This window comes from Paenibacillus sp. V4I9 (assembly GCF_030817295.1).
In the GTDB taxonomy this organism is placed as follows: domain Bacteria; phylum Bacillota; class Bacilli; order Paenibacillales; family NBRC-103111; genus Paenibacillus_E.
The window spans coordinates 6,801,017-6,916,359 of sequence record NZ_JAUSZE010000001.1 but is presented as its reverse complement, the minus strand read 5'-3'; the positions used below and the strand labels follow the sequence as shown (position 1 = coordinate 6,916,359).

The 115,343-nt window shown below is 44.9% G+C and carries 100 protein-coding genes, 3 pseudogenes and 2 riboswitches (2 of these 105 running past the window's edge); of the genes and pseudogenes, 63 read left to right on the top strand and 40 right to left on the bottom strand.

What is annotated here, in order from left to right:
* Positions 1–39 carry the 5' portion of a collagen-like domain-containing protein gene (locus QFZ81_RS31705; RefSeq protein ID WP_307605883.1) on the bottom strand. The gene continues 2,889 nt to the left of window position 1, outside the view, so only the first 39 of its 2,928 coding nucleotides appear in the window; it begins with the start codon at positions 37–39; its stop codon lies off the left edge, out of view.
* Positions 40–804: 765 nt separating this feature from the next.
* Between QFZ81_RS31705 and ltrA the strand changes: the two genes are divergently transcribed.
* The 6 genes from ltrA (at position 805) to QFZ81_RS31675 (ending at position 5,168) form a co-directional block, all read left to right on the top strand.
* Entirely contained in the window at positions 805–2,178 is a 1,374-nt protein-coding gene (gene ltrA, locus QFZ81_RS31700; protein ID WP_307605881.1) for a group II intron reverse transcriptase/maturase, read from the top strand.
* A 100-nt stretch (positions 2,179–2,278) separates the two neighbouring features.
* Positions 2,279–2,749, top strand: coding sequence for an SMI1/KNR4 family protein (locus tag QFZ81_RS31695; RefSeq protein ID WP_307605878.1), 471 nt, complete (start codon positions 2,279–2,281; stop codon positions 2,747–2,749).
* A 162-nt stretch (positions 2,750–2,911) separates the two neighbouring features.
* Entirely contained in the window at positions 2,912–3,286 is a 375-nt protein-coding gene (locus tag QFZ81_RS31690) for a hypothetical protein (RefSeq protein ID WP_307601313.1), read from the top strand.
* 167 nt (positions 3,287–3,453) lie between these two features.
* Positions 3,454–3,894 carry an NUDIX hydrolase gene (locus tag QFZ81_RS31685; protein WP_307448627.1) on the top strand — a complete coding sequence of 147 codons (441 nt, stop codon included), beginning with the start codon at positions 3,454–3,456 and terminating at the stop codon, positions 3,892–3,894.
* 172 nt (positions 3,895–4,066) lie between these two features.
* Positions 4,067–4,780: a DKNYY domain-containing protein gene (locus tag QFZ81_RS31680; RefSeq protein WP_307448625.1), complete on the top strand. Its 714-nt coding sequence runs from the start codon at positions 4,067–4,069 to the stop codon at positions 4,778–4,780.
* Positions 4,781–4,880: 100 nt separating this feature from the next.
* On the top strand, positions 4,881–5,168 hold the full coding sequence (locus tag QFZ81_RS31675) for a hypothetical protein (protein WP_307448623.1): 288 nt from the start codon (positions 4,881–4,883) through the stop codon (positions 5,166–5,168).
* A gap of 237 nt (positions 5,169–5,405) precedes the next feature.
* Here the strand turns inward: QFZ81_RS31675 and QFZ81_RS31670 are convergent, their stop codons facing one another.
* On the bottom strand, positions 5,406–6,359 hold the full coding sequence (locus tag QFZ81_RS31670) for an alpha/beta hydrolase (protein ID WP_307437997.1): 954 nt from the start codon (positions 6,357–6,359) through the stop codon (positions 5,406–5,408).
* A gap of 129 nt (positions 6,360–6,488) precedes the next feature.
* On the opposite strand from QFZ81_RS31670, the gene QFZ81_RS31665 reads away from it, so the two are divergent.
* On the top strand, positions 6,489–7,061 hold the full coding sequence (locus tag QFZ81_RS31665; protein WP_307437998.1) for a TetR/AcrR family transcriptional regulator: 573 nt from the start codon (positions 6,489–6,491) through the stop codon (positions 7,059–7,061).
* A gap of 655 nt (positions 7,062–7,716) precedes the next feature.
* Here the strand turns inward: QFZ81_RS31665 and QFZ81_RS31660 are convergent.
* A complete protein-coding gene (locus QFZ81_RS31660; RefSeq protein WP_307438001.1) occupies positions 7,717–8,118 on the bottom strand; it encodes a VOC family protein in 402 nt (133 codons plus the stop codon).
* Between the two features lie 290 nt (positions 8,119–8,408).
* Between QFZ81_RS31660 and QFZ81_RS31655 the strand changes: the two are divergent.
* The 5 genes and pseudogenes from QFZ81_RS31655 to QFZ81_RS31635 form a co-directional block, all read left to right on the top strand.
* Positions 8,409–8,807: pseudogene (locus QFZ81_RS31655) on the top strand (NAD(P)-dependent oxidoreductase); the annotation flags it as partial.
* Between the two features lie 166 nt (positions 8,808–8,973).
* The gene (locus QFZ81_RS31650; RefSeq protein ID WP_307605874.1) at positions 8,974–10,092 is read left to right on the top strand and encodes a GntR family transcriptional regulator; all 1,119 of its coding nucleotides are present in this window, start codon (positions 8,974–8,976) and stop codon (positions 10,090–10,092) included.
* Positions 10,093–10,484: 392 nt separating this feature from the next.
* Complete coding sequence (locus QFZ81_RS31645) at positions 10,485–11,831, top strand: ABC transporter substrate-binding protein (RefSeq protein ID WP_307605872.1); 1,347 nt, start codon at positions 10,485–10,487, stop codon at positions 11,829–11,831.
* Between the two features lie 69 nt (positions 11,832–11,900).
* Positions 11,901–12,839 (top strand): carbohydrate ABC transporter permease, encoded by a 939-nt coding sequence (locus QFZ81_RS31640; protein WP_307438009.1) that lies wholly within the window; start codon positions 11,901–11,903, stop codon positions 12,837–12,839.
* Positions 12,840–12,855: 16 nt separating this feature from the next.
* The gene (locus QFZ81_RS31635; protein WP_307438010.1) at positions 12,856–13,692 is read left to right on the top strand and encodes a carbohydrate ABC transporter permease; all 837 of its coding nucleotides are present in this window, start codon (positions 12,856–12,858) and stop codon (positions 13,690–13,692) included.
* Positions 13,693–13,758: 66 nt separating this feature from the next.
* Here QFZ81_RS31635 and QFZ81_RS31630 read toward each other — a convergent pair whose 3' ends face one another.
* From QFZ81_RS31630 to QFZ81_RS31610, 5 genes are all read right to left on the bottom strand, one after another.
* A complete protein-coding gene (locus QFZ81_RS31630; protein WP_307605870.1) occupies positions 13,759–14,709 on the bottom strand; it encodes an MBL fold metallo-hydrolase in 951 nt (316 codons plus the stop codon).
* Positions 14,710–14,830: 121 nt separating this feature from the next.
* On the bottom strand, positions 14,831–15,676 hold the full coding sequence (msrA, locus tag QFZ81_RS31625; protein WP_307605868.1) for a peptide-methionine (S)-S-oxide reductase MsrA: 846 nt from the start codon (positions 15,674–15,676) through the stop codon (positions 14,831–14,833).
* 64 nt (positions 15,677–15,740) lie between these two features.
* Entirely contained in the window at positions 15,741–16,121 is a 381-nt protein-coding gene (locus tag QFZ81_RS31620) for a DoxX family protein (protein WP_307438017.1), read from the bottom strand.
* A gap of 201 nt (positions 16,122–16,322) precedes the next feature.
* On the bottom strand, positions 16,323–16,985 hold the full coding sequence (locus QFZ81_RS31615) for a response regulator (RefSeq protein ID WP_307438019.1): 663 nt from the start codon (positions 16,983–16,985) through the stop codon (positions 16,323–16,325).
* Entirely contained in the window at positions 16,982–17,860 is an 879-nt protein-coding gene (locus QFZ81_RS31610) for a sensor histidine kinase (RefSeq protein ID WP_307605866.1), read from the bottom strand. The genes QFZ81_RS31615 and QFZ81_RS31610 overlap by 4 nt, the downstream gene beginning before the upstream one ends.
* Positions 17,861–19,118: 1,258 nt before the next feature.
* On the opposite strand from QFZ81_RS31610, the gene QFZ81_RS31605 reads away from it, so the two are divergent.
* The gene (locus QFZ81_RS31605) at positions 19,119–20,513 is read left to right on the top strand and encodes an MFS transporter (RefSeq protein ID WP_307438024.1); all 1,395 of its coding nucleotides are present in this window, start codon (positions 19,119–19,121) and stop codon (positions 20,511–20,513) included.
* A gap of 57 nt (positions 20,514–20,570) precedes the next feature.
* Here the strand turns inward: QFZ81_RS31605 and bcbE are convergent, their stop codons facing one another.
* On the bottom strand, positions 20,571–21,803 hold the full coding sequence (gene bcbE, locus QFZ81_RS31600) for a bacillibactin exporter BcbE (protein ID WP_307605864.1): 1,233 nt from the start codon (positions 21,801–21,803) through the stop codon (positions 20,571–20,573).
* Positions 21,804–21,984: 181 nt separating this feature from the next.
* On the opposite strand from bcbE, the gene QFZ81_RS31595 reads away from it, so the two are divergent.
* A complete protein-coding gene (locus QFZ81_RS31595; protein ID WP_307438028.1) occupies positions 21,985–23,652 on the top strand; it encodes a ribonuclease J in 1,668 nt (555 codons plus the stop codon).
* Positions 23,653–23,753: 101 nt separating this feature from the next.
* On the top strand, positions 23,754–24,935 hold the full coding sequence (locus QFZ81_RS31590; RefSeq protein WP_307438030.1) for a cation:proton antiporter: 1,182 nt from the start codon (positions 23,754–23,756) through the stop codon (positions 24,933–24,935).
* Here QFZ81_RS31590 and QFZ81_RS31585 read toward each other — a convergent pair.
* The 5 genes from QFZ81_RS31585 to QFZ81_RS31565 form a co-directional block, all read right to left on the bottom strand.
* Complete coding sequence (locus QFZ81_RS31585) at positions 24,928–25,371, bottom strand: DoxX family protein (protein WP_307605862.1); 444 nt, start codon at positions 25,369–25,371, stop codon at positions 24,928–24,930. The genes QFZ81_RS31590 and QFZ81_RS31585 overlap by 8 nt on opposite strands.
* Before the next feature lie 20 nt (positions 25,372–25,391).
* Positions 25,392–25,994 carry a TetR/AcrR family transcriptional regulator gene (locus tag QFZ81_RS31580; protein ID WP_307438034.1) on the bottom strand — a complete coding sequence of 201 codons (603 nt, stop codon included), beginning with the start codon at positions 25,992–25,994 and terminating at the stop codon, positions 25,392–25,394.
* Between the two features lie 168 nt (positions 25,995–26,162).
* Positions 26,163–27,155 (bottom strand): zinc-binding dehydrogenase, encoded by a 993-nt coding sequence (locus tag QFZ81_RS31575; RefSeq protein ID WP_307605860.1) that lies wholly within the window; start codon positions 27,153–27,155, stop codon positions 26,163–26,165.
* Between the two features lie 77 nt (positions 27,156–27,232).
* Positions 27,233–28,063, bottom strand: a complete 831-nt coding sequence (locus QFZ81_RS31570; protein ID WP_307438038.1) for a Ppx/GppA phosphatase family protein — start codon at positions 28,061–28,063, stop codon at positions 27,233–27,235.
* 255 nt (positions 28,064–28,318) lie between these two features.
* A complete protein-coding gene (locus tag QFZ81_RS31565) occupies positions 28,319–29,023 on the bottom strand; it encodes a response regulator transcription factor (RefSeq protein ID WP_307438040.1) in 705 nt (234 codons plus the stop codon).
* Between the two features lie 271 nt (positions 29,024–29,294).
* Between QFZ81_RS31565 and QFZ81_RS31560 the strand changes: the two genes are divergently transcribed.
* From QFZ81_RS31560 to QFZ81_RS31530, 7 genes are all read left to right on the top strand, one after another.
* Complete coding sequence (locus QFZ81_RS31560; protein ID WP_307605858.1) at positions 29,295–30,608, top strand: EAL domain-containing protein; 1,314 nt, start codon at positions 29,295–29,297, stop codon at positions 30,606–30,608.
* A gap of 4 nt (positions 30,609–30,612) precedes the next feature.
* Positions 30,613–33,876, top strand: a complete 3,264-nt coding sequence (locus tag QFZ81_RS31555) for a response regulator (protein ID WP_307605856.1) — start codon at positions 30,613–30,615, stop codon at positions 33,874–33,876.
* Between the two features lie 510 nt (positions 33,877–34,386).
* Positions 34,387–35,280, top strand: coding sequence for a PhzF family phenazine biosynthesis protein (locus tag QFZ81_RS31550; RefSeq protein ID WP_307605854.1), 894 nt, complete (start codon positions 34,387–34,389; stop codon positions 35,278–35,280).
* An 83-nt stretch (positions 35,281–35,363) separates the two neighbouring features.
* Positions 35,364–35,750 (top strand): SRPBCC domain-containing protein, encoded by a 387-nt coding sequence (locus QFZ81_RS31545; protein WP_307605852.1) that lies wholly within the window; start codon positions 35,364–35,366, stop codon positions 35,748–35,750.
* A 19-nt stretch (positions 35,751–35,769) separates the two neighbouring features.
* Positions 35,770–36,165, top strand: coding sequence for a hypothetical protein (locus QFZ81_RS31540; RefSeq protein ID WP_307605850.1), 396 nt, complete (start codon positions 35,770–35,772; stop codon positions 36,163–36,165).
* 88 nt (positions 36,166–36,253) lie between these two features.
* A complete protein-coding gene (locus tag QFZ81_RS31535) occupies positions 36,254–36,460 on the top strand; it encodes a hypothetical protein (protein ID WP_171689741.1) in 207 nt (68 codons plus the stop codon).
* Between the two features lie 113 nt (positions 36,461–36,573).
* Positions 36,574–36,852: a hypothetical protein gene (locus QFZ81_RS31530; RefSeq protein ID WP_307605846.1), complete on the top strand. Its 279-nt coding sequence runs from the start codon at positions 36,574–36,576 to the stop codon at positions 36,850–36,852.
* A 126-nt stretch (positions 36,853–36,978) separates the two neighbouring features.
* On the opposite strand, the gene QFZ81_RS31525 is transcribed toward QFZ81_RS31530, so the two are convergent.
* Positions 36,979–37,716 (bottom strand): alpha/beta fold hydrolase, encoded by a 738-nt coding sequence (locus QFZ81_RS31525; protein ID WP_307605844.1) that lies wholly within the window; start codon positions 37,714–37,716, stop codon positions 36,979–36,981.
* A 128-nt stretch (positions 37,717–37,844) separates the two neighbouring features.
* Here QFZ81_RS31525 and QFZ81_RS31520 point away from each other — a divergent pair, with 128 nt between their 5' ends.
* Positions 37,845–38,786, top strand: coding sequence for a helix-turn-helix transcriptional regulator (locus tag QFZ81_RS31520; protein ID WP_307605842.1), 942 nt, complete (start codon positions 37,845–37,847; stop codon positions 38,784–38,786).
* An 8-nt stretch (positions 38,787–38,794) separates the two neighbouring features.
* On the opposite strand, the gene QFZ81_RS37545 is transcribed toward QFZ81_RS31520, so the two are convergent.
* The 3 genes from QFZ81_RS37545 to modA form a co-directional block, all read right to left on the bottom strand.
* Positions 38,795–39,124 (bottom strand): DUF5658 family protein, encoded by a 330-nt coding sequence (locus tag QFZ81_RS37545; RefSeq protein WP_373463736.1) that lies wholly within the window; start codon positions 39,122–39,124, stop codon positions 38,795–38,797.
* 116 nt (positions 39,125–39,240) lie between these two features.
* Entirely contained in the window at positions 39,241–39,912 is a 672-nt protein-coding gene (gene modB, locus QFZ81_RS31515; RefSeq protein WP_307607090.1) for a molybdate ABC transporter permease subunit, read from the bottom strand.
* 2 nt (positions 39,913–39,914) lie between these two features.
* On the bottom strand, positions 39,915–40,733 hold the full coding sequence (gene modA, locus QFZ81_RS31510; RefSeq protein ID WP_373463735.1) for a molybdate ABC transporter substrate-binding protein: 819 nt from the start codon (positions 40,731–40,733) through the stop codon (positions 39,915–39,917).
* Between the two features lie 167 nt (positions 40,734–40,900).
* Here modA and QFZ81_RS31505 point away from each other — a divergent pair, with 167 nt between their 5' ends.
* Positions 40,901–41,854 (top strand): helix-turn-helix transcriptional regulator, encoded by a 954-nt coding sequence (locus tag QFZ81_RS31505; protein WP_307605840.1) that lies wholly within the window; start codon positions 40,901–40,903, stop codon positions 41,852–41,854.
* A gap of 112 nt (positions 41,855–41,966) precedes the next feature.
* On the opposite strand, the gene QFZ81_RS31500 is transcribed toward QFZ81_RS31505, so the two are convergent.
* On the bottom strand, positions 41,967–43,523 hold the full coding sequence (locus tag QFZ81_RS31500; protein WP_307438064.1) for an ABC-F family ATP-binding cassette domain-containing protein: 1,557 nt from the start codon (positions 43,521–43,523) through the stop codon (positions 41,967–41,969).
* Between the two features lie 99 nt (positions 43,524–43,622).
* Positions 43,623–44,366: a spermidine synthase gene (locus QFZ81_RS31495; RefSeq protein ID WP_307605838.1), complete on the bottom strand. Its 744-nt coding sequence runs from the start codon at positions 44,364–44,366 to the stop codon at positions 43,623–43,625.
* Positions 44,367–44,459: 93 nt separating this feature from the next.
* Between QFZ81_RS31495 and QFZ81_RS31490 the strand changes: the two genes are divergently transcribed.
* Both QFZ81_RS31490 and QFZ81_RS31485 read left to right on the top strand, forming a co-directional pair.
* Positions 44,460–45,413 (top strand): stalk domain-containing protein, encoded by a 954-nt coding sequence (locus QFZ81_RS31490; RefSeq protein WP_307605836.1) that lies wholly within the window; start codon positions 44,460–44,462, stop codon positions 45,411–45,413.
* An 87-nt stretch (positions 45,414–45,500) separates the two neighbouring features.
* Positions 45,501–45,719: a hypothetical protein gene (locus tag QFZ81_RS31485; protein WP_307605834.1), complete on the top strand. Its 219-nt coding sequence runs from the start codon at positions 45,501–45,503 to the stop codon at positions 45,717–45,719.
* 838 nt (positions 45,720–46,557) lie between these two features.
* Here QFZ81_RS31485 and QFZ81_RS31480 read toward each other — a convergent pair.
* Positions 46,558–47,454: an AraC family transcriptional regulator gene (locus QFZ81_RS31480; RefSeq protein ID WP_307438075.1), complete on the bottom strand. Its 897-nt coding sequence runs from the start codon at positions 47,452–47,454 to the stop codon at positions 46,558–46,560.
* A 122-nt stretch (positions 47,455–47,576) separates the two neighbouring features.
* Between QFZ81_RS31480 and QFZ81_RS31475 the strand changes: the two genes are divergently transcribed.
* From QFZ81_RS31475 to QFZ81_RS31435, 9 genes are all read left to right on the top strand, one after another.
* Positions 47,577–48,653: a Gfo/Idh/MocA family protein gene (locus QFZ81_RS31475; protein WP_307605832.1), complete on the top strand. Its 1,077-nt coding sequence runs from the start codon at positions 47,577–47,579 to the stop codon at positions 48,651–48,653.
* Positions 48,654–48,675: 22 nt separating this feature from the next.
* On the top strand, positions 48,676–49,512 hold the full coding sequence (locus QFZ81_RS31470) for a sugar phosphate isomerase/epimerase family protein (protein WP_307605830.1): 837 nt from the start codon (positions 48,676–48,678) through the stop codon (positions 49,510–49,512).
* 90 nt (positions 49,513–49,602) lie between these two features.
* On the top strand, positions 49,603–51,393 hold the full coding sequence (locus QFZ81_RS31465; RefSeq protein WP_307605828.1) for a sensor histidine kinase: 1,791 nt from the start codon (positions 49,603–49,605) through the stop codon (positions 51,391–51,393).
* Positions 51,386–52,936, top strand: coding sequence for a response regulator transcription factor (locus QFZ81_RS31460; RefSeq protein WP_307605826.1), 1,551 nt, complete (start codon positions 51,386–51,388; stop codon positions 52,934–52,936). The genes QFZ81_RS31465 and QFZ81_RS31460 overlap by 8 nt, the downstream gene beginning before the upstream one ends.
* 146 nt (positions 52,937–53,082) lie before the next feature.
* On the top strand, positions 53,083–54,039 hold the full coding sequence (locus QFZ81_RS31455) for an ABC transporter permease (RefSeq protein ID WP_307438088.1): 957 nt from the start codon (positions 53,083–53,085) through the stop codon (positions 54,037–54,039).
* 16 nt (positions 54,040–54,055) lie between these two features.
* Complete coding sequence (locus QFZ81_RS31450) at positions 54,056–54,958, top strand: carbohydrate ABC transporter permease (protein WP_307438089.1); 903 nt, start codon at positions 54,056–54,058, stop codon at positions 54,956–54,958.
* An 87-nt stretch (positions 54,959–55,045) separates the two neighbouring features.
* Entirely contained in the window at positions 55,046–56,728 is a 1,683-nt protein-coding gene (locus tag QFZ81_RS31445) for an ABC transporter substrate-binding protein (RefSeq protein WP_307605824.1), read from the top strand.
* A 233-nt stretch (positions 56,729–56,961) separates the two neighbouring features.
* Positions 56,962–57,444 (top strand): hypothetical protein, encoded by a 483-nt coding sequence (locus QFZ81_RS31440; RefSeq protein WP_307605822.1) that lies wholly within the window; start codon positions 56,962–56,964, stop codon positions 57,442–57,444.
* Between the two features lie 26 nt (positions 57,445–57,470).
* Positions 57,471–57,755, top strand: coding sequence for a hypothetical protein (locus QFZ81_RS31435; protein WP_307438096.1), 285 nt, complete (start codon positions 57,471–57,473; stop codon positions 57,753–57,755).
* Positions 57,756–57,798: 43 nt separating this feature from the next.
* Here QFZ81_RS31435 and QFZ81_RS31430 read toward each other — a convergent pair whose 3' ends face one another.
* The gene (locus QFZ81_RS31430; RefSeq protein ID WP_307605820.1) at positions 57,799–60,120 is read right to left on the bottom strand and encodes an AraC family transcriptional regulator; all 2,322 of its coding nucleotides are present in this window, start codon (positions 60,118–60,120) and stop codon (positions 57,799–57,801) included.
* Between the two features lie 155 nt (positions 60,121–60,275).
* Between QFZ81_RS31430 and QFZ81_RS31425 the strand changes: the two genes are divergently transcribed.
* The 5 genes from QFZ81_RS31425 to QFZ81_RS31405 all read left to right on the top strand — a co-directional run bounded on the left by QFZ81_RS31425 (position 60,276) and on the right by QFZ81_RS31405 (position 66,771).
* Complete coding sequence (locus tag QFZ81_RS31425; RefSeq protein ID WP_307438100.1) at positions 60,276–61,799, top strand: extracellular solute-binding protein; 1,524 nt, start codon at positions 60,276–60,278, stop codon at positions 61,797–61,799.
* 343 nt (positions 61,800–62,142) lie between these two features.
* A complete protein-coding gene (locus QFZ81_RS31420) occupies positions 62,143–63,672 on the top strand; it encodes an extracellular solute-binding protein (RefSeq protein WP_307605818.1) in 1,530 nt (509 codons plus the stop codon).
* 99 nt (positions 63,673–63,771) lie between these two features.
* On the top strand, positions 63,772–64,722 hold the full coding sequence (locus tag QFZ81_RS31415) for an ABC transporter permease (protein WP_307438104.1): 951 nt from the start codon (positions 63,772–63,774) through the stop codon (positions 64,720–64,722).
* A gap of 22 nt (positions 64,723–64,744) precedes the next feature.
* A complete protein-coding gene (locus QFZ81_RS31410) occupies positions 64,745–65,620 on the top strand; it encodes a carbohydrate ABC transporter permease (RefSeq protein ID WP_307438106.1) in 876 nt (291 codons plus the stop codon).
* A gap of 56 nt (positions 65,621–65,676) precedes the next feature.
* Positions 65,677–66,771, top strand: a complete 1,095-nt coding sequence (locus QFZ81_RS31405) for a glycoside hydrolase family 88/105 protein (RefSeq protein ID WP_307605816.1) — start codon at positions 65,677–65,679, stop codon at positions 66,769–66,771.
* Positions 66,772–66,860: 89 nt separating this feature from the next.
* On the opposite strand, the gene QFZ81_RS31400 is transcribed toward QFZ81_RS31405, so the two are convergent.
* Positions 66,861–67,985 (bottom strand): GerAB/ArcD/ProY family transporter, encoded by a 1,125-nt coding sequence (locus tag QFZ81_RS31400; RefSeq protein WP_307605814.1) that lies wholly within the window; start codon positions 67,983–67,985, stop codon positions 66,861–66,863.
* Between the two features lie 453 nt (positions 67,986–68,438).
* Between QFZ81_RS31400 and QFZ81_RS31395 the strand changes: the two genes are divergently transcribed.
* The 9 genes from QFZ81_RS31395 (at position 68,439) to QFZ81_RS31355 (ending at position 79,114) form a co-directional block, all read left to right on the top strand.
* Positions 68,439–69,983, top strand: a complete 1,545-nt coding sequence (locus QFZ81_RS31395) for a spore germination protein (RefSeq protein WP_307605812.1) — start codon at positions 68,439–68,441, stop codon at positions 69,981–69,983.
* Positions 69,984–70,009: 26 nt separating this feature from the next.
* Positions 70,010–71,236: a Ger(x)C family spore germination protein gene (locus tag QFZ81_RS31390; RefSeq protein ID WP_307605810.1), complete on the top strand. Its 1,227-nt coding sequence runs from the start codon at positions 70,010–70,012 to the stop codon at positions 71,234–71,236.
* Complete coding sequence (locus QFZ81_RS31385; protein ID WP_307605808.1) at positions 71,236–71,418, top strand: hypothetical protein; 183 nt, start codon at positions 71,236–71,238, stop codon at positions 71,416–71,418. The genes QFZ81_RS31390 and QFZ81_RS31385 overlap by 1 nt, the downstream gene beginning before the upstream one ends.
* 281 nt (positions 71,419–71,699) lie before the next feature.
* Positions 71,700–72,410 (top strand): metallophosphoesterase family protein, encoded by a 711-nt coding sequence (locus QFZ81_RS31380; RefSeq protein ID WP_307605806.1) that lies wholly within the window; start codon positions 71,700–71,702, stop codon positions 72,408–72,410.
* 98 nt (positions 72,411–72,508) lie between these two features.
* A complete protein-coding gene (locus QFZ81_RS31375; protein ID WP_307605804.1) occupies positions 72,509–73,414 on the top strand; it encodes an AraC family transcriptional regulator in 906 nt (301 codons plus the stop codon).
* Between the two features lie 362 nt (positions 73,415–73,776).
* Positions 73,777–74,754, top strand: coding sequence for an ABC transporter permease (locus QFZ81_RS31370; protein ID WP_373462574.1), 978 nt, complete (start codon positions 73,777–73,779; stop codon positions 74,752–74,754).
* Positions 74,755–74,757: 3 nt separating this feature from the next.
* The gene (locus QFZ81_RS31365; RefSeq protein ID WP_307605802.1) at positions 74,758–75,654 is read left to right on the top strand and encodes a carbohydrate ABC transporter permease; all 897 of its coding nucleotides are present in this window, start codon (positions 74,758–74,760) and stop codon (positions 75,652–75,654) included.
* 63 nt (positions 75,655–75,717) lie between these two features.
* A complete protein-coding gene (locus tag QFZ81_RS31360; RefSeq protein ID WP_307607086.1) occupies positions 75,718–77,316 on the top strand; it encodes an extracellular solute-binding protein in 1,599 nt (532 codons plus the stop codon).
* Between the two features lie 34 nt (positions 77,317–77,350).
* Positions 77,351–79,114, top strand: a complete 1,764-nt coding sequence (locus QFZ81_RS31355) for a hypothetical protein (RefSeq protein ID WP_307605801.1) — start codon at positions 77,351–77,353, stop codon at positions 79,112–79,114.
* Positions 79,115–79,139: 25 nt separating this feature from the next.
* Here the strand turns inward: QFZ81_RS31355 and QFZ81_RS31350 are convergent, their stop codons facing one another.
* On the bottom strand, positions 79,140–80,207 hold the full coding sequence (locus tag QFZ81_RS31350) for a glycoside hydrolase family 88/105 protein (RefSeq protein ID WP_307605799.1): 1,068 nt from the start codon (positions 80,205–80,207) through the stop codon (positions 79,140–79,142).
* Positions 80,208–80,338: 131 nt separating this feature from the next.
* Here QFZ81_RS31350 and QFZ81_RS31345 point away from each other — a divergent pair, with 131 nt between their 5' ends.
* Positions 80,339–81,262 carry an AraC family transcriptional regulator gene (locus tag QFZ81_RS31345; protein WP_307605797.1) on the top strand — a complete coding sequence of 308 codons (924 nt, stop codon included), beginning with the start codon at positions 80,339–80,341 and terminating at the stop codon, positions 81,260–81,262.
* A gap of 289 nt (positions 81,263–81,551) precedes the next feature.
* Positions 81,552–83,855 carry a helix-turn-helix domain-containing protein gene (locus QFZ81_RS31340; protein WP_307605795.1) on the top strand — a complete coding sequence of 768 codons (2,304 nt, stop codon included), beginning with the start codon at positions 81,552–81,554 and terminating at the stop codon, positions 83,853–83,855.
* 49 nt (positions 83,856–83,904) lie between these two features.
* On the opposite strand, the gene QFZ81_RS31335 is transcribed toward QFZ81_RS31340, so the two are convergent.
* Both QFZ81_RS31335 and QFZ81_RS31330 read right to left on the bottom strand, forming a co-directional pair.
* Positions 83,905–84,261 (bottom strand): DoxX family protein, encoded by a 357-nt coding sequence (locus QFZ81_RS31335; protein ID WP_307605793.1) that lies wholly within the window; start codon positions 84,259–84,261, stop codon positions 83,905–83,907.
* A 48-nt stretch (positions 84,262–84,309) separates the two neighbouring features.
* Positions 84,310–85,077 carry a DODA-type extradiol aromatic ring-opening family dioxygenase gene (locus tag QFZ81_RS31330; protein WP_307605791.1) on the bottom strand — a complete coding sequence of 256 codons (768 nt, stop codon included), beginning with the start codon at positions 85,075–85,077 and terminating at the stop codon, positions 84,310–84,312.
* Between the two features lie 181 nt (positions 85,078–85,258).
* Between QFZ81_RS31330 and catR the strand changes: the two genes are divergently transcribed.
* The gene (catR, locus tag QFZ81_RS31325) at positions 85,259–85,579 is read left to right on the top strand and encodes a catDE operon transcriptional regulator CatR (protein ID WP_307438138.1); all 321 of its coding nucleotides are present in this window, start codon (positions 85,259–85,261) and stop codon (positions 85,577–85,579) included.
* A 111-nt stretch (positions 85,580–85,690) separates the two neighbouring features.
* On the opposite strand, the gene QFZ81_RS31320 is transcribed toward catR, so the two are convergent.
* From QFZ81_RS31320 to QFZ81_RS31310, 3 genes are read right to left on the bottom strand one after another with little or no spacing between them, the layout of a single operon-like run.
* Positions 85,691–86,071 carry an ArsR/SmtB family transcription factor gene (locus tag QFZ81_RS31320; protein WP_307438140.1) on the bottom strand — a complete coding sequence of 127 codons (381 nt, stop codon included), beginning with the start codon at positions 86,069–86,071 and terminating at the stop codon, positions 85,691–85,693.
* Position 86,072: 1 nt separating this feature from the next.
* On the bottom strand, positions 86,073–86,498 hold the full coding sequence (locus tag QFZ81_RS31315; RefSeq protein ID WP_307438142.1) for an SRPBCC family protein: 426 nt from the start codon (positions 86,496–86,498) through the stop codon (positions 86,073–86,075).
* A gap of 28 nt (positions 86,499–86,526) precedes the next feature.
* Positions 86,527–86,907 (bottom strand): hypothetical protein, encoded by a 381-nt coding sequence (locus QFZ81_RS31310; protein WP_307438144.1) that lies wholly within the window; start codon positions 86,905–86,907, stop codon positions 86,527–86,529.
* A gap of 237 nt (positions 86,908–87,144) precedes the next feature.
* Between QFZ81_RS31310 and QFZ81_RS31305 the strand changes: the two genes are divergently transcribed.
* The gene (locus tag QFZ81_RS31305; RefSeq protein ID WP_307438148.1) at positions 87,145–88,146 is read left to right on the top strand and encodes a Gfo/Idh/MocA family protein; all 1,002 of its coding nucleotides are present in this window, start codon (positions 87,145–87,147) and stop codon (positions 88,144–88,146) included.
* A 208-nt stretch (positions 88,147–88,354) separates the two neighbouring features.
* Here QFZ81_RS31305 and QFZ81_RS31300 read toward each other — a convergent pair whose 3' ends face one another.
* The gene (locus QFZ81_RS31300) at positions 88,355–89,704 is read right to left on the bottom strand and encodes an APC family permease (RefSeq protein WP_307605789.1); all 1,350 of its coding nucleotides are present in this window, start codon (positions 89,702–89,704) and stop codon (positions 88,355–88,357) included.
* 87 nt (positions 89,705–89,791) lie between these two features.
* A riboswitch (guanidine-I (ykkC/yxkD leader) is annotated at positions 89,792–89,894 on the bottom strand.
* Positions 89,895–90,085: 191 nt separating this feature from the next.
* A riboswitch (guanidine-I (ykkC/yxkD leader) is annotated at positions 90,086–90,184 on the top strand.
* 71 nt (positions 90,185–90,255) lie between these two features.
* Between QFZ81_RS31300 and QFZ81_RS31295 the strand changes: the two are divergent.
* The 5 genes and pseudogenes from QFZ81_RS31295 (at position 90,256) to QFZ81_RS31275 (ending at position 98,038) form a co-directional block, all read left to right on the top strand.
* A pseudogene (locus QFZ81_RS31295) lies at positions 90,256–90,979 on the top strand (urea amidolyase associated protein UAAP1).
* Complete coding sequence (locus QFZ81_RS31290) at positions 90,980–91,633, top strand: urea amidolyase associated protein UAAP2 (protein WP_307438155.1); 654 nt, start codon at positions 90,980–90,982, stop codon at positions 91,631–91,633.
* Between the two features lie 57 nt (positions 91,634–91,690).
* A complete protein-coding gene (gene uca / locus QFZ81_RS31285; RefSeq protein ID WP_307605786.1) occupies positions 91,691–95,311 on the top strand; it encodes an urea carboxylase in 3,621 nt (1,206 codons plus the stop codon).
* A 136-nt stretch (positions 95,312–95,447) separates the two neighbouring features.
* Entirely contained in the window at positions 95,448–97,271 is a 1,824-nt protein-coding gene (gene atzF, locus QFZ81_RS31280; RefSeq protein ID WP_307607083.1) for an allophanate hydrolase, read from the top strand.
* Positions 97,272–97,531: 260 nt separating this feature from the next.
* On the top strand, positions 97,532–98,038 hold the full coding sequence (locus QFZ81_RS31275) for a nucleoside hydrolase (RefSeq protein ID WP_307438160.1): 507 nt from the start codon (positions 97,532–97,534) through the stop codon (positions 98,036–98,038).
* A gap of 65 nt (positions 98,039–98,103) precedes the next feature.
* Here QFZ81_RS31275 and QFZ81_RS31270 read toward each other — a convergent pair whose 3' ends face one another.
* From QFZ81_RS31270 to QFZ81_RS31245, 6 genes are all read right to left on the bottom strand, one after another.
* On the bottom strand, positions 98,104–99,300 hold the full coding sequence (locus QFZ81_RS31270; RefSeq protein WP_307438163.1) for an MFS transporter: 1,197 nt from the start codon (positions 99,298–99,300) through the stop codon (positions 98,104–98,106).
* Positions 99,301–99,429: 129 nt separating this feature from the next.
* Positions 99,430–99,711 carry an ArsR/SmtB family transcription factor gene (locus QFZ81_RS31265; protein WP_307438165.1) on the bottom strand — a complete coding sequence of 94 codons (282 nt, stop codon included), beginning with the start codon at positions 99,709–99,711 and terminating at the stop codon, positions 99,430–99,432.
* A gap of 379 nt (positions 99,712–100,090) precedes the next feature.
* Positions 100,091–101,170, bottom strand: coding sequence for an ABC transporter substrate-binding protein (locus tag QFZ81_RS31260; protein ID WP_307438167.1), 1,080 nt, complete (start codon positions 101,168–101,170; stop codon positions 100,091–100,093).
* Positions 101,171–101,218: 48 nt separating this feature from the next.
* Positions 101,219–102,382, bottom strand: a complete 1,164-nt coding sequence (locus QFZ81_RS31255; RefSeq protein ID WP_307605784.1) for an amidohydrolase family protein — start codon at positions 102,380–102,382, stop codon at positions 101,219–101,221.
* 34 nt (positions 102,383–102,416) lie between these two features.
* Positions 102,417–104,009, bottom strand: a complete 1,593-nt coding sequence (locus QFZ81_RS31250) for a PucR family transcriptional regulator (RefSeq protein ID WP_307438170.1) — start codon at positions 104,007–104,009, stop codon at positions 102,417–102,419.
* The gene (locus tag QFZ81_RS31245; RefSeq protein WP_307605781.1) at positions 104,009–105,280 is read right to left on the bottom strand and encodes an amidohydrolase family protein; all 1,272 of its coding nucleotides are present in this window, start codon (positions 105,278–105,280) and stop codon (positions 104,009–104,011) included. The genes QFZ81_RS31250 and QFZ81_RS31245 overlap by 1 nt, the downstream gene beginning before the upstream one ends.
* 476 nt (positions 105,281–105,756) lie before the next feature.
* Between QFZ81_RS31245 and QFZ81_RS31240 the strand changes: the two genes are divergently transcribed.
* The 4 genes from QFZ81_RS31240 to QFZ81_RS31225 all read left to right on the top strand — a co-directional run bounded on the left by QFZ81_RS31240 (position 105,757) and on the right by QFZ81_RS31225 (position 110,823).
* A complete protein-coding gene (locus QFZ81_RS31240) occupies positions 105,757–108,432 on the top strand; it encodes a YhgE/Pip domain-containing protein (protein WP_307605780.1) in 2,676 nt (891 codons plus the stop codon).
* Between the two features lie 44 nt (positions 108,433–108,476).
* Positions 108,477–108,704 (top strand): hypothetical protein, encoded by a 228-nt coding sequence (locus tag QFZ81_RS31235; RefSeq protein ID WP_307438177.1) that lies wholly within the window; start codon positions 108,477–108,479, stop codon positions 108,702–108,704.
* A gap of 266 nt (positions 108,705–108,970) precedes the next feature.
* Positions 108,971–109,645 carry a phosphatase PAP2 family protein gene (locus QFZ81_RS31230; RefSeq protein WP_307438178.1) on the top strand — a complete coding sequence of 225 codons (675 nt, stop codon included), beginning with the start codon at positions 108,971–108,973 and terminating at the stop codon, positions 109,643–109,645.
* A complete protein-coding gene (locus QFZ81_RS31225) occupies positions 109,642–110,823 on the top strand; it encodes an MGDG synthase family glycosyltransferase (RefSeq protein ID WP_307605778.1) in 1,182 nt (393 codons plus the stop codon). Before QFZ81_RS31230 ends, QFZ81_RS31225 begins: the two co-directional genes overlap by 4 nt.
* A 425-nt stretch (positions 110,824–111,248) precedes the next feature.
* Here the strand turns inward: QFZ81_RS31225 and QFZ81_RS31220 are convergent, their stop codons facing one another.
* From QFZ81_RS31220 to QFZ81_RS31205, 4 genes and pseudogenes are all read right to left on the bottom strand, one after another.
* Positions 111,249–112,157: an ArsR/SmtB family transcription factor gene (locus tag QFZ81_RS31220; protein ID WP_307438182.1), complete on the bottom strand. Its 909-nt coding sequence runs from the start codon at positions 112,155–112,157 to the stop codon at positions 111,249–111,251.
* 495 nt (positions 112,158–112,652) lie between these two features.
* Positions 112,653–112,937: pseudogene (locus QFZ81_RS31215) on the bottom strand (hypothetical protein); the annotation flags it as partial.
* 122 nt (positions 112,938–113,059) lie between these two features.
* Positions 113,060–114,073, bottom strand: a complete 1,014-nt coding sequence (locus QFZ81_RS31210; RefSeq protein WP_307438184.1) for a LacI family DNA-binding transcriptional regulator — start codon at positions 114,071–114,073, stop codon at positions 113,060–113,062.
* A gap of 132 nt (positions 114,074–114,205) precedes the next feature.
* Positions 114,206–114,793 (bottom strand): P-loop nucleotide/nucleoside kinase family protein, encoded by a 588-nt coding sequence (locus QFZ81_RS31205; RefSeq protein ID WP_307438186.1) that lies wholly within the window; start codon positions 114,791–114,793, stop codon positions 114,206–114,208.
* A gap of 200 nt (positions 114,794–114,993) precedes the next feature.
* On the opposite strand from QFZ81_RS31205, the gene QFZ81_RS31200 reads away from it, so the two are divergent.
* Positions 114,994–115,343, top strand: partial view of a serine hydrolase domain-containing protein gene (locus QFZ81_RS31200; protein ID WP_307438188.1) — the start only. It continues 877 nt past the right edge of the window; only the first 350 of its 1,227 coding nucleotides appear in the window; it begins with the start codon at positions 114,994–114,996; the stop codon falls past the right edge of the window.

Genomic DNA, 115,343 nt, shown 5'->3' with positions numbered 1-115,343 from the left:
TGAAGAAGATTCAGTGTTCATCTTTTTAATCTCTTCCAAAACGTACACTCCTCCTCCAATGCGGATGTGTATATCCTATGATGGCGAGGAGATTTGCGGAAAGGCTTATACCTATTGATCTGTTGCCATAATAATTTGTAATTGAGTTCCATCATGAGGGGGAAGTACCAATCGACTTCGAAAAATAAGCGCATCATTGCGCTAACGGGCACAATAGCTTAATCATCGTCAGGAACAGACTGCCGAGCAAATTGATCGGCAGTCTTCTCAGTTAACGGGCAGATTTGTTCAACAGTGCGCCTAGCAAAGCTAGGCACAACTAGTTGGTGAAAGTCCAACCGAGGTAGGGACCAAGCCGCCTCGTAGCTAGCAGGCATCTGGTGGTGAGAACCTAAGGATGAAGCCCTGTGAAAAACCCCAACTGGGGTGAAGCAAAATTGCAGGCTGTAACATGAAGTGAATCCTGCCGCATCGTCATAAACAACCCGAAAGGGACAAGAGGGAGCCGAACCCCGTGTTGTACGGTGAAGGCCATGGAACGCGCGAAGAACTTGGATAAGCAACGCGGAAGAATCCTCCGGTGTATGGGGAACAGCATGTAATAACAGTTGTGTCTGGAACTAGGGAGACCCTACCTCGCACGACTGGTTCGTAAAGCGCAAACCTATAAGCCTGGAGGGTGAAGTGGCAAGCGGCGAGAAGGGAGTCGGAGAGGGTGGTAGTACCTGAGAACGTAGGACAACATAACCTGCGGGAGGAAAGCACCCTTACTTTGTTTACGGGTAGCGATGGAGGTAAGAGCGAGTGAATGCAGTGAAATCTGCTAACTACACCAAAGTAAAAGTTCAAGAACTCCAAAGGACCCTCTACCTTGCGGCTAAGGCAAATAACAAGCGCAGGTTTCACGCTCTGTACGACAAAGTATACAGCACAGATGTCATGTGGGAAGCATGGAAACGGGTCAAAGCAAATGGAGGTAGCGCCGGTATCGACGGCGTGACAATTACGCACATTGTTCAGGAGTATGGAGAAGAGCAATTCGTGAAGGACACGCAACGGCAGTTGGTGGAAAACGCCTACCGCCCCAAGCCCGTTCGGAGGAAGGATATACCGAAGGGTGATGGCAAAACACGCCCGCTCGGCATACCCGTAATCCAGGACAGATTGGTGCAAATGGCAGCGAAAATCGTTCTTGAGGCAATATACGAGGCGGATTTCAAAGATTGCTCATTTGGGTTCCGACCTAAGCGAAGCGCGAAACAGGCAATAGAGCGGATACACAAGACGGTGAATTACGGGAGAGTGTATTGGGTGGTGGATGTAGACATCGCCGGATACTTTAACAACATCCCGCATGACAAATTGCTCAAACTCGTGGAACAACGGGTGAGTGATCGAAGAGTGTTGAAACTTATTCGACTGTGGCTGAAAGCCGATGTCATGGAAGATGGAAAGGTTCATAATACCGTGATCGGGAGTCCCCAGGGTGGAGTCATCTCACCGCTCCTTGCAAACATCTACCTGAACTATCTCGATACCCTATGGGAAAAGCAATTTTCCCATATTGGCACATTGGTGCGATATGCTGATGACCTGGTTATTTTATGTGAAAATAAACCCCACGCTATGGAAGCCATTCAGGTGCTTAAGGCAGTTTTCAGTAAATTGGAATTGACAATGAACACGGACAAGTCTAAGCTTGTGAACCTGTGGTTGGATAAAGAGGGATTCGACTTTCTCGGATTCCATCACCGCCGCATGCCGAAATTGTTTAAGTCGGGGAAATTTTATGACTTGCGAAGTATTCCATCCAAAAAGGCGATGAAAAAGATGCGTGCCAAGGTAAAGGAAGTAACAGCGCCTCGCGCGCGACTTTACTGGTCACCAAAGCAAATGGTGGACAAGCTCAATCCCATCATACAGGGATGGAAGAACTATTATGGGAGCGTAGACCCCGGCATGTCGAACAAATTTCTGTCAAAAGTGGACTGGCATATTATTCGAAGACTGACACTGTACTGGAACAAGAAGCACAAGCGAAACCAACTGGACCCGAGGAGGGTCGCGGAGGTATTCGGTCGTATGGGACTGAAACGAGTCAGTGCTTGGGGCAGCTATACTGCGCTAGGTGAAGAACATCGGAAAGCCGTATGCGGGAAAACCGCTCGTACGGTTTGATGAGGGAGGACTGGGAAACCAGTCCCCTACTCTACACATTCTCAGTTAATTTAATATTTCATATGGTATGATTTAGGTAAAACCCCCAAGGAGAGAATCAATGAGTAGTGATATAGTTATTGAAGCTCTAAGATTAATTGAAAAAATTAAGTTACAATACCCTTCCTTCGTTGGTAGAACGGCAACAGAACAAGAGATAGTGGACTTAGAACTTGCATTAAAAATCAAACTACCAGATTGGTACCGTGATCTCTATCTAAACGTGCCAATAATCGATGCAGAATTTGGTCTTCAGGAATATCAAGTAGAAGATGACTTTGATGGTGTTTCGTATATAATCTGGGGAGATATTGGAACTGTAATACAGGAAAGCATGGATTATGTTCCAGGGATACACGTTCGTGAAAAAGGGTATCTCTTTGTTGCTAGCTGTTCACATGGGAGCGGTGATCCCATTTTTGTTAATCTTAATACAAGTGATCAATTAGTATTTCGCATATATCATGATGATACAAGTGTAGCTCAAGTAGCCGATTGTTTAAGTAATTTATTTAAGAACGCAATCATTTAAAGTAATGCCAAAATGATTGGATTATTACGCTAACGGAGAACGATAGCACAATGACGAACAGGCTGCCGGCTTCTTCATCGGCGGCCTGTTCAACTATCGGGCAGAATAATTGAATAACATATGGTGAAAATGTATATATAAAAAATTTATAAGGGAGTTCTTATGGATGGATTTTGGAATAAGGCATTCAGGTGGATAAACATCATTTTCATCCCTGCAATTACAATTTTGATTTTAGCGATTACTGGCTATAGATTTCACAAAAATGAATTAGAGACAAATTCCCCAGATGTTATATTTTTAGTGGCACTATTGTTTACCCTTATCATAGTAGGTAAAATCCGCAGAATCATAACGTCAGGAAGTCTTTTTATGTCAACAACTTTTTTAAATATATCGATAACAGCGATTGTTGTGGTATCCGTTTATAGCCAACATTATTTTGGATTTAAAGGTTTGCTGTTTGAAGCAATATTGCTAGTGGTGTTGGTGATGCTGTTATATGGCTTATATAAAATTATTCATAAGGAAACGTGATTGAAGTTAGTTCGGCGTTCAACTAACGGATAACGATAGCACAATAAACTATACCACGAGGCTGCCGCGTTTTGAACGGCGGCCTCGTTGCGCTAACGGGCAGGATAGTTCAAATAAAGTAACGAATTGTTGATAATTCACATTTCTTCGAGAAGGGGATTTATTAAATGAAAAGAGTAGATGTTGCCTACGTGCTTCTCTTTGATGAACAAGGAAAAAATGTATTGATGGTCAAAAACAAGGGTATGAAATCTTCCTACTATACACTTCCTGGTGGAGCAGTAGAACGGGGAGAAACACTTGAAGAAGCTGCTATTCGTGAGGTAAAAGAAGAAACGGGCTTAGAGGTTGAATTAAATGGTATTTTCAGTGTAAGTGAAGCGTTTTTTGTAGATAGGGAACATCATACAATTTTCTTTACCTTTAGAGGGAATGTAATTGGTGGAGAAATAAATATCTCATTTCCAGAAGAAATTGAGGAAGTTACTTGGATGGAACCTCAAAGAGCAGAAGAATACATAAATATACCAAGTGAGTTAAAGGGATCAATAATTGGTAAATCATCAGCACCATATGTACTCAGAGGAACTATTAATCACAATTCTTAATACAGTTTGTTGAAGTAACGAGGAACGATAGTGAAATTAAGCAGACAGCCGCGGCCGTCTGCTTTTGTCATTGAAGTAACGGGCAGGATAGTACGATAACCTAAACGAATATGTATTAAATCAATGTCTATGGCTTTTGTTTCCTTACAATTAATTAGAATGAGTGGTGTTAATGAAAAAGAAGTTAGCGATAACCGGAATTGTTGTTTGTACCCTTATTGTTTGCATCCTAACTATAAGTTTATATGTATGGTTCTCATTCAAACCGGGATTTGTATATGAAAATGGAACATGGAATTATGTTTCCTATGATGCGGGAGCTGGCAGAAGAGTTAGTCCGATCAATGTAAAAAAGGATGAATTCAAGGTTTTAAAGTACAGTGATTTTGCAAGAGATAATAACAGTGTATTTTTTAAAAACCATAAAGTAGAAGGGTCTGATCCGGGAACCTTCAAAATTATTAGCACCAAAGGCAGATATCATTACGCAAAAGATAAGAATAATGTATATATTTACGTTAGTAATGACTGGTCAATATTTAAAGTAATCAATGCAAACCCAGATAGTTTTAAAGTACTGGAGTATCCTTATTCAAAAGATAAAAACGACGCATACTGTGGTAGCTTACCACTTTTTGTAGATGATGTTTCTAAATTTGAAGTCATTGAGGGAGCACGTTTTTCAACTTCGTCTTCGTTTGACAGCTTCTTGGGTAAAGAAAATGACCCGAGAGAAAAATCATCAGAGTATGAACGGAATAAGCACGAATATAATCGTAAAAAGTATGGGTTTATTACTGAGAGTGTTATTTATTCTGAAGATGGAAAAGCAAAAACGGATAAACTTACTTATACAGGATATAAATTAGTGGAAGATAAAAGATAAAGAATAAGTAAGATTAATAATTATTGAAGAAAGATACTGCTGAGAACCATATCATTCATTCAACTACCGGGAGACGGTAGCGGAGTTTGGAGGCTAATTAATGTCTGTTAGTATGTTTAGAATGAATCAAGAGGATAATTTATTTGAACTAGGTTTTGAAATACCAATTTCTAACGAAGAATTCTTTACAAATTTTTGGCAACCAGCTATTGAGGAGTTAAAAATTTATGGTATTCAGAATGGAGTAGAAATAAGAAAAGAACAGTTGGAATCTACACTTCTGGAACTAAAAAATGATTTGGTATATATGGTGACAACGATTGATTTGCTTATTAAAAAGTTACCTTTAGCTTTTAAAACAGAAAATACCATTTTGTGGATTGGGTAACTTAATTCTTATAAAGACTCGTTGCACTAACGGATAACGATAGCTCAATAAAGGACATTTGAACAAAACACCCGATTTTGTGTGCATGTATCCAAACAAAACTTAGACCGAATGCTTTTACTTACAAAACAAAGCCAGAGTGCATTAACACGCATTCTGGCTTTGTTTTATTCAACTCCCAAGCGACGGACTGCCTGAACATGAAGGCAGCGGGCGAGCATGTTGCCGGGTCTACCATCAGCGACTTACGCTTTCCTCCGGCTGCTTCGCGGTCAGATTCGTATGGAAGAACTCCGCAAGCTTCGAAACCGCAGGCGACACATACTCGTCCTTGTCGTATAGGGCGACGTGGCTGGCCTCATCAATCCAAAACAGTTCCTTGGGCTCTCGCGCGTTCGCAAACGCTTCGGTCGTCATCCATGACGTGACCGCTTGAGTTCCAACGATCATGAGCAGCGGGCGAGGCGCGATCAAGTCGATGAACTGAAATGCGTCGAAATATGCAATGCGGTCTATACTGTTCCAGGTGAATTCCTTAGCCGAGCACGGGTGCTGAGCGCGATCGGTGCAGTAATATTCCCAACCCTCGAATCCGTGCTGGCCGAAGGCGTGGGCCTGTTCCTCGGTCTCCGGGAAAATCGGGAATGTGCCGACGCCTTCGCCGCGGGCTTCGGCGGTGCGGGCCGCCGCTGCGGCGTCAAGCATGCCCTGGATGATGGCGGGGTCCTGTTTGCCATCACTGCCGTTACGGAATTGACGGCCGATGTCGGCGGCGCTAACTGTGGCGACGGCTTTGATGCGGTGGTCTGTCACAGTGGCGGGGATCACATAGCCGCCAGAGGCGCAGATGCCCAATGCGCCGATGCGGTCCGGGTCGACCTCGTTGTGCACGCTGAGAAACGAGACGGCAGCCTTTAAGTCCTCGACGCGGTGGGCTGGGTCCTCCAAATTGCGCGGCTCGCCCCCACTTTCGCCCTGAAAGGCAGCGTCGAAGGCAAGGGTAACAAAACCTTGCTCGGCCAGGCGCTTCGCGTAGAGGCCTGCAGTCTGCTCCTTGACGCCGGTGCCGGGATGGCCGACAACGATCGCAGGACGCGGCCTGATGACCTCTCCGTTTGGTGTGTAAAGGTGACCAGCGAGCTTCACGCCGGCACTGTCAAATGTGACGTCCGTCTTAGTATAATATTTCATGCATTATCCCTCCAAAATTTTATTTTATCTTCGAACCGATATTTACAATCTTGACATATTTAGTTCCAAATGTCAAGTGTGAAAATTAACAAACTTGACATTTGTTGATCTGTTCGTTAACCTGAGTACATGGATAAAAAAGAATCGGCAAGACTGGAATACGTTCTTGAGACAGCTCTGAATATTTTTGCGCGGTACGGCTATAAAAAAACATCCATTGAGGATATCTCGAAAGCCGCGGGCATCACACGTCAGGGGATTTATCTTCATTTTAAAAATAAAGAGGAGATTCTTAAGGCTTCCATTCAAAAAGCGTTGGACGACGGTTTGCAAGCAGTCGATCAGATACTTGAGAATGACAGCTTAATGCTGGAAAAAAAACTGTTTCAAGCTTTAGACGAGTGGTTTGGCCGTCACGTAGGTTTCCTTCATCCTGAAGCGTCTGATCTTGCGGCCCAATGTGAACGCGTTCTCGGCGACGCTGTTGAAAACAGCAGTTCATCATTTCAAAAGAAACTCGAACAAGTCATTCTAGCATCATCTGGGAAACAAACAAAAGACGCGGAGACGCACGCTGCAACCATTGCCGACATGCTTTGTACATGTGCATTGACTTGGAAGCATCGTTTATCATCGCGGCAAGAATTCCAAGAGAAGTTGTGTGGCGCCATCCATTTGTGTTGTCAAAATCTTCGAGACTAGTTTTTGAGATTAGACGGAAAAATGAGCATCCGATAAAAAATTTAAAGATGCTAACGTTATTTAAATGAACTAAACAAACGAGGAAACGATAGTTGAATGAAACGGGAGTTGCGATTGCGACTCCCGTTTTTTTTAGTGAATTGAAACATTTCTTGCAGCGGATTCTTTGAAGCATATTTTTGACGCAGCGGCAAAAATATGCTTCATGTCTCAGAAATTGCCATTAAAGAATGCGTTAATTTATCAATAATTCAAGTACTAAATTATTTAGGAAATGATGGATGGGAGTTTGCGGGTAGTATAGGAACAAACGGATACATTATGAAAAGAAATCGAAATTATTGAGAGTTAACAGAAAACTACTACCATTGTTGATTAAGCTAACGAAAACTATAGCCTAATAAACAACAAAGACGCGGCTGCCGGCATGGATCGGCAGCCGCGTTATGCTAAACGGGCAGGTTAGTTCCAATATGTGTTAATATAGTTTATGTAAGACCAATAAATTAACACGGGCTAACCCAGGTGATTTGTATTAGTTTAACCCACGAATTTTTCCTTCTAAGCAACGATCTTGATTTGAATGACAGATATGAGATTATACGGGGTGTAAAAAAACGCCGGTGACCTTAAGCAGGTGACCGGCGTTTCCATATTAGCGTTTCGGCATTTTGCTCTCATCCATGTACAGCAGGTTCCAGCGGTGACCGTCCAGGTCGGCAAATCCTGCGCCGTACATCCAGCCGTCAATTTCACTCGGCTTGCCAAAGATGCTTCCTCCGGCAAACTCTACTTTTTGAATAAAGGCATCTACTTCTTCTCTGCTTTCAGCGCCAATGGAAAATATTACTTCTGCGCTATGGGAAGTATCTGCGGTTTTTGAACCTGTAAATTTCTCAAACGCCTCATCCGGGAACAGCAGAATCGTTGTTTGGCCTATGGCAAGCTTGGCTCTCTCGTTACCAACGCTCACCGCATGGAATCCAATCTCATTGAAAAAGGCAGTTGACCTCTCAACATCTTTGACCGGCAGGTTAATCCAAATCTCCTGTGACATGGCTGTAGCCTCCTGGAATATATTTTCAACTACTCCTACTATACTCTACTTCTGGCATCAGAAGCGAATCTTATAAAAGAAAACGTAAGGTATGACATTCCTGTCATGCATCCTGCGGTTTCCTTAGTAAACTTATTTACTTGTCTGCTCCAGCATCGTCTCCGTCAAGGTACCGATCTGGCCAAGAATGGATTTCGCTTCAAAGTAGAAGTACGTTTTGTAATCCAGCGGAATGACATTGCCGTTCTTAACGGCCGGAAGTCCTTGCCAGATTTTGCTTTGTTGACTTTAGGGACTTGCTGCAAGAGTCCGACTTTATCATTACCCTCGTTCCTTTATCGAATCAAAGCCGGGGAATGTTTGGAGCTGAGGAGTTTGCGCAGATGAAACCATCGGCCTATTTTATTAATGCGGCACGTGGGTCTATCGTAAATACCCAGGCCCTTTACGAAGCATTGAAAAGTAAACAAATTGCATACGCCGCATTAGATGTGACCGATCCAGAACCCCTTACGGGAGACCATCCTTTACTCAGTCTTCCGAATATCTTAATAACCCCGCATGTAGGAAGTGCAACTTACGAAACGAGAAATCGCATGGCACATTTAGCTGTGGATAATTTATTGGCAGGTCTTGGTAGACAACCGCTTCCAACTTGTGTAAATCCAACGGTTAATTATCCGAAGTAAGCCCTTTAAAGGTTGTCCCCTTTAGAAAAAACCAAAAGTAGAGAAGATGACATCTGAAAGAAAGTCCCGATGAAGAACACACTCATCGGGACTTTTTTTATATTGAAAATCATATATGAAATGATATACTTAGTATATTAACTACAAAGGTGTTAGGGTGAATTGGATGGAAGGACATTTATATGAACAGCTTTATAAGCATATCCTTCATGAGATTAAAGAGGGACAATTGAAGGCAGGAGATCGCGTATCTTCCGAAAAAGAACTGGCCGAACGGTTTGGCGTCAGCCGCATTACTTCCAAAAAAGCGCTGGAGAAGTTGGCCGAAGCGGGGGTCATCAAACGCATTCAGGGAAAAGGTTCGTTTGTTGCGGATGGTATCAAAGGGGGATTGGAGCACAAACGTCATTCAGAGGAAAGAACGAGTCTGGAATCCGATGAAAATGAAAGACCGTTGATCGGGTTCATTATTTCGAATTTTTCCGACGAATTCGGCTTGCAGCTGCTTCGATCGATTGAAAAGCAGAGCGCTGAGCACAACTATGATTTGATCATCAAACGAACTCGTGGGAGTAGGGACGAAGAAGAACGTGCTATCCAACTGTTTGTTAGTCTAGGCATCAAGGGTTTAATCGTGACTCCCATCCATGGACAACATTATAATGCTGAACTGCTTCGCCTCGTATTGGACAAATTTCCCATTGTATTCGTCGATAGATACCTAAAAGGAATTCCGGTTTGCTCCGTTTACACGGACAATAAGAGAGCCGCTCAGGATCTTACGATTCATCTGATTGGGAGAGGCCACGATAAAATCGCCTTCTTGTCTCCACCGGAGGAAAACACATCAACTTTGGAGGAAAGGCTGCTGGGGTATACTTTGGCTTTTACGCAAGAGGGATTAAAGCTAAATCAGGACTATTGTTTGACGAATTTAAAGGGTACCCTCCCCATGAACCTGGACGGAACCGCAATCGATAGTGATAAAGAGATGATTCAGCGCTTTTTGGAACAATACCCTGATGTAAAGGCATTTGTCGCCTCGGAGTTTCTGGTCGCAACAATGCTGGCTCAGGTCATCAATTCGTTGGGGAAATCACTGAACGAATACGATATCGTTTGCTTCGATTCACTCAACGATTACCTAGGAAAGCCGATATTCACTCACATTCAACAAGATGAGAGGCGGATGGGCGAAGAAGCGGTGGACTTGCTCGTCTCGCAGTTAATCGGAGAAGCTGTCCCCGAACAGAGAATTATCGAACATCGGATCGTCATAAAATAACCGGTAGCGGTGATTGAATAGCGATTGGAAAAAAACATGGTAAAGCCATGTTTTTTTGTTTGGCTTGCCTTATGCGGACAATATCTCTTCAAAAAAAGTCTGGAATAGGTGTATTTTTAGACAATCATGTCGCGAAATTGAAGTTGACATGATATGTGTGAGATATTAATATACTCAGTATACATAAACATACTATTTTATGGAAATGAGGTGAACTGGCTCCCTCCCAAGGATTCAATAACGTGTATTCAGCAACGATGTAAACGCATACATATTGGCGCGTGATATCAATTGACTTTTGATCTCATGTACATCTGAATTTTATAGGAGGTGAGTTAGGTTTACAGGAAGTGAAGATGAATAACAAAACTTACCTTAAGGGGGATTTATGCATGAGCAAATCCAAAAAACTCGCATTTCCAACACTGGTATCTGTTCTCACTATTTCAGTTCTTGCAACCGCATGTTCATCAACTACTCCAACTACGGGAGGCAGTAATTCAACCACTCCATCAACCACTGCAGCCTCGAACGATAAAGGCGGACAAGGTAATGTAACTGTCACTATGTGGCACGGCCTAACCTCAATCGATTTGGACAATATGAATAAAGTCGTGAAAGCATTTGAAGAGAAAAATCCAACGATCAAAATCAAATTGGTATATACAGAATCCAATGAGGGCGCCGATCAGAAGCTGCTGACTGCAGTCGCAGGTGGCAACCCTCCAGATATTGCCTATTTCGACCGATTTAAGGTCGGCTCTTGGGCAGCCCAAGGTTCATTGACTGACCTATCTACTATGGCTGCTGGAGCTGGAATAAAAAAGGACTCGTATTATCCATTTGCATGGGACGAGTCCAGTTATAAAGGCAAGCTATATGCCATTCCGTTAGGTACGGACTCACGTTTGCTGTTTTACAATAAGGATCATTTCAAAGAAGTTGGGCTCGACCCCAACAATCCGCCTAAAACGCTTGCCGAGCTCGAAGCGGCTTCTGAAAAGTTGACCATCAAGGATGGCAAACGTTTCAAACGAATTGGTTTTATTCCATGGTATTCACAAGGTTGGCTTTACAGCTGGGGATGGTCATTTGGAGGAGACTTCCAAGATAAATCAACAGGCAAAATCACTGCGAATGATCCTAAGGTCGTAGATGCGCTTCAGTGGATGACCGATTTCGGTAAAAAATACAATGTCGAGGACATTGCAGGATTCACAAGCGCAGCCGGTACGGATGAGATGGATCCATTCATTTCCGGTCAAATCAGTATGAAGATAAGTGGAAACTGGACGGTAGCCGGTATCAAAAAATTTAAACCTAACCTGAATTACGGTGTTACACCGATACCGACACCTACTGGATCAAACTTTTCGACGTGGTCGGGCGGCATGTCCCTTATTATTCCTAAAGGCTCCAAGAACATTGAACCCGCTTGGAAGTTCCTTGAATTCTTGGGTAAAGAAGAGGGGCAATATTTGGTGAACGCCCAGTCTGGCATGTCGGTTATAGATTCCGTTAACGCCAAGTTCGGGTACAAGGACGATCCAATAATGAAAGAATTCGTCAATATTCTTCCGAAATCACACAACCGTCCGGTCATTCCTGAAGGACAGCTGCTTTGGAATGAATTAGCTTCCGCAACAGAAAAGTCCACTCGCGGTAACGGCAGCCCTAAAGAGAATCTCGATAAAGTGACAGAAACTGTAAACAAAGCACTAGAAAAATATAATAAATAGGATACTCCATAGGCAGGGAGAGTCTCTCTCCTTGCCTATTCATATAGGATATTCGGAAGGAGGATGCACATGGCAAAACCAGCTGAGTCTATTCATGTATTAAAACATACAGCAGCAAGAAAAAAGAGATCATTTCGTACGACAAACTTGATTGGGTGGCTCTTTGCTTCACCTTGGGCTTTAGGTCTCATTTGCTTTTATGCAATTCCTATGTTTGCATCCATCTACTTCAGCTTCACCACTTACAGCATCCTGCAGCCTGGTGAATTTATCGGGCTGAATAATTATAAGGATCTTTTTAATGATCCTTTGTTTTGGAAGTCCATCTACAACACGATTTATTTTGCTGTTTTTTTCGTTCCGTTAAGTATATTTTTCGGTGTGGTGCTCGCTATGATGCTAAATATGAAGGTCAAGGGTATGGCTGTATACCGAACGATCTTCTTCTTACCGACCCTTGTGCCGCAGGTGGCTTTGGCCGTTCTATGGATGTGGTTGTTGCATCCAAATTTCGGTTTGGTGAATGGCATGTTAGCAAGCCTAGGTATTGATGGCCCCCCTTGGCTGGGCGGTGAGTCGTGGTCTAAACCCTCTCTCATTCTTATGTCGTTATGGGGTATCGGTCATGCTGTCGTTATCTACCTTGCTGGATTAGGAGACATTCCCGATGAGTACTATGAAGCAGCGGAAATCGATGGGGCTAATTGGTTTCAGAAAGCGAAAACAGTAACGCTGCCTTTGCTAACTCCTGTTATTTTCTACAATCTGGTCATGGGAACGATCGGTGCCTTTCAACAGTTCACCCTCCCGTACACAATGACCAAAGGGCAAGGAACTCCAGCAAATTCCATGACATTTTACGTCATGTATTTATACGAGAACGGATTTAGATATTTCAAAATGGGCTATGCTTCCGCCATGGCATGGATTTTATTTGTTATCGTTATGGCCTTAACTGCGTTGATTTTCATATCGTCTAAACGCTGGGTTCATTATCAAGGGAAATAAAGGAGGCAATAAAGGAATGAATCCTCTAACTATTAAAAAAATGAACCGAACGTTAGCTCATTTATGCCTAATTATTGCTTCATTCTTTTTCATTATCCCGTTTATTTGGCTGGTCTCAACGTCCTTGAAACCGCTCACGCAAATCTTTACATTTCCCCCAGAATGGATTCCGCATCCCTTTCAGTGGAGTAACTATTCCCGTGCAGTTGAGTATATCGCTTTCTGGACTTATCTGAAAAATACAGCAGTTATTACTATAGTTAGTACAATTGGTGTGATCATATCTTGTCCGTTGGTCGCATATAGTTTTGCCAAGTTGGAGTGGCGAGGTCGCGGCGTGTTGTTCTTCATTACCCTCGCTGTTATGATGATTCCCGGTCAAGTCACCATGATTCCCCTTTTTCTTTTGTTTACTAAATTAGGTTGGGTTGGAACAGCTCTTCCGCTCATTATCCCGCAATTTTTTGGAGTACCGTTTTACATTTTCTTATTAAGGCAGTTTTTTCTTGGGTTGCCCGATGCCCTTCGCGAAGCGGCACGCATAGACGGCGCTAGTGAGTTCCGCATTTATCTACAGATCATGTTCCCGTTAGCCAAGTCCGCCGTTTTAGCTGTGGCACTGTTTCAATTTATGGGAAGCTGGACCGATTTCATTGGTCCCTTGCTCTATTTAACCAATGAACCTACCTATACGGTCTCACTCGGATTGCAGCAATTCCAAAGTCAAAAAGGTTCTGAATGGGGCTTATTAATGGCCGTATCCACCTTAATGACATTACCCGTTATTATCCTGTTCTTTTTTCTCCAGAAAACGTTTATTAGCGGAATTACCTTTAGCGGTATAAAAGGTTGAGTGAAAATGAAGGATTAAAAAGCAAAAGCTGCCATTGGCTTAGTCCGAGGCAGCTTTATTGCTTTGTCAGTCCACCAGTGTTTCGCCGTGTTTTAGCAGTTTAAGACGGCTTGAGTCGAGTTCCCCTCGCTGCCAATCAGCCAGCAACCGGTCAAGTGCTTCCTGCGGCGTATCATCGGCAAGCCGGAAAGCGCCATAATGCATGGGGATGAACGTTTCGGCTCCAACATCGAGGAACGCCTGAACCGCCTCCTCCGGCGTAACGTGCTGCATCCCCATAAACCACTCCGGCTCGTAAGCGCCGATTGGCATGAGCGCATAGCGAATACCCGGAAACCTCGCTCCGATGTCGCGGAAGCCTTGGAAATATCCGCTGTCTCCGGCAAAATAAATCGCGTCTTTATTCTCCGCACCATCTACTGAATTCTCTGCTGATCGATTGATCACCCAGCCTCCCCAAAGCGAACTGTTCGTATCCGTCAGCGTTCGCCGCGTCCAATGCTGCGCTGGAACGAAATGAAACTCCAGCGGCCCGAGCGTCGTCTTCCCCCACCAAGGAAGCTCGTGGACCGTATTCAATCCAAGCCGCCTCATCTTCATGCCAAGTCCTTCAGGCACAAGCGCGACAGGCGAGCCTTTCAGCTTGCGCAATGATCCGACGTGCAGGTGATCGTAATGCGAATGAGACAGCAAGACGATATCAACCGGCGGTATTTCATCGAGTGTAAGTCCTGGCGCCTCTAGTCTGCGGGCAAAGCCCATCCGGTTAGCCCATACCGGATCCGTAACGATCGTCAGGCCCGCCATCTGCAATAGGAAAGTCGAATGTCCAATCCAAGTGATCGTTGTTTCGCTGCGGTTATGCATAAGCAGCTCTTGCTGCTTATGCTCCGCTTGACCGATACGTAAGGTGAGATCCTTGACTTTCCCTTTCCGTTCTTGCTGCCATCGGCGAATTTCCTTCCATGTTTTCACCTTCGCAGCTGGATCTGCATTGCTATAACGTTTGCGTGCCATCAATTTGCTACTCCCCTCGCCAAACCACCATAAGTACCTTCATACACATAAAGATGTAGAATATTCAAGCATTTGTCAATGATGAGTAGAGATAAGCATACATGGTCAAATGATGAAGTGGTTATGGGGAAATCGTTACGCGGAGATATTCACCCGAAACAATATCCACGTAAATACCTTCTTTTTTGTTATCCCAATATTCGTTATGAAACGGCTGCTCGTCCTTATCATGCTGAGTTACGTCGTATTGGAGCTTAGTCAACGTTTTCAACTTTTCTTCTTTGTTAAAATCTTTATACACATTTATCTTTTCGGGAATCACGACCCGATCATTACCCCAAGTTTTATTTAAAAATGCACCCCGACCAGAGCCAAGTTCATTTACCTTGTAGCTGATTGGATTTTTTTTGTAATAGTCCTGATGTTCCTCCTCCGCTTTGTAAAACGTTGATGCGAGTACAATCTTCGTTACAATCGGTTTATCAAACTGTCCGGATGAATTTAATGCATCTTTGGATGCTTCGGCTATCTCTTTCTGTTCATTACTATTGTAAAAAACGACGGAACGATATTCTTTGCCGCGATCAACGAATTGACCATCTGCATCCGTAGGATCAACGTTCCGCCAGTAAACTTGAAGCAGTTGGTCATACGTAATCTGACTCGGGTTAAAGCGAACTTCCACCGATTCTAGATGGCCTGTAGTTCCAGTAGACACCTCACCGTAGGTCGGATTTTCCTTTTGTCCTCCTGTATACCCGGTTACAACACGCAAGACACCATCAAGCTTTTCGAAGGGCGCCTCCATACTCCAGAAACAACCTCCAGCAAAAATAGCGGTATCGTAATTGGTGCTCGATTTTTCACTAATCGTAGTTAAAACCTCTTGAGCCTTCGTTATTCCATCCTTGTTAAATGAAGCGTAAATGGTATAACCCAAAAAGACGAATAGGGCAATGGGCAACACAAATATTTTTTTTTGAAATTCATTATTCCTTTCGCCTCCGTAATAGATTTATCGCATCTTCAAGCTAATTGGCTAATTCCATACCTTTCTGCATTTTTCTTAAAAAGTAGTAAGAAAGCAGAACAAACAATAAGACTACAACAGACTTAATACTTCCCATCGGATTTCCGACAGCGTTTTCTGACCAAAATGCAGAGATACAATCAATAGTAAAACCGGCATATGCCCATTCTTTTAGTCTGTTAAATTTTGGAACAAGAAGAACAATGATACCTATGAGTTTGGCTACTCCAAGAATAGTCAGAAAGTAGGCTGGATAGCCTAACAGTTCAGTCGATTCTGCCAATGTTTTTGGGGTTTGTAAAAGCTCATTGACGGCACTGAGTAAGAATCCTATGAGCGTACAAATCGTGATTACCCAGTAGGTGATTTTTACTTTCTTCATTTTAATAACTCCTCGTATCATATTTTTAGTTTTGTCCGAAATCACGGCCATACTCGCCTGATTTCTTACACTTTGATTTTATCAAGATCAAGACGTAAGCAAATCTGTGAAAAGTCATGTCTTCACAAAGAAAAAGGCAGAACGTTTGATCACTAAAGCATGATTAATCTCATACTCTATGCCAAAAGTCATGCCCTTTAATTATATTTGGTGACGAACTGAGAACACGGCTGCTTGTGTTCGGTCTCGTAATCCTAGCTTAGCTATGAGGTTCGAGACGTGATTTTTCACTGTACCTTCCGTGATAATAAGCAAGCCTGCAATCTCTTTATTATTTAATCCTTGGCCCAATAAAGCTAGGACCTCTTTCTCTCGCTCCGTCAGTTGACTGAGCTGGGCAGGCTCATTAATATGTAAAGGATGAGCGTTATCCGGGTGCCATTCCGACATTTTTTTCAACTCGTTAAGAAGTGTTGCTGTGATATCTGGTTGAAGGACAGTCCCGCCGTTGTATACCGTTTGAATCGCACTTATGATCGTCTCCGATGGCATATCCTTCAACAAATAGCCATGGACGCCTTTTTCCAAAACTTTTAAAATTAACTCCGCGTCATCGAAGGTGGTCAGAATCAGTACCTTCGTCTCTGGTAAAGCCCTAAGAATCAATTCCGTTCCTTCCACGCCATCCATGCCAGGCATTCGGATATCCATCAACACAACATCCGGTCGCCATTCGAGCGCTTTGGTATAGGCATCTCTCCCATCCACCGCTGTTCCAACGACTTCCATGCCCTGTTCCAACCCGATGATGGTCGCAAGTCCCTCTCTCATGAGCCTCTGATCGTCTACTATGAGGATTTTCAATGATTTACACGCTCCATTTCCGTTAATGGATAAGGGAATTGCACTTCAACAGCAAACCCCTCTTGCTGATCCATGTTAAAATGCACCTGTCCGTTCCACTCCTTGACTCTTTCTTGTAAATTGATTAAACCAAACCCCGGCTTCAGGTCAGCAGGGACCTCTCCGTCATTACGTATGCACAGAGAAAAATTGCTCTCCGAATAGGTTAACAAGATTTTCGCATTTTTCGCATGGCCGTGTTTATGAGCATTCGTCAGTGACTCCTGTACGATTCGATAAGCAGTTAATTGAAGATCACCTGGCAGTGGGACGGTTATCCCATTTACTTCAAAAGAGGTTTGAACCTCGGCAAATTTGGTAAACTCCTTAGTAAGCTTCCCAAGGCTATCATTTAAGGAAGTGGACTTAACAGGTTCATCTCGAATAGCCCTTACCGAAAGCCGGACCTCTTGCAAAGATGATCTTATTAAATCTTCACATTCAAGATAGGTTTGTTCACTGCGTAAAGGATCCAGACTACTTAGCTTGCGAGCCGCTTGCATTTGAACCAATAATGCCGTCAGTTTATGACCTACCGTATCATGAATTTCTCGTGCAATGCGCACTCTCTCCCTTGTCGCTGCCCACTCCTCCGTTTTGAGAGCATAGTCCTGAAGTCGCTCATGGGATTGCATCAATTGTGCATACAACTGCATCGTATCCCGACGTGCGCGTTGATAAAAATTGATTAGAGCGCTCACAATACCTGCGAAAATAATGAACGAACAGGTAATAAAGTAGCCAATTTCATCGATTCGTTTAAATAAATACCAATCAATGCTTCCCATCGTAATAATATACACGACCAGCAGCAGTAAGCATGTAATAATTAGCATTCGGGTGTTCTTTAAAAACATTAAAATCGCTAAGGCTGTAATTCCAATAAATAGATGATTCGGGAAATTTCCACCTATATATACATAACCATAGGAAGCGGATACCAAGAAATCTAAGATGAGGATGTGAAATAGCCAAGTGTGTTTTTTTGGCATCTTTAGATAAAATAAATGAACTAAAAGAAAAACCACCAATGAAAAGACAACAAAACTTAGTCCCCAAAAAATTGTAATTGAATTTTGAAAATAAAAAACACCGGTTAAAGCCAAATCAAAAGCAAGCTTTATACCAAAAAACAGCCTCCATGAAAGGGGGTTCTTGCTTATTTTATCCGTTTCTTGGATCATTCTCTTTTATTCACCTCATCTTGTGTTGGATCTTATTGGAGCGAATTCAAAAGCATCTAAGGCTTTAGGATGGAGCCATCCATGCTTTAGAGGAAACCTCATCCAAATGGAGATCCTCGTAGGTGGAGGGTACGACATTTTAGGCAGCAGATCGGGTTCGGAAATGAGGGGTCTGGGTTCCAAGTGATGCTCTTACATACATGATCTCCACTAAATTCGTCCGTATCTCATTAGCTAAAGAGAATGGTACACAGTTTCGAGGAATTGTGCAAAAGAAACGTGGAAAAAGGAAAGTGATAGCTAAATTTCCCTGTAATAATAGAAGGAAATTAAGTTGCTCACTAGATCTGGGAGGAAAGGGGGAAAACAGTATGAAGCATCTGGCATTTTTTCATAGATAAGCACTTCCCCTAATATAACTATTCTATTTAAGTACATGACCTATGCAGTTTGATCCATTTACTGGTAAAACAGACTACAATCCAGTGATTAACGTGAAAATATACCTGTAATTGGATTGCAGTTACCACTTCGATCAAATCACATGGAATTTCTCCCGTTAATTTCAGTCATTTTCTTCGAAATCACCAAAAACAGTTGTTTTTACGGTAGGTTTTCCATCTAAAATGTGTTTTCAAAGAGGAAAGGGTATGATTAGAAGCAGTTTTTCCAGTTAAATTGTGTCGACCACTCCCATGGAAAACCATTTATCTGGACAATCACAGTAAATGGGGTGAACTGCATAGGTCATGCAATTTATTAGTAGAGGTGTCTGGATTTAATTGGAATCGTTAATTGACATGCGGATGCCGCCATGCTAAACTGTAACGAAATTGATTATAGATAATTAACTTCAGCATATAGTTTAGCAGCCTTGGGATAGACCATCTGAGTGGGGAGGATCATTCGTATGTCAACCGATTTACCAAAAGTAGAGCAACCATCCGTACCAGAGGTACCCAGTATTATGCGAGAACGGACGGTCTCCTGGTTACTCTGCATTACTATTATTCTAGTCGTTATGAACACGATGATGTTCAATTTGGCATTGCCCAAAATTGCTGTACAATTTGCACTCAACCCCTCGACTGCGTCATGGGTCGTGACGGGTTACTCCATCGTCTTTGCCATATCATCGATTACTTTCAGCCGATTGTCCGATTTCGTGCCAATTCGAAGGCTCTTCACGGCGGCGCTGCTGGCATTGGGAGGGGCATCCGTGATTGGCATGTTCAGCGGCGGATTTGGGCTACTTCTTATCTCGAGGCTTATTCAGGCTGCAGGCGCTGGCGCCATTCCTTCGCTTGCGATCGTGCTTGTTACTCGTTACATTCCCGTGTCTCGCAGGGGCATGGCAATGTCGTTCATTTTGTCAGCCGCCTCACTTGGCCTCGGGCTTGGTCCTGTCGTCGGCGGATCAATCGTTCAGTATCTGGGGTGGCATTTCCTATTTGTAATCACCGGCCTAACACTGCTGCTGATCCCGATTTTCCTGCTAATACTTCCCCGGGAAAAGGCGGAGCGCGGTTCGTTCGATTTTATTGGCGCCGTCCTGATCGGGATGGGTACGACGGGGCTGCTGCTCTTCCTTACATCCAAGAGCACAGCTGCACTCGTTGTGGGTGTGATTGCCCTAGCATTGTTCGCGGTGCGCATCCGCAAAGCGACGAATCCATTCGTCCTGCCCGCCCTATTTGGCGACAGACTTTATCTGGCGCTTGGTGCTATCGGCATTAGCGCCTACATGATCAGCTTCGCCTTCTTGTTCCTCGCCCCGCAAATGCTGGCCAGAGTCTTCGGTTTAACTCCGGCCGTGTCGGGTCTCGTACTCTTTCCAGGCGCGCTCCTTGCCATGCTGGTATCCAACTGGGTTGGCCGCCTTATCGACCGATACGGTAACGGTGCGCTCCTTCGCTACACGCCTTGGCTGCTGCTGGTTTCGACCGTGTTGCTCGCGCTGACTGCCGTCCATTCCTTTTATGGACTTGCCGCCGTCTATATACTGACGAGCATCAGCATCACTTCTATCTCCAGTGCGGTCTCAAACGAGCTATCGCGGCAATTGACGAAGGAACGGATCGGCTCTGGTATGGGCTTATTCCAGCTGCTGCAATTTTTCAGCGGGGCTTTTGCCGTAGCCATCTCGGGGAGTGCACTCGTCTGGCAGAAGTCATTGCCAACCGAGCGCGCGTTCGACAATCTAATCTGGGGCATGGTAGGAATCGCCATATTGACCATCGTCTTTACCTTTATTTATCGCGGCTACGCCAGAAAGCGAACGAATGCCGCTGCTACTCTGGCTTAATAAATACAAAGAGGATCCCACGCGGATCCTCTTTGTATTTATTACACTTCATATACATTAAGCCATAGATTCCTTCTGCGGCAGCTTTTCGTCCTTCTTGGGTTTGATCGCGAATAAGGCGATTACGCTGGCTAAGACACATATCCCTGAGATGGTGTAGAACATCGTGGCCGGCGACATTTTCACAAGGATTGACGCAAGAGGAGGTCCAATGGCAACCCCGATGAAGCGGGTAGAACTATAAATCGACGTGATCGTACCCCGCTGGTCCTTCTCGATTCCTCTTGTAATCATGACGTCAAGGCATGGCAACGCGGCGCCAATTCCGATTCCAGCCAAGCCAATCCAAGCAATGAGCCAATAAATCGACGTCACCATACCGCAAAGAAGAATGCTTCCAGATAATACAATCAACCCCGCGAATATCATCCATTTCATGAGTCTCTCGTCCTTGCCAATACCTTTACCTGTTATAAAAGAAGCGATACATAAAGCTGCAAGAGGAATAGCAAGGAGGCATCCTTTTACCACGCCAAAAACGTTGAATTTATCTTCTAATAAGTCCGACAAGTAATATAAAGTCCCGAATATAACAAGCATACAAATACATCCGATAGCGAATATCGCATACAGCCAGCGGCCATTGTTCTTGAAAATGCTTTTGATATGGGAAAGATAGCTTGCAAAAGATATCTTATCTGCTTGTTCCGATTTCCTTTTTGGGGATTTTACCAGAAATAGCACAAGCAACATCGAAATCAGACACAGTAAGGGGATGAACATAAAGGGCAGAAACCAGATAACCATCGCAAGAGCTGATCCTAGAATAGGGCTGAGCACTTTCCCAAATGTATTCGCTGTCTCCACAATGCCAAGACCGCTGCTGACGTCATCTTCCTGCTTGAAAATATCACCTACGAGTGGAATGACAATGGGGAAAGCTCCCGCGGCACCAATACCTTGAATGAAGCGGCCAACCAAAATCATTGCATACGATTGATCCATCCACCATGCCGCTAAACCCGCAATCAAACCGCCAATACCCGTGATAATTAAGCTGGGTATAATGACAATTATCCGACCAAATCGGTCGGATAAATAGCCGGCAATAGGTATTAAAATAATAGCCACAGCTGAATAAACCGTAATCAGTAAACTTACTTGTAGAGAAGTGATTCCTAGTTTACTCCGAATGGCGGGTAACACAGGAATTAACATGGAGTTTCCCAAAGTCATGATAAGCGGTATGGATGCTATTGAGAAGAGCTGCTTTTTATTTTCGATACTCATAGCTTAGTACACTTTACACCTCTCAATCCATCTTTCATGTACATTAAATTAACCCAAGACGCATAGCCCTATCCGTACCAATCTTCGAATTCAGAAATTAGATATAGAGTAAATCGAAGTATAGGTTATCCCTCATGTGGAAAAATTAAAGCGTATATGTATAAATGGGGGGGCTTTTCAGTTGAATAAGAAAGAAAATCAGTTATCTGTTTTCTCTTTAGGCGGCATCAACGAAATTGGTAAAAATATGTATGTGGTGCAATATGGCGATGATATCATTGTCATTGATTGCGGCTCAAAGTTTCCGGATGAAAGCTTGCTCGGTATTGACTTGATCGTTCCGGATATTACCTATTTGCTCGAAAATAGCGATAAAGTCCGCGCACTGATTATTACACATGGACATGAGGATCATATCGGGGGCATTCCGTATATACGAAGACAATTGAATATGCCGATTTATGCAACTCGGCTAACGCTAGGGCTAATTGAAGGCAAGTTGAGAGAGGCTGGACTGCTTGCAGATACGAAATTTATTGAGATTGACTCCGATTCGAGCATCGAGCTAGGGCAAATCACGTCTACCTTTTTCAAAACAAACCATAGTATCCCTGATTGCTTGGGGGTTGTTTTTCATACACCTGAAGGAACCGTCGTACATACGGGAGATTTCAAGTTTGATCTGACACCAGTCAACAATCAATACCCTGATATTCATAAAATGGCGGAGATTGGGAAGAACGGTATTCTACTTCTTTTATCGGAAAGCACGAATGCTGAGCGCCCAGGCTATACACCTTCGGAAAGTCTTGTAGGTAAGCATATTGAAGATGCCTTTCATAAAGCGAAGCAAAAAGTGTTCATATCCACCTTTGCCTCTAATGTTCATAGGCTTCAACAAGTTGTTGATGCTGCTCAGGCAACGAATCGGAAATTAGCCTTATTAGGCCGCAGTATGGTCAATGTTGTGAGAATTGCTTCTGAGCTTGGTTACCTAACGGTCCCTGAAGGGATGCTAGTAGAAGCGGGAGAAGTCAATCGGATGGCTTCAGAACGGATAGCGATCTTATGTACCGGTAGTCAGGGAGAACCGATGGCTGCATTATCGCGCTTGTCCCGTTCGAATTATCGTCAGGTAGAAATTATGCGTGGAGACACTGTTATTCTATCCTCATCCCCGATTCCGGGAAATGAACGCAATGTATCGCGGACTGTCGATAATTTATTTAGCTTAGGAGCTGAAGTGATATATGGTTCGAGCTCGTCTACAGGCATGCACGTATCCGGACACGGGAGTCAAGAAGAGTTGAAGTTAATGCTCACACTGATGAAGCCGAAATACTTTATTCCGATTCATGGCGAGTTTAGAATGCTTCATCAGCACCGTATTTTGGCTGAAGGGGTCGGTGTGGACCCAGCAAATATCTACATTCTAAATAATGGCGATGTCGTGGATATCAAGAACGAGGTAGCAACTCAGAGCCGCAAAGTGTATGCGGGGAATACCCTTGTCGATGGATTAGGGGATGTTGGCAACATTGTTCTACGTGACCGTAAACAACTGGCCGAGGATGGTATTTTGATCGTGGTCCTACTGCTTAGTAAAAGTGACGGTAAAATTTTGTCCGGTCCGGATATCATCTCCCGCGGGTTTGTCTATGTTCGTGAGTCGGAAGACCTGATGGATCAAGCCAATATTTTAGCAACAGAAACGATAAATAGGCTTCAAAAAGAAAACGTGAATCAATGGAATGTGCTTAAAACGAATGTAAAAGAAGCTCTAGGAAGACTCTTTTATGAAAAGACGGGCAGAAGACCCGTGATTCTCACCATACTTACGGAAATCTAGCACAAACAAGCGGATCCCTTCGGTTTGAAGTCGAATCCGCTTTTTACTTTATTAACGGATCACTGTCGATGTATGAGAAAATGTCTTGGGGGAGGAATCAAATGATCCATTACTGGCTTGTACTACTCACTATTGCCGTCGCAGTCGCCTATATAGCGGACAAGATCAAACAGCCGTATCCAACATTGCTGGTTATTGCAGGGCTATTGTTGGGGGTCATACCGATTCCTGCTCTGGATGAAATCAAAACGTATGTCGCTTCGGATCACGTCTTTCAAACAGCAGTCATTCTGATCTTTCTGTCAGCTTTAATAGGGGATGCGGCCCTTAAGCTGCATGTTCAAGAATTAAAAGCAAATAAACGACCGATTCTCTTACTCTCATTGCTAGGTACATTCATTACTTTTGTGCTAATCGCAGGACTTTGTAACGCTCTGTTAGGTCTTTCTTTACAAAAGTCCTTGGTGTTCGGTGCACTAATGGCCGCGACAGACCCTGTGTCGGTGCTTAGCATTTTTAAATCTATGGGATTAAATGAAAAGCTGTCCACGATTGTTGAAGGCGAAAGCTTGGCCAATGATGGTGTAGCCGTTGTTTTATTCAAGATTGCAGCGGTTACAACGGTTCTCAGTGCTTCAGGAACCCTGGAAGGTGCTGTGGAATTCGTGAAAGTTGTCCTCGGCGGTATGATTATTGGTGTGGTCGGAGGATTCATTGCCTCAAGAATTACTTCGAAAATCGATAACTATTTGGTTGAAATAGGGCTTTCTATTGTTCTATTCTATGGGGTTTTTGAAATGGCAGAGATGTTTCACCTATCTGGAGTGATTTCCGTCGTATTTGCAGGTCTATTATTGGGGACATATGGGAAAAAGATTGGGATGTCCGACTTTACACTTGAGAAAATGGACTCCTTCTGGGAAGTGATAGCTTTTATAGCCAATGCTTTAATCTTCCTTATGGTAGGGCTAGAGATTTCAAATATTGATTTTACGGACAAATGGCTGGAGATTGGCGGGAGCATTCTGATTGTAGTGGCTGCAAGATTTATTGCAGTCTATGTTAGTCTGCTCAGGGATCGTTCGATCCCTAGTGCGTGGAAGCCTATTATTGCTTGGGGCGGTCTGAAGGGTTCCTTATCCATTGCATTGATCCTCAGTATATCTCCGTCCTTTGAAGGCCGTGACTTATTGTTAGCCATGACCTTCAGTAATGTGGTCTTTTCTCTTCTGATTCAGGGCACTACGGTTAGCAAATTGGTGTCTAAATTAAAGGTTAGCTAGCACTGCCAGCCAAGAGAACCGCTGCGAGAAACACGAGCTGCAGCAGCGTTCGAGCGAGCAGCTTAGGCGTAGGTCTTCCGCCGATGGTTAATCGTTCCCGGGCTGCCTTCACATTGGCTGGAAACATGGCTATTAGCAGCATCGCCAAGCAGATGGAAGCCACGCGGGAGGTAGCGGGGAGGAGAATGCCGATGGCTCCGGCAATTTCCAGCCAACCAGTGGCAGTAATCAGCCAACTCGGCCTCGGGAATGCGGATGGAACCATCCGGATCAGGTCTTGTCGGCTTTTACCCCAGTGAGCGGAAGCGGTAACCAGCAGCATAACGGCTACCGCTCCTTGGAGCGAAGTTTGCCAACCGTCGAAATAGGACCAGCCGAACAGGCCTAGAACCCTAAATAGCGTAAACGAAACAACAAGCACATAAAAAGGTACCATGGGTATCCCTCCGTTAAAGTCTATTGGCTTGAATTGGCTTGTAACATATCCCTCATAAACAACGAATAATCTTGGGTATTAAAAGAAGTCCCAGCCAGTGGAATCGAGGATCGCAAACGTAAACCGAGTGAGAGCAGAACGAACATCTCCGCTGTTTTGTCCGTATCCACTGATTCCGGAATGACCCCATGTTCTTGGCCAGTCAGTATCCACTGCTTGGATACATGCACAGACCGCTTATAATACTGCTTGAGCACATCCGCTATCAGAGGCTGATCCTCTTTTCCAAGTAAATACATCAACACCTTGTTCGTCACGTCCTGACCGTCTTCCAATGCTGAAAGACTGTCTGTAATCTTCTGCATAGGATTCTCGAATGTTGGGCGGCTTTGATCCACTTCGTTCATAAAACGTTTATTGGTCTCTTCTAGCCGCTCTTGCAGTACCCAAGCAAAGATTTCGTCTTTACTCTTCACGTAATGGAAAATAGCCCCCTTTGACAATCCTGATTTCTCCATGATGTCTTTCATTGTGATCGAGTGACACCCTTTTTCCCGTATCAGCTCTTTGGTTGAATCCAGCAGCAGCTTCGTTGTTTGCTGCCTGCGTTCCTCTTGCTTCAAAGTCATCCCTCCGTGTACGTTTGTAACCTAATACGTCGATTATTATAGCTATATCTGAATTATATATACCGACCATTGGTTTGTAAATAGGTTTTAATCATTTTTGGAAGGCATACAAACAAGCGCATGCCACCTAAATGGCGCATGCGCTAGTTTATATGTCAATATCTAGACAGGCAGCAGAAGCACTTTGCCCGAGGTCATATTTGTCATATACTGCTGGATGGCATCTACAGTTTGACTCATCGGGAAGTTTTGACTAATCTCGGTTTGGATATGTGATCCGATTGATTTTTTCATCGAGCCCTGCAGGGCCAGAAGTTCGAAGATCGATTGTGTTTTCACCCAATCGGATGCCCAGAATCCGGCGATACGTTTCCGGCGAAAAACAAGATCATCGGCGTTGATCGTTGTCGTTTTTCCTCCCAGAAGGCCGTATTGGAAAATGGTAGCGCCATCAGGTAGCGCCGACAGCACGAGCCCCGTCAAGTTGCCTCCTACGGCATCAAAGCACACGGTAGCTCCTAGCTCATGAGACTTGCGCTTTAAGTCCTGCTCGAAGGTGTCTGAGCTGCTGTTGACGATATGCTGTCCGCCTATTTCTCTCAGCAGCAGTTCTTGTTCTTCCTTACGAACAACACTAATCACAGGAATACCATGCTCTTTTCCGAGCTTCACTAGGATTCTGCCAAGTGCGCTAGCACCGGCTGTTTGGACGATTGCTTTGGATTTATGCTGCTTAGCTATTTTCACCATGGCCATGGCACTCGCCGGATTGACGAAGAAGACAGCACCCTGCTCATCGGATACATGATCAGGCAGCACCATGCAGGTCATAGCACTTGCTTTGGTATAGGGCGCCCAGGAGCCGTAAACTTCGGATACGAAGGCGACACGCTTTCTTTTTAGCATTCGTGCGACAAGGCTGCTGCCTGTCGCGATAACTGTTCCGCATCCTTCCATGCCGCCAACCGAAGGCAGTTCTCGTTGTATGCCATAATGACCGTGCAGAAATAATAAGTCGGCGGGATTAATAGAGGCAGCATGTACTTTAATCAGCACCTCACCGCTGTTTATTTCCGGAATGGCAGTCTCGCCAAATTCAATACCTGAAATCCCTCCATACTCCTTGATCATAACGGCATTCATTATCTTCGTCATGCGAGTAAACCCACCTTATCTATTTGCGTATAATGTTCTCTAATGATTATATATGACTGCTGCAAAAGTGGGAATATTTATAACTGTCTGATAAATCCATGAGCGATATTGAGATCCGAAGGCATGAATTTGGTAGCGCCTGATTTGATCAAACCAGCAAGAACGACACAATTAGAGGCAATGGCCCCACGCATCCATTTGGGATCGAAGGGAGAGTTGGCTTCTAAGGTTTGGAGGTCCTGCGCTGCCAATTGTCTGGTTAGTAGGGTGAAATCATTTCGTTGGCAATACAGATCATCCTCAAGCTCGATCTGGAAATGACGCAAATACGTTTTCTCACCGCCCGTATAAGCAAACTGCTCTAAGGAAGCCGGTAATCGGCAGGAGAGCCATTTGATACAAGTGGCAATCTGTCTTTGTTCTGGAGGTCCAAGCAAGTTGAATTGTTGGTTAAGATCCGAGATGCCGAAAGGAATCAGATAAGGAGCCTCGCTTTCGCTCGTGATAATTTGGATGCTGCCTCCCCCGGCATTGATCACATCAAGGTCACTCGGGATATCCGATTCGGCTATAGCTTTCTTCAGCAAGTCAGCCTCCTCTTTCTGGCTAATGGTTCTGTAAGCAATCCTCAAATTCCTACAAACTTCCTGCATATGTTCGGACAAATGAGGTGATCTTCGCATCGCTTCTGTACCAATAGCTTCGATGTCTCCTTGACCAAGGCCTTCGATAAAGGAGCACTGCGTAGAAAGCAAAGACTTTAAAGTACCTTCAATAGACGGCAGGTCCACCCCGCTCTCCAGAAGCTCCCATGTTAGAACATCCACTTGCTCAATTTGATCGTTTGATTTCCTGAACACTTTGGCACTATGACTTCCCAAATCCAAAATTAATTTATTACTGTGCATAAGATCTCACCCATTTGTTTTCGTAGTTTGGTTATCCCCAAGCGTGGCTTCAGAACTCCAATACTAAAGGATCAATGATTTCTATGTCAACCAATTTTTACTAAAAATTAGTAAAAGTTTGTATAAAGATATAGTTTCAACAAATTGCATTGTTATACGACACAGATAGCATTAAGCCAGAGGAAATAGATACAAACCTCCCTTATATGTTCATCAAAAAAAGATGACCCAATCCTCGAAAGGATTGGGTCATCTTCACATGACAAATTTATAACCTACGCCCCACACGGTTTTTATGTATTTCGGTTCTTTGGGATTAACTTCAATTTTTCTGCGCAAATTCGTAATATGAACATCAATGGCACGGTCGTTTATGTAGGAATCGAAACCGCGTAATGCATTTATGAGATCTTCTCTGCGGTAAACGCGTTCGGGGTGCTCGTACAGCAGCCGGATAAGCTCGAATTCGGAGAACGTCATTTCGATGGAGTCGCCTCGGACGTAGAGCGTTCTTTTTTCCAAATTAATGTTTAAATCCATGGCTGGTACGGTAACTTCATGATCTACCTGAAGTTTTGGAGTCTCGGGAGGGTGTCCCAGTTTGAAACGACGTAATAGGGCTTGTATTCTGGCTTTCATCTCATGCATACTGAATGGTTTGCATAAGTAATCGTCAGCACCTACGGTGAAGGCTTCAATCTTTTCGCTCACTCTGGAGTCGGATGAAATGACAATAATGGGCACAGGAGTTATGTTCCGAAGGGAGGTACACAGCTCAGTTCCTTCAAAGTCAGGAAGATTGAGGTCGAGAAGAATGAGATCCGGTTCGAATTCATGCAATGCTGTAAGGCCTTCCTGACCGTTGTGGGACCTTAGGACTAGGAAGTCTTCCTCTTTCAGATACATACAGATCATTTCTCCGATAATATCATCGTCTTCAATTAGTAGAACTCTGTCCATTAGAAACTCCCCCAAACTAAGCTAAATTTTCCAGTTCAAAATTCATGAAATGAACAGAGGGAATGCACGTGCTAACACTTTACTCATTAATTCTATTATACTTTGTCGAAATTTAAGAGTAAACCGCTATCATTGACATTTTAAGAGAATTTGTTAGTAAATTATTAGCGAAAATAGAAGGGGGAATTCGTACCATTTATGTAAGTAACCTAATAAGTGGAAAGTATAATAGAGATAATGCGTAATTATTGCTTGTAAGGGTGGTGGGGAAATGGGTCTTTTGGACGGGTATGGTGTTCTAATCGTAAGTGAATCAAATGAATTAAGATCGGTAGTAGGGGCCTTAATCGAAAAGGATATACAGTTCGTAATGACAGGTATGGCGAAGCATGGAAATACCGTACTTGACTGCATCTTGGCTAGTAAACCGGATTTGGTCATCATTGATTTAGATATGGATAACTCAGATGGACTAATTGCGCTTCATCTTATTATGAATCATAGTCCTATTCCTGTCGTAGTACTTAGTACGCATACACCCGAAGGTTCTATGAAGACCATTCAAGCGATGCGGCTAGGTGCGGCAGATTATTTTCATAAAGAAATGTTAGCCCAGGAATTGAAAAATAAAATTGTGACCTCTTATTTTCTAGAACGATGCAAAATGGCCATTCAAAACGGGATTCAAGGCGTCTATGACTCTCACTTTTATTCAACAGGAATTGCAGAAACAGTTCTTTCTGCCCCCCTGCCACATAGACAAGATCAGTTCCAAAGGCGCATGGACATCGAGTTTCACTTGCGAAGAGCGATTGACAATCAGGAGTTTCATCTTGTTTATCAACCAGTCGTTGATGTATTTACGAATCGAATTGTAGGACTAGAGAGCCTGATTCGTTGGAATAATGCTACTTTGGGTCATGTGCCTCCTTCTGATTTTATCCCTATAGCGGAAGAAAGCGGTCTTATTCATGAAATTGGGGAATGGGTACTGAAGGAAGCCTGTATGCAGAACAAGCGGTGGCAGGAGGCGGGCCTTTCCAAGGTGTTCGTTGCGGTTAATCTGTCCAGACGACAGTTCAATGATAGCCGACTTAGCCGGATGATTCAGACTATTTTGGAGAAAACGGGCTTACAGCCCAAGTACTTGGAGCTCGAAATTACCGAAAGTATGAGTATGCAAGTTGAGCTGGCCGCAGACGCGCTTCGTCAGCTGAAGAAGCTGGGTGTTCGCGTCGCGATGGATGATTTTGGCACCGGGTACAGCTCACTCGGGTATCTCAGAGATTTTCCCATTGATAAATTGAAAATTGACCAATCCTTTATTAAGGGATTGATACAAAGCCAAGTGAATGCGGTTATTGTAAACACAATGGTTACGATGGCTAGAAATTTGAATCTTCTCGTTGTAGCGGAAGGTGTAGAGACAGAGGAGGAGCTTCAAGTACTTCGGGAGTGCGGCTGCAGGCTGGTTCAAGGCTATTATTTTAGCCAGCCGGTCATGGCGAAGCGTATCGAGGAAATGCTGCATCTAGAAACAAACAAACAGGATAGCGTGATTATCCTACATTCTAAGTCGATATAGGCTGGTGATTATTCTGCTTCACGCTTTGATTACCAATTTTGCTATTATAACGATTTTTGTATTATTCGTGGAACAGCTTTCCATAACGATGAAACTGAATCAGAAGCCAACTTGGCTCTATAAGGTTTTTATTGGTCTTTCACATGGAATGTTAGTCTTTGTCCTCTTGCACTTCAGTGTCCACGTTGATGATCACGTTATTATTAACTTTCGCGGAGTAGCCTTACTGCTTTCTACTTATCTAGGAGGATTCTTCTCCTTAAGTATTACATTCGTATGCTTATGGATAGGGCGCTACATCTTTGAAGGTTACATAGAAATTCCGCAGCTGATATTTGGAATGGTAGCTGTCACGGGGACTAGTATAATATTTGCTAGAACACGTTCTTATTGGCTTAAATGGTTATATGGAGGAGCTATTTTCTATCCGTCCTATTATACGATGATGTGGTTTGTTTATCGAACACCGTTTGATGTCTTTTACAGTTATATTTTCATTCAGCTGCTTTGTTTGTTTCTTGTTGCTTGTTTTCTGCGATATTTACTCCGGGCTCGTGAGTATAAGCAGCAGATCTATCAAGTGGAACAGGAACTAATCGATATGCTGCGCTTTCAGGCAGGGTTTACGTTTAAACTCCATAAACACCGGGATCGATACGTTTACATCCTATTTGAAGGACAGCTGGTCTATCATCTTGGTCTGAGACCTAGTCAATTCATCGGCAAAGAGTTGGACGAAATCCATGTATTAAGTGAAGAGTTTAAACAATTCGTAAAGAAGCATTATGATAAAGCTTGGCAGGGCGAACGAGTCTCGTATGAATACGATTGCGGCGGCTCTACGATCCTTGTTAACCTACAACCCATTTATAAGTATGGTTCCGTCAATGAAGTGATTGGATCTGCCGTGGACGTGACCGAGCACCGTGCAGCGCAAATCAAAGCAAGAGTCAGGGATGAGCAATATCGGACGTTGGTGGAAAATTCGGAGGACTTTATTTTCAGATTTCGACTGGATGGTAGCATCTCCTCTACGAACTACAAAATGCATCAGACCTTTCAGCTAGAGCCTGAGCAAGTAAGGGGACAGCAATTAACGGATCTGGTCCAGATGGATGAACCCGAGAAGTGGGAGCGGATATTTGAACAAACGATTGAGATGGGGAAAACACAGCAATTTGCGATTAATTTCCTGCTTCCAGATGGCGATCAGCACGCGTATAACGTCACCTTGTCCCCTTTATTCAATGAGGATAAATCAGAAATCACCGGCGTCACCGGAACGGTACATGATATAACCGACTTGAAGAAGCGAGAGGAAGCGGATGAGTCCAACAGGGCGAAGAGTAAGTTTCTAGCTAGGATGAGTCATGAAATACGCACCCCCCTGAACGGGATTATTGGACTTTCTTTACTTTTACAACGAACAGAATTGACGACGATTCAGAAGGATTATTTGGACAAAATTGATTGTTCCTCGAATGTCCTGCTTGCAACGATTAACGATATTCTTGATTTTTCGAAAATCGAGGCAGGCAAAATGACCTTGGAGATGGTGGATTTCTCACTAGAGCTATCGCTCCAAAAGGTTGCCGATCTGGTCAGCGTATCTATCGGCAAGAAGCGAATCGAGATCATGCTGGATACTCCAGCAGATTTACCGGATATTGTTAGCGGGGATTCCTTTCGACTAGAACAAGTACTCATTAATTTATCTAATAATGCGATTAAATTTACCAAGCAAGGCTATATCCGATTGAAAGTACGGCTCGAGAAATATGTGGACGAAGGGGTCGTTGTTTCTTTTACAATGGAGGACTCTGGAATTGGTATTTCTAGGGAGCAGCTATCGCAGCTATTTTTACCGTTCTCGCAAGCTGATACATCCATAAGCCGCAGGTACGGCGGTACCGGGTTAGGACTTGTCATTTGTCAGCATTTGGTGCAGTCTATGGGGGGCGTTTTGCAGGTGGATACGGTCCTTGGGGAAGGCAGCCGCTTTTATTTTAGCCTGACGTTTGGCACAAAGGGGGATGCAAGGAAAGAGGCAAAGCGCCTGGACAAGCACGCTGGGCTGCCGCAGGGGAATAACCGTGTGCTCTTAGCTGAAGATCATCCAGTTGTAGCGCAGCATGTATCCGAGCTCCTTAGTTCCTTTCAATACCAAGTGGATACGGTTACATCTTCTTCCGATTTGTTTGCTTCTTTGGAACATGATAGTGCGAATAAGTCTGCACATGACTATATATTCCTGGATATGCAAATGGATCAAATGCAGCATCCCGCCACTTGGCGCCATATATTAGTTTCGTTAGATCGCTCTCAGACGAGAGTGATTGCGTTTACAACACTTGAAGGCAGAGAGGAAATGTCCGAATTGCCATCGGAACTGAAAGCGGATGCAGTTATTGTTAAGCCCGTCAGTAGGCTGACATTGCAGAAAAGTTTACAAGCTTTGAATCAACTTAGATTGGAGACATTTCAAGCCTCTGCAAACAATTCCACTGAAGTAAGCAACTCGTCGTCCATGTCCAAAGGTAGTATTTTAGTTGCTGAGGATAATGAAATTAATCAATTGGTGATTATTGGCCTTCTTGAACAATTAGGTTACCAAGTGGTTATTGCGCAGAATGGTTATGAAGTCCTGGAACTTGTTGATCAGCAGGAATGGAAGCTTATTCTAATGGATATTCATATGCCTGAGATGGATGGCTATGAGGCAACACAGCGGCTCAGGAAGCTCAAGCTGATGAATCGGATCCCGATCATTGCCCTTACCGCAGATGTCATGATGCAGGAACGCCCGGAAGCCCTAAAACTTGGGCTGAATGACATCCTGATTAAACCAGTAGATGAAGAGCAGCTTTCTGATATGCTGGAGAAGTGGCTAAATCCGAATTGGTTATTTGAAATCGAGGGTGTAGATACCACGCAAATAATGAGAAATATCGATCATAAAATACATATTCTTCAATATATGATGGAGAAATTTAAACAGGATTATCGTAATTTCTCGGAGCAATTTTTCCTGCTTATCATCAATCAGGAGAATGCGACTGCACGCAGAATGGTTCATACGCTTAAAGGTATTGCAGCCAATTTCTACGCGGAGCCGTTGTTAACGGCAGTTCTGGCTTTGGAAAAAGAGATGGAAAACGAAAAAAATTTGGATGTCTGTCATGAGGGGATTATACGTATTCAGATTGAGATTGAGCGGATACTTGGCGTGAAGCAAGATGTTCCGCAAGCGAATTACCGGAGTCGATAGATGCCCGGTTTTTTGCTTTTTCAAAAAAGAAGCTGCCGCGGCAGCTATTTCTTTTTTGAGAAAGAAAAAATTGAATGATACTCACTCTGGAAGAGATAGTAAAATGAAACTTTTTTCCTATTTTTGACGTTTTAGAAGATGTGCTACCTTAATTACGGAGGGGATTGCTATTCGAAATAATATCGCATTAGCTGTACCGATTCAACTTATCGCGTGGGTGGTACTTGTTTTATCATTGACTTTGGAGCCTTTTAGTTGGTTTTTACTGCCAAGCGTCAATAACACCCCAGCGTTTATTACCGTTTCAAAATGGTTAATACAATCCTTAATTGTTGCTCATTTAATTGGATATTTCGTAAATAAACTGTTAAATAGATATAAATTATCGGATATTAATTGGAAATATTCTGTGCATCTCATTTTTTCTATTCTTCATATCGTTATCATCAGTGTTCTGATCATTGTCTTAGTGGGATTTGAGGATCTATAGTGAAAAGGCAGGTGTACGATATGAAAACAATAAAGGTTTATCATTACGATGCATTCAGTCATATTCCTAACATGGGTAACCCTGCGGGCGTCGTATTGGAAGGCGAAAAGCTTTCTGATGATGACATGCAAAAAATAGCAGAACAAGTTGGTTTTAATGAAACGGCTTTCCCGCTTAAGTCCGAAAAGGCTGATCTTAAGATTCGTTTTTTTACACCTGGTCATGAAATGAACCTCTGTGGTCACGCTACAATGGCAACCATTTATGCAATGAAAACAAAAGGGTTGCTTGGAGATCAAACAGAATTGACGATTGAAACAAAAGCAGGCGTATTATCGATTAGACTTGAGTCACAATTGAATAAAGGGATTTACATAACGATGCAGCAAGCCCCTCCGCAATTCCAAGAGTTCAATGGTTCACTGAAAGATTTGGCATCTGTTATGGGGATTCAAGAAGAAGATCTAGAAACCAATTTACCAACAGTGTATGGAAGTACGGGCATATGGACGTTGTTAGTCCCGATAAAAAACCTTAGTGCTTTCAGAGCAATGAAACCGAATAATAAGCACTTTCCAGAAGTATTAAAAGAAATGCCAAAGGCGTCGGTACATCCTTTCTGCTTAGAAACGTACGATGTGAATGCGAACATGCATGCTCGTCATTTTTCATCTCCATTTTCCGGTACGATTGAGGATCCGGTTACTGGAACTGCTTCTGGAGTAATGGGTGCTTATTATGCCAAATACATAAACAAGGAAGCAGGATCTCCACTAAATCTTTTGATTGAGCAAGGCCATGAAATGGGCCGGGATGGCAGAATTCACGTAACAGTAACATCAAACAATGATCAGTATGGCATAGAGATAAAGGGTACTGCTGTTCATGTTAAAGATTTCGAGGTTTCCATATAAATAGAGTTTCGAACAGGAGGAGTTCGGTTGGATCGGTTAACAGTTGTTCGGTCAATTTGGATTAAGGCTCCGCTGGAGCGGGTGTGGAAGGCAGTGACGGAGGCGGAGCAGTTGTCACTATGGTATTCACCAGGTTCACCATGGAAATTCCCTTGCTGCAAGTGGGTGAGCCGGTTTTCTTCCACCACTCCCCCAATACCTACCATGCGGGTACAGAGGTTGTAACCCTGCGAGCAACGATCGAGTCGATCGAGTCCCTGGAAAGGTTTGCCGTACGTTGGGATGCGGAATCTTCGGACATACCTACGATTACTACCTTCACACTCACAGAGGAAAAAGGTGGTACGATCGTGACGTTAACGGAATCGGGTTATGAGACAAAGCAACAAGTAGAACAAGTTGAAGAAGGTTATGGGATGTCGTTGGAAAACTTGAAGGCCCATTTGGATGGCGAAAGCTTGCCATATTGATTGCCGAAGGGGGATACTGGTGAGGAAACGTTGGTGGTTAATCGCAAGCCTTCTAGTACTAGTTACTGGCCTATTTATATACAGGACATATAGCAACCAAATTCTATCTATATCCATATATAAACCCGGTGCTAACGAATTGGAACAAATGACAGACATACAAAGGCTAGGAAATGAAAAGATGTTTCAGTCGTTAGAAAGATCTTTTCGTAATCAAAAATGTGCAGATCCGAAAGCAGATGCGATGGTGGATGCTCCATTTTATAAAATTGAGGTAAAGAAACGAGTTGGACAAGACTCCATTGAATTATGGGTTTCAGAACGGAAAGTTGGCATTCAGCAGAATGGTAAATACCGAAAAATCGAGGGGAAGTATACAGAAGCAATTCAATCTATAATTGAAACTATTAGATAAGTTGACTGTCTATGGTTTCGAATGAAATCTTCTACTTTGAGTAATAATATCGTGAAGTATATTTTGCGATAATAACGGAGGGATTTCTTTGGATCAAAATGAATTGCATAAGAAGCTTGGACGTCCAGTTAGCTGGGCCATTACCTCGAATCCGGAAGAGAACGCGGATAACGCAATCTCGAATAATGTGGACCAGACAGATGAGGAAGTTCCGTCTAACTATCAGGCGATGGGTGAGAGCTATAGCGATACGACTAACTTTGAAGTTAACAAAGAGCCCGGCAGATTAAATTAGAAAAATAGGAGGAGCCATGTTGAGAATTCAATGTGGCTTTTTTTATTGCTACTATTTCTTATTTCACGCAAAAAAATGGTATAATAAGGATATTAACGTGAAGGAGGTCTAACATGAAAGATGCTTCCTACAACCCATTTAATGACAAAACATTGCATCAAACCGAGAAATCAGCCAATGAGGTTGCCACAGAAGAGAGGGCGCCTTTTAACGAAGCAATTAAGCATGGCGATATAGTTCAAGGCTTTCAATCACCTAAACGACTTGAGCAATTTCCAAAGTGGTACCAGAATCCTCGAAGAATTTACGCTACGATTTCTGTGCTCGTTTTTGCCTCGTTTATCATCTATCAAATTGTCCAAAATATTGTCGCGATAGCCACAGGAAAATAGCTTTGGAATATCGGTAACATCATTGAGCGCCTTATCCGACAATCGGTGAGGCGCTTTGTCGTAGCGAACGGTTCTGGTAAGTGGATCAACCTGTCCAAGGAAATCTCTTCTCAGTTGACCGGCGACTTAGGATAGTCCTTCCCTATTGGCTAGGAAGTTTTGTAATATAAGCTTCAATCCATCCGGATCGCTAAGCATCGGTAAATGCCCGGTATCCAGACTTTGCACCGATTGTGGAGAAAGATTTGAGATCATTTTATTTTGTAAGGATAAACCGAATTCTTTATCTTTATTTAGTTTCACATAAAGCTTTGGTACAGCCGGAACGGACACATCGATAGGGTCTGTATAAACACGAACGGACTCTGGAACGAATCCTTTTACAATATCCGAAGTCTGCTCCGGTGTAAGGTCATTGCATAATCCAGCTCGGATCGCAGACTCGGGTGGTTTCGTACCCATTTTCCGCAAAATGGTAGACATCAGGATCCTCTTGGGGAATGGCAGAACGGATAAAAATGACCCCCCATTCTTCGGAATTGCCGCTCCAACTGCGACAAAGCCTATCAAACGATCGGACAGTTCTGATGCAAGTCTAAGAGCGAGAACTCCTCCAAGTGAATGGGCAACAATAACAAACTTCGGAGTCTCCCATGCATCTACTTGTTTTTTCAAATAGCTCACATAATCCCCTAGAGTAAGCTCCTTCCTCGATTCAACAGAACCGTTCCTATAAGGAAAATCGATCTGTAAACAGGGATGATCAAGCCCCTCAATAACTTTGTCCCAGACGCCACTTTGCAAGCCTGCTCCATTAATAAATACGAACCCCGTCTTCTTTTGTGTAAGCTCTTGTGTATACATCTTTCATTTCCTCCTCGGATCATTGCTCATGATTGGTTTATAAGATGAGGATATCATATAAATAAGACAATAATTGTCTTATTTATATGATAAAATGAAATAAAATATCTCGAGATTGGGGGATGCGGTTGCAAAAGTCACAGCGGCTAATCCAACTGATTATGATGGTTAACGCCAGAAAGTCCTTTACCGCTAAAGAGCTGGCTGATGAATTCGGGTTATCTACTCGAACGATTACGCGGGATTTACAGGAACTGAGTGAACTCGGCGTTCCCATCTATTCCATCCAGGGGAGAGGGGGCGGTTATAAGCTGCTGCAGGAGAGATTGCTTCCCCCGATTAGCTTCTCCGAAAGCGAAGCGGTCGCAATGTTTTTTGCCTGCCAGTCCTTGGACTACTTCAGCTCCTTACCTTTTGGCGATGGGGCGGGCTCTGCGCTGCATAAGTTTTATCATTACTCACCTGCTGACGTAAGGGAGCAGATAGATCGTTTAAAGAATAGGGTTGCGATCTACAGCCCGTATCGGCTCATGTCTCCGGAAATTCTTCAAACCCTTCTGCAGGCGATTATGATTCGCAGTGTGGTAACGATAGATTATAGTTCTAGCAGCGGCGTGTTGAAACGTAACATTCAGCCTATTGGCCTTTATGCGAGTTCTGGTTATTGGTATTGTCCTGCCTATTGTTTTTTGCGTGAAGAAATTAGGCAGTTCAGGGCGGATCGGTTCCTCTCCGCTTCTCTGAACGAATCGATCCCTTGCCGAGAAGACATCGAACAAAAAACCTTGCTGAATAAGCCTGAAAAAGACCATCTGGAACAGAAATTGCTCCTACTGGAATTGACCAAAAAAGGCGTGTGGCAGCTCGAGTCCAATACTCGGTTTGCCTCTACTATACAACGCAACGAAGACGGTAGCGGGACTGCAGCAGTTCCAATTGCGGCTGAGGACGTGCATTTCTATGCGGAACTTGTCTGGCAACTGGGAGTAGAAGCCAAAGTAATGGGGCCAATTGAAGCTATTGCATACATCGAGCAAAAAATTGAATCCATGCGACGCCTATATAGTTGATTGAATGATTAGCCATTTGCAACGTAAGTCAATCCATAAGACAACCAGATGAAATGGTAGACATTGACGGCTCCGTAGATCAAGACGGTGAGGGTCAAACAGGGCTGGACCCAGACCCTTTTGGGAATACGGGGATAGATGGCCATTAGGATCAAAGGAAGTATCAGTTTAATAAAATAGTATCCACCCACGTTCCACTCGTAAATGTGCCGGATAAGTGGATTTAATTCCTCGATGAATGCCAATTTTAGGCCAATATCCGTGAATAACGCATCGCTACAACATAAGAGTAACCAAATAAGTGTTTTGCTGATAAAAAATTGACAAAAGACATCCATAGGCGTCCTCACTTTTCAACGGCAAGAATGAAGTGGAAATGACATGGTTATATATGGATGATACATATTGTAACTTTTAAAGACAATAGTTCAAACGCAAATAAAAGTACCTCCAACTAACTCTTGGTTTTGTGGTTAGCGAACAATAACAGTCCGAATGAGATCATGATTATGGCTACTGCCCAACACCATGCTAGGGTTAGATCACCAGATTCAACAGCCATATATATGGCGGTAGGCAAAGTTTGAGTTTTGTGAGGGATGTTGCCTGCGATCATTAGCGTTGCACCGAATTCCCCGAGCCCTCGAGCAAAGCCAAGAATGTAAGCTGTCGTCACAGAACGCCATGCCAAAGGTAACGTAATATATCGTAGAACTTGCCACTCGTTTGCTCCTGTTGATCTCCCCGCGTCCTCCAGATCTTTGTTGACCGAGGAAAATCCGGTTTTCATCGTTTGATAGACTAAAGGAAAAGCTACCACGATCGAAGCGATCACCGCAGCCCCCCATGTGAATATAATCGACTGATTGAAAAAGTTTTCCATGAGGTACCCAATCCAACTTTTTTTACCCAGTAAGACAAGCAAGATAAAGCCTACGACTGTTGGAGGCAGTACCAAAGGCAGTAGAAAGGTAGTTTCTAACAATGTTTTTCCGCGAAAGTTCCGCCGCGACATTCCCCATGCTGCTAATCCACCAATCAAAAGAACAAAAATGCTGGATACGACGGCAACCTTTAATGAAAGGATTATAGGATAAGCAAATTCTGTCCAGTTTATCTGTTTCATCATCATTTTGGAATAGAGAATCCGTATTTTACGAACACATCTTGTGCTTCTTTACTTTGAAGATATGTGTAAAAGTCAGCGGCTTCTTTGCTGTGTTTAGTTGCTTTTACAATACCGGCAGGATATTCAATGGGCGTATACATTTTTGGATCAACACTAAAAGCTGCTTTCACATTTTTTGAAGTCAACGCATCGGTTTTATAAACAAAACCGGCTTCGGCATTCCCGGACTCTACGTAGGTAAGTACTTGGCGTACATCCTTGCCTTGTACGATTTTGGCTTGAAGTGTGTCCCAAAGCTTCGAGTTAGTCAATGCCTCTTTGGCATAGCTGCCAGCAGGGACTGTCTGCGGTTCTCCGACTGCTAAGTGCTTGATCGTTTCGTTTGTTAAATCTACTAATTTTTGTACAGTCACTTTACCATCAGCTGGAACAACAAGAACTAATTCATTAATAAGCAAGCTTTTTTGCTGTGATGGCTCAATCAATTGCTTATCGACTAGGGTTTTCATATTTTTAGTCGCAGCCGAAAAGAATAAATCTACAGGAGCTCCTTGTTCGATTTGCTGCTGCAGAGCCCCTGAAGCTCCGAAGTTAAAATTGAGTTTAATTTGTTTGTTTTTGTTCTCGTAATTCGTTTGAATCTCTTTGAATGCATCGGTTAAGCTTGCGGCTGCAGAAATCGTTAATTCTACTTTCTCAGTGGGTACTGATGTTGAACTTGCAGCAGGTTGCTCCTTTTTGCCCGAACAACCTGTGATGATCATGGCAGTTATAACTAAACATAATAAAACATAACTAAATATTCTTATTTTTAACATCGTATTCCCTCCAAGTTTAAGTTTATATCTATTTAATTATAAATAAAATTGTATAATTAGTGATAATTATATAAAACCATATTTAATTAGTAAACAACGGGATTGAAATACCCTATTTGTCAGCTTATGATAGATGATAATGAAAAACATGCTTTTGGAGGTTGACAATGACAGCTGACATTTCCTATACAACGGAAGAAATATCTAAACTTTTGAAAATCTCCAAACTAACCGTCTATGATCTAATTAAAAAAGGGGATCTGCCTTCCTATCGTGTCGGCAAGCAAATGCGCGTAGACGCATCGGATCTCGAAGCATATAAAACACGTACGAAAGGAGGTATGGCCTCTATCCTCAAAAAGGATCTGGCCGAATCTCCTGCACAGCTGCAATTTCATGCTGCCTCATCTTCGAAACAGTCTCTTGTTATAACTGGACAAGACGTTAGCTTGGATATTTTAGCCAAACATATCGAGAGACATGTAACCAATTACAGACCGCTTCGTTCTTACGTGGGAAGTCTGGATAGCTTAATTTCGATGTATAAGGGTGAATCTGATATTGTCAGCACTCATTTGCTGGATGGTGACACAGGTGAATATAACTTTTCCTATATCCGGAAATTGCTGACGGGTTCTTCCTATCTGGTTATGAATCTCGTTTCTCGATCGGCTGGCCTATATGTTAAGCAAGGAAATCCCAAGCAGATTTACGGCTGGGCGGATCTCAAGAAACCTGGACTTCAATTGGTCAATCGTGAAAAAGGTTCCGGAGCACGTGTTCTTCTCGATGAGCAGCTCCGTCTTCATGGAATTTCACATCAGCTGGTTAGCGGTTATGAGCAGGAGGAATCGAATCACATGGGTGTGGCTGGTAAAGTCGCCACGGGTGAAGCAGATTTCGGAGTTGGGATTGAAAAAGCAGCCTATATGGTTGGCGGCGTTGATTTCATTCCACTTATTCAAGAACGATATGACCTTGTCATGTTAAAAAAACCGGAAAATCTAGAATGGATTGAGAGAGTTAAGCAGGTCTTACAATCCGAATCCTTTCATAATGAGCTGCGTCCAATCCAAGGTTATGACTTATCGCAGACAGGACGCATTCTATTCGAGACTTAACTAGGTGATGTGCGAGGGAAGATGCCAGTTTGAAATATCATCATGCGACGCATACATGAATATAAAAAGCTTACCTAATCGCAAACGATCAGGTAAGCTTTTTAGGTATAATTTAAAACACTTTGGTCGTCCAAGATTCACAGTTCCATGTTTCTGTTACGACATCCCGATAAAAGTCCGGTTCATGGGAAATCAGCAGGATGCTGCCTTTGTACGACTGGAGAGCACGTTTCAGTTCATCCTTCGCATCGACATCCAAGTGGTTCGTCGGCTCATCGAGCACGAGTAGGTTCGTCTCGCGGTTGATCAGCTTGCAAAGTCTAACCTTAGCTTTCTCACCACCGCTGAGTACCACAACTTTACTCTCGATATGTTTGGTTGTGAGACCGCATTTGGCTAACGCCGCGCGTACTTCGAATTGTGAGAATGAGGGGAACTCATTCCACACTTCCTCAATACAGGTGTTGTTATTGGAATCCTTGATCTCCTGTTGGAAGTAACCAATTTGGAGGTTATCTCCCTTTTGTACAGACCCGGATAATGACTTGATTTCACCTAAAATACTGCGCAGCAATGTCGTTTTACCGATGCCATTCGCCCCTACAAGCGCGATCTTCTGACCTCGCTCCATACGAAGGTTGAGCGGTCTGGATAAGGGATCCTCGTAACCGATGACGAGATCGGTCGCTTCAAAGATCAGCTTACCAGCCGTTCTCCCCTCCTTAAAATTAAACTGCGGCTTCGGTTTTTCTCTACCCAGCTCGATGACTTCCATCTTGTCCAGCTTCTTTTGCCGGGACATCGCCATATTCCGCGTCGCCACACTCGCTTTATTACGGGCAACGAAATCCTTCAATTCAGAAATTTCCTGCTGTTGGCGCTTATACGCGGATTCAAGCTGCGACTTTCTCATTTCGTGAACCTGCTGGAAATGCTCGTAATCGCCAACATAGCGGTTTAAGGCTTGATTTTCCATGTGATAAATCAGGTTGATAACGCTGTTAAGGAACGGAATATCATGTGAGATGAGAATGAAGGCATTTTCATACTCTTGCAGGTAGCGTTTCAACCATTCGATATGCTGTTCATCGAGATAGTTCGTCGGCTCATCGAGGAGAAGAATGTCCGGCTTTTCGAGTAGAAGCTTCGCAAGCAATACCTTCGTTCGCTGCCCACCGCTTAAATCATTGACGTCCTTATCCAGCCCAATATCCGTAAGGCCTAGTCCACGGGCGGTTTCTTCGATCTTGGCATCGATCATGTAGAAATCTTGATTCGTCAGTGTATCCTGAATCGTTCCAACATCTTCAAGCATTTGCTCAAGCTCTTCTGGGGTTACGTCGCCCATCTTGGCGTACATATCGTTCATTTCCTGTTCCATGTCGAACAGATATTGAAAGGCTCCCTTTAAGATGTCGCGGATCGAAAGTCCCTTGTTCAGTACTGCATGTTGATCCAGGTAACCAACGCGCATACGCTTGGACCATTCGACCTTGCCGTCATCCGGCTGGAGCTTACCTGTAATGATGTTCATGAAGGTGGACTTCCCTTCACCGTTAGCGCCGATGAGTCCGATGTGCTCGCCCTTGAGTAGGCGGAAGGATACATCGTTGAAGATGGCGCGGTCTCCAAAGCCGTGACTTAGTCGTTCTACGTTTAATATGCTCATGAATGACACCTTTTCTTTTGATCTATTCTTACTTTATTCCTATTTTATTATAAACCATATGGAGTGAACAACTCCCTGGAAGAAGAATTCATCGAATCCTCATTTACTGTCCCTAATGATATATCCTTGTCCAAGTTCAATCTCTGTGAAACCCGCCATGTGGCGTGCCTGAAATCCGATTGGCTTGTTTCTGCCCATGATAATGATATTTAGTATGTCGGCCGCACCCTCAGATGGCAGGGCAAACGATTTGATATAAGCATATTCCTCGCTAAGAGTCGTATGAATGGCATTAAGGAGCTGATCATTCTCGCCTTTGCCCATCAGATTCATGATGATAGACCCTTGCGAATCGAGTTTTTCCCTAGTCATCCTGAAAAATTCCCTGGACGTTAAATGCAGAGGAGTACCCTTCTCCGTAAAGGCGTCCAAAATAATATAATCGTAGGTCAGCGGTTCCTCACTCCCGAGAATCTGGCGTCCATCACCAACAATCACATTATCCTTGCGGTATCCAAAAAACCTCTTGCTTAATTCCACGATTTTATCATCGAGCTCCGCTACTTTAAATCGTTTCTCCGAATAATGCCCTGCAATCGTTCCAACTCCGTGCCCAATGACAAATACATCCTCGAATGATGGGGTGTTGAAATCCATTAAATGGATAATCGCTCGCGGATATTCAAATAGGATTCGTTCGGGATTATTCAAATCCATCGCACCTTGTATAGCCCTATTGGAAAACTCCAATACTCGGAAGTTTCCTTTCTCACCATACAGTTCCGGCGTGTCGTATACAGATATCTCGTGGTTATTGCTGACCTCTTTAAACAGTAAATCCAAGTTATGTAGCTCCTTTCTTACTTCCTATTTTTTACAACTAAATGGAATGGTTAGCGTCTAATCATTTAAAGAATGAAGAAGAGGTGCAGCTCATTGAAAAAATTTCTATTGGGATTAAGTTGTGGTTTCGTTATGGCCTGTTCATCGGTTGCTTTGGCGTCGGATACTATTCAAGCCCTGCTATTTCCAGCAAGCTTTGAAATCAATGGGAATAGTACGACATTAAACAATGATTACAAGGTACTTAACGTAGATGGGCATGCGTATGTACCTATCCGTTTTGTCGCTGAACACTTGGGGGCTACTATTGACTATGATGCGGATACACATAAGATTTTCATGAAAAATGCAAATCTAACGTTAACGGATCCCAATTATAAAGGCATAACTGTTGGGAACTTAATTCTAACAAAATTGGGTGAAAACACGAAAGTTACAGGGCAACTGCAAATCGAAGGTATGGGTAATACCAAGAATATGATAGGAGCAAACCTTTCTTTTTACAATGATAAATGGGAAAAAGTTGGAGAAGTTGCCATAAGCGGTAATGATTTTGGGGTCGATGCGCAGACCTTCGTGTCAGAGGGATTAGGGGACTTCCGAACATACTCAACGGTTAATCTACATATTGGCGCTGTAAACAATCGGATTATTAGTCAAGTCCCAAGCATCATGTATGAAAATAAGGCATACAATTTCACTCTAAAACTCCCTAAGCGTTGGGAAGGGAAGTATGAGGTCGCGAACACCATCTTTGAAGCTTCTAAACGTGAAAGTTTTGATTTTATCGATAAGGCAAATAAAGTGTTTGGGGGCGTGTCCTTTACGATCACGAGATGGACGAAAGAAGACTGGCAGACAAACAGTGAAGAAACGGTTAGGAATAGTCATCTTTCAAAAATCGGAGAAAAGGGAGACCATATTTTCACGTTAAGCACTCCAACAGATGTACAATATAATCTACATGATGAGAAGTTGAAGGCTGAGTATCTTTCTATGTATGACGATATCATTAACATAAAAACGTCTTTTGAGATTAAAAATTAGATCGAATTTATTTATAAAAGCTGACAGACTGTTGTCATATTATGAATGTTATATTTTCTATATTAAAACTAGTAGGAGGACATATACATGCATGCAGCAGTTACTGAAAAACTTATTTATGGCAAAGGAATAAGAACAAATAATCAAAATACAGATAAAATACTTAGTCTGTGGGAAGAGTTTCTTCGTTTAAAATTAAAAGGTGATATATATGCAGTTTATAATAATTATTCAAGTGATTTTACAGGTGTTACGATTTGCATATTGGTTCTGAAGAGAAATTTACGGATGAAAGCAGTGTCATAATTCCAGCAGGAAACTACCATGTTGTAGAGGTAGATAATACCGATCCACAGGGAGTCTTTCATGCTTGGGTGGATATCTGGAAAAGTAATATTAGAAGAGCATATAAAACCGATTTTGAATTTTATTCTCAGGATGGCAGTATAAAGATAGTTCTATCCATTTAATCGCAAATAGTAAAAAGATCCACAACTCATTGTTGTGGATCTTTTTCTATCTTTTTGACAACAAATTATCTATTGCGTTGTAACAACAAAAATCCGCTAACACTTGACGTTTTTCTCTGGAACACGATTTTAAAACCAATGTCATGGTCTAATAAGCAGTTTAAGGCATTGATAAGCAATCCATTAGGTACTAGCGTAAATCTACAAGGTTGAGCATTGCCAATAACACGAGCAGCAATAATCCTGCGTGGTGAACCAGGAACTAGAGGGTTTCTTGTCCAACTGATCAATACTAAATCGGGCTGTTTAACAGCTTTTATACGAGCCATTCCGATCACCTCGCTTCTATATTAGATTCTCTATATTAAATGCAAAGTAGATTTATACTGTGCGAACAAAAGGCGGAGTATGAACACTGGCATACATGACAAAAAAGACCTCTCAGCTGCCGACTACGGCGTGTGAGGTCTGGGCCCGGGACTGAGAAGGTCGTTTCCGACTTCTCAGCGGGCTTTCGCTGGCGCGTGCTTCGCCAGAGTGCCAAAAAAGACCTCTCAGCTGCCGACAACGGCGTGTGAGGTCTGGGCCCGGGACTGAGAAGGCCGTCTCCGACTTCTTAGCAGGCTTTCGCTGGCGTGTGGTTACTTCCATGTGAAAGATGCCACCGAAGTCATTTATCCTTGCGTCACTCGACGACCATACTCGGCTTTGCGATAGTCCTTCGGCACGATGCCTTTGCTTTCTCGAAAAATGCGAGAAAATGTCTTATAAGACCCGTACCCGACCTCCAAGGCAATCTCCGTCACGCTCATGTCGGTGGATACTAGCAGGCTGCACGCATGGCGCAGTCGCAGATCGTGCAGGAAATGAACGAACGTTTGGCCGGTCGTTTGTTTAATGACCTCGCTGATGCGGGATACACTCATCGTGAACCGCGTAGCGAGGTCAGACAGGGCCAGATCCTCTTGATAGTTGCGGTGGATGTAGTGAATGATTGGCCACACGGAAGGACTCGTTTTCGCTCCTGAGAGCGGCGAGATGGCCGTGACTTCAGCCTGTCCAGCTTGTTTCCAACGATAACGATCGAAGCGAACAAGAATTTCCTTCAGTCTCGCCTTCAGCAGCGTCTGCCTGTAGCGTTCGTTCGCGTTGTACTCTTTGTACATATCTTCAATGAGAGCGCTCATTTGCTGTTGATCTTGCCCACTTAGCTGGACATAGCCCGGCAGGGTATTCGTATCATTAAACAGGCCGGACAAGCCTTGATCGTTCCCTGGCTCCATAAGCAGATCCATACTGAATGAGCAGTTGAATAGGACAAGATGCTCCCCCGGATCTGTGAAAATTTCATGCACCTGATAGGGCAGTACGAACGTAAAAGTGCCTGGTGTCATTGTATGTTTCACATCATTTATGGTTTCTGCTCCTCGGCCATTGACGACGTAAGAGAACTCTAGGTAATCATGGCGATGTGCCCGAAAGCCACGGTCGAGCGTATTCCTGCTGAAGTGAAAAGGGAAAGACGATTCCATATTGGGATATGTTTTTAGATAATCGGGAAAGTACGTCATAATGAGGCTGATCTCCTTCGAAAAAATGGGACGTTTTCCGAAATAACGGTACGACTTCTTGCTGCACTTATTTTACCATAAAAGGAGATCGAACAGGATGTGCATATGAGGAGGAACGAACAGTGGGAAGCGTTAACAAAATTAGAGTAGGTATTATTGGAGCGGGAAATATTGGCGGGGTTCACATTCGTGAATTTTCGAAGCTAGGCAATTTATGTGAAATTACGGCGATTACAGATGCCTATCTGCCACTCGCGGAAGCACGCGCGCTGGAACACGGTATTCCTTACGTGCCAGCTACCCCTGAAGAACTTATACAAAGTGAGAATGTAGACGCTGTTATTATCGGCGTGCCCAATATGCACCATGCTTCGCTTGCTGTACAAGCGATTGAAGCAGGCAAGCACGTGCTGATTGAGAAGCCAATGGGTATCAATGCGGAAGCGGCCAAACAAATTTACAAGGCAAGTCAAGCATCGGATAAAGTCGTCATGATCGGCCACCAAATGCGCTGGGAATCCGTGCCACTTCAGATCAAGGAGCAGGTCGATGCCGGTGAACTCGGCAAGATTTATACAGCGAAAACAGGTTGGTTCCGCCGCAAGGGTATTCCCGGTTGGGGCACCTGGTTTACGAAAATGGAGGAGTCAGGCGGGGGCCCGCTGATTGATATTGGCGTTCATATGCTGGATCTTGCCCTCTACTTGATGGGGAATCCGAAGCCAGTGTCGGTATCGGGCGCTACGTATGCCGAATTCGGGCCTCGCCGCAAAGGAATCGGAACATGGGGTACGCCGAATTGGAACGGTACGTACGACGTGGAAGATCTGGCCACTGCTTTGATTCGCATGGAAGATGGCAGCACGCTGACGCTGGAAGTGAGCTGGGCCGTGCATATGGATACGGACAATACACCGTTCGTTCACCTGATGGGAACAGAAGGCGGAGCGAGCTATCGCGGAGCTAACGGTAAGCTGTTAACGGAGAAGTTTAACAAAGCGATCGAGACCGATCTGAAGAAACCGGACGATGATGAGGGTGAACGTCTGCGCCTTAGTCTCCATTTCCTAGATTGCATTCGCGAAGGCAAACAACCGATAACATCGGCACTCTCCGGCTATACGAACAATTTAATTCTCGATGCCATTTACGAATCTTCACGAACTGGGAATGAAGTGAAGTTGAATTGGAACGAATAACATCATACTTGGAGGGAAGAACATGCTAAGAGGATTAACGGGGGCTGGACTCGGCAAGCTTGAAAGTAATGAACAATTCATAGAGTTGGCTGCAAAATATGGCTTCGGGGCTGTCGATATCGACGCGCTTGGTCTAGTAGAGAGCTACAGTGTAGATGGGGCACGTGAGCTGCTTCATAAACATGGCCTCGTCATTGGTTCCATCGGTTTGCCGGTTGAATGGCGAGGGACGGAAGAGACCTTCCGTGCAGGCTTGCCGAAGTTGACACAAGCAGCAGCCGCTGCTGCAGCACTTGGATGTACGAGCTGCTGCACATACGTGTTACCTTCAACAGATTTGGGCGCTGCGCATTTCATGGCGTTAGCTACACGCAGATTGCGTACTTGTGCTCAAATCCTAGGCGCCTACGGTATCCGTCTTGGTTTAGAGTTCGTTGGTCCGCATCATCTGCGTACCCGTTGGAAGCATCCATTCATCTGGACGCTGGATGAGACGCTGGATTGGATCGACGCCATTGGCGAGAGCAACGTAGGCTTATTGTTCGACGCGTACCATTGGTACACGAACGGGCTAACGGTGGCCGATATTGAGAAGCTTCGCGCCGAGCAGATCGTGCATGTCCACATCAACGATGCACCAGACGTTCCCGTGGAAGAAGTGCTGGATAACGGACGCTTGTATCCAGGTGAGGGTGTAATCGACTTGGCAGGCTTCCTGCAAGGGCTGCAGCGTATTGGTTATAAGGGGGTTGTCTCTCAGGAAATATTGACGGCAACGCCGCCGACAGAATCCCCCGAGAGCTTAGTTCAACGTTCGAAAGCCGGCTTCGATAAAGTGTATGCGGCAGCTGGGATTTGATTTTGCAACATAGCAGGTAATGGTTAAATAAGATTGGGCTCGCCTTGAGTAGGCTGGGCCTCTTTCTTTTTTATAGCATAGGAGGGCAGCATGGGAAATATCGCGCTAATCACAAACAATATTCAAATAAAGAAGAAGCTGATCCTATCTTATTTATTAGTTGTCTTTGTTCCTGTCTTAACGGTAGGGCTCTTGTTGACGGAATCTTTGAAGGACATGGCAATCGAACATGCCGTACAGCAGTCTATCAACAATGTCGAGAAAATAAAAAAACAAGTGGAGGAGACACTCAAAATACCGACGGACATTTCTAATAAAATCTACTTCGATAAACAATTAAAAGCTTTAGTAAGTAAAGAGTATGAATCTAATCTTGAAGTATTTCATGCGTATTCCGAGTATACCGATCTAACCGACTACATGCTTTTATACAAAGAGATTTCCGGAATCCGATTCTACACAATGAATGCAACCTTGCTTGAAAATTGGTCTATTTTTCACTTGAATACGAGCATGCTTAAAGAACCTTGGTATATGGAGGCCATTGAAAATCGCGGCAAAATTGGTTGGTACTATATACCTGATCAAACGAAGCAAGGACCAAGTTATGTTAGTCTTGTCAGGCCAATTTATTATAGCAATATGATCTTCTGCGGTATGTTGGTAATTACGATCAATCCGCAGCACTTGCATGCGACTCTTAATCAAGAGCCTTTCGAGACCATGATTCTTTCTGATCAAGATGAGGTTCTTGCCGCGAAGGACCAAACCCTTGTCGGCAGCTCGCTTAAGCAGCTCCAACTAGTCGATTCTTTCGGAAGCCAAGCGATTAAAGTTGAGGATTCGATCTACCAAGGTAAACAAGTGAAAATCATTATTCAATCCATATTCCCAGAAAATAGTAATAATAGCCTTCGTATTATTAGTGTGATTCCATTGGAAACCATATTAAAGGAGTCTCAACACATTAGTTACATCGCGTATTGGATCATATTCAGCAGTCTGCTGTTATCCATATTTTTTATTCTCTTTTTTTCAAGTGCTATGACGAAACGGATTGGTGTTTTGATCAGAGATATTCGGATGGTAGCAAGGGGGGATTTATCACATAGCTCTGTTGTTCAAGGCAAGGACGAAATCGGACAGCTCTCGCATCATTTTAATCATATGGTAACCAGCATTGATGACCTCATGAAACGGGTCGAAGAAGCTCAGCGAGAGCAGCATGCGCTTGAGCTTAAGCAAAGGGAAATTAAATTTAAAATGCTTGTTAACCAAGTGAATCCACATTTTCTGTTTAATGTGCTAGAGACGATTCGAATGAAAGCCGTTTGTCAGGAGGAAGAGGAAATTGCCAACTCGGTTAAGGCGCTTGGAAAGCTTCTTCGTCATAATCTTGAAATTGGGCATGAAGCAGTTTCACTGTTATCGGAGATTGAAATGATACACATCTATTTAGAAATTCAGAAATTCCGATTTGGCGATAAGCTCAATTATGAATTGCCTAATCAGATGGAAATTGGGGGAATTATGATACTTCCCATGCTTTTACAGCCTATTGTAGAGAATGCCATTATTCATGGTATCGAAAATAAGATCGGAAAAGGGACAGTAAGTGTCCAAATCAAGTATGAGGGTTCTACGATTAAACTTAGTGTAAGCGATGACGGGATTGGCATGGAGGCGGATAAATGCAGGGAGATTATGGCTACACTTCATAATCCAGAGGATGAACAAGGTCAGCGGATTGGTTTGCGCAATGTTCATCAGCGGATCAAGCACTACTATGGGGCTGAATATGGACTAGATCTTAGCAGCCATCCCAGATTAGGAACGAGGATCAGTATCATCATACCTATTGGAGGAAAAGAAGATGTATAAACTAATCATAATTGATGATGAACCCATCATTCGTCAAGGATTGAGGAAAATTATTGACTGGAAGTCCTTCGATATTGAGATTTGCGGTGAAGCGGATAACGGCTTGGATGGACTTCAGCTGTGTAAGGATATCAATCCTGATGTGGTGATCGTTGATATTAGAATGCCCGGTATGGACGGACTGCGGCTTATCGAAGAGGCCAGGCTGCATGGACTGCAGAGTGATTTCATCATTTTGAGCGGTTACTCCGAATTTTCCTACGCCCAAAAAGCCACGGAATATGGTGTTCGTTGTTATTTACTGAAACCGATTGAGCAGACTGAGCTGCTTACTCGCATGAATGATTTACGTGAAATATGGAAAAAGCGGACCAAAGAACAGGCGCAGCTGCAATCTTCTACACAACTTATTGTTCAACATAAGCTTCAACAATTGCTGCGTCGGGAGAGCGTTTCAGATGGAAATGAAGAAGAACAAAATCTTTTATCGTTGCATCTCGAGCTTCCGTGGAACACCTACCAAATGATTTTGATCGAATCGGAGCTCCAACAATGGGAGCCTGAGGAGATGACATACCTATCTGAGCATTTAAACAGACATATGATTAAACGCCATAGAGGTGTCGTTTTTCCCATTGGAAAGTACATTGGGATATTGTGCGAGGAAATAGATCCTTATTTAGAGCTTGATCTTTATTTATCTGAGGCTCAAGAGGCAATGGATTTGGAGCTAGTTGTTGCCATGGGGCCTAAAGTGAACCACTTTAACCAGATAGGTAAGTCTTATCAATATGCCTACGAATGCATGAAGAAGAAGTTCCTTTCTGAGAGAAAGGGCAGCATTCTTACCCCTCTTCCTGTTCAGGATCCTGTTATAACCATCGATACCTCAGCTTTTTCAATGGGGAGTTTCGCCGATCATACCTCAAAAGCGATTGTTGCGGGTAATCAAGAGCTGCTATTGGATATATTGACGGATGCTGAATCCGCAATGCTGCAGCTTGGATGGTATGAAAAACAAATCAAAGCCAGCTATATTTCCATGTACGTAGAATTGATAAAGCTCCTAACTGACATAGACGAACGGATGAAAGCCCATATGCCTACGTTAAATGAGATCGTTAAGGCCATTGACAATCAGAAAACTATGCAAGCTTTACGAGCCTTAGTCGAAAAGGAGCTGCTTGGTATTTACGAGCATTGGGTTAAAGAAAAAAGAAATAACAACTTCAATAGTATTCTCGATTATATCTCTACTCATTATTGCTCGGAGATCAACTTAGAAATGTTGGCGAAATTATTTCATTACAATAGCTCCTATTTAGGGAAATTGTTTAAGAGTCAGACAGGTGAATCGTTCAATACTTATTTGGATCGGATTCGAATGGACAAAGCCAAGCAGCTATTAATTGATGACTATAGAGTGTATGAAGTAGCTGAAATGGTAGGCTATGCGAATGTCGATTACTTTCACTTGAAATTTAAGAAAGCGATTGGAGAATCACCGACGATGTACCGGGAAAAATGGAAAACAAAAACATGAACCTGTGTGCAGATAACGCGTTAAATTGCCATTCAATATCCAATTAACAAATGATTCATATCTAGTTTTTCGGGTGTTGCAAGCGCTTTATTCCCGTTATATTTGTAGATGTAAGAACAATTATGTGACTAAAGGAGCGCGTTTAGATGGAAACCAGGAGTCAACCTCATATCGTTGCTTCAATTGGAAGGAAGAAAACGAAGTGGAAAACCGTCATTGAACAGCGGTATCTATTTCTCATGTCACTGCCTTTTGTCATTTGGATATTCATTTTCAATTACGTCCCTATTTGGGGATGGTTGATGGCATTCCAGAAATACAAGCCAGGTAAATCGTTCAGTGAGCAAACCTGGGTTGGATTCGATAACTTCGTTGCACTTTTTAATGAGCCTCACTTCTACCTGGTCTTGCGGAATACGCTTGCAATGAGCTCTATGAGCTTGGTTGTAGGATATACATTTCCAATTTTATTCGCTATTTTACTCAATGAAATTCGTTTAATTGCTTTCAAGCGAACGATGCAAACGATTTCTTATTTACCCCATTTTGTGTCATGGGTCGTGGTGGCTGGTATGGTAACGAAGATGCTGTCAACAGATGGCGGCATCGTTAACGAAATTTTGGTTGGTTTGCATATTATCGATAAACCGATTCAGTTTATGGCGCAAGGACACTTGTTCTGGGGCATTGTAACGTTATCTGATCTTTGGAAAGAAATGGGTTGGAATTCAATCATATACTTAGCTGCAATAGCAGGTATTGATCCAGAGCTATTTGAAGCTGCTAAGGTAGACGGAGCTGGGAGATTTCGACGCATTTGGCACATAACGCTTCCTGGAATTCGTCCTACCATTATGGTCATGATGGTTCTATCTATCGGGTGGTTAACCAGCATAGGGTTTGAGAAGCAATACTTGCTTGGCAACGCAATTGTACAAGATTACGCAGAGGTTCTTGATCTCTATGTGCTGAACTACGGAATCAAGCTTGCGCGCTTTTCATTCGGTACAGCGGTGGGGATTGTAAACACTATCGTCGCGATTACACTGCTTCTGACGTCTAATTGGCTATTTAAGCGTTGGACAAAAGAAAGCGTTATATAGGAGGCGATAGATAGCTATGAAGGTTGGAACTGGAAATAAATTTGGGGATGTCACGTTCGAACTATGCTTGTATGTCTGTATGGTTATTGTAGGTATTGTGACAATCTATCCGTTTTGGAACATTCTCGCGATCTCTTTCAATGATGCGATGGATAGCGTTCGAGGAGGCATCTATCTTTGGCCTCGCGTTTTCACATGGGAGAATTACAAACAGATATTTATGTATAACAATTTGATTGTTGCTTTCCAGAACTCTGTGCTTCGAACTGTGATTGGAACTGTACTTGGCGTATTCAGCTCAGCGATGGTTGCTTACGTACTAAGCCGTAAAGATTTTATTGCTAGAAAGCAAATTTCCTTGACCTTTGTTCTTACCTTGTACTTTTCTGGGGGCTTAATACCCGTGTACATGTTAATGAGAGAGCTGCATTTAATGAATACGTTTTGGGTGTATATTTTACCCGGTCTCGTCAGTGCATGGAATATTTTCATCATCCGTTCTTTTATAGACGGGCTGCCGATTAGTTTACAGGAATCGGCGAAGCTGGACGGTGCAAACGATTTGACGATCTTTTTCAAAATCATATTACCGCTGTGTAAACCTGTTCTTGCGACCATTGCTTTATTTATCGCGGTTGGGCAGTGGAACTCATGGTTTGATACGTTTTTGTACAATAGCAACTCCGAACACCTATCCACCTTGCAGTATGAATTAATGAAGATATTGGCAAACACGACAGCAGGCTCCAATAATGCCGACCTTGCACGAAGCTCTAATCCAGGGCTCTCCGCTCAGGTATCACCTGAATCCATACGGGCTGCTATTACCATAGTTGCTACGCTGCCCATTCTGATTGTATATCCGTTTCTCCAAAAGTACTTTGTCAAAGGCTTAACATTGGGGGCTGTCAAGGCGTGATCTAGATGACGTATATGATTTATTTCATTCGGTATGAGCAGGTCATCGATCTGTTACTACATAGGTACCAAAATAAGGAGGGCTAATATGAAAAAGAGCAGAAAAATGATAGCGTTCACTTTAATTGCAACATTGGCATTGACAGGCTGCAGTATGATGGGTGAAGGTTCAAAAGATACGAAGACAGTGGGGAATTCGACCACCAAAGATGACAAATCTCCAATCACAATAACCATGTTTAGTGCTGATCAAAACACGAACTATGAGAACATGCAAAGCCCGGTCGGCAAAAAGATTACGGAACTAACCGGCGTTACCCTCAAAATTGATTATCCGGTTGGGGATCCGAAACAAAAGGTAGCCCTTATGGCGGCAAGCGGGGAATATCCTGATCTTATTTTTGCGAAAAACGATTCAAATATCATTGCAGATGCTGGCGGGTTCGTTGATCTTGCTCCGCTGATTGATAAGTATGGGCCTAATATCAAAAAGCTGTATGGCGATTACTTGAAGCGATTGAAGTGGAGTAAGGATAATAAAGCGATTTACTATCTAGGTACATTTGGAGTCAATGAACAGCAATGGGAGCCAAAAGATGGTTTTCAACTGCAGCATCAGGTTGTCAAAGAACTTGGTTATCCTAAACTCAAAACGGTGACGGATTACGAGAATGCCATTAAAACCTTTAAAGATAAACACCCTACAATTGATGGGAAACCTACGTTAGGACTATCGTTACTCGCAGATGATTGGCGGATAGCCCAATCTGTTACGAATCCAGCCGTTTTTGCAACCGGGGGTTCTGACGACGGGGAATGGTATATCGACGAAAAAACACAAAAGCCGGTGCTCCATTTAACGCGTCCTGAAGAAAAAGAATACTTCAAATGGCTCAATCACATGAATGATATTGGACTTTTGGATCCAGAAAGCTTTGTTCAGAAATACGATCAATATAAAGCGAAAATTGCTTCCGGTCGTGTGCTCGCTATTATCGATTCCAAATGGCAGTATTTAGAAGCAGAACAATCTTTGAAGCAAGCAGGAAAAAATGAACTAACGTATGGCATGTATCCCATTACATTAAATGAAAGCTTTAAGAACAAAAACTTCCAAAGCGCAGGTTACTCAGCAGGTTGGGGAGTTGCCATTTCCAAGTCTGCTAAAGATCCGGTGCGTATTATTAAATTCCTGGATTGGTTAGCTTCTGATGAAGCACAAATTTTGAATAATTGGGGAATTGAAGGCGTTCATTACAAAATAGAGAATGGCAAACGTGTCGTTCCTAAGGAAGAAATGGATCAACGTGTGAAGGACCCTCAATATGGGAAGAAAACAGGAATAGGCGTATACGGTTATCCATTCTCTCAGTACGGCGATGGTGTGAAGGATCCTTCCGGCCAAACGTATACGATTAAAAGTGAGCAGCAAATTATTGACGGTTATACAACGGTAGAGAAAGAGGTCCTTGCTAAGTACAATGTGAAGATGTGGCAGGATCTTTACCCTAAAGCTTCTGAATTCCCAAGTAAACCTTGGGGGGCGGCGTGGCAAATCAATATTCCTCAAGATACGGATGGAGCCATCATTTTCCAGAAAATTATGGAGCTGTCTAGAAAGCGAATTCCGGAACTCATCATGGCAAATCCGAAAAAGTTCGACGAGTTATGGGACTCCTTCCAAAAAGAACTTGAGCAAGCTGGTGTGAAAAAGTTGGAAACGCAATTTGATGCTCTCCTAAAAGAGCGTATTAAGATGTGGAACGAATAGCTTGTAGTTATAGGATGAACGGTGGAAGACTGCCGCTATTGTCAAATGGACATAGCAGCAGTCTTCTTATTTTTCCAACAAGAAAGCGAACCAAATGGAGCCCATTTTCCATTCGACAAAGGTTCCTAAAATCCACCCCTATGGAATGACAACCTTTTTATCCATTTTCTTATAGTATTTTCTTGTCCATAGACACAACACATCACGAATTTAAAGGAGATATCAAAGGGGAAATGGAACAAGAAGACTATATCGCAGAGGCAACCTTCCATGCTAACATTTCATACCTCATTCAAGCCCAAACGAAAAAGCAAGCCTTAGAACAGGTGGCATACGAATTAGACAAAACCAACATCCAGCTTAGTGAAATTACGCTAGAAAATGAATTAGGGGACTCCAACGTTTTTACGGTTCAAGAAGTTGAAAAAATGGATTGGTATGATGTGGATCATACAGAGTGCTGTAACCAATTTAGGGTATTTGGATGTATGCAGCTGCTTATTGTCCTACGGAAACAGAGTGACACTATGAAAGATGTCGAACAAGTAACCTACCATATGTCTCAGTCACTTGTATACGATAAACCAGTTTTGACGATATCAGAAGGCTATAAGCACATATTTTTAACCGTTTCACAACATAAAATGGAGTGGAAAACCAAGCTTCAGGAGACAGAAACGGAAACGGAAACAGTGCTTTTGAGTAAACTTGCCTAACAATAAATGAAAGAGAGGATACGATCATGCAAATCAAAAAGAAAAACGACATTGGTGAGATTTTGGACAATTTTTCATCGTTTGCGAAATGGGACGCTTCAGGAGAGAAACTATACCTAGTGTTTGCTGACAACAAACGCGGAGGGCAATGGACTTTGATGAACTACTCGGATGATCGTTTCAGCGTTCATGGACTTGGCCAAGACTATGCAGATGAGAAAGAATCGTTCTTTGAAGAACGTAACAGCGTTGTATCGTTTCTATGGGATAATCGTGCTGCACTCAAAGCAGCGGTCAAACCAACAACCTAGCATTTGGTAGCTAGGATTAGGACAAGCAAGGAAGGCAAGGAACCTACCCACTAGGTGCCGAGCCTTCTTTCTTTTTGTCCCGATATTGGCCGGGTGTTAATCCTTCTTGCTTGCGGAACGAACGAATGAAGTTTTGTGAATTGTTATAGCGCAGCTTGGAAGAGATATCTTTGATCGGCATATCAGTTTCGGACAGCCATTTTTTAGCCATGTTGAACCGGTATGTCGACAAGTAGTCACTGAAGGAACAGTTCGTTTCTTTGCGGAAAATACTGCTCAAATAATTCGCGTTATAATGCAGCCGGGAGGCGCACTCTTCAAGCGTCAGATCGGTGTCGTAATAGTGCTGCACAAGATCAATAATCTTCTCAGAAATGTTGTGGTACTGGGCATCCTGCCGGTCGCGATAAATGCGAATCAGCGGGTGAATGACCTCTGTCCAGAACCAGTCTTCGATTTCGGCTGTCATATGCAAATTCAGGAGCTCCTCGAAGAGGGACCCTTTGTTCGGATGAATTTGATTCAAGCTGATTCCGGATTCCTGCATCACCATGAGCAGGTTGTTGAGCAGTCTTGCCAGTGGAATTTGATACTCCTGCGGCGTCAGCGGAGCTGCGAATACGGCTTGCAGCAGCTGTTTTAGCAGCTCTTTGGACTTATCCTTTTCGGCAAGCTTGACCGCATCAATCAATTCATTTTCGATAGGCTTCGGATAGTTTAAATTCAAGTAATGCTTCCCTGAGTTAATATTTTCATATTGAATGATGATGCCCTCACCCAGCTTGATGCGATGCTTCAAAGCCTCCAGACCTTCCCGATAGGCAATCGACATCTGTGAGAAAGTATGAATCGGGAGGCTCATCCCAATGCTGACGTGGAGATTCAGGAAGCTATAAATATGCTGCTGCATCTGCTCGGTTAATGCATATACGGTATTGCGAAAGGCGGCTTCTTCGCTATCGGTACTTCCAATCAAGGTGACCACGGTCTGGTCTATAATGATGGGAGCGAGACGCTGCTGGGAAGGAATCAGTTCCTCGATCATATTGTGCACAGCGAAGAGCAGCAGCTCCATATCCCGTTTTTCGTAACGCGTATTATCGATAGAATCGATCTGCATCGTGATCACTGACATCGTTTTCCACTCTTCAATGTGCTTGTTATAGCCGAACTGCGCCAGCTTCTCCAGCAGCTCGCTCTGTTTGATATGCCCTTGAAAAGCCTTGATTAAGAAAAACGTCCGTACCTGGCCGATATGCTGGTGGACTTCTCTTTCCAGTTGGGACTTCGATTGGAACAAGGTATGGACATGCTCGCTGATCATCTGGAACTCGTTGGCCTTCCGCTTCTGATTCACGGTCACAAGCCCTCCGATTTGGTTCAAAAGAAGCTGAATAGGCGAATACATTTTGCGCGAACCTAGCCAAGCTAAGACCATGGAGAGGAGCAGCATCAGGACGCATACATAGATCGTATAGGTTCCAATTTTACTGGATTCCTTCGTCAAACTGTCGATGGAGGTTAAGGATAAGTAGGTCCAGTTGTTGAGGTTGGAACGCAGGAAGCTGACGGAATAGGGCTTCTCGTTAATATCCGCTGAGAACTGGCCCATTGGCGCCTCTAACTGCTTCAAATCTGTTAGCCCAGCTTCAGTGATAGATTTACCGATGAGATTTGCATCCGGATGCATGAGAATCCGATTCTGTTCGTCCATAATCAGGATGTCATCCAGATTCTCGGTATCATTTTTAATCAGATCCTGCAGGCTGCAGGCAGGAATGTTAGCCAGAGCCAAGCCGTATTTCTCCAGACCGGTGGTGGGCAGCTTTTTAACTAGAGAAATACTGTACTCACAGGTAACGCTTCGCGCATTTTCTTCCGTGAAAAACCACTTGGATGGATTAAGCGTCCAAACGCTGTTCTCCTGCGTGTTCATCAGACTCATAAGCTTATCGTGATATGGGTAGCTGTCATAGCGGTACAAGCCCGAATTCTTAATCATCCAGTTTTCCCTGGCATTGATCAAGATGACATCTTCCAGTTTGGTATCAAAAGATTGCATATACCGAATTTCGCTGCGCAGATCGTCATACATCATGAAATCGTTTACAGTAAGGGGCATGTCCATCGCCTTTTTGAGTACGGTGGAATTGATGACCTGATTAAGTGTATGGTTGACAGTCGTTAATTTCTGCTCTACATTGGAGTTGATTTGGGTGATCAACTGCATTTTACCTTCGTTGACATTCTTTTGAATTTCGCTCGACGAGGTGACGAAGGCGAAAGCGCCGATGAAGATCACCGGCAGAGTGCTGAGCAGGAACCCGAATATGGTCATTTTGCTAAGGAAACTTAAAGAGCGCATCGCATCCAACACCTATCTATCTTGAGGATGATTATTCAGACTATCTATGTATTGTAGTCAAGACAGGCGTTAAGAGCAACAATCATCTGAGTGACGGATAATCATTTTCTCTGAATTTGACTATAAAACACCGCTGCTATAAGGGAGGATCTCACATGAGAACAAGTTTATATGGCAAGGGTTTCAAGCTTTTTGGTCTCCTTTTGATAGGACTGCTGATGGTTATTTTGAACAGTGCTTGTGAGAAGAACAGCTGGGAAAAGGCAGATGATGTGAACGGAAACCGTCCGGTTATTTCGATCATGGCACCGCTGCATTTTCCGCATCCGCCCATCCCTGAACTCGTTCAGGAAATCGAGAATCGCACACAAACGAAGCTTGATCTGAACTGGGTTCCGGACGGTATATATACGGATAAAATGAACACCGCGCTCACCACAAACTCTTTGAAGAAAGCAACCTATGTGAAATATACGGACTACATGCTGATGAAAAATTCGATCCGTTCCGGTGCATTCTGGGATATCGGACCTTACTTGGCGGCATACCCGAATCTGAAACAGCTGAACAAGGAAATTTTGGGACAGGCAGCTGTCGATGGCAAAATCTATGGGCTGTATACCGAGCGGCCTTCCTCTCGTCAGGGCATTATTATTCGTGAGGATTGGCTGAACAATCTGAAGCTGGCCAAGCCGACGAATCTGGATGAGCTATATCAGGTATTGAAAGCTTTCACGTTCGGCGATCCCGATCTGAATGGGAAGGTAGATACCATCGGTCTGACCGATCGGAATGATTTGGTGTTTGGTGCGTTCAAAACGATCAGCTCTTATTTCGGTACTCCGAATAACTGGGGTACTGATGCCGCTGGGAAACTAGTGCCTGAGTTCGAAACCCAGGCCTACGTGGACACGATGAACTATATGAAGAAGCTGTATGAGGAGAAGCTGATTAATGCTGATTTCGCAGTCACCAGTAAGGAAGTTCAGCGCGATAAACTAATTCGCGGCATTGCGGGCGTCTATATTGGCAGCATGCAGGATGTGCAGCGTCTTTCGGATGAAGCTCAGCTCATTAACCCGAAGGCGAAGCTCACGCTCGTGAACCATATCGAAGGACCGATGGGTTTTAAAATTTGGTCGATTCCCAATTATAGTGCGCTCTACCTGTTCTCGAAAAAAGCGATTCGTACCGAAGCGGAATTGAAGCAGATGCTGCAATTTTTTGATCGCACGATGGATAAAGATGTCGCCAACTTGATGAAGTACGGGCTGGAGGGACGTCATTATACAGCCAAAGGGGATCAAGTTCAACTCTCGGAAGAGACCTCTAAGCTCCGTGTGAATGAAGTGAATGCGCTGTATGCACTCATGATTGCTGATCTGAACAATCCGAAGGTCATGCGCGTCTCGGAGAGCGAGTCCTTGTCGCAGCTCGCGGATCGGCTGAGCTTGGACAATGAGAAAAACGTCGTCAAAGACCCGACCGTTGGTCTAGAGTCGAAGACCTACGACGAGCGAGGCGTCGAATTGTACAAAATTGTATCGGACGCTACGTACAATTACATCTTGGGGAAACTGGACAAAGCCGCATTCCAGCAAGAAATTGAGCGCTGGAAGCGGAGTGGCGGCGGTCAGATGATAAGAGAGTACAACGAGGCTTATAGTAAACGAGGTTGATGATGGGAAAGATGAGGAAACCGCTGGCGCTGTTGCGCGGCGGCTTTTTTGCGTTTTGGTTTGCTGCTGGAGGAGATGAGCGGCCTCGGGGGAGGCCCGGTTTAGGCTGAGACGATGATTTTCATCGTTAAAGTCGCGTACGAGCGCGCGCGAGAGGTTTAGCGATGAAAAACATCGCTGCAGTAGCAGGAAGAGCGGATAATCATCTCCCCGACCGATAATCATCATCTCACATCCCATGCCAAACGGGGTCTAAATGAGTAAATGATTATTTCGGTACCTCCCTACGGCCGTGTAGTGTGGAACTTGTAGCACACAACAATTTCGCGGAGGTCTAACCAATATGAAGAGAAAATTAGTCTCGATTCCACTTAGCGTTCTGCTTGTTTCCAGCTTTGCGCTGGCAGCTTGCTCAGACGGGGGGAAGTCAACTCCTGCAGCTACGACTGGTGTGGTAGAGTCGCCTAAAGCAACAGCAGACAATAAACCGACAGCAATCACGATTATGGCACCGCTGAACACAGCACAAACGCCGCCGGATACGATTATTAAAGAACTCGAAAAGTTAACGAATACGAAGTTAACGTATCAATTTTTCCCGGCTGATACGTATGAGGAGAAGCTGAATACGACGTTCGCTACAGGCGCACTGCCGCAAGTCACTTACCTGAAAAACCAGGCAACATTTATTCAGATGAAATCAGCCATTCGTGACGGACAATTCTGGGAAATTGGTCCTCTACTGAAGGACTTCCCGAACCTGAGTAAATTGAAATCTACGACCAATGATAATACGAAAGTGGATGGCAAGCTATACACACTTTATCGCGGTGTAGACATTGCCCGTCAAGGCCTCATCTATCGAAAAGATTGGGCGGATAAGCTGGGACTGAAGCCACCTGCAACAACGGAAGATTTGGTTGCCATGATGAAGGCGTTCACTGAAAATGATCCTGACGGCAACGGCAAAAAGGATACTATCGGCTTAACGGATCGTAATGATCTCATTTACGGATCTTTCAAAACCGTTGCTACTTGGTTCGGCGTACCGAACAATTGGGGCCTTAAAGATGGCAAGCTGCAGCCTGAGTTCATGTTCCCCGAATATGTAGCGACAATGGATTACTACAAGAAGCTGCGTGATGGTGGACTTATCAACAAGGACTTCGCAGCTACAAGTAAAACCGATCAACAGAAACTGTTCACGAATGGTACAGCTGGTATGTATATCGGTGCCATGACGGATGTTTCGTCTCTTAATAAAGATTTGATCAAAAACGTGCCTACCGCTGTGGTGGATGTGCATAGTATGGTCGCTGGGCCAAGCGGTAAATTTGCAGCATGGGCTCTTCCTGGCTATGCGAACGTCGTTCTGTTCCCGAAATCCGCTACAAAAACAGAAGCTGAGCTAAAGAAGGTCTTGGCCTTCTTTGACAAAATGATGACGCCTGAAGTTGCCAACGTTGCAAACTGGGGCATTAAAGATACTAACTACAGCGTAATCGACAACAAAGCGAAGAAGCTGGATGAAGAGAAATGGACACGCGAGGTTAAGCCTTTCACGGACGCGGCCATTGGTGATGAAGATACTTCCGGCAGATACTTGGGTATTCCTACGATTCCTGCTCAAGGTAAGGCAGATGAACTTAAGATTGCCAATCTGAAGTTTGCTGTGCAGGATCCAGTAGCTGCTTTGGATTCGAAAACGAACCAGGAGAAGGGCGTCCAACTTCAAGATGTGATTAAAGATGCAACGAATAAATATATCTATGGCACGATTGATAAGGCAGGTTTTGATAAGGCTATTGAAGATTGGAAGAGTCGTGGAGGCAGCAAAATTATCGAGGAATACAACGCTGTTTATAAAAAATAATGAGATAGTCGCGAATCATGCAGGTTGAAGGCGGGAAGGCTGCTGATCTTGCAGCAGTCTTCTCAGTTTAAATGAATCGCCCGGAAAGGAAGAAGTCGTATGCAGGAAGTGAATATAGCACAACGTGTGGTGGCTGGGAAACAAAGCAGTGAGCTGGGTAGACGACTCTGGAAAAACAAATGGATCTATGTCATGCTGCTGCCGGGAGTCTTATATTTTCTCGTTTTCAAATATATTCCCATGTACGGATTGATCATTTCATTTCAGAATTATAAACCGTTTAAAGGGGTTAGCGGGAGTGAATGGGTCGGTTTAGAGCATTTTCGGCGGTTATTTACAGAGCCGGATTTCTTGATTATTTTAAGCAATACGTTAATTTTATTTGTCATGAATCTCTTGTTTTATTTCCCGATTCCTATCATTCTGGCACTCATGCTAAATGAAGTCAGAGGGGATCTTTTCAAAAAAGTATTTCAAACGATCGTCTATCTGCCTCACTTTATGTCCTGGGTCATTATCGTCTCGATCAGTTTCGTTATGCTGACGATGGACGGCGGAATTATCAACGATATTATTGAGTTTTTCGGTTTTGAAAAGATTAATTTCTTGTTAGCTCCGGAATGGTTTAGACCGATCTATATTCTTCAGGTCATTTGGAGAGAAGCGGGTTGGGGCACGATTATTTATCTGGCGGCGATTGCTTCTATCGATCCTCAATTGTATGAGGCTGCCCGTATGGATGGTGCAGGACGGATTAGACAAATATGGCATATTACATTGCCCGCTATTCGAAGTGTCATCATTGTTTTGTTAATTTTGAAAATTGGTGCGGTTCTCGAACTCGGTTTTGAACATGTCTACTTGCTTCTTAACTCCATGAACCGAAATGTTGCGGAGATCATTGATACTTATGTATATACGGCAGGGTTAAAACAAGGGCAGTTCAGTTACAGTGCTGCTATCGGATTGTTCAAATCGTTTATTGGACTTGTTCTGGTTATGTTAGTTAACCGAATTGCCAAGAAGATGGGTGAAGAGGGCGTTTACTAGGAGAGAACAGGAGGTTTACACCATGGTAGAAGATAAAACGCTAGGCGGAAGAATGTTTGGCATCATCAATTACTTGTTACTGACAATCATTGGTCTCATTACGCTTATCCCCTTTGTACACGTTGTAGCGGGTTCCTTTACGACAAGCGCGGAAATGGCTGCCAAGAAATTTGTCATCATTCCGACGGATTGGAGCATAGAGGCATATCGATTCATTTTCTCAACGAATACTATTTTTAAAGCCATGGGTGTTTCGATTGGTACCACGCTTGCGGGAACGATCATAAGTATGTTTATCACAGCTCTGATGGCATATGGTTTGTCTCGTAGAGACGTTGATGGAAGAAAAATCATTATGTTTCTTGTTGTGTTTACAATGTTGTTTCACGGCGGGTTGGTTCCGACCTTCTTGGTTGTGAAGGAATTGGGGATGATCGACAGCTATGCGTCGTTGATTCTTCCTTCTGCGATTAGTGCATTTAATTTAATTATTTTGAAAAATTTCTTTCAAAACATTCCAGAGGGACTCGAAGAGTCGGCTAAGATCGATGGATGCAGCGACTTTGGAATCTTGTTCCGAATTGTGCTGCCCCTATCGATGCCTGCTATTGCAACCATCTCGTTATTCTACGCCGTGACGTATTGGAACACTTACCTCAGCGCGATTCTTTACTTGAATGAGAGTGCGAAGTGGCCGATTCAGGTCCTCCTCCGACAAATTGTCGTGCTCGCTAGCGGGATGGATGTCAGTGCGGATTTGGATAGTGTCACACCGCCTCCTGCACAATCGATTAAGATGGCTGTTATCGTCGTTGCGACTTTACCGATCTTGTGTGTGTATCCGTTCTTGCAAAAGCACTTTGCTAAAGGGGCTATGATCGGCTCCATTAAGGGGTAAGGAAGGGATTTCAATTAATCCAAAAATCTATGTAGACATAGAGAGGAAAATTCAAAATGACTCAAACTTTAATTAAATCACCCATCGAATGGGCAATAGCTGCCTGCGATTCAATTATGAGTACGTACACGCCTATGGAGCTGCCGCCTGCCGAGCGCTGGCATTACCACCAAGGTGTTTTCTTATGCGGCATGGAAATGCTGTGGGAAGCTGAACAAGATGATCGCTATGACGCCTACATTCAGGCGTACGTGGATGGTTTGATCGACGAACACGGCAATCTCTATTTCGCGCGGGATGAGCTGGATGCGGTTCAAGCGGGGCTTTTGTTGTTTCGATTGGAAAAACAGACAGGACACAGCAAATACCGAATCGCTGCGGATAAGCTGAGAAACTTGCTGAACACGCTGAATCTTACTTCGGAGGGCGGTTACTGGCATAAAGATAAATATGCCTACAACATGTGGTTGGACGGCTTGTATATGGCGGGTGTCTTCTCATTGAAATATGCGAATGCATACGGAGACCTTGGCTTGCGTGGAACCGCGCTGCATCAAGAGAAACTAATGCGCAAATATATGAAAGACGAAGAGACAGGGCTTCTGTACCATGCCTGGGACGAAAGCCGGAAGATGCCATGGGCGAATGCCGAAACTGGCTGTTCACCGGAATTTTGGGGCCGCTCACTCGGCTGGTATGGCCTAGCGGTTACACAATTCCTTGATGAGCTCCCGGTGGACGAACCAGGGCGCGAAGAGTTAGTTAACTCGTTGCGTGATTTCGTCCATGCCTTGATTCGTTATCAAGATCCGGAGAGCGGACTCTGGTATCAAATCGTTGACAAGGGTGGTCAATCCGATAACTGGCTGGAGACATCCTGTACGAATCTGTTCGTATACACGATTGCCAAAGCGATTAAGCACGGGGTTGTCGGTCAAGAATGTATAGACGCAGCTGTGAAGGGATATGAAGGACTGATCCGAACGCTAAAGTTCGACGAGCAGGAGCGGGTGATATTGCCGCTGATCTGTATCGGGACGTCAGCAGGCGATTATGAGAACTATGTGACTCGTCCGACTAGCGAGAACGACCTGCATGGCGTTGGCACATTCGTGATGGCCTGTGTAGAAATGGAGTCACTCATGAAGTAAGGATCCTAAGAGCTTAAATTGAGTTTTATACTAAAAAGGCTGGACACATATTCGTGTTCAGCCTTATTTTTAATAAATTTAGTAAATCGTTATTGGCTTTGTCGCAATTTAGAGTCTCTGTGCGATATTGACTTTTGGTGAAAGTAAGCTGCTACCAGTAACAAACTAGGTATTACAAATTGTAAAGGAAGTTGAACATAGGTCATGTTAAATTTAAAACCTATAGCTAGGTGCTCGGCATATGTTTTTGTCATGACATGACCAAGAGGGGCAATAATCGCTGCAATCGGAATAAGAACATAATGGTAACTCTTCAAATTAAATAAATGGGCTGTTCCAACTGCGGCGCCATAGATGTAAACACCAACTTTGAAAAACCCCCCTGCTACCATTAGCAGAATAACTACTGCATCGATCCGCTCAAGAAAATCCGCCACCGAAGCCATTCGTATTGTCGATAAAAGAGGATAATTTAACATACCGTACAACTGAGGTCCAAGAACGGAGATCATGCCTACGATATTAAGCGATAATAAAACTCCTGCTGTCAAAACTGCAGTCATCCCCACCTTTTTAAGCTTCGTATTATCTTTTAACGTTGGCCAAATCATAGTGAATACGACTAATTCCCCAAAAGGAAGGCTGGTAAGGGTTGGGAATGACTCTTTCCATACGTTTTTTATTCCTGTACCAAGTACAGGTGTAAGCTGTTTCAGGTCTACAACTCCTGAAGCATAAACGATGATCCATGTGCTAAAGGATATTAATAGAACACCGGGAACCACCATTTCAGCCATCCTTCCAAACACTTCAATACCCCCGCGGAGCGTATATATAATTACGGCTACAAAAGTTGCAAGAATAAAAATTTCTGGGGTTCCAACTAAGATTGTAGAAAGCATAAGATCGGAGAAATCTCGACTGATCCTTGCAGCTTGAGAGGTAAAATAAATAATATAAGTGATACTGAGTGGATATCCAATGTACCTACCTGAAATTTTTTGAATGATTTGGATCAAGGAATCATTTGGATAATACCCAGACAATTTGGTGTAGACGGACATTAAAATAAGCCCCAACACCATGCCTATTAATACGGCGAGCCAAGCATCTTGTTTAGCTTCCGCTCCTAACGCAAAAATGACAGCACTTCCTATTTCAAAAGCTAACATCATTAGAAAGAGTTGTTTGATACCTATTTTCTCTTGATTCATATCGCCCTCACCTTAACATCATACATAGAATTTACTATCAAGCCATACAAAGTCATCCTATTTTGTGAATTAGATATCATTATTAGCGTTCGCCTTCTTTTTAAACGAAAGTGTTAGGAATTAGGTATTATTTACCTTCATTTGTCGAAAGATAATAGTTGGAAATAGCCAATAGAACAACTCGCTTGTCAGAGGAGAAATGATGAAGAATATTCGTGATTTATGTTTTTTCTCCGTGCTCATCGCTTTTATTGGATGGTGTATGTATTTCTACTTACAGGAAATTACGTCAAAATTATTAGTCCATCTACATATATACACTTTCACTGTTTTGGAAATGATGTTGGCTGCAATGGGAGCCTTCTACATGGTTGTTATGGTTGTTATGTCGATCGGTTATCTTTTCGTAATGGTGGTGAAAAAATAAAGGCTTAAAAGTGAGGGGGATTTAGTATGGGAAATGGAATCCTCACGGACCCATTGAAAAGTGATCTGCTTAGCACGGATCTTTTACAGAATATTGGACAATTGAAAACGATCTTTGATCGTTCTTCTGACATTGTGTTTAGGGATTTTCAAGTAGGTGCGACACAAAAAGGGACGCTTCTTTTTTTAGACGGCCTTGTCAATATGAAATTGATTGACGATGATGTCATAAAACCTCTGTTGGAATACGGGAAAAATAATTTGACACAACCTATATTTCGTTATGAGGAAATGGAAAATTTGCTTCGGGATCAAGTGATTTCTGCTGCGCAGGTAAGCAGTGGGGCCAATTTTCAAGATGTGATAAATCATGTGCTATCCGGGGATACCGCATTGATTCTTGATGGTGCAGAACGAGCTTTATTCGTTAGTGCAAGAGAATGGGAGTCCCGTGCGGTTGAAGAACCAGCAACTGAAGCTGTGATCCGTGGTCCTAGGGACGGATTTACGGAAAACCTGCGGACCAATACCAGTCTCATTCGCAGGAGATTGAAAACTCCCCAGCTAAAAATGGAAGCGATGAAAGTAGGACGGTTATCAAGAACTGAGATCGTTATTACTTACTTGGATCATATTGCTGATGAATCTTTGGTGGCGGAAGTTCGTGAAAGAATCGGCAGGATTGACATCGATGCGATTCTCGAAAGCGGATATATCGAGGAATTAATTGAAGACACTCCGCGTTCCATTTTCCCCCAGGTGCAGAGTACGGAAAGACCGGATAAAGTCGTTGGCAACTTACTGGAAGGGAAAGTAGCCATTATCATCGATAATACGCCTTTTGCCCTGTATGTTCCGGTTACCTTTTATGAAATGCTGCAGGCGAGTGAAGATTATTATGGGCGCTTTATGATTTCGACGGCGATCCGCTGGATCCGCTTTTTGTTTTTGGTGATTGCCTTGTTTTTGCCATCTCTCTATATTGCTTTATTAACATTTCATCAGGAATTGGTTCCGTCAACCCTGTTATACAGTGTGGCTTCCTCCCGTGAAACGGTCCCCTTTCCGGCTATTATCGAAGCATTGCTAATGGAAATAGCCTTTGAAGGATTGCGAGAGGCTGGTGTGCGCTTGCCAAGGCCGGTAGGACAGTCGGTGAGTATTGTCGGAGCTTTGGTCATTGGTCAGGCCGCCGTTCAGGCGGGTATTGTTTCCGCCCCCATGGTTATTGTCGTATCCATCACCGGTATCGCTTCTTTTATCATTCCCAGCTTTAGCCAGGCGGTCGCGATCAGAATGCTACGTTTTCCCATGATGTTTTTAGCGGGATCACTGGGATTATATGGAATTCTATTAGGCATATTGTTTATCATGAGCCATATGTGCCGCCTTCGCTCCTTCGGCATGCCCTATTTGTCTCCATTGGCCCCTTTACATTTTGGTGATTTTAAAGATGTGCTTGTACGGGCGCCTTGGTGGAGTATGACGAATCGTCCGGAAGAGGGAGCAAAAAGAAACCCGCAGCGAATGAAAAGGTCCATGCGTCCCGGTCAGCCGAACCGCAAGGAGTAGGATTTTCTACGGAAGGGTAATGTTGGATGAAAACACGAATTTTATTGGGATTGATCCTTTTGATGATGCCGATTCTCTCGGGCTGCTGGAGCCGGATTGAGGTCAATGACCTTGCATTTGTAACCGCGGCAGGAATCGATAAGATGGAGGATGGCAAAATCCGTTTAGCGCTGCAGGTGGCTATTCCGCGAATGTTAGGCGCCGCAGGCCAAGGGGGCTTTGGTGGGGAGAAAGGCATAGGAACCAAAGCTGTATGGGTCGTTTCAGAAAAGGGGGAAACGATTTTGGATGCCTATCGGAGACTCCAAGAGAAGCTGCCGCGCCGAATTTTCTTTTCCCATAGCGGCATTATTGTTATTGGCGAACAAATGGCTCGAGACGGTGTTTCCCCGATACTCGATTTTTTTATTAGACAACGGGAAGCGCGAATGCGCAGTTACATCATATTCACAAAAGGGGAGTCTGTAAATATTCTCAAGTTTGTTCCCAAACTCGAAAAAATACCGGCTGAAATCATGAGAGAGCTAGTGAAACAGCACATTGGTGTAAGGATAAATCTGAAGGATTTTGTCCATATGCTTGTGACGGAAGGTATGGGACCGGTTGCTGCTGAAATGGAACTCGTTTCTTCGAACTTAGCGAATGGAGAGGATTCCAAGGCGCCATCTCCTTCAAATCTGGAAACCAACCTGTCGATCAAAGGATCAGCGATATTCAAGAAAGATAGATTAGTCGGTTGGATGAATGATTTAGAGACGAGAGGAGTTCTTTGGCTACGCAAGGAAATGAAAACGGGTGTTGTCACCGTAAACATTCCGAAGGAAAAGGGAAATGGAAAAATAAGTGTTTATATATTGAAGGCCGAGACCCAAATCACTCCTATTCTTAGCGATGGAGAATTAAGCATGGAAGTGAAAGTAAGAGCTGAGAACGAACTTTATGAGAATAATTCGAAATTGGATGTCAGTGATCCTAAAGTGATTCATTTTGTGGAAAATGAGTTGGAAGAGGATCTCAAACAAAGAATCCAAATCGTACTCGATATGGCGCAAAAAAAATTTAAATCAGATATTTTCGGATTTGGCATTGAAGTGGAACGGAGATATCCAAAAGAGTGGAAGAATAAGTATAAAGAACATTGGGAAGAAGAATTTCCAAAGCTGAAAGTCAATATCATTGCTGATATGACAGTAAACCGTACAGGTTTAACGAATAAACCTTTGATTTTGAAAGAGAAGGAGTCCGAAAAATAATGAAAGTCATCATCATTGTAGTTCTTTTTGGACTTCTTGCTTCTCGCGATGTTCCCGGATTGATTAAGAACAAAAAGTATCGTAAAGATCTGGTTGTATACAGTTTTTTGATGATGGTAGGGATGACCTTGAGTTTTCTTGTTGTTTTCCATGTTTTCCTTCCGATCTGGCCGCATGGTTAAAAGGAGTATCGTACATCAATAGTAACAGGAAGTTGAAAACGAGGACGTCCAACAGGACGTCCTTTTCATGTTTCTTACGTAAGATCAATGTTAATTAAGGAATCCCGAACAAACCAAACTATGATAAAATAAAATCTAAATAATAGAAATACACATAGATTCAGAGTTTGCTAGGGAGCTGATTTGTGGGATTTCGACATACGATTCAACATTTTCTAGAAAAAATAGATGTCCATAAATAGACGGATTTTTCCGGAGCGCGTCATCAGGAGGTACAGGATATGAAAAGAACGTTAGCCGTAAGCGATATACATGGCTGTGTGGATGAATTCAAGCAATTACTCGATAAAGTAAATTTTAATGCGGTAGAAGACCAACTCGTGTTGCTTGGCGATTACGTGGATCGAGGGCCGGCAAGTCGGGAAACCGTGGAATTCGTTATGAATTTGGTGCGCGAAAAGGGAGCGATTGCTCTCAAAGGGAATCATGACCAACGTTTCGTGGATGTTCTGGGGGACGTAGATTCACTAACGGAAATGAAGTTTTTTGAACATGGCGGTATCCAAACGTTTAAAAGCTTCTGCGGGACCGAGGCTCTTGATTTGAAGCAATCGAAAGAACGAATCCGAGGAAAGTTCAGCGATCATATTTCATTTCTAAATAATCTTCCGTTCTATTACGAGGACGAGACTCACATTTATGTTCATGCTGGGCTTAACCCCGCATTTTTGGATTGGAAAACCCAACCAGAAAGGGATTTTATGTGGATTCGAGCTCCATTTGTCCAGCAGAGAACCGTCGTTAAAAAAACAGTCGTTTTTGGACACACGCCGGCCAAGGATATTCATGGGAAAGCAGATGTTTGGTTTGATCGTGATAAGATCGGCATTGATGGCGGCTGTGCTTACGGCTTACAAATCAATTGCTTGGAAATCAAGGGCAGGAATCAGTACAAGACCTATTCGGTTGCTTCCAAAGGAAGTTGGAGATAATCGATGGGATAGCATCGGGCGAGTCATTAGCAAGAAAGATCAAGAACCGTTATTTTAAATAGCTTACACTGTGTTTAGAATGCTGGAGGGGGCAACCGATGGACACCGATTACTTTGTGCAGATTCAGAAGACTATGGATTATATTGAAGATCACCTTTCTGAGCCTTTATCTGTTGCTTGTTTAGCTCAAGTTGCTTCTTTCTCTGAATTTCATTTTCATAGAGTCTTTCAAACCATGGTGGGAGAAGCTGTGATGGAGTATGTTCGGAAAAGAAGACTAGCGAGCGCGGCCTATCAGATCGCACATACGGAGAAGAAGTTAATCGATATTGCCCTCGACAATGGGTTCCAGTCCCACGAGAATTTCACTCGAGCATTCAAAAAAGTTTTTGAACGTACGCCGCTTGCTTACCGTAAACAAGGCATACTGACGCCAGTTTATGCGAAAGCGAATGTGCTGCAAAGAAAATTCAACCCCTATTTAGGAGGAATTCGAATGGAATATCAACTGAAGACGAAGCCTGCTTTTAAACTGATTGGCTATGAACTGAAAACGTCCTGCAAAGAGGGAAGAAACCATCGTGAAATCCCTGCATTCTGGAGCTCGTATCTACAAGAGGGCAAGGGGAATCGCATTCCCAATCGCGTACATGCAGATTCACAAGTTGAGCTGGGCATTTGTACGGATTTCAACATGGAGACTGGGGATTTAAGTTATATCATCGGAATGGAGGCCACAGGTTTCGAAGGTGTGCCAACCGATCTGGTAAGCCGTGAATTTCCGGAGGCCAAGTATGCCGTTTTTACAACACCGAAGGTGACTCAGGACCAGTTTGCTGCATCCATTCAGAGTACGTGGAAGTCCATTTTCGAAGAATGGTTTCCTCATTCCGGCTATGAACATGCAGGTGGCGCGGAGTTCGAACTGTATGATGAACGCTGTAACCCATCCCGAAATGAGCTCATCCAAATGGACATTTATATTCCGATCAAGGAAAAATAGGCAGTATGTCTGTAAACAAATAGGAATCATTTGTAACTAAAATGACATCTGGTTTTCATCTGGCTTTAAGGTTCGGGGCCTATACTGAAATTCGACCCCCTTTTTAAATATATATACTTGAAGACCCGCAGCCCGTTGCTGTGGGTCTCTTTTTTTGCGTCTGGGTTTGGAGAGTGAGCTTATGGTGAGAGAGTGTAGAGCGTTCATCTTAGGAAAATGAACCTAGTTTAAGTAAGGTGACAGGGCAATTGTTAAGAAAAGACAGCAGAATAAAACGTGTCTATTTGCAAGTAAGCAGTGGCAGGATACGATGATATCGCCGGCACAACAGCAGGCTCACATTTGGAAAGGGTGAACACAACATGGAGGAAAGAGTGACCGGCTTAAATAAGAAGCTAAGCCAGCGGAAGCCAATTCCAACCAAGCCGATTCCGTCCACATTCCGAGGCCGCTTGATACGGGATCGACATTTGTACCTGATGCTTCTGCCTGTGATTGGATTTTATCTGCTATTTAAATATGCTCCGATGGCCGGCGAGATTATTGCCTTCAAGGACTACCGATTCGCCGACGGCATCTTTGGCAGCAAGTGGGTAGGGCCTAAGCACTTCATAAGCTTGTTCCAAAGCATCGATTTTTGGAGAGTACTAAGAAATACGTTGCTGCTCAATGTGTACAGCCTTGTTTTTGGATTTCCGGTACCCATACTGCTCGCGCTTCTGCTTAATGAAGTACGCAAGGAGTGGTACAAACGGACCGTTCAAAATCTGCTCTACTTGCCCCATTTCATCTCATGGGTTGTTCTTGGGGGCATCTTCATTGCTATGCTTTCACCAAGCACGGGTGTTGTCAATTTGGTGCTGACGAAGGTGTTTGGCATCGAGCCTATTTATTTCATGGCTAGCTCCGGCTGGTGGCCAGTTGCTTACACCTTATCAGGCATATGGCGGGAAGCGGGTTGGGGCACGATTCTTTATCTGGCTGCAATGGCCTCGATTGATCCGCAGCTGTATGAGGCGGCCAAGATGGACGGCGCATCGAAGCTGCGTCAGATTTGGCATATTACATTGCCCGGCATCCGCAGCACAATCGCTATCCTGCTCGTTCTCCGCATGGGGCACATGATGGATGTGGGGCTTGAGCAGACACTGGTGCTGCAGAATATGTCCGTCTTGGATGTTGCAGATGTAATTAGTACATATGTGTACCGTGTCGGTTTGCAAAATATGAACTACAGCTATACGACCGCCTTAGGGTTGTTCCAATCCGCTGTTGGGTTGATACTGGTCGTAGGCGTAAATAGATTGACTCGAGCGTTCGGAGAACGGGGGTTATGGTAAGCGATGCAAAGTTTATATAAAAAGCAATCCCTTTTATCCCGTTTAGGGACGTCAGCTAATTATGCGATACTCGGCTTTCTTTCGTTAATTGCCTTATACCCGTTCTGGTATGAGGTCGTATCGTCCTTCAGCAGCAGCAGGGCTATTACAGCGGGTGAGGTGACATTGTGGCCGGTCGAATTCAATGCGGAGGCCTATAAGCGTCTTTTCCAGGATGGACAGCTCTTTGTAGCGATGTGGAATACGGTGCTGGTAACCATAGTCGGCACAGCGCTCAATGTGACACTTACTTTACTGGCTGCGTATCCGCTTTCCAGACGAAGACTGATGGGGCGTAATGGGCTGCTCATTTTCATCACCTTCACCATGCTGTTCGTTTCGGGCGTAATCCCGAATTTTATACTAGTTAAATCATTAGGACTTATGGATACCTATTGGGCTTTATGGCTTCCCTCATTAATCAGTACGTACAACATGTTTGTGATGAAAACGTTCATGGAGGGCTTGCCGGAGGAAGTGGAGGAATCAGCGTCTATTGACGGCGCAGGGGACTGGCGAATTCTGCTTCAAATCATTTTGCCGTTATGCAAACCGATCATAGCTGCCATCTCACTCTTTTATGCCGTAGGCTGGTGGAATTCATACTTCAATGTATTACTGTACGTTACCAAAACAACCAAGCAAACCTTAACGCTCAAGCTCTATCAAATGATCCTGCAGGTGGATCAGAATCTACTGGATCAAGGAGCCGGAAGCGAGGGTGTTGCAGAGATGACGCTTACTCCCGAGGGTATTAAAGCGGCTGCGATCGTCATTGCAGTTACTCCCATTTTGCTCGTTTATCCGTTCTTGCAGAAACATTTTGTCAAAGGCGTCTTGATTGGATCGGTTAAAGGCTGATATCTCGGGGCAATAGTCCTTGATATATACCACACAATATTTAGGGGGATGGAACCATTGAAAATGACTAAACATGCGTGGAAACCAGTTCTTGCAGCAAGTATGTCTTTAGCAGTACTAGCCGCTTGCAGTACTAATACGACTACAGAGGGGGGCAGTTCAGCAAAGCCTCAAGGAAGTGCAGCTGCTACGACAACTGCGGCCGGTCCGAAGAAAGAAATCAGCATCTCCGCTTTTGATCGTGGAACAGTAGCCGCAGAGGAGGGCAGCTACGAGAGCAACCGTTGGACAAAGTGGATGAATGAGAATTCGCCGGCTAAGGTAACCTGGGTGCCAGTACCTCGTGCGCAAGCTCAACAAAAGCTGAGTACCCTGGTGGCTTCCGGGAGCGCACCTGATCTCATTTGGGAGTATGATCGTAATTATATTGCGCAATTGGCCAACCAAGGTGCCATACAACCGATAGACAGCTTTATCGAGAAATATAGTACGACTTTGAAAAAGTATCTGAAGGAGCATCCTGAGCTCAAATCAGCATCGACGATTAATGGAAAAATGTATGCCGTTACCAGCAGCAGAAGTATAGAGGGGCTTGCCAACCACGGGATGTGGATTCGTCAGGATTGGCTGGATAAGCTGGGCTTGAAGGCGCCGACGACAACGGAAGAATTGATCGAGGTGGCCAAGAAATTTAAGGAAGCGGACCCGGACGGTAACGGCAAAGCAGATACAGTGCCAATTGCGTTTAATGGCAACGCTGTGCAAATCATTAGAGCTCTCTTTTTCGTGAATGAGAATCAATGGTATTTGGAAGAGGGCAAGCTCAAGTTTGGCAGAACGTTGGATCGTTATAAGGACTCCGTTGCTTATCAGAAATCATTGTTCGATCAAGGCTTGCTGGATAAAGAGTATATCACGGATAGCAACTTCCAGCGCGCGCGTCAAATGTTGACAACTGGTAAGGCGGGTATTTACTTTGCTGGTTGGGATATTCAGAACGAATTCATGGATCTCAAGAAGAACGTTCCAGATGCCAAGATGGTTCCATTGGAGCCAGTAGCCAGTAAATATGGCAAGAACGGCTTGTATCAAGAACTTCCGGCGAATATTCTGGTAGCCTTTAACAGTAAAATGAAGGAGGATAAAATCGAATCCGCTGTTAAATTCCTCGATTGGATGATGGAGAAAGGCGATATGGCGATGAAGTTCGGCGAGGAAAACGTCCATCACAAGCTAGTGGATGGTGTGATTCCGCAAAAAATCGACGCTGATAAATTCCGGAAGGAAGTTGGCTACGCTGCTGAGTATGCGATTGTAACTGATTTCAGCCTGAAAGCCGAGTGGTTCCCGACCATGGCTGCTCAGGATGCGCTCTCCCAGGAGTATGCCAAATTGAAGACACAGTCGCTAGGTGTGGCACTCAAAAACAAATATCGCAGAGACATAGCCTTTAGCCCGGATATTCCGGAAGTAAGCCAACTGATCGCCACGTTCCATCCGATTGCTACGCAAATCGAGGTGAAAGCCGTAACTGGAGGCGGTGCATTAACCCCAGAGGCTGCAATGGATGAGGCGCGTAAAGAGTGGAAACGTCTTGGTGGAGATAATGTGGAGAAGCTTGCACAAGAGTGGTATGAGAAGAATAAAGAGTTCTTGAAATAATCAGTGCACGCCAATTGGGAGGGATTGTTCCAGCATGAGCGTAAATGAGACTATTCTTGATCATAAAGCACATTTGATAAAGGCAATCAAAGCCAAAGAAAGTGAGTATGATTCTCAGATCAGTATGCTTCGTCGGCCTTTTCATAGCCCGGGGTATCATACTACGCTAACGGCGAAGGATCACCCGACGACTCATCCGACTTATCAATCGCTGCTCTATGCGGTTGGCTTGCTAAATACGGAAATGAAGGAATATGAACAGAGGGCCTATGATATCATTAGCCGCCTGTTATCTTTGCAGGATCGGAATCCGCTAAGTGATACCTATGGGATATGGCCTTGGTTTTATGAAGAGCCGCTTACACAGATGGCTCCTCCTGATTGGAACTGGGCGGACTTTTGCGGCAAGGAGCTGCTGCTTGCAGTACTTCGTCACGGTCATAAGCTGCCTGAAGCGCTGAAAGATCAGATCGGAGAATCGGTAAGCTTTGCATGCGACGCGATCATCAAACGGAATGTAAGGCCGCACTATACGAATATTGCGATTATGGGGGCATTTGTGACCTTGATCGCCGGTGAGCTGTATGAACGGAAGGATTATGCTGATTATGGGCTGGAAAGGCTAGAGAAGCTGCAGCAATATACAGCAAGTCTAGGGACCTTCCAAGAATTCAACAGTCCTACTTATTCTGTCATTGCCATTGTGGAGCTGTCGAAAATCCGCGAGTATTCCCTCAATTCTCGTGCGAAAGACATAACCGCCGAATTGTTAGACATGGTCTGGCGAATGGTGGTGGAGCATTATCATCCGGTGTCCCAGCAATGGGCTGGTCCGCACAGCCGCAGCTACAGTACCTTACTGACGAATAAGGCCAAATCCTTCCTGCAAGTCGCTACCGATAACAAGCTGGTTTTCTTTGCCTCTGACGATTTGGATTATGATGCAGAGTGGTTTGGCAGCGGAATCCAATGTCCGAAACAATACATTGAGCAATTTACCCGAGTAGAGGTACGTGATCTTAGGCAGCCTTATTATCGCAATGAGGAGACCGGATTCGTGAAATGGGCGGAGACTTACATAACGCCGCAGTATGCGATCGGAGTGTTCAGGAAAGAGATCATGTGGAATCAAACAAGAGGGATGGTTGCATATTTCGATAATAACGGGCAGCCGACCTATCTGCAAATGCGCTGTTTACATGATGGGTACGATTATTCCTCGGCTGTTCTCAGTGTTGCAGCGAGCCGAAACCAACTGCTGTTAGGCGTAAACTTTCTGACGAACGGCGGGGATACACATCCGAATTTGGATCGTATCCAAGGTCGTATAAAGGCAACTGATTTCCGGATTCGAATGGAATTTGGCGGTTGCTTGGAGCGTATGAGCATTGAGCAGGAAGGCGCTGTGGCGCAAGTGCAGATTAATGGACTGCCACTGCACTTCGAAAGCTTATATGCTGCCTTTGAGGGTACTGGAGAGAACCAACTGCGCTGCGGCGACAAAAGCGTATCCTCCGCTACCGCCGGTTGGAACTGGGAATGGAGCAAACAGGGAGACACATATGGACTAGATCTGGTTATTTACAAAGGTGAGCGGCAAACAATAGACTTCCAAGCTATGGAAAAAGCTGCGTTTTTATTCTCGTTAGCTATAGGTGACTCGGTGAAGGAATTGCCTTTGATTGTCATTGAAGAAGAAGCGGAGCAAGTGACAGCAAGGCAGGCTGACAATCGTGCGGACGGCTCGCAGCAACAGCTGTCGATTTCCTTGAAGCCGAATGACAAGCATCCGAACTAAGGAAGCAAAAAATGGAGCTCGCCAATTAAATGGCGGTCTCCTTCCTTTTTTCAATCATTTCTGAGAGCAGCATTAGCACTAGCCCCTGTCCATAAAGCGTTGGATAACATGGAATTGTATTATAAGCTTCAATCGTCGGCATAACAGGTGTTCCGCCCGACACGCCGGTTACTTCCCCGCTAGGCAGAACTTTTGATAGAATAGATTCAGCTGCGCGATAGGATGCCTCTTTGCTGGAAGGGTCCAGCAAACCGCGTTTTACGGCTAGTAGAATACCGCATGCGATACCGGCGCTGCCTGAAGTCTCCGGATAGTAATCAGGTTGATCCATGACGGTGGCCCATAGACCATCTGCTTGTTGATATCGGATGAGCCCTTGCATCATAGCACGGTAGCGCTCTAAAGTTTCTTCGGGTACCTGGGCGAGGCCCTCGAGTTCTTGCAGGATCATTGGCGTTGCGACTGCGATCCATGCGTTAGCTCTCGTCCAGCGCGCAGCGGACATATGATCCTGCGCTATGCAATTCCAACCGTGGAACAGCACTCCTGATCTATCGTCCTGAAGCAGTCTCAAGTGGAGGTCAAGCTGGTTGACAGCTTCCTGAGCATAGGCAGCTTCACCGGTAAGGCGGGCAAGACGCGCTAGGAATAGTACAGCCATGAAGATCGTATCCGCCCATACCTGCTCAGGGAAGCTGGCATTTTCGGTGACGGTATGCTCAAACGCGCCTTCTCTTGTACGGGGAGCTTCAGTTAGCATCCACTTCCCGATGCGTTCAGCAGTTTCCAGAAAGACGGGGTCCTTCGTGTTACTATAAAGTGCAGGGAATATGGCGAAGGGTGCCATGGAGTTGATTACCATCAGTTTCTCAGATTTATGCATGTTTTGGCGTGCCCATCTAGTCAGATGATTCAAGATCTCCGCTTTTTTCGTGCTTTCATAATAGGCTAGTACCGATATGACGCCGACGCCGGGCACCCAGTCCCAATGGTGAATATCCAAGCCCCAATTTCCCGAATGATCAGATAGCATGTAACCATAAATTTGGCTCGCGGTTTGTTCTAGATGAGCAGATGTAAGTGTAGTTGGCATTGTGGTATTCCTCCTTGAAAGAGTAGTGGCATACGTTCACTATACTATGCAGGATGACCGTGAGGCTTGGCGTATGCTCTTATTGACTTGGGGTATTGTCTACGAAATAGAACAGAAGGAAGTGAAAAGCCGTGAGCGGGGTGAAATCGGAAAACTTAGAACGGGTGGAGCAGCCTGATGCCATTGGAGCGGCAATCGACGAGTGGACGAATCTGACACTCTCTGCCTTTCCCGTTCATTGTTTGTATCGAACGACGAGCTTGTACCAGCGCAGCTTCCATTCGCACAGCGGATTCGAACTTTATTTATGTATACAAGGAAGCGGTAAATACATTGCTGGTGAACGGATTCATGAACTAGGACCGGGAAGCTACACGGCTGTAAGGCCTATGGCCATGCATAGATCCCTTCCGGATCTGGAGGTTCCTTTTCATCGCTATGTCCTTGCCGTGGAGAAAAGCTATATGGATGGGCTATACGATCAAGATGGGCAAATAGCCGCTTGGATCGAACAGTGGCTTCCGGGGATAGGCAGCGATTCCCTTCATGTTCAATTAAATGCCCGCCAATTGCTGGGCTTGCAGGAAACGCTTAGCCAACTGGAGCGGGAAATCAGGGAACAACAGCCGGGATATCCCCTTGCTGTGAAAGGGCTCCTGCTACATATGTTCACACAGCTAGGCCGTTATCAGACGGATATAGGCATTGTTCAGCCGGGAACGGGAGAACGGAAGAAGGTCGTCGAAAACATACTGAGCTATATGATGGAGAATTACCAAGAATCCTTGCGTATAGAGGATTTGTGCGGACAGTTTCACCTTTCGCGATCGTATCTTTGTAGAATTTTCAAACAGGATACAGGGGTCTCCGTCAATGAGTTTCTAATTGCCTATCGCATCAACAAAGCGAAGGAGTACTTACAGGGGAGCGATCTGCCCATTACGGAGGTTGCAGCTTCTGTAGGGTTTCAGGATATTTCTCACTTTTGCCATACGTTCAAGCGGTTGACGGAGTTGACACCAAGCGGTTATCGGAACCTGTACCATTCCATTTAATTCGTACATCAACAGGCATGCTGGGCAAGAGAGTTCTCTTGTCTCAGCATGCTTTTTCATTCTAAGAAGTGACCTACAGACGGATCAAGTTACATCTTTTAAGACGTTTTTATAGGATCCGTTGAATTGCACTCATACAGCGTTGGATCGAAAGAAATGTGACGTCCGACAAAAACTGTCTATTGCGATTTTAACTGCATTTGATAAGGTTAGTTCATCATTCCCCTTCAGGGCAACTGTGTTAATGGTACAATAGGAACAAAACAATGCGACCGAGCGGAGGTCCACCATGAGAACCAGCATATCCGGAAAAGCCATGATGATATATGGTATCGTATTCCTCTTCATCATCGCCCTGACCTTCTGGTTGTCCTATACAGGCACTGTGGGCAGGCTGCAGAAGGACTTGCAGGATGCTAATCTTGCACTATTGAAACAGGTTGATTCCAAGATCGAGGCTGCCTTTCGCCAGACGGAGAAGGATCTGCTCTCCATGGCTGAAGGGTTGGAATTTGTTTATTTTATGAATAACAGCTACAGTGATGACGGTCACAGATATAGCATTTACTATACATTGACAAACAGGTTGAGGGAATTTATTTCAAATAATCCAAATTATTCATCCGTCTTTGCGTATTCACATATCAGTGGAGACTTAATGACAGAGGAAACCTATTTAAAGCAAGCTTCGTCAGAGTTCAATTGGTTGGCCCAGTACCTAGATATGCCTGAATATTTTAAGTGGCTATCGACTCAGAAGGTGTGGGATGGCCATGAGACCCAAGATGTGATTACCTTGGTCCGCAGCTATCCTAGTCTCAGCAGTCCAGGCTTCAGGAAGGGTCTAATGGCTATTAGCATCAAAGAGGCTCAGTTGTTTCAGATGATTAAAGCGATCTACGAGGATGGCCACGCTGGTCAATTTTTCATTCTGGATGCGGAAGGAAATGTCGTCACACATGACGATAAGAACCAGCTTTACCGCAATATGAAGTCGCTGCCATATATACAGACGATATTAAGGGATCCGAACAGCGGATCCCTCAACGTGAAGCTGGACGGGATTCAGGAGTCTGTCTTTTACCGGACGAGCGGATACACAGGCTGGAAATTTGTCAGCATAATGCCGGAGACCACCGTATTTGAGCCGATCAAGGTCACTCGCAACCTGCTGCTCACTTTTGCCGTCGTGATGTTCTTTTTGGCATTGGCTGCATTATTTTATGTGAACCGCTGGACCTTTAAGCCGCTTGATCGTTTGGCAGGTAAGCTGTCCGGCGTGAACAAGCGTAGAGGGCAGGGCGCAGAGAGTATAGGACTCAGAAACCTGGAGCATATATTCGATGAAATGGTTACGGACCGCGAGCAATTGGAGCAGCATGTCAGGGATTCTAAGCCTATGCTCAAGTGGAAGATCATGATGGATGTATTGAATGGCAACCGTTCCGATTTCCATGCGATGTATCACCATTTGGAATTTTTGGGGATTCACATGTATTCGGAGCGCTTTATCGTTTGTACGGCAGAGATTGGCAAGGAAGGTGAACAGCTTGCTCCGCGGGACGAAACGTTGTACACCTATATGTTCTGCAATGTCGCGGAGGAGCTGATTCGAACCGAGCATGCAGGCTTGGCCATCGATCTGGGGGGCGGCCGGGCGGCTGTTCTTCTCAGCTTCGCAGAAGGCGATGCGGAGCAAAATCATTTGAGAACATTAGTCATTCTTGAACTGATACTTGATATCATGAAGAGGCAGTTTGGCTTAACGGTAACGGTAGGAGTCGGCAAATGCCGCATGGAGATGAAGGACATACCAAGCTCCTTCGATGAATCGCAGAAGGCGCTTCATTATAAGATGATCTTCGGCAAGCATTCTGTCATATCAGTAGACGACTTGCAGCCGCCGGACCGACAGGACTATTATAAGCTCAGCCGGATGATCGATCCGGTGATGGAAGCCATGAGGCAAACAGATCGCGTCAAGATGCTCACGTACTTATCGGATACATTCCGTGAAGCGGTTGAGAGCAATCTTCCTCCGGAGCTGATTAGGCAGCTGTGCTACGACCTTATGATGAAATCCTTGCAAACCGTCAAAGCCATTGGGATTGAGCCGGAAATATCGATGGGTCCCCTAAGCAGCTTTTATGACCGGATCGGAAAATGTGAGAACTGGAAGGATGCGGAGCGGCTAGTCGGAGAGACTCTCGAGGGCTTGGCTTCACAAATTGAGGAAAAGCGCAATCAACGTGGGAAAAATGAGACGATCGAGCGAATGCTGGACTATATCCGAGAGCATTATCAGGAGTATGATCTGTCCTTAGACCGGTTGGCCGAAATGTTTCATCTCACTCCGCCTTACATCAGCAGACTGTTTAAGGATCATACGGAAAGCAATTTTATCGATTACATGATCGAAATTCGCATTAAAGCGGCAATGGAGCTTTTGAAAGATAAGTCCATTAAAGTTAATGACGTTTCGGGAGCGGTCGGATACGCAAATACGAGAAGCTTCCTGCGCACCTTCAAAAAATATACAGGCTTAACGCCAACGGAGTATCGGGAACACATGTCGAAGCCTATTCCGTCGTAAGTCGCAAATAACGGGTATCACCTGCCGTCTGGCTGAGATACCCGTTTGCTTATGCGCGTTTAGAACGTCTTAGCACAACAATTAATGCTAGGATGAGAAAGATAAGTGGTAATGCCGCGGCGCTCATACCTTGACCTGATCGGACATGAGTTAGCATAGCGCCAGCCATTATAATTACAATAGTGCCAGCGGAGTAGAACGCGATGCGCGGCTTCCAGAAGCCGATAATTAGCCCGATACCAGCCAATAATTCAATAGTTCCAACGACATACATGGCATTTAGACCATACCCATAGGTTACTGTAAAAGCTTCCACCTGCATAGGATTTGCGGATAATTTCATAAAGCCAAACATTAAACAGGATAATGCCAGCAAGCCTTGGATGATGCGAGTCGTCCATTTCATTGTAATAGTTCCTCTCTAAGTAACTACTATTATTTTATCATGTACCTGTTAAAAAGAGACTGAAAGATAGCTGAGCGAGCCAACTTCATAGCTGCGATGAATCACTTGAACGGGGCGTTCCGGGTCGCCGCTGCCCATTGTAATAAAGAGCGGAATGAAATGCTCTGGTCTTGGCACAGCCATACGAGCATTCGGGGCTAAAGCAGCGTAGTCGAACAGCGCCTCCAGGTTCTGCGTTTGCATGTTCTGTATGAGCCATTCGTCGAAATCAACTGCCCAAGCGTCTGGCTCTTTGGCATCCCAATTGAGAGCTCGCAAGTTATGCACAGTAGCACCGCTTCCGATAATCAGAATATCCTCCTGATCGAGGCCGCGCAATGCTTCGCCAATGCGATACTGCTCCGCAGGCGGCAAGTAAGGGTTGACGGACACTTGAATGACGGGACATTCTGGTGTTGGAAACATTCGCAATAGCGGAACCCAAGAGCCGTGGTCAAGCCCGCGCTGTGAATCCAAATTCACAGGGATGCCTTTCGACGTGAAACGGCCAGCGATCATTTGAGCCAGCTCCACATCCCCTTTGGCAGGATATTTGATTTGAAACAGTTCATCCGGGAAGCCGCGAAAATCGTAGATGGTGTCATATACGTCATTGGTGGACGAAATGGTGAGTACCTCTGTTTCCCAATGAGCCGTAAAAATGACAATAGCTTTCGGAGAAAGTTTCTTGCCATAGTCGAGAAGGAATTGCGTGCAAGCTGTATCTTGAATAGCCATCATGGGGGATCCGTGTCCTACAAATATGGGTGAAATCACGATAAAAACACTCCTCTATAAATTACTTTTCTTTTTTTATTACTTAAATTCACTTAGTTACTTTATGTAACTGATACTACGTTAAAATGTTAGTTTCGTCAAGTAACTAAATTACTTTTTGTAACCTTGTATATCCGTGTCAACTTACTCTATAATAAATAAACATATAGAGGTGATAAATATGGAACGCAACCTATTGTGTCCTCGTTTCGAAAAAGCTGTAGAAATCCTCAGCAAGCGCTGGACATCGCTTATCGTTTTTCAATTACTATCAGGCCCGCAGCGGTTCATAAATATCGATCAGGCACTTCCAAATTTGAGCGGCAAGGTGTTGTCGGAGCGACTGAAGGAGCTTGAGCATGAAGGTATCGTTAAGAGGGTAGTATTCCCAGAAAGTCCCGTCCGTATCGAATATTCACTTTCGGACAAGGGACTGGCATTGGCGCCGATTTTCGGTGAGATTGCGATATGGTCACAAGAGTGGCTGCCTGTTCAGGAGTAGCTAGTGTAAGTAAAAAAGGTCATCTAACCTGTGGAAATCTGCAGGGTAGATGATCTTTCTGTTGAAGAAAAAAGCCGGCAGTTCAATGAACCGACGGCTAGTCGTATTTTGTTATTCATGTTTCGTGGGATCGACCAATTCCAAAGCGGATAAAGCATTTCCGCCTTCCTCATCGTCCGATTCAACGAACCGTTTGAGCACATTTAACTTGTTTTCCCAATAGCGTTCATAATAGGAAAGCCAACGCTTCAACTCCATAAGCGGTTCCGCCTCCAGCCTGTATCGGGTCTCGCGGCCGACTTTGCGTTCTTTCACCAGCCCGGCATCAGCCAAAATGCGAAGATGCTTGGATACCGCGGTGCGGCTCATCGGGAAATGGCCGGAGATAACCGTAACGGGCATCTCTTGTTCACCGAGCAGCTTCAACACCTGACGGCGGGTCGGATCGGCGATCGCTTGAAAGACGTCATGCTTCTGCGAGGGGGCAGCCATCTTATGCCTCGACGTAAGCAGCGAGCGCCTTCGCCAGGCCTCCCCAGCCCATTGACATCGTCTCGCGAACAACCGTGTGAGGTTGACCGAATTCCGTAACTTTATCCGCATCCCAGCCGGAGTGGATGAGAGTGAATTCCGTTTTGCCTTCTAAATCAGTCAATTCGAAAGTCAGCGACCAATCCTTGCCCCATTCGAAAGTCATACGGTTCGGCGGGTCGAGCTCGGTTACTTTACAAGGGGATTTGCCAAAGGGTCCTGCTTCCAAGTGAAATTCATAGCCAATCTCTGGCTTGAAATCATTGGGCATGAGCCAAGCTGCGATGCCATCAGATGTCGCTACGGCATTCCAAACCTTTTGAATCGGTGCGTTAAAAACAAGTGTTTGTTTGATATCCGGCAATGTGCCTTGAGTCTGGTTTTCCATAAATAAGAAGCCTCCAATGATTCATTTTTTAGGATTTGGTTTTTACTTTACTCTTATGTCGCAAACGCAGGGCCGACCATTTATCGTCCACCGCAACATTGCTTACAAGACGATAGTCTGTTTTCTCATTCATTAACTTCCAGAGAATGTCTCGGTTAATGTCGGTTTTCACCTTCGAGCTTTGCTTCGGATAGGTTATCCAGAACACAGCCTCATCGTTCAAATAGGCAATCGCTTTAGGCGCCCATTCAGCCACCTCGGCGGCATTGTTTACAAAAAGCTGAACGAAATCATAGGTCCCATTCGGCTCCTCATTATCCTCAATGCCAAGCTTGTAGCCTTCAGGTGCCTGAAGAACGAGAGCTCGTCCTTGCTTGTAGCGCAGCTTCTTCAACAATTCGTCCTGCATCGTAAGTCATTCCTTCCTGTATGTCCTTTTCGTATTGTGTCCAAAAGATTAGGTTTTCCAAAGGCATTACAATACGAAACCAAATGGTTACACAAAGGATTATACGAAACCTTTTGGTTTCATGTCAAGGGGGTTGTTGGGTAACAATTCTGCCGTGAAGTTTCTGTTCTCTTTTTCAACAATTCTGAAATCATGGTATAGTTATGAAAAACATAGAGTGGAACAAAGGAGAACGAGATGATACGTTTTGCTGTTATTGGAACCAACTGGATTACGGAAGAATTCATTCATGCTGCCCGCGAGACGGGGGAGTTCGACTTAACTGCCGTATACTCGCGTACGGAGGAGAAAGCTGCGGAATTCGCTCAGAAATTCGAGGTTTCTCATATCTATACAAGCCTAGAGACGTTTGCGCAAAGTAAGGAATTCGATGCAGTTTATATTGCGAGTCCGAACTCGCTTCATGCTGAATACGCGATACTCTGTATGAATCATGGCAAGCATGTTATCTGCGAAAAGCCCGCGGCATCCAATACCGCCGAGCTCTCAGCGATGATTCAAGCTGCACAAACGAATAAAGTGGTGTTCATGGAAGCTCTCAAGTCCACGCTGCTTCCTAATTTCAAGGCGATACAAGACAATTTACATAAGTTGGGGAAAATTCGCCGTTATTTTGCGAGCTATTGCCAATATTCCTCGAGGTATGATGCTTATAAGCAGGGAACCGTACTGAATGCGTTCAATCCCATTTTTTCTAATGGCTCGATTATGGATCTAGGCGTCTATTGTATTTATCCGTTGGCGGTGCTTTTTGGTACTCCTGAACGTGTACAAGCAAGCGGAGTACTGCTGGAGTCTGGTGTAGATGGCGAGGGCAGCCTGCTGCTGAGTTACAAGGACATGGATGCGGTTATTATGCACTCCAAAATTTCGAGCTCCTATCTACCAGCAGAAATTCAGGGTGAGCATGCGACAATGGTCATCGATAAAATCAACACGCCAGAAAAAGTTGAAATCCGTTACCGAGATGGTTCTGTGGAAAACCTGACGCGGGAGCAAGCTGTAAGAACGATGCGTTATGAAGCGGAAGAATTTATTCGGCTTATCAAAAGCGGAACATTGGAGTCAAAGACAAACTCACATGCGAATTCCAGCATTGCCATGGCCATTATGGATGAGGCTAGAAAGCAGATGGGGCTTGTTTTTCCCGCTGACCGTAAAGCGGGTCAGTCCGAATAGGTAAGGGCTTTGAACTTTGCTTGCAAATGAATCAAAGCGTGCCGTCACATCATTCCGCCAAGAAAAATATCGGTTCGCCGTCCTTTTGGGCAAGAGTGGCTATCAAGGTTGAGTAAGTTCGATACTGGCAAGTGAAGTGGTACTTTCTATATCTAAAAAAGGTTGTCTCATAAGTAGCTAAGCTACAATGGGACAACCCTTTTTCGTTCTAATCCAGAGACCCGGAAGGGCGGCCACTGCCTGTGATGTTGGGCCTGCTTGCCGCTGTTAATGTACGTGCGGAACGCTTTCGAATCAAATGATACATAATGCCCGCGAGGAGCCAAACGCCACCCATCCATAGGGCATCTTTGTCGAGCAGAGACAGTAGATAGCCAATGAACCCGGCTCCGATCAACGGAAGAATGAGATAGAGGAACGTTTGCTTCGGCGACCGCTGCTTGTCTTTGATGTATTTTTGAGCAATAACTGAGATGTTTACAAAGAAGAAGGCCGTTAATGCCCCGAAATTTACGAATTTCACAGCATTGTCTAGCGATATAACAAGAGCGAGCAAAGAGACGACGCTGACGATCACGATGTTGGTGACAGGTGTGTTGAACTTAGGATGAAGGGAACCGAACACCCGTTTAGGAAGAACGGAATCGCGCCCCATCACAAAGAGGAGACGAGAAACGCTAGTTACCGATGATAAGCCTTGGGTGAAAATGGCGAGTATAAGCACGGTGATGAACACAGAGCTAAGTGCTGCTCCGCCGACGAGCTTCACGATCTCGAAACCAGCCGAATCTATGTTGACGAAGGTTAGCTGTGGATAAACCAATTGTGTCAGGAAAGACGGCACCAAGTATAGAATGCTGGCTGCAATGATGATAATCATGATGGCCCGAGGGATCGTTTTCTCGGAGTTTTTGGTTTCTTCCGACATAGTCGTGACCGTGTCAAAGCCAAGAAATGAGAAGCAGATCATCGATGCTCCCGCAAGAATGGTGGAGAACGGTACTTCGGTTTGCAGGAATGGCTGCAGCGGATGAACGTCTCCGGTGATATTCCGGAAAAGGAAAAGACAGAAGACCGCGATAAAAAGGATCTGAATCCAGACGAACAGCTTACTGAGATTTGCAGAAAACTTAATGCCAATAATATTTACGATGCCGAGGACGATATTGAGTCCAATGATCCAGACATACGCTGGAATGGACGGGAATTGTGCGTGAAGATAGATGCCGAAGGTAAGGCAGGCAATGATGGGGGAGAAGAAATAGTCAAGGAGCAGTGCCCAGCCGACCAGGAAACCTAAGTAGGGATGGATGCTTTTCTTCGTATAGGTGTAAGCGGAGCCTGAAGTGGGAAAAGATTTGGACATAACACCATAGCTGTACGCGGTGAAAAAGATGGCAACGAAAGCAAGCAGATAAGCTTGCGTCAGCATGCCATGTGCATTCTCATAAGCAATGCCATAGATGGAGAAATAAATCATAGGCGTCATCCATGCCAGTCCCATGTAAACGACTTGGGATAGATTTAAAGATTTGCGCAGTGTGACTTCTGATTTCATGATGTTGACACTCCCTTATCCTTGTTTTCCGGTGATCATACGGAGCGTATATGCAAAAAAGCCAAGGAGATATCTATGAAACAGATATCCTCCCGGGCTTTTATCCCTCCGTGAACACAGGGTTAGCTGTGCGTTTTCTCTTGGTCCAGACTGAGCTGCTTGCACTCACGGAACCCTAGAAAACCATTTATGTGATGAATCATTACTTACCTATTAGCGGAAATGACGATTTACTTAATCATGTTAGATATCAGCCTGATGTGTAAGTTAATATAACACAAAGGTAAGCTCGTGAGAAGTGTTTTAGATAAAATAAGGATTTAATCTAGAAGTTATTGACACATATCATTAACGATGTTATGTTTAGTAACACAAAAGAATACGTTTGTTTACTAGGGTTCCGCCGGTTATGACCGGGCTGGTCCGAGAGTAAACCGCTCTTGTATAAGGGCGCCACGGAAGGATAAAAACCTGGGAGATATCACCAAGACATTTGAGTCTTGTGGATGTCTCCCTTTTTGTTTAACGACATAGCAAAGGAGATTGGTAGCATGGATAACATTTGGAGCAAGACGATAGGACCAGGCGGCAAATGGTCGGGAGCGATTGGTAGAGGGAAGTTGATTCGTTTTACGGCGCTGGAGGCCGGCGCGAATGTGTCTATACAAGTGTTCCACGCGAAGGATCTTACGGAGCGCTACAATATGCCGGATACGCTGAAAGCCCAACATACAGCTCATTTGACGCGTGGAAACATACTGATGAGTGACAATGGCCGAGCGTTAGTGAGCATCGTGGAGGACAGTATTGGTTGGCATGATCCGCTTAGCGGATACACAAGTCGTACGGCTACCGATGCCAAGTACGGAACGACGAATTTCCAAGAGCAGCGGAATGAGTGGCTGAGGAGCGGTCAAGAAAACTTTGCGGTAGAGCTGGTGCGTAATGGCCTTAGCATGCGCGATATGATGCCGGTTGTGAATTTATTTTCCAAAGTGTTTTGTGATGACAATGGGGATATGCATTTTAGTGCTGCTCATTGTCCTGCGGGAGCCACGGTTACGCTGCGTACGGAATTAGATTGCTTGCTCGTCTTATCGAACACACCAAACCCGCTTGACCCAAGATCAACGTATCCATCAGTGCGCTGTCAAAATTGAGGTGCTAGCTGCTGCTCCATTGGGTGAAGATGATTATTGCTTGAATTATCGCCCGGAAAATCGCCGAGCTTTTGAAAATACATGGGAATATCACACGCTGTTAGGAGGAATTTAAATGGCTGTTTTTAATCGAGTGGAAAGCCCTCGCCTAGTCGAGGATGCCATCTATAGCGAAGTTATTCAAGCGGGAGACGGTTGGATGCGCGTTTTGAAGCCAGGGCAAGTGCTGCGCATTGTCGATCTGGAAGGGAATCAGGCGGCTGACACGCTGTTTTATGATGCTGAGAATCCGGAAGATCATTATAGCGCAGTGGCGACGATTGCAGGTCAAAGCAATATTTATCTCAGCACAGGCTCTGTCCTCCGGGCGGAATCCGGTAAGGAATTGCTCCAAATCGTAGCCGACACCTGCGGGCGCCATGATACGGTCGGGGGTTCGTGCTCAGCTCAAAGCAACACGGTGCGCTACTCGCACGATAAGCTGTCCATGCATAACTGTCGGGATACGTTTATGCTCCAGCTTGCTCAGCACGAAAGTGGAGCGTATACGAAGCGGGATTTGGCACCCAACATTAACTTCTTTATGAATGTACCCGTAACACCAGATGGTGGATTGAAGTTCGATGATGGTGTCTCCGCTCCTGGCTGTTATGTGGAAGTTCAATCGATAGGCAACTCGATGGTGCTTATCAGCAACTGTCCGCAGCTTAATAATCCTTGTAATGCCTATAATCCGACACCGATACAGGTTCTTATTTGGGAGAAGTAAGTTCCTTTGTTTAAGAGGAGATAGATGGTCTACGAAATTCGAAGGGGTGTGGATACGATGTTTACAAAAGTACTGATTGCTAATCGTGGCGCTATCGCTGTACGCATTGAGCGTACTTTACGCAAGCTCGGGGTTGCGTCCGTTGCTGTATATACGGGGGCAGATCAAGATAGTTTACATGTGGATGGGGCAGATGAAGCTGTTCTGATCGGTGAAGGACCGGCGAAGGAAAGTTATTTGAATACAGAGTTGATTTTGAAAACAGCGCTTGAAACCGGTGCGCAGGCGATTCATCCCGGTTACGGCTTTCTGAGCGAAAATGCAGATTTCGCACGTGCTTGCCGAGAGAATGGCATTGTGTTTATCGGCCCTACACCTGAGCAAATGGAAATGTTCGGACTCAAGCATTCTGCGCGGGAAATCGCTGAAAGAGCCGGCGTGCCGATGCTGCCAGGAACCCCGCTGATTACAGAGCTGAATGAGGCATTAGTTGAAGCTGCACGTATTGGTTACCCTGTTATTCTCAAAAGCACAGCAGGTGGCGGCGGCATTGGGATGCGTGTCTGCGCAGATGAGGCAACGCTAAGAGCTGCTTATGATGGCGTCCGCCATTTGGCAGAGACGAATTTCAAAAACGGCGGCATGTTTCTTGAAAAATATATCGCGAGAGCGCGTCACGTTGAGGTGCAAATTTTCGGTAATGACTTCGGTGAAGTCGTTACGCTGGGGGAGCGCGATTGTTCCATTCAACGTCGTAACCAGAAGGTCATTGAAGAAAGCCCGGCTCCGAATCTGTCGGATGAAGTGCGTGAGGCGATGTTCGCCTCGGCGAAGCGTCTTGCTGCTGAAGTGGGCTATCGCAGTGCGGGGACGGTCGAATATCTTTACGATCCGGAAACGTGTGAGTTTTACTTCCTTGAGGTCAACACCAGACTACAGGTTGAGCATGGTGTGACGGAGGAAGTGCTGGGTATTGACCTCGTTGAGTGGATGTTGCTTGAAGCGGCGAATGAACTGAAGGATATTCAATCACTTATCCGTAAGTCGGTAGGGCACAGCATTCAAGCTCGCATCTATGCGGAGGACTGCCTCCAGCAGTTCCGTCCGAGTGCAGGACAGCTGGATCGTGCTGTTTTTTCGGATAAAGCAAGAAATGAGACGTGGGTTCGGGACGGGTTGACAGTGACGACGCTTTACGATCCGATGCTGGCTAAAATCATTGTCCACGGTACAGACCGTTTGGACGCCATTCGTAAGCTAATCGAAGCGTTGGCGGAAACGCGCATGTACGGAATTACAACGAATCTGCAGTATTTGCAGGCTCTTCTGCAAGAGAAAGATTGCGTAGACGGGAACGTCTTCACGCAATTGCTGAATACGTTTGAGCCTGTGGAACTGGCTCTGGAAGTGGTTGATGGCGGGATCCAAACCACCGTTCAGGACTTCCCCGGTCGCATCCGCCACTGGGATGTGGGCGTACCTCCTTGCGGACCGATGGATCCGCTATCGTTCCGTATCGGTAACAAGCTGCTTGGCAACGATGACTCTGCCAGCGGATTGGAAATGACACTGCGCGGAGGTTCTTATAAGTTCCGCAGCGACATGTGGTTCTGCGTCACTGGCGCAGATATGCAAGCTGAGTTGGACGGAACGGCTATTGTAATGTATAAGCCGGTGTTTGCGGCTCGTGGTCAAGTGTTGAGCTTCGGCGAGGCAAAGGAAGGTATGCGTACTTATCTTCTTATCGGTGGCGGATTGGATATGCCGAAAATTCTTGGCAGCTCCTCCACGTTTACGCTTGGCGGCTTTGGTGGTCATGGCGGTCGAGCGCTGCGTACGGGTGATGTACTGGGTGTGAATGAAGGCGGAAGTCCGGTTCAAGAGGAGGTAGAGCTTGCTTTGGAGCATCGTCCTGTGATGACGCGAGTGTGGACGATCGGTGTGATCCCTGGACCTCATTGTACAGGTGAGTTTTTGCACGCAAAATACTTGGATCAATTGACGGAAACGAGCTGGGAAGTTCATTTTAACTCCTCAAGGACGGGTGTTCGTTTGAAAGGACCTGCTCCGCTATGGACGCGTGAAGATGGCGGGGAAGCGGGGCTTCATCCATCTAATATTCACGATAATGCATATGCGGTCGGCACGCTTGATTTGACAGGGGATATGCCTATTCTTCTTGGACCTGATGGCCCGAGCCTTGGCGGTTTCGTATGTCCGGTGACGACGGCTTCGGCTGAGTTTTGGAAGCTGGGCCAGCTTCATCCGGGTGATACAATTCGCTTCCACTTGCTCACACTTCCAGAAGCAGAGGCATTGCGCGATCTGCAGGAAAGTAATTTGCGCGCGATTGGTGAGGGGGATTTCGGACGGCTGGTGCTTGTGCAGCTACCTGTTGTTAATGAAGAGATTACGCCGGAATATCCGCGTCTTTTCCATGAAGCAGCTAATCGCAGATTTCCAATTACGATCCGCTGCTGCGGCGATCAGAATTTACTTGTTGAGTATGGTGAGCTTGAACTGGATTTGCTGCTGCGATTCCAAGTGCAGGCTTTGATGCAAGCCATTGTGGAAAGCGGCTCAATTCCGGTGCTGGATTTAACGCCAGGGATTCGTTCTTTGCAAATTCATATCGACCCTTCCCAAATCACGGTAAGTGAAGCGTGTATGAAAATTGTTGAGATTGATGCAGCGCTGCCTCCATTGGAAGAGTTCCGCGTACCATCTCGAATTGTTCGTTTACCGCTATCTTGGGATGACCCGGCGACGCAGCTGGCGATTCAGCGATATCAACAAGGGGTGCGTCCAGATGCGCCTTGGTGTCCGAGTAACCTGGAATTCATTCAACGCATGAATGGATTAGATACAATTGATGATGTTAAAAAGATTGTTTATGACGCTAATTATTTGGTGCTCGGATTAGGTGACGTGTATTTGGGGGCTCCTGTAGCCACGCCTGTCGACCCGCGTCATCGCCTAGTCACAACGAAATATAATCCAGCACGAACATGGACACCGGAAAATGCCGTTGGTATCGGCGGAGCTTACATGTGTGTGTATGGGATGGAAGGTCCAGGCGGTTATCAATTCGTAGGGCGTACTATTCAAATGTGGAATCGCCTGCGCTCAACGGAAAGCTTCAAGGCGGGTAAACCGTGGTTGTTAAGGTTCTTTGATCAAATCCAATTCTACGAGGTCAGCGCTGAGGAATTGCTTCAACTGCGTGAAGACTTCCCGAGAGGCAGATATGAAGCGGATATTCAAGAAACGACATTTGATTTAGGTGAATATTTGCAATTCCTAAGCTCCATCGAAGAGAGTACGGAAACTTTCCGTAAGCAGCAGCAAATTGCTTTTAAAGAAGAGCGGGAGAGCTGGAAGGCGAAGGGATTGGCTGAGTACGTATCCGAACAGGAGACTGTCAATGAAGGGCCAGAGGATGAGCTGCCGGCAGGGACTGTTGCTGTTCGCGGTATTATGCCGGGAAGTGTATGGAAGCTTCTTGTTTCTCAGGGTGAACAGGTGAAGAAGGGCGATCAACTGGCGATTCTCGAAAGTATGAAAATGGAATTCCCGCAACATGCGCCTTGTGATGGATATGTTTCAATGATTCAAGTGAAGCCTGGAGATCAAGTTCATGCAGGTCAGTTGATTCTCGGTATTGCACAATCTGCTTAAGGAGAGAGGTGTCTGTTGATGACTGAGGCTAATAATGTGGGAAAAGATCGAACGGAATGAGAAGAGCGGAAAGAATGGAAAGACTGAGAAGAATGAGAATGGAAAGAACGAGAAAAATGAGAATACTAGAAAAAAGATGGTTGAAGTGCCAAAGGAGTTAAGTATCTCATGGCTCCGGGATAAGTATGAGAATCAAGAATTGACTCCGCATGAAGTAATAGCGGCCATTGTGCAGCGCTCTTCTGATGATGTGGGTATGAATATCTGGATTACACCGCCAACGATGGATGTCATTCAGCCTTATTTGGAAAGATTAAAATCGGTTTCTATGGCTGATTCGCCGCTGTGGGGGATTCCATTTGCGATCAAGGATAACATTGATCTGGCAGGTGTGCCGACGACAGCTGGCTGCGCGGAGTATGCGTATACGCCGACGGAACACTCGGGCGTCGTGGAAAGATTGATTGCCGCAGGAGCGATTCCGGTCGGCAAGACGAACTTGGACCAATTCGCGACAGGGCTGGTCGGCGCGAGAAGTCCTTACGGTGACGCGCATAACGCGCTTCGCCCGGAACTGATCAGCGGCGGCTCGAGCTCCGGCTCAGCCGTCTCGGTAGCTCGTGGCCAAGCGGCGTTCTCGCTTGGCACGGACACGGCAGGCTCGGGCCGCGTGCCTGCTGCACTCAACCGATTGGTTGGCTATAAGCCGAGTCTCGGCGCCTGGCCAACCAAAGGGGTAGTGCCTGCCTGTGCGAGTTTAGACTGTGTAACCGTCTTCGCGCACAGCTTGAATGACGCGCTCGCCGTAGACGGCGTAGTGCGCGGGCTTCACGCGGATGACCCTTGGTCACGAAGTGTGACAAGGGAAGCGGCTAAGCTTCCGGCTAAGTTCTTTTTGCCGGATGGTCCTTTAGGATTCTACGGACCTTATGCTTCTGAGTACAGCGCTGCGTGGGACACTGCTGTTGAGAAATTGAAGGGATTAAGTGTTAATTTGAACATCCCCGTTGAATATATCGATGTTACGTTATTCGCTGAAGCGGCGGCGATTCTATATGAGGGCCCATGGGTGGCCGAACGTTGGGCGGCCTTGGGCAGCTTTATTGAAGCCAATCCGGGCATTGCGTACCCCGTTACGGAAAAGATCCTCCGCTCGGGCTCCGCTGCAGAGTACGATGCTGCATCCGTGTTCCATGCGATGCATAAGCTTCAGCAGTTCAAGCTGGAAGCTCGCAAACTGCTGAAGGATGCCGTGCTTGTCATGCCTACCTGCGGGGGAACGTGGACGCGCGAGCAAGTGCTTGCTGATCCGATTAGCACGAATCGGGATATGGGGCGCTACACGAATCATTGCAATCTGCTTGATTTGTGCGGGGTTGCTGTGCCGGCGGGCGATGCGGCTCTGCAGACGCCTTTTGGCATCACGTTCTTCGCGCTCGCTGAAGAGGAGAGCTTGATCTGCGGCGCAGCCCAGCTGTTCGTGGCGGGTGCTGTTGACGCCGAGCTGGAATCGGCTGCTGAAGCAAGTGCGCCGCGTGTTGCAGACTCGGCGGCAGATGAGGTTGCCGTGGCAGCGGTGCCGACGACGCTGGTCGCGGTCTGTGGCTTACACATGCGCGGCTACCCGCTGGAGAAGCAAATGCTAGGCTGTGGAGCGCGGTTCATCCGGGAGGATGAGACCGCAGCGAAATACAGCCTGGTGAAGCTGCCAACCACGCCGGCGAAGCCGGGGCTTGTGAAGCAGCAGCAGGGCGGCGCAGCCATCCTGCTGGAGGTTTGGGAAATGCCGCTGGAGGCATTCGGCGGCTTTGCGGCTGCGATCCCAGCTCCGCTGGGGATCGGGAAGGTTGAGCTCCGGGACGGCACGGAAGTCCCGGGCTTCGTTTGCGAAGCTTACGCGGCCGCAGGCGCGGAAGATGTAACAGCTTTGCGCACATGGCGCAAAGTGGTGCCTTTATAAGAGGCGGGACGCGCCTGCCTGCTAATATGTTTTTGGCCCAACCCGGAGAGGCGCGAGCCTACGAACCATACCGAAAAAGAGAAGACCGGATAAAGCAATCGCTTATCCGGTCTTCTTTTCGCTATAACGACCCTATAAGACCGTTAATTCAGTTATTTTCCATCCCATTCTTTATGCAAGACCGCTCTACTGTTTATCGCATGTTGTATAAACCGCGTTCATAAATATAGAAAGGAGTTAAGCGTTCGAAGGGAGATGCAATGATAACTAACGTTTTGTTTTTCTCTCATACGGGGGTCGATGACGCCGTTGCTCTTATGTACGCTAGCTTTACGAAAACAATCAACATTATCGGAATTGTTTGCAGCTACGGCGGACCTATCTCGCTGTTTCCGTTAAATGTAACCCATAAGGCTATTGTGACGCAAAATATGAGTGATTCAATCAACCGGGTAGGTAAGGTGCCCCTTTTCAAACCAATTTTTGATGTATATTACGACTTTTATAAGACATCTATGCCTCAACTGCGAGGTGCCCCGACGCATGACTTACTTCCCATGATGGCTCTTGTTAACCAACATATGTTCCAGTGGATGAATCGACTGGTTCATGTTGTTACCAAAGAAGGAATCGCGAGGGGGCAAAGCATTGCCGATTTTCGACCAAACACTACCGTTGAGCTAAATACTATTAGGATCGCGGTAGATTTGGACTACCGGCAGTTTTATTGGAATTTTATGATTAATATGATAGATAAAAAAGGATAATCGATAGCTCCATAAGAGCCTGATTATCCTTTTTCTTTTTCTAATGAAGCCTATAGATATATTTCTTATGCTCTCTGCAACGGCTCAACTGAAGATTCAGCAGTAGCCATGCTTCCTGCGCTTGATCTTCTAAAAGATAAGATTGTAATAAACATTGCAATCCCAACGCCGATCGCTCCGATCCAAGTAACGGACGCCAGAGATATCTGTCCAACTACAACGCCGCCAACGCCTGCACCGGCAGCCATGGCAAGCTGCATAACCGAGCTGTTAAGGCTAAGCATAATACCTGAAGATTCAGGAGCTAATGTAACTAGATTATATTGCTGCGTAGGTCCGGACGACCAAGCGGCAAAGGACCACAAAATAAGCAATGGAAATACAACGCTTGGTGAGTGCGCGGCTAAAGTTAACAAAATAAGCGTGATTACATGTAACAGTATACCCGAAGTTAGTGTTCGCTTAACTCCCCAGCGATCCGTGCTGTAGCCTCCGAGTTTGGAGCCGATAAGGCTAGCTATACCGAATGCAAACAAGGCGGTACTCAGCGTTTTCTCACCCATACCGGTAATCGTTAAAAGATAAGGTGAAATGTACGTATAGGCAATTGAGTAACCGCCCAGCCAAAAGAAACTAACTGACAAAGTCATAGCCATTTTTGGGTTTTTCAAAAGTGCCAATTGTTTACGCAGCGGTATAGCCGCCTCTCCTTGTAGGGAAGGAATGGTTAGGGCGATAATGACCATCGCTACCAGGCCTAGGGCGCCGATTCCGCCAAACACCATTTTCCAATCGTATGAAGCAGCAATCATTCGACCCAGTGGGACCCCGACGATCAAGGAGGCAGTGAACCCCATGATGACAGTTGCGATCGCACTGGCCTGTTTTCCTTGAGGGGCGATCATAGCCGCGATACTCAATGAGGTAACAACGACGACCCCGGCTCCGAGAGCCATCAAGACTCGAGCGCTGACGAACATTCCGAATCCCGGCATGACAAAGGCCAACCCATTAGCGATGACGAACAAACCAAGCGCATAGAGGAGCAGTTTACGCCGGTCCCAGCCTGAGGTGAAGGCCATGATGATTGGAGTGCCTATTGCGTAGACGAGAGAGAAAACAGTAATCAGTTGGCCTGCAGCCACTAATGAAATATCCATCGAGCTCGATATTTTATCCAGTATTCCCGCTATAATGAACTCTGATGTTCCGACTAAAAAACTAAGGAGTGCTAAGATGTGAATTTTCCATGTTTTTGACATGTTGATAACCTCTTTCGTTTATATTTTTATATTTCTAGATCCATTGAAATATTGTTTAAAAAAATATCTGCAGCAGATATAAGGGGTATTTTTATATTTCTAAATATGTAGAAATATAAAACAAAAAAACTAATCAAGTAAATAAGGCACAAATTTTTTAGCGTTTTCCCAATTTACGGTGAAGTATACGAACGTTCCTTTTTTTTGAGAGTCAAGCAGCCCACAGTCTGTTAATTGTTTCAAATGATGAGACAGTGTGGATAAGGCTACCGATTCCAAACGGTTTTCAAGTTCTGCGGGGCATAAATTACTTTCTTTGATCAGGATCTCAAAAATTTTGTAACGAGTGGGTTCGCCTAACGCTTTATGAACTTTCACCGCTTGCTTGGCTTCCATACTGACATCAACCATCGTAGTTTGCTCCTTTCTGTTGTTTCTATATTCATCGAAATAAGAATAGCATGCCTCTGTGTAAAAGTAAATACCTGCGCGTGTTGCCTTGCAACCCTACGTTGTGAGCTTTGACCACTGTATGCGCTACATGGGGAAAAGGCTGAGAAGCCGCTTTAAGATAGCTCGGAAAGCGAAACGGGTGATGCAGCCAGACAAAGTAAGGCTGAGAAGTCATTTTCCGAGCTAAAAGTTGTTGTAAGTAAGCGGCTTGTGTGTGAAAGCGCGGAAAACGAGCTTTCAATTTGTGTAAACTGAAATAGGCTCGAAAACCGAGCCTAAAGTAAGCGGAACCCGCTATGTAGCCGGAAAAAGTAGGCTGAGAAGCCGGTTTCCAACACTACTTAGCCATCAAAAACTCATTCGTATATAAATCCTTAACCGGGATGTCATCCTTAATCATGCCGGCTTCTTTCATCTGGCTTACGAGTGTTTTCCAGCGATCTTCGGACATGTAGCCAACGCCGTGAGTTTTGGCATCGCCGCCGAAGATAAAATCTTTCGCAACGGCTTGTGCATCTTTCAAGTGATCCACGTCGTAATCCTTGTTTACTCCGTTAAGCGCATTGTTCACTTCATCGGCATGAGCATAATAGTAGTCCCAGCCCTCAGTTGTTGCTTTTAAGTATCTTTTGATCAAGTCCGGATTCTTTTTGATGAAGTCATCGGTTGTGATGACGACGTTGCCGTAGGGGTTGTAGCCAAGGTCGGCATTGAGGAACCAAGCGACGTCGACACCTTGTTTTTTCAGGACGTAAGGTTCATTGGTTGCAAAGCCTTGTGTGATGGAGTCTTTATCTGCGCTAAAGCCAGCGAGGGAGCCGGTGTAATTTTGGACTTGGACTTTATCGAGTTTATATTTGTAGCTGATGTATTGCCAGAAGGGGAAGCCTACAGCTGTGTAGACTTTGCGTCCATTTAAATCTTCTATTTTCTTAATACCGGAATCTTTGTGATAGATGAGGTTCTGTGGATTGGTCTGCAAGTTTGCATAGATCACTTTAACCGGGATGCCTTCTTTGCGCGCTAGTACGACTTCGTCGGCGTTAGCCATCGCAAATTGTACCTTACCTGAAGCGACTAGCTGAATGTTGGATACTTGTGGTCCGCCTTGCTGTAGGGTGACGTCTAGACCCGCTTTCTCATAGAAATGGGCGACTTGCGCGGCGTAGTGTCCGCCCATTTCCGGTTGCGCAAACCAGCTCATCGCTTGGGTGACTTTATCCGTTTGATTATTGGCCTTGGTGCTCTCTGTAGGGGGAGTTCCGCCTGTGGTTGATGTTGATGTTGAAGTTGTGGTCGTTGAAGTTGATCCAGCTGTCGTACTTGTTGTTGCCGTATTGCTCGTTCCACAAGCTGTGAGAAGGATGACCATGCCGATGGCGGTTGAACTGACCTTTATTGTCCCCAGTAATTTCATTGAAATCTCCCCATTCTCTCTCGGTTATTTTCACTCTTAAAGTCACCTTTAAATCTCCCAAGCACTCTGCAGCTGTCTCCCGGCAACTGGGACGCCTCGCACGCAGACGATCTCACGTGGTGGAGCGGTAGCTATCGCATGCTCAGCATTTATCGCATCTAGCAATATGAAATCTGCAGTGTCTCCTATCTGGAAAGCAGCTGCTGTGGAACCTAAGTAAGGATAAACGGAACGCAGCCGCTCATCGTCATTCCAGCGGTTCATGTCCGCCATTCTTCGGCCTCTCGCAAGCTGGTCGGTAAAGCCGAAGGGTGTCCAAGCATCCAAACCGGTATGATCAGAGCCGACGTAGACTCTCACGCCTTGCGAGGTTAACTGCGCTACGCGGGGCATCGCTGAGTCAATGGGAACGCTTGTGACAATAGCGATGTCCAATGTGCCTAGCCGTTCTGCAATAGCCAAGGATTCAGCTCCTGACACCTGGCCTAAGCAATAGGCGTGGCTGACCGTTACTTTGCCGTTTTTACCACTCTGCTCGGTGTAGTTCATAACGCGCTCTAAGGTGAACAGACCAAGATGCCCGGGATCGTGCAAATGAATATCGACCTCCGCGTCATGGGCCACACTTAGATCGAATATGGCACTCAAGCAGGCTTCTATATCCCGGTCAACGCCTGCGGGGTCAACGCCCCCAACGATAGATGCTCCTTCTTGGAGTGCTTGCTTGATAAGGCTAACCGACTGTGAACGGATTAATCCTTGCTGGGGGAAAGCGACGATTTCGATGTCCAGCGTGCTTTTGAACTCCTCCTGAAGCCCTCGAACCATCTCAAAATGCGTCAGCCCAATCTCGGGATCGATGTCGACGTGGACGCGAAGCCGTGTAGTTCCGAAGGCCAACATTTGCTGTAAAATCGCTCGTGCACGCTCCTTCTGCCCGCTTTTCATAGGCGCTAGCAGATCCTTTTCCATTTGAAACTGTTTAAATAACGAATCAACCTTTCCTCGTGAAACCCACTCTCGATCCGGGAAAGCTTTGTCCAAATGCACGTGATAATCTTTAAAAGTAGGCAGCATCAGCATCCCTTGTGCGTCCCAGGTAATCTTCTCCTGATCACTCGCTCCAGGTACGATTTGGGCAATGATGCCTTGGTTCAAATAGATGTCGTGCAGGCCTCCGTTAACATGAACGTTACTTAACCACTGTCCCATGATTACTGCTCCTTTCATCCTAGCTCCAACCCTGCTAGTGCTTGCTAGTTTGCAAATAGTTTCGGAAAAGAAAGGCCAACTTTAAGCGCAGGACGTCACTCATTTTTTTGAAATCCATCTGTAGGATGTCAGCAATTTTCTCAAGTCGATAAGAGACTGTATTTCGATGTATGAATAAAAGTCGACTCGTTTCATTAATGGAACCGTCATATTCGAGGTACACCTCGAGCGTTAAAGCCAGCTCCTGATCAATATGCTTGTTATTGCCGTAGATGGGCTCAAGGACGTAATTGTAGTAGCTGCGCATCGCTTCCTCCGAAAGGTGCTGGAACAAAGAGAACAGCTCGATGGATTCATGATGCAGAACGGTTTGGTTCATGCGCAGCCTGTGGGCCACGCGACTAGTTTCCAGACATTCCTTATAGGCGTCGTAAACCAGGTCCGGATGAGCCTTGGCTCGACTAACCCAGCAATTCAAGCCTGAAGCGGAAGTTCTTGTTGTCAAACCAGATAGGCAGGATGTAAGGGCGGCGATAAATTCTTTCTTATGGAACAATTGCTCCTCGGGTAAGGAAAAGATCGAAAGCAATCCTTCGGCGATATAGAGGTGCTCAGACTCATAATGCTGCATCGTGGGGTGATAAATGAGCTCCTGACGCACTTCATTCAACAACCTTTTGGCAGTTGGATGCTCGGGTGCGACCGTTGTGAACACACACTGATAAGTGCTGGAAAGCACACTGAGGTGATAGGTCTTGCAGCTTTTCATAAAATCATGAAAGGAAAGCTCTCTCCCGAAAAAGTCTGTAAACACCTGACTAAGCGCATGCTGTCGAGAGGGATCTTTGCCCTTTTGAATATCCAAACCAAGATGAAACGTTAATATTTCGGCCGCTTGGTGAAATAAGGCTTCCTCTTCTTTGAGTGTGAGCGGAGAATTCAGATACACTTTGAAAAAGCCAGTGCATCCTTGAGGGTCCATCAAAGGAATGCGAAAGCACCGCGTATCTCCGAAGCCTTCCCATTGCACGCTTTTGTGCCATGGCCACTGATGCAGCAGTATTTCTTCCGCCCACGAGGTGTTATGAAATAGGACATTTCCGCTGTGTCCGAACACGGCAATGGGCTGCCCTAGAATACCCGAGATCATATGAAAAATATCCGATGATTCTTTATGTCGCAGTGCAAACTGCATGAGCTGCTTTTGTTTTTCTAGGACGTTTTGCAGTTTTTTGGTCGTTTTGGTGTGTTCAGCGTTGAAGAGAGCATCCATCTGGTCGGAAAAGGTGAATTCATACGGCAGCTCAAGAATGGGGATATCTAATCGATTCGCTTCATCGAACAATTCCTGTGGAATTTGAGACCAGTAGCGGCCTACCTTAATGCCGAGGCCAGCACCGCCGCGTTCGTCTAACATGCGTAATAGCGTTAAAGCCACTTCCAGGTGATCTTTCATGGCGAAGGCGGTGGTAAAAAGCATCTCACCAGACTTAACCCAATCGCCGGCATCGGGAGCATCCATCACATTGACGGATCTTAAAATGCGGGACACGCCTTTCTGTCCAGCGACCAGCTTCGCACGAGATAACGGGTAAATCGTTAGCGCTTCTTCGACGGTCAGATGCATCAGGAACCCACCTTTCTTTCATCAAAAGCCGCAATTTCATGGTAAAAGGTTGTTTGTTTCATGGTAGAAGCGACGAGTTTACCTTTCTTCCATACGTACAGCCTCGGGGCGCGTTCGTAGACAACACTCCGTAGGTCAAAGGCATCACATAAGACAAGATCTGCGTATGCGCCAACTTGTAACCCGTAATGATCGATCTGAAGGGCTTGTGCGGCTCGAGTTGTTGCCATTTCGACGATCGTGACCACATCCTGTTTGGAACCCATATAGGCGGTTTGGGCGAGAAGTAGTCCAGTATCCATGGGGTCCGCGGTGCCAAAGGGGGTGAAAGGATTTTGAATATTATTGCTTCCAAAGATCACATTAGCGCCTTGCTCTAACAGTAAGGAGACAGGAGTTAAACCGCGGCGAGGGCGATGGTCATCACCACGACCATTTAAGTAGAGATCCGTTGCTGGCAAACACATGACGTGAATGCCCGCATCTGCAATTGACTTGCAAATTTCTTTGGCTTGCTCGTAAGGGAGGGATCCTAGAGATGTGAGATGTCCAACGCTGACGCGCCCCTGCATATCGTACTCGTGCGTCATTCGAATGATCGTGAGAATCGCCAGCATTTGCGGGTCATCGGAGAAATCCACATGCAAATCTAGAGGCTTGTTGAAGGTATGGGCTAAGTTGAAAACAGTGCTTAGATGCTCTTCGAGATTCGGATCTTGATAGGTAATGCCGCCAACCACATCCGCTCCAAGCTGTAAGGCTGTTTTCAACAGTTCTTCTGTACCTGGCTGCTTAATGATGCCTTCTTGAGGAAAGGCGACAATCTGTAAGGTAAGTGCGTCGTGGTAACGTTCTTTCAGCTCCAACATGACTTCGAGGCCGATGAGATTAACGATAGGGTCAATTTCCACATGACAACGCATGTGCGTAACGCCGTGAGCTATAGCTTGTTGAATCACTTGTGTAGAGCGAATCTCGATATCTTCTTTCGTGAACGTGCGTTTCATCTCCAAGGTCGATACCATGGCTTGCTGTATCGTGAGGGCCTCTTCTTTCATTTGATTCAAAAGAAAAGCTTTATCCAGATGGATATGCGGTTCTATGAATCCAGGGAGTAGAACGCGTCCATGGGCTTCTATAATATTTCCTCCGCTGTAGGAGTCAGGTTGATGCTCACTCAGGAAAACAATTCTTCCCGCTTTAATGCCTACATCCATGAATGTGCTGAAGTGAGGATTAGTGAAACGTTGGATGATCAAATCTGGCTCCATGCCACTTCACCTCGTGATTATGTTAATTAATCTAACGTTAAATTGATTTGTTAAGTGAATTATAGGTCCGTCATGTAAATTGAGTCAATTTAATGTCAGGATAATTGTGTATTTTAATAAAATAGGTCCTGAAATTGTGATTTTGTAAATTTGGTGTATGAATAACTCACATCTCCTCCCTCTTTTTACGACTTCATGCTGATTACTTTATAGTTATCCACAAAGTTACCCACAATATCAACATGTCCACAGAGCAGGCTGTGTACAATAAATCAGACATTCTATACACATATCCACAGGACAACTTATCCACAACCATGAAGGGTTCTAACATTCAGGAGAACTCCTTTAGATGGATTCCAATGGGGGGATTCTGGATATTCTTTTGTGTGGTCTTCTCTTATATGGCAAAAAAGTGTATGGTATCTTAGGCTCAAGGTAACATTAACCATATCGTTGAAAGTTGTGGAGGTATTATGAAGAAAATTTTGAGCATTTATTTAACGGATCTTAGGAACTTGTGGAAAGTGCCCACAGGTCTTTTTCTTATGATTGCACTAGCTATTTTACCGTCTGTGTATGCCTGGATTAATCTAGAGGCGATGTGGGATCCCTATGCCAATACGTCTGGTATCAAAATTGCGGTAACAAGCAAAGACGAAGGGGCAGTTGTCGCAGATAAAGCCATTAATATTGGTAATGAAGTTGTGGATAATTTGAAAAATAATCATTCTCTGGGTTGGACGTTTGTGAACGAGCAGGACGCTCTGGACGGTGTTGAACAAGGGGATTATTATGCAAGTTTGATCATTCCGGCCGATTTTTCGCGAAAAATAACAAGTATTGTGGATGGATCGATGGAAAAGCCAGAGATTTTATACACGGTAAATGAGAAAATCAATGCGGTTGCGCCTAAAATTACGAGCAAAGGCGTTTCCAACGTGACTGCGCAAATCAGTGAAAATTTTATTAAAACGGTGAGCACGTCTATTTTGACGCGAATGAAAGAGCTCGGTATCGATTTGGAGAAAGAGTTACCTACAATTCGGAATATGGAGTCAAGGATCTTTGAGCTGGAAAAGCGCTTGCCGGAAATTACGGCTATGGGAGACAAAGCGCTTGAGATCGAGCAGAAGCTGCCCGAAATCAAGGAAAAGGGGCAAAAAATCGTCGAACTAGAGAAACGGATTCCCGAAATGGATCGGGCTGGAGATACGATTCTAAAGATTGAAGAGCGTTGGCCAAAGATTGAAGCAGCTGCGCAAGAGGTATTGGTCATTCAGCAAAAACTGCCGGAGATCCAGCGGGCCGCTGATCGTATCGCAGAACTGGACCAGAACTTCGGCAAGGTCGAAGAGGCTCTAAACACAGCGATTGATAAATCAAGCAAGGCGGACGAAATTGTTACCGCGGCGTTAAACACCCTGCCTAAAGTAGAGGCCATTGCTGCGCAAGGTGGTCCGTTTGCAACCCAATTGGCCAACTTTTTACAAAATAATGATGCGGCGTTCCAAGCGCTTATCCCTGTCGTGAAGCAGAATTTGATATTACTTCAACAGACAGCCGATGCGGTAACTCAGCTTACTGGCTTGCTCCAGGATGCTAATCTTGACCCGCAGAAAGCTTTGGCTGCTGTAGGGCTGCTCACGGATCGCCTTACTGCGGGCGTGGCGGTCATCGACCGAACAGTCGACCTGCTTACGCGTTTGAACACCTACTTACCGAATGGCCCGCTTACCGATTCCATCGACCGTTTGAACAGTGTCAAATCCAAGTTCAATAACCAACTTCAAACGTTAAGTAAGATCCAATCGGCCATTCAACGCGGGGAGAAACCAGCGAAAGAACTTGTGGATAATTTGAATGCATTGTCCAAAGAGGTGAGCAGTGCATTAAGTAATATCTTGTCGCGCTACGACTCAGAAATTGTCCCGAACATCACCAAGGCACTAGGTCAACTGAAGTCTATCGCCCAAAACTCAGCTGCTGTGCTGCAGACACTGCAGTCCCAACTGCCGAACATCAAAGAGATCTTAGTGGATGCGCAGAGCGGCATTCATTTCGCGCAAGCTCAGCTCGATATGCTGCAAAAGGATCTGCCGAATATCCGTACGAAGGTACATGAAGCGTCAACGACCCTTCAGACCAAAATGAACGAGTTCACCAATGCGATCAATGAAGCCGCTCCGTTCGTCCGTAATGATCTTCCCAAAGCCCGGCAAAAGCTGCATGAGGCAGCGGACTTTGTGCGCAATGATTTGCCGGCGGCTGAGGATGAAATCCGTAAATTATCTGATCTGTACCAGACGAAATTTCCGGAGGTTGAGAGTGCCGTTCATCTAGCGGCCAACCTTGTGCGCAACGATTTGCCAGCATTTGAGGCGGCTGTCCGCAGAGCAGCAGATCAAATCCGTAAGGTGGAAGGCGGGGGCAGTATCGAAGAAATTCTCCGACTGCTGCAAAATGATATTCAGAAGCAAAGCGATTTCTTCGCGAATCCTGTGCTGATTAAAGAGGATAGGCGTTTTCCTATTCCGAACTACGGGTCGGCGATGTCGCCCTTTTATACAACGCTATCCCTGTGGGTAGGCGCAATGATGCTTGTTTCGATGATGAGAGTGGATGTGGATAACCCGGACGGCCTGCTGAAGCCTCGCCATATCTACTTTGGACGTATGCTCATCTTCCTGACAGTTGGGTGTCTCCAAGCCATCATCGTTACACTCGGTGATATGTACCTCCTGGGCACATATGTTATGGATAAGTTCTGGTTCATTCTGTTTGCCATTCTTATCAGTAACGTGTTCATAACCATCACGTACACATTGGTCTCCGTATTCGGGAACATAGGCAAAGGCATTGCGATTATCTTCCTTGTGCTTCAGTTTTCCAGCTCCGGCGGCACTTTTCCGGTTAGCACAGCTTCGCCTTTTTTTCAAAAGCTTAACCCGATCGTTCCGTTCACTTATGCGGTAGGTATCATGCGCGAGGCGGTTGGTGGTATGCTGCTCTCCGTGGTACTTAGAGATGCGTTCTTCCTCTGCGTGTTCATTGTGATTTGCTATGTCATTGCTCTAGCACTGAAAAAGCCGCTCAGCGGCTATACCCAGAAGGTTGCGGAGAAGGCGAAGCAGACGAAGCTGATTTCTTAAAGAAAGTTAGGTAGCTTGAACTAAGCTAAGGGGAGGGGGAGTTTTTGCTGAAAACATTATTACTGGCGGGGGCAATCTTACATGCCACCTGTCCAAAAATAGAGGTGTTTGACATTGATTTAGGTAAGGTTACGAAGACCACTTCCTCATCTAAACAAATACAAGAGGAAGTTCTGGTCTGGCTAAAATCGATCAATGGCATAGACGACAAAGTGAAATTTGAACCTCCTCCACATGGCATGGTGATCAAAATGCCATTATCTCCACCTTGATGCTGATCCTAGCCCGTTTATAAAACGTATTTCTAGCGATCTGACAGAAATAAATAAGCATATACTTACTTCACTAGCCTTTTAGACTTGTGCCTTAGTCACAGGTCTTTTCTGTGTATTTTTCCTTTATGCAAAAAATAGAACTTAGACTTTGGTCTAGGTTTTTTCGCGACCTTTGGCTAACGAAAGACAGTACCTTAGTGCGTTAAGAAGTCATTGGATCTCTTTTATAATGAAGATAACGTAAAGGAGAGCGAGGAATTGATGTGAAAAAAACTTCGTGGTGGTCGTTTATAATGGCATGCAGCGGCTTGCTATTGATCCCCCTAGTGGGACTCATCTACATTCATCTGAATCAGGCGGACGGGGTGGCTTACAGCTTAGTTACTGATTTGGATCGGCAAATTCCGTTTATGAAGAGCTTCGTAATACCTTACCTGTCTTGGTATGGATTTCTGTTGGTTGGGTTCTTATATTTGGCTTATAAGGATCGCAGCATGTACTATAAAACACTTTTTCAGTTCATAATGGGTCTGCTCCTGTGTTATGGGGTATATGCTATATATCAGACAACTGTTCCTCGGCCGGAGCTAACCGGAAGCGATTGGCTGCTGCAGATGGTACAGTGGGTGTATCGCACAGATCAACCGTTTAACTGTTTTCCGAGTACGCATGTGTTAACTTCGTATTTAATGATGAAAGCCTACTTAAGATCAACAACTATACCTTGGCCCTATAAAATAGCCGTTACGAGCATGTCATTGCTCATTATTGTATCGACGCTGCTCGTAAAACAGCATGTTCTTCTGGATATTGTGGGCGCAGTACTGGTTTCTGAGGGGGTCGTGTACGTCGTGGAACGTTTTAGAATTGGTTTGCTGAAAGATTCGGTGGCTGTGAATACGCAGCAGCGAAAGTTCGAAGGGGGACTTAGAAGATGAAACGTAGGGACAAACTATTAATCCTGACAGGCAGCCTAGGGGACGGGCATAATAAAGCAGCGCAAGCGATTCTGGAGGCTGCACGGTTTTATAAACCGGATGTGGACGTGAAAGTGGTTGATTTCCTAGAGTGGACGCATCCTTACCTGCATTCGGTGGGCAAATACTGCTATATGCAGTGGGTGAAAAGTCTGCCTTCGGTTTACGGGTATTTGTACCGCAAGACGCGAGAGGATAATACATTGTCCCATATGTTTAAAAAGATGAAGTCGTTCAGCACCGATAGGATGCTGGAACTGCTGCAAGAAGAGGAGCCGACGGAAGTGGTCTGCACCTTTCCAGGGGCGGCAGCGGCGATGTCGTACTTAAAATGTAACGGTCTGACCACGGTGCCTACTGTGACAGTGATGACCGATTATACGGATCACAGTTACTGGGTGCATCCCGGTACGGATCGTTATCTGGTTGGTGCCGAACATGTGAAGCAATCGCTTCTTCGTTACCGGATTCCGGAGCAGCGTATTATGGTGACGGGGATTCCGATTCGAAGGCCTTTCACGCAAACGTATGATCGTAATGAACTCCGTGATAAGCATGGTTTGCACCGTGATATGCCTACCGTACTGGTGATGGGCGGCGGGCATGGTTTGATCGGCAAGCAGTTCAAGTCTGTGCTGCAATCAGACGATTTGGCGGTGCCGGTGCAGTTTGTATTCGTTTGCGGGCGCAATGAGAAGCTGAAGCAGCAGCTAGAGGAGGAGCTGGGCGGCGAGAAAACGCGTCATCGTGTGATGGTAACAGGATTCGTGGATCATGTCCATGAGCTGATGGCTTTATCCGATCTGATCGTGACGAAGCCGGGAGGACTTACCGTATCCGAGGCGCTCGCACTCGAGCTACCGATGATGCTGTACAAGCCGATACCTGGTCAAGAGCAGGATAATGCGGCATTTCTTGTTGGCCTTGGAGCGGCGATTGAAGTGAAGAATGCGGTGGAGCTGAAAAGACAATTGCTTGAGGTTATCGCCAACCAGTCTTTGCTGGTGAGACTTAAAAAGAATGCCAAGCTTAGTCAGCATAACCAAGATGCTCTTCACACGCTGAATGCGATATTGGATACTCACCATCATTTCATCCCTGCACTAGATGGCCTGCAGCTAGCCTATGCAAATGTGTGATACGTTAGGCTATCAACAATCGATGTAAAGTTTGCTTTGGTTTGGGAGCCCCTTTGTCCCTCTTTTTCCCCTTCGAAAAGCACCGTACTTTGGCTCGAAATGTACAGGTGCTTTTTTGTTGTCAAGTTTGTTGTCAATGTGGGGTTTTCGCAGATTTTTCATATATAAATTTGTGAATTGAGGGTTTACTTGACGTGTTGTTGTTGTCAACATGAGTGGAAACCCCGTGAAAACGGGCTGCCACTGACAACTGCCGCTACGTGCGCTTCGCGCCGCATCATGGCCAGGCATCATGGCGAGAATCACGGCCGGCACAACGGTCAGTACCGCAGCCAGCACTATGGTCGGCACCGCGGCCCGCACCATGGCCTGCCCCCGCGGCTTCTCGCATTTCGCACCCGAAGGGGCTCATTAACTACATGATCTTACTTATCCTCATGCATCGTAACCACGATGTCTTGCTCATAATTTCCAAATTGCTTGCCGAACAAAGTAATGCCGCCGCAGTTTGTGGAGTCTTCTAAGGATGCAATTCGAAAATGGATGTCTTTTGCGAAAGAAATATCTAAGTCTTGGATGGTGATATCGGAAATCTTCGTTCCGTCCAAGAATGAGCCTTGCGGATTGATGGTGATGATTTTCAAAAGACCATGCTGAGTGAAACCATTTCCCCACCAATCCGGGGATAGCACGCCTCTTTGCTTTCCAAAATCACCAGGGCTCGTCCACTGACCTAGGGGAGTTTCGTTGATAAAGAAAGAAATATCGGATGGCCAATTCTCGTTAAATCCCGGGGCCTCGGAACAGATTTCAAAAGAAATTTCCATGGAGCGAAGCTTCTGATTGCTGTGAAAAAAGTTAGGTATTCTATACTCGACATAACCGCTCCCGAACCAGAGGATACCGGCGTGCACATGTTGGGGATCAGCAAAATATCTGGGGTCATCAATGACGCCAATGATTTGCGTAGGCGAAGCAAGACCGCACGTAGGCCTCACCTCGAAGGATGAGTATTGGCCAACCGGAATTGAAATCGTATTCGTCGGATGTTCATACGGTTTCTTTGCTTTGAACTGAAGCGTCGCAAGCTCGAGCTGCAGATAACATACTTTCTGTGTCCCGCGAACACCTGTCATACTTTCGGACGTAACAATTCCGGCATGCTCTAGCTTCTGTATATGCTTAGTCACAATAGCAGATGAAATCTCCAACCGCTGTGATAATTGTTTAATATTCAAAGGTTCTTCACCCAGTAGCTCAATGATTTTCACTCGGGTCTCCGAGGAGAAACATTCCAGGAAGAACATATTTTTGGTCGAAACCTCAATTTGCATAGTGGAACCTCATTCTATTGTTTTTATTCATTGTATAACTTGTAGGTTAATTAAACAATGTTAAAACTGTGTATAAACTGCGAGTTTTGCTCAACTCCGATGTCCGACTAATGGTCGCTCAATTTATGAATATCTAACTAGTTGCTACTCAATTAGTACATATCAAACCAATAAGAATCCTCAACACGCCGAGATGTTGTATTTTGTGCAACAACTCCTAGGCGCTTTCTTTGGACAAATTGGCTTTTTGTTGTACCGCGTACAACATTATGGTGCGAATCGCTCAAAAATAGGCGTTTTAAGCTCAAATTGTTGTACGAAATACAACAATAGCAGGCCAAAGCAGCGTGAGGTAGATGTATTGTTGCACAATATACAACTTGGACTGAGTGAACTCGGGGATTTTCAATGCATGTCTGATTAGTGGTTGCAGAGATCAAATAGTGCCTATGAAAAATACTTGGTGAGTCTGTGCATTCTTGCTAAGCGCTAAGAGCGGTCCATATCTTTGATATGGCTTTGGTAGCCGTCACACTCAATTCCAAAATAACCGATTGGGGTAAGGAATGCAAAATCGAGGAACTGTGACTTACGATTCCAATCGTAAATCTCATATTCCGGATGTAGGTTGTCGAAGTTTCCGAATAGCGGCCACCATACCTGTTGGAGCAGCAACTTTTCTGCATAGTTGTGCCCCCTTAGTAAACGGCCCTTTCTCTCACCAGTTCTGCGTGCATGATGGTTTTCTATGAACGACTGATGTGCTTGTTCAAATGGCATTTGGGTACGCCTCCTTATAAAAGAATAAAAAAACGCCCTTGCGCCACAGGGCTCAAGGACGTTCTTCGTCTATTTGACATTATAACATTTTCCAGTAGACAGAGGAATTCAAAAAAATATTTCTATCCAAGCACTTTACAAGAATCACGCTCGATGAGTTCTCCATAAATGGAAATCTTCGCAGGGCTTCCGCCGAAATCGATTTTGCGAATGAGAAAATCCACGGCTTCATTGCCGAGCTGTTCCCGCTGCACTTGGATCGTCGTTAAGCGAGGAGCGATCATTTGAGCCGCTTCAATGTCGCCAAACCCAACAACGGAGATATCCTCTGGCACCTTGTAGCCTTTGGAAATAAGGATTTGAATGAAGGAAATCGCAATACGATCATCCGCACAAAACCAAGCTGTCGGCATAGAAGGCATCGCATCGAGATGATCTGCTAACTCAATGGGGGTGGAATTTAGCGCCTCCAGTGGTGAAGGATTAACGATATTGTGATTCATATCGATTGCCAGCCCTGCATCAGACATGGCATTTTGGTACCCGGACCAACGTTCCCTGAAGCTCTTCGTCCTACTAATCGCACCGATAAAACCAATCTGCTGATGACCTTTGTCAATGAGATGAGTGACGATTTTGTAAGCCTCTTCGGCATTCGCCGTTACAACAGCGTCAAACTGTAAGCTATCGTAATAATGATCCACCGTAACGAGGGGAATTCCCAAGTCAAAAAGCTTTCGTACATAGTTAAGATGAAGGACGCCAACGAGGAGTATGCCGTGAAATTCAATTTCATGATAAAGCTCCGGCAGGATGAGTTGATCCTCCATCTCTTGTGTAACACTGCAAATAATGGCGTTGTAGCCATTTTCTTTGGCTCTTTTTTCTATGGACCAGAACACCTCGTAGTAGAAGATTTTATCATTACGAATGTTTTCAGGGATTAAGACGAGCAGGTTGCCGCGTTTCTTTTTTGTTTTTGTATCTGTCCGATAGTTCAACTGATTAGCTGCTTCGAAAATACGAAAGCGCAATTCTTCGCTGACGCCAGCTTTATTATTAAGGGCCAGGGAGACGGCATTCTTGGAAATGCCTAGCTTATCGGCTATGTCTTGCATGGAGGTTTTCGAATTCATTTTATGTACGGCCCCTTGAGAAGTATGTAGATCCTATTTTGTATTCTATAATTATAGGAGTATTTTGTAAAGCAAAGTCAATTCATAAATCACTTTACAAAATAGATATTGTCAATGTTGTTCTTTGGATCATTAGCCTCTATAAATGAATTTCTCAAGTACATCTAGCTTTACAGATGAAAGCGGTCCTGAATTATCGAAATAGAGAATCGAAGAGGGATCAATTAGCCATTTGATTTCTCTGCGAACGAGCGACTGGCTAAAATGCTTCCAGTTGTCCAGCTTCCAAACATCTAAAGCGGAGCCTCTAGTCTGTATACGTTCTTGGTAGGCTTTCTCGCTTGGTAAATAGACAAAAACAGCCCTAACGCACACATCGTTGATCGTAGTGCCGACGTTTGAAAGTTCCTTTTCCAGCCAAAGCGGATCTGCTAGTTCTTTGGTGAAAGGTCCGACTACAATGGCATCCAAGCCTAGTTCAAGATTCTCAAGTGCTGCGTCCATCGTTATGCGGTATCCCAAATCGCGACAGTATGTCTTATATGTGGGGGAATCCCGGTCGTTCGGGTCTTGTCCGGCAAGGGTCATGATCGCTTCTGCCGCGGGTCGGAGCAGCGTATCCATGTCCAAAAAAGCTCCGCCGTGCTTGCGTGCCCATGCTTTGGCGAGTGTCGTTTTCCCTGCACCGGCAGGACCTATGAAAAATATGAGTTTTCGCATGACTAACCTCCGAATAAGGTTTCCTTTTAAGGGGATTTGTACGAATATTGTAACATATGTGGGTGCAAATCACATGAAATTCAGCAAACGTTCAGCTAATATTAAGGTTCTATTAAGGTTTAAGCCATAATTAGTTCACACTTATCAAGTAAAATACTTAGCACAGGGGGCTAAAAACCATACTGGAAGGAAAGATAGAGATGAAAAACAATAATAAACCACTTGTCGGAAGTGGAAATAAAACAGCAGCCCTTTCTTTGTCAGCGTCTGGAACCCAAAATAAACAAGTTCATATTTTGAACAAATCGATTCCACAAATGACTATCAATTCTGATAGTATTTCGGCAAAAACGGCAAATGATTGGCCTACACAAGGTTGGAAAACATCTACGCCAGAGGCGCAAGGGATGAACTCGGCTGGACTAGCCAAGATGCTCGAAGTTTTTCGCGACCAGCAGGTACATAGTGTAGCGGTAATTCGTAACGGGCATTTGGTTGCTGAAGCTTATAATGAGAGTACCCAAGCTGATTTGCCGCAAGATGTGAAGTC

Bases quoted from the DNA above. Each gene is read 5' to 3' on its own strand.
- QFZ81_RS31410 (WP_307438106.1), top strand. From the start codon at position 64,745: ATGGTAGAAGATAAAACGCTAGGCGGAAGAATGTTTGGCATCATCAAT.
- QFZ81_RS31620 (WP_307438017.1), bottom strand. From the start codon at position 16,121: ATGAAGAAAGTAAAAATCACCTACTGGGTAATCACGATTTGTACGCTC.
- QFZ81_RS31635 (WP_307438010.1), top strand. From the start codon at position 12,856: ATGAATCCTCTAACTATTAAAAAAATGAACCGAACGTTAGCTCATTTA.
- QFZ81_RS31500 (WP_307438064.1), bottom strand. From the start codon at position 43,523: ATGAGCATATTAAACGTAGAACGACTAAGTCACGGCTTTGGAGACCGC.
- QFZ81_RS31695 (WP_307605878.1), top strand. From the start codon at position 2,279: ATGAGTAGTGATATAGTTATTGAAGCTCTAAGATTAATTGAAAAAATT.
- QFZ81_RS31400 (WP_307605814.1), bottom strand. From the start codon at position 67,985: ATGAATCAAGAGAAAATAGGTATCAAACAACTCTTTCTAATGATGTTA.
- QFZ81_RS31250 (WP_307438170.1), bottom strand. From the start codon at position 104,009: ATGCATCTGACCGTCGAAGAAGCGCTAACGATTTACCCGTTATCTCGT.
- QFZ81_RS31530 (WP_307605846.1), top strand. From the start codon at position 36,574: ATGAAAGATGCTTCCTACAACCCATTTAATGACAAAACATTGCATCAA.
- QFZ81_RS31425 (WP_307438100.1), top strand. From the start codon at position 60,276: ATGAGAACAAGTTTATATGGCAAGGGTTTCAAGCTTTTTGGTCTCCTT.
- QFZ81_RS31245 (WP_307605781.1), bottom strand. From the start codon at position 105,280: ATGGAGCCAGATTTGATCATCCAACGTTTCACTAATCCTCACTTCAGC.
- QFZ81_RS31320 (WP_307438140.1), bottom strand. From the start codon at position 86,071: ATGGCTGCCCCCTCGCAGAAGCATGACGTCTTTCAAGCGATCGCCGAT.
- QFZ81_RS31465 (WP_307605828.1), top strand. From the start codon at position 49,603: ATGGGAAATATCGCGCTAATCACAAACAATATTCAAATAAAGAAGAAG.
- QFZ81_RS31435 (WP_307438096.1), top strand. From the start codon at position 57,471: ATGCAAATCAAAAAGAAAAACGACATTGGTGAGATTTTGGACAATTTT.
- QFZ81_RS31380 (WP_307605806.1), top strand. From the start codon at position 71,700: ATGAAAAGAACGTTAGCCGTAAGCGATATACATGGCTGTGTGGATGAA.
- QFZ81_RS31525 (WP_307605844.1), bottom strand. From the start codon at position 37,716: ATGTATACACAAGAGCTTACACAAAAGAAGACGGGGTTCGTATTTATT.
- QFZ81_RS31225 (WP_307605778.1), top strand. From the start codon at position 109,642: ATGAAACGTAGGGACAAACTATTAATCCTGACAGGCAGCCTAGGGGAC.
- QFZ81_RS31590 (WP_307438030.1), top strand. From the start codon at position 23,754: ATGATCCATTACTGGCTTGTACTACTCACTATTGCCGTCGCAGTCGCC.
- QFZ81_RS31675 (WP_307448623.1), top strand. From the start codon at position 4,881: ATGTCTGTTAGTATGTTTAGAATGAATCAAGAGGATAATTTATTTGAA.
- QFZ81_RS31270 (WP_307438163.1), bottom strand. From the start codon at position 99,300: ATGTCAAAAACATGGAAAATTCACATCTTAGCACTCCTTAGTTTTTTA.
- QFZ81_RS31390 (WP_307605810.1), top strand. From the start codon at position 70,010: ATGAAAACACGAATTTTATTGGGATTGATCCTTTTGATGATGCCGATT.
- QFZ81_RS31690 (WP_307601313.1), top strand. From the start codon at position 2,912: ATGGATGGATTTTGGAATAAGGCATTCAGGTGGATAAACATCATTTTC.
- QFZ81_RS31265 (WP_307438165.1), bottom strand. From the start codon at position 99,711: ATGGTTGATGTCAGTATGGAAGCCAAGCAAGCGGTGAAAGTTCATAAA.
- QFZ81_RS31550 (WP_307605854.1), top strand. From the start codon at position 34,387: ATGAAAACAATAAAGGTTTATCATTACGATGCATTCAGTCATATTCCT.
- QFZ81_RS31385 (WP_307605808.1), top strand. From the start codon at position 71,236: ATGAAAGTCATCATCATTGTAGTTCTTTTTGGACTTCTTGCTTCTCGC.
- QFZ81_RS31505 (WP_307605840.1), top strand. From the start codon at position 40,901: ATGACAGCTGACATTTCCTATACAACGGAAGAAATATCTAAACTTTTG.
- QFZ81_RS31680 (WP_307448625.1), top strand. From the start codon at position 4,067: ATGAAAAAGAAGTTAGCGATAACCGGAATTGTTGTTTGTACCCTTATT.
- QFZ81_RS31685 (WP_307448627.1), top strand. From the start codon at position 3,454: ATGAAAAGAGTAGATGTTGCCTACGTGCTTCTCTTTGATGAACAAGGA.
- QFZ81_RS31645 (WP_307605872.1), top strand. From the start codon at position 10,485: ATGAGCAAATCCAAAAAACTCGCATTTCCAACACTGGTATCTGTTCTC.
- QFZ81_RS31240 (WP_307605780.1), top strand. From the start codon at position 105,757: ATGAAGAAAATTTTGAGCATTTATTTAACGGATCTTAGGAACTTGTGG.
- modA (WP_373463735.1), bottom strand. From the start codon at position 40,733: ATGTTAAAAATAAGAATATTTAGTTATGTTTTATTATGTTTAGTTATA.
- QFZ81_RS31585 (WP_307605862.1), bottom strand. From the start codon at position 25,371: ATGGTACCTTTTTATGTGCTTGTTGTTTCGTTTACGCTATTTAGGGTT.
- QFZ81_RS31450 (WP_307438089.1), top strand. From the start codon at position 54,056: ATGAAGGTTGGAACTGGAAATAAATTTGGGGATGTCACGTTCGAACTA.
- QFZ81_RS31565 (WP_307438040.1), bottom strand. From the start codon at position 29,023: ATGGACAGAGTTCTACTAATTGAAGACGATGATATTATCGGAGAAATG.
- QFZ81_RS31445 (WP_307605824.1), top strand. From the start codon at position 55,046: ATGAAAAAGAGCAGAAAAATGATAGCGTTCACTTTAATTGCAACATTG.
- atzF (WP_307607083.1), top strand. From the start codon at position 95,448: ATGGTTGAAGTGCCAAAGGAGTTAAGTATCTCATGGCTCCGGGATAAG.
- QFZ81_RS31335 (WP_307605793.1), bottom strand. From the start codon at position 84,261: ATGAAATGGACGACTCGCATCATCCAAGGCTTGCTGGCATTATCCTGT.
- QFZ81_RS31575 (WP_307605860.1), bottom strand. From the start codon at position 27,155: ATGACGAAGATAATGAATGCCGTTATGATCAAGGAGTATGGAGGGATT.
- QFZ81_RS31355 (WP_307605801.1), top strand. From the start codon at position 77,351: ATGAGCGTAAATGAGACTATTCTTGATCATAAAGCACATTTGATAAAG.
- QFZ81_RS31275 (WP_307438160.1), top strand. From the start codon at position 97,532: ATGATAACTAACGTTTTGTTTTTCTCTCATACGGGGGTCGATGACGCC.
- QFZ81_RS31415 (WP_307438104.1), top strand. From the start codon at position 63,772: ATGCAGGAAGTGAATATAGCACAACGTGTGGTGGCTGGGAAACAAAGC.
- QFZ81_RS31370 (WP_373462574.1), top strand. From the start codon at position 73,777: ATGGAGGAAAGAGTGACCGGCTTAAATAAGAAGCTAAGCCAGCGGAAG.
- QFZ81_RS31360 (WP_307607086.1), top strand. From the start codon at position 75,718: ATGACTAAACATGCGTGGAAACCAGTTCTTGCAGCAAGTATGTCTTTA.
- QFZ81_RS31605 (WP_307438024.1), top strand. From the start codon at position 19,119: ATGTCAACCGATTTACCAAAAGTAGAGCAACCATCCGTACCAGAGGTA.
- QFZ81_RS31470 (WP_307605830.1), top strand. From the start codon at position 48,676: ATGCTAAGAGGATTAACGGGGGCTGGACTCGGCAAGCTTGAAAGTAAT.
- QFZ81_RS31300 (WP_307605789.1), bottom strand. From the start codon at position 89,704: ATGAAATCAGAAGTCACACTGCGCAAATCTTTAAATCTATCCCAAGTC.
- QFZ81_RS31260 (WP_307438167.1), bottom strand. From the start codon at position 101,170: ATGAAATTACTGGGGACAATAAAGGTCAGTTCAACCGCCATCGGCATG.
- modB (WP_307607090.1), bottom strand. From the start codon at position 39,912: ATGAAACAGATAAACTGGACAGAATTTGCTTATCCTATAATCCTTTCA.
- QFZ81_RS37545 (WP_373463736.1), bottom strand. From the start codon at position 39,124: ATGGATGTCTTTTGTCAATTTTTTATCAGCAAAACACTTATTTGGTTA.
- QFZ81_RS31570 (WP_307438038.1), bottom strand. From the start codon at position 28,063: ATGCACAGTAATAAATTAATTTTGGATTTGGGAAGTCATAGTGCCAAA.
- QFZ81_RS31315 (WP_307438142.1), bottom strand. From the start codon at position 86,498: ATGGAAAACCAGACTCAAGGCACATTGCCGGATATCAAACAAACACTT.
- QFZ81_RS31205 (WP_307438186.1), bottom strand. From the start codon at position 114,793: ATGCGAAAACTCATATTTTTCATAGGTCCTGCCGGTGCAGGGAAAACG.
- QFZ81_RS31340 (WP_307605795.1), top strand. From the start codon at position 81,552: ATGAGAACCAGCATATCCGGAAAAGCCATGATGATATATGGTATCGTA.
- QFZ81_RS31365 (WP_307605802.1), top strand. From the start codon at position 74,758: ATGCAAAGTTTATATAAAAAGCAATCCCTTTTATCCCGTTTAGGGACG.
- QFZ81_RS31460 (WP_307605826.1), top strand. From the start codon at position 51,386: ATGTATAAACTAATCATAATTGATGATGAACCCATCATTCGTCAAGGA.
- QFZ81_RS31395 (WP_307605812.1), top strand. From the start codon at position 68,439: ATGGGAAATGGAATCCTCACGGACCCATTGAAAAGTGATCTGCTTAGC.
- QFZ81_RS31650 (WP_307605874.1), top strand. From the start codon at position 8,974: ATGGAAGGACATTTATATGAACAGCTTTATAAGCATATCCTTCATGAG.
- QFZ81_RS31440 (WP_307605822.1), top strand. From the start codon at position 56,962: ATGGAACAAGAAGACTATATCGCAGAGGCAACCTTCCATGCTAACATT.
- QFZ81_RS31640 (WP_307438009.1), top strand. From the start codon at position 11,901: ATGGCAAAACCAGCTGAGTCTATTCATGTATTAAAACATACAGCAGCA.
- QFZ81_RS31610 (WP_307605866.1), bottom strand. From the start codon at position 17,860: ATGCTAATTATTACATGCTTACTGCTGCTGGTCGTGTATATTATTACG.
- QFZ81_RS31210 (WP_307438184.1), bottom strand. From the start codon at position 114,073: ATGAATTCGAAAACCTCCATGCAAGACATAGCCGATAAGCTAGGCATT.
- QFZ81_RS31375 (WP_307605804.1), top strand. From the start codon at position 72,509: ATGGACACCGATTACTTTGTGCAGATTCAGAAGACTATGGATTATATT.
- QFZ81_RS31660 (WP_307438001.1), bottom strand. From the start codon at position 8,118: ATGTCACAGGAGATTTGGATTAACCTGCCGGTCAAAGATGTTGAGAGG.
- QFZ81_RS31480 (WP_307438075.1), bottom strand. From the start codon at position 47,454: ATGACGTACTTTCCCGATTATCTAAAAACATATCCCAATATGGAATCG.
- QFZ81_RS31350 (WP_307605799.1), bottom strand. From the start codon at position 80,207: ATGCCAACTACACTTACATCTGCTCATCTAGAACAAACCGCGAGCCAA.
- QFZ81_RS31305 (WP_307438148.1), top strand. From the start codon at position 87,145: ATGATACGTTTTGCTGTTATTGGAACCAACTGGATTACGGAAGAATTC.
- QFZ81_RS31670 (WP_307437997.1), bottom strand. From the start codon at position 6,359: ATGAAATATTATACTAAGACGGACGTCACATTTGACAGTGCCGGCGTG.
- QFZ81_RS31485 (WP_307605834.1), top strand. From the start codon at position 45,501: ATGCATGCAGCAGTTACTGAAAAACTTATTTATGGCAAAGGAATAAGA.
- QFZ81_RS31430 (WP_307605820.1), bottom strand. From the start codon at position 60,120: ATGCGCTCTTTAAGTTTCCTTAGCAAAATGACCATATTCGGGTTCCTG.
- QFZ81_RS31630 (WP_307605870.1), bottom strand. From the start codon at position 14,709: ATGGCACGCAAACGTTATAGCAATGCAGATCCAGCTGCGAAGGTGAAA.
- QFZ81_RS31405 (WP_307605816.1), top strand. From the start codon at position 65,677: ATGACTCAAACTTTAATTAAATCACCCATCGAATGGGCAATAGCTGCC.
- QFZ81_RS31455 (WP_307438088.1), top strand. From the start codon at position 53,083: ATGGAAACCAGGAGTCAACCTCATATCGTTGCTTCAATTGGAAGGAAG.
- catR (WP_307438138.1), top strand. From the start codon at position 85,259: ATGGAACGCAACCTATTGTGTCCTCGTTTCGAAAAAGCTGTAGAAATC.
- uca (WP_307605786.1), top strand. From the start codon at position 91,691: ATGTTTACAAAAGTACTGATTGCTAATCGTGGCGCTATCGCTGTACGC.
- QFZ81_RS31560 (WP_307605858.1), top strand. From the start codon at position 29,295: ATGGGTCTTTTGGACGGGTATGGTGTTCTAATCGTAAGTGAATCAAAT.
- QFZ81_RS31420 (WP_307605818.1), top strand. From the start codon at position 62,143: ATGAAGAGAAAATTAGTCTCGATTCCACTTAGCGTTCTGCTTGTTTCC.
- QFZ81_RS31220 (WP_307438182.1), bottom strand. From the start codon at position 112,157: ATGCAAATTGAGGTTTCGACCAAAAATATGTTCTTCCTGGAATGTTTC.
- QFZ81_RS31290 (WP_307438155.1), top strand. From the start codon at position 90,980: ATGGCTGTTTTTAATCGAGTGGAAAGCCCTCGCCTAGTCGAGGATGCC.
- QFZ81_RS31665 (WP_307437998.1), top strand. From the start codon at position 6,489: ATGGATAAAAAAGAATCGGCAAGACTGGAATACGTTCTTGAGACAGCT.
- QFZ81_RS31310 (WP_307438144.1), bottom strand. From the start codon at position 86,907: ATGCAGGACGAATTGTTGAAGAAGCTGCGCTACAAGCAAGGACGAGCT.
- bcbE (WP_307605864.1), bottom strand. From the start codon at position 21,803: ATGAGTATCGAAAATAAAAAGCAGCTCTTCTCAATAGCATCCATACCG.
- QFZ81_RS31255 (WP_307605784.1), bottom strand. From the start codon at position 102,382: ATGGGACAGTGGTTAAGTAACGTTCATGTTAACGGAGGCCTGCACGAC.